Consider the following 113,812-nt stretch of genomic DNA (forward strand, 5'->3'; position numbering starts at 1 on the left):
GACGGCGCGCGGGGGAAGGCGGTCGGCACTCGAGAGCAGGAACGCGCCCCCCAGCAACTGCGCCAGTTGCGGTCCGACCATGCTCACCGCGGACAGGAACGGCGAACCGGTGGACCGGAACACCAGCGTGCCGAGGGCCAGGCCGCCGATCGTCTGGGCCGCGGCGAAAGCGGCGAAGGAGAGCAGGAACGGGGTGAACTCCGGAGTGCGGAACAGGGAGCGATAGCTGTGCATGCGCAGGAGTCTGGGAGCAGACCGGGGGCCGTGCGTATTGTTTCGCCGACACGCGAAAGGTCGTACGCATGGGCTTGTGGCAGATCGACACCGACACGCTCGCGCGCAGCCGGTTCGTGCTCTCGCCCTTCGCCGAGACCTTCGCGAGCCTGAAGCTGCTGTACGCGGGGACCGGCGGCCACCCGGGCGAGGAGGCCTGGCTACGCGCGCACCTGCCCGGATACCGTGCGCGACTCGCGGCCGACCCGGTGATCGCGCCGCTGGTGCACGCGGCGATCGGCACCTCCTGGATCGCCGACTTCTTCTGCCCCACCTCATGCGTCGGGGAGAGCTTCGAGGAGACCGCGGCCCGGGTACGGGCGGCCGGAGCCGAAGAGGCCAGGACCAACCTCCGGGTATCCCTGCGAGGCCCGCTCCCAGCCGTTCTGGAGCGGGAGGACCTGCCAGAGAGGGCGACCGCGCTCCTGACCTACGTCTGGGAGGAGACCGTACGGCCGTACTGGGATCGCCGCCGGCGCATCCTGGAGGCCGACATGGTCGCGCGGACCGCACAGGTGAACCAGGGCGGCTGGGCGGCGGTGCTGGACTCCCTGAAGCCGGGGACGCGGTGGCTGGGGGAGAGCCGGTTCCAGGTGAACCCGCTCGCCTACCCGCCGCGGGAGATCGCCTCCGGCGCCGAACTGCTGTTCATGCCGGTGACGCCACGGACCAGCTGGGTGTCATGGGAGGGACGGGAGCGGTACGCCGTCGTCTACCCGTGCCTGGGCGTGCTCGCCGAAGGCCACCACAGGCGGCCCGCCCCGGCCGGGCTCGGGGCACTCATCGGGACCGCCCGCGCCGGCCTGCTGGCGCTCCTCGGCACGCCGATGAGCACGACCCAACTGGTCGCTGTGACCGGGCAGGGACTGGGATCGGTGGGCCGTCACCTGTCGGTGCTGCTGGGCGCGGGACTCGTGGAGCGTCGGCGAGCGGGGCGGTCGGTGCTGTACGTCAGGACGGGGGCGGGGGAGGTGCTGATGGAGGCGTCGGGGGGTGGGGCTTCCGTCCCAGGACCCGGCTGTTAGCCGGCGTGGAGGGGGGCGCCGGCGAGGAAACCCCTCCAGGACTTGTGTCCGAACCGCAGCACCGGGCCGTGGGGATTCTTCGAGTCGCGGACTGCCGTGACATCCGGCAGATGAGCCGCCTCGACACATTCGGTCGTGTTCGCACCACTGTAGGAGGACTTGAACCAGGTGGCAGGGGCCGGTGAACTCGGAATCTCAGCCATCACATCTCCTTGCGGACGCGTTCGATCATGGCCGATGACGCGGCCGTGTCCAACGCTTGTGCACGCAGGTAGTCGAACGCAAGTCTGTATCGGTCGAGTTCCGCCTCCTTCTCCATGAAGACCGAACCGACATGCAGGTCGACGTAGACGACGTCCAGGCTCGCCTCGACTCCTCCGAGGATCACGAAGCTCCCCAGAGCGGCGCCATGGGCACCGTTGGTGAACGGAAGGATCTGCAAGGTGATGTGCGGGGAACCGTTCGCTCGCAGCAGGTGGGCGAGTTGCTCGCGCATGATCTCCCGGGACCCGACAGTCCGCCGGATCACGGACTCGTCGAGAACGGCCCACAGGTGAGGCGGCTCGGGCCTGATCAGGAGCCCCTGGCGCTTCATGCGGATCTCCACGAGCCGATGGATCTCCTCAGGGGCGAGGCGCATCTCACTGGCCTGCTGGATCGCCGTGCTGTAGTCCCGCGTCTGCAGCAGCCCAGGCACGTAGGTGGAGGAGAAGTGGTCTTCGCGTACCGCTTCGTCCTCGATGGTCAGCAGTAGGTTCATGTCGGCGGGAATCGAGTCCGTGTACGGTCCCCACCAACCCTGTTGCTTGACGTCCTTCGCGAGCCCCACCATGGCTGTCCGCTCGGCCTCGGAGGCGCCGTACTCCCGACAGAGAGCATCGACGACAGGCCACTTCACCGAGCCCTCCTGCGTCTCGTAGCGGCTGACCGTCGCCTTCGAGACTCCGATGAGCCGGCCCGCCTCCTCCAGCGTCATGCCTTTCTGCGCGCGCAACTTACGCATCATCGCGCCGAGCTGGCGACGTCGTGTCGTGGTCCTGACGGACATGGTGAGAGGCCTTCCGTTCCTGGCCGGGGGCGATCCGAAGCAATCAGGCTACGGGCGGCGTCAGTTGACGCTGCCCGTAATCACCCGATCGATTCTGGTGAGAAGTTCCAAAATGCGACTTCCTGCTGCCATACTCGCAGTCGTGGTTACGCAGTGCAGTCGCTTCGGTGCGCCTCGTAAGACTGCTGTGACCCGAAAGGAGAGCGCATGCCCGGGCAGGAAACGGACCACCGGCTCCGCAGCGTGCTGCCGTTCCGAGCCGAACCCGCAGTGGTTCGCGTGCTGCGCCGCATCGTCGGCGGGCAGCTGGCGGAATGGGGCCTGTCGGCCGTGCTGGAGGGGGCCGAGCTGGTGGTGAGCGAGTTGGCCACCAACGTGATCAAGCATGTGGGGCATGGTGAGCCCGCCACTCTCGTTGTGGAGGTGGCGGGAGGCCGAGTGCGTGTCGAGCTCCACGACTGCAGCCGGCTGTTGCCTGCTCCAACCGCTGCGTCATTCGAGGACGAGTGCGGACGGGGGATGACGCTGCTCGCCGCAGTGGGTGTCGATTGGGGTGCAGTGCTGACCGCCACCGGGAAAGCCGTCTGGTGTGAGCTGTCCGTCGATCCGGAGGTGCCCTGTCGCCGGCTGATGCGAGCCGAAGCTGTGCTGGCGACGTACCGGCGGGATGTGGAGGCGATGCCGTTGTCGGGGAGGCATTCCAGGCGGCTGATCGAGGAGTCTGCCACAAATCTCATCGCGGACCTCCTGTATTGGATCACCGCCCGGGGCGGCGACTCGAACGACCTGCTGGACCGGGCGCTGATGCACTTCGAGGCCGAGGCGGCGTGACCCGTGTTGTCAGCAGCACCGGAGCGGTCGGCGATCCGAACGATCGACCGTCGACCACTCATTCGGTTGTGCTGTCAGAGCTGCAGAGCCGCGCTGAAGAATCCGACTGAGGGATCTTCCGGCGTCCCGATCAGTAGCGCTCGGTCCAACAGGCGGTTGTTGTGCTCGCAACTCGTCTCGGGGAGCATCACGCAGGCGTGGCAGGCGGCGAGGTTTGTCCCACCGGTGCCGGATGTCTCGGACTCCACGCAGAAAGGGTCGGCAGAGCACCACTCCGCGCGGTGGACGGCCGAACGGACCGACCGGTCGAGACGGTCCGGTTCACCCTGGGCGACGAGACCGCCGAGACTGCCCGCGGAGTCGCTCGTCGCCGTGTAGACGAGCACCCCGGCCATGTCCTCGGCGGCGTACAGACGTTCGCGCAGGGAAGCGGCCGGGTAGCCCGCCTCCAGGCTCCACTCGTCGATGAGGATGTGGGCAAGGGTGTGCAGCAGCACCATGCGAGGCGTGGCCGGCGAGGGGGCGACCTGACTCAGGTCGTCGGCGCGCTGCTCGAGCATCCGCTGATGTGCGGTACGCATCCGCTCGACTCGGGCCTCCACCGTCGCTGTCTTCTCCCAGGAGCCGAGTCGCTCCTCGTCCAGGCGGAGGAACACCCCCTCGCCCCAAACCTCCATCGCCGGAAGCCAGCGAAGGGGACGCTCGGAGAGTGGCATCTCCGTCGAATCGGTCGTCGACTCGGCGTCGATGAGCCGGGTGAACGCCTTGAGAGCGCGTACCTCGCGGAGCTTCTTGACCAACATCGGGCCGGTGACACCCAGTGGGTCAAGCACCCTCTGATCGCCCGGAGGGGTCTCGCAGACGAACTGCTCCTCGCGGGAGCGCCCACTTTCGTCGTTGCCCGAGCGGAGACGCTCGTACTCCTTATTGCGGAGGGCACGGTAGCGGTGGTCGAAGGTGGGAGTCGCTTCTCCGTCGGGGTCCTCTTCGCGCTCGGCGGCGAGCAGTGTCATCACCTCGTCCAGGGAGACAGGCCATTCGTCGTCGAAGACAGCGTCGAGGTAGATCGCGACGGCCGCCGGGTCGTCGTACTTCCTGAGCTTTTCCCAGTGGCCGTCGAGGGGATCCTCGCGGCGGTTGCTCCACGGCGGGATGGACAGCGCTGACTTCAGCACGGGCTGCCACACCGACGACGAACCACGCTGGAGCGTGCGCAGGGAGATGCCGCACCCCTGAACCGGGGTGGACGTGCCGAGCCACGGACGGGAGCCCCGGCACTTGAGGCCCAGGTCTCCCAAGGCGTTCCGGCGGAAGGAACCCTCCATCGAGACCTCGGGGGCCTGCCCGCAGGTGCAGGAGACAAGGATCGATCGCAGTGAGGACGTACGCCCGGACGAGCGCATCATCAGAGTTCCCCCGCACTTCCCGATCGTCGTGGACCCGCGGTCGGGCGAGCGGTGCACCCACTGCCAGTAGGGGAACTCGCCGATATGTCCGGCCTCGCAAGCGACGACGAAACGGGACGGGACGAGGTCGACACCGCAGGCACCACAGACGCTGCGACCGGCGGGCGGGTTGAAGCTGCCGTGTTGCTGCAGTTCGTTGCACTCGGGGCAGGAATGCATCAAAGGGAAGCGTCGGACCCGGAGACCGTCCTTGCTGGAGTCGCCGGACGCCGGCGGCAAGCGGAAGTGGTCGACGCCGAGCAGTCGAGCCAGGCGCCGTTCGCTGATCCGTGGTGATTCGTCGGCGTTCCAGCTCCGGTCGGCCTCGTCCAGGCCCGAGACGATGAAGGACTCCTGGTCGACGGCGATCAGTGAGCCGACGCCGTACGTGGTGATCGCCTGGGCACGGCGGACCGTGCCGCGCCGCGGAAGGCTGTGAGCGGGCGTGCCGCCTCCGGCGGCGGTCCGGCGACGACGTGCGGGGGGCGGGGTCATCGGGTCCCCTCCATGAACAGGGCGGTCTCGGCGTCGACATCGCGCAGACTCCACAGCGTGGGCCACGCCCCGGTGGCCTCGGACTCGTCGTCGTACGCCTTCAGGAGCGACGGGGCGCGATTGCCCCGGTTTGGTTCGAACAGCAGACCACTGTGGTTGCTGGCTTCCTTGCGCCACCACTCGACGAACTCGTCGAACCCGTGGGACACGGCCTCGGTCTCCTCCGGAGTGACCGCACCCACCCGGCTCATGAGCACCGGTTTGATGCGGTCTTTGAGAATGTGCATATAGGACTCGACCTTGCCGGCACTTTCGTTGGGGCGGGCGGAGGGGATCATGATGCGGGCGAGGGCGACGATCACAGCGTGCAGGCCCCGTTCGCGAGCACGGACGGAGAACGGCGTGACGGAGGTCGACTCGACTTCGCGGTACAGGGCCGAGTGGAAGTGCTGGAAGCTCTCGTAATGAGAACGGTCCCGGGAGCGCGTCGGGTTGAGCATGACGGCTACCAGTCCGGGGTGCGCGCGGCCGACCCGGCTGGTGGCTTGGATGTACTCGGCTGTCGTCTGCGGCTGCCCCATCACGGCCATGAGACCAAGACGGTTCACGTCCACGCCGACCGCGATCATGTTCGTGGCGAGCATGACGTCCACGGTGTCCTCGTCGGGGAGCTTCTTCTCGATTGCTTTGAGACGTGTGGGGATTTCGCTGGCGTCGATACGGCTGGTGAGTTCCGAGTAATTCGCGACTGTGCGGACAGCCACTTCCTCACGCTCGGCAAGCAGCTCCAGATAGGCCACCACGTCGTCGTGAACCTGGAGTTCCGCTGCGGAGAGCAGCCGGAGGCTGTTGAAGTAGCCGACCAGGCTCCAGTACGCGTCGCGTACCTCGTCCGAGGTGTTCGCGTTCTTGGCACGATGCAGGAGAGTGGCGTACGCCCGGATCAGCAGGGTGGACTGGCTCGTGCCGGGAGCCAGGAGACCGACGTAGCGGCGGCTCGCCTTCTCCTCACGCGGGGTCTCCACGGCGAACCACGAGTCGCGGGAGTCCAGGCCGGCGGGCGGAAACTGTCGTACGTCACGGGCGAAGAGGTAGAGGCCTTGATCGGCGGCGCGACGGATGGTCGCGGTGGACGCGATGACTTTCGGCCCTGCGGCGAGTGCGTCCACGGCGGTCTCGTACAGACCGGTGAGAGTTCCGAGCGGACCCGAGATCAGGTGAAGCTCGTCCTGGATGATCAGCTCCGGAGGAGGGGTGTCGTCGTCCGGGTCGTCGAGGTTGAAGAGCGCAGAGGTGGCCGGCCGCCACGGCATCGAGGCGAACTTGTCGACGGTGGCGATCACGAGTGTGGGTCGGGCGTTGTACACCGCCTCGTCGATCAGGTGGACGGGTAGGCCGTCGGTGAAGTCGCAGCCCGCGCCGGTGCAGCGGACGTGCATGCGTTTGGCGGCCTCGTCGACCTCGTAGTTGCGTGCGTCGAGGCGGGTCCCGCACCAGGGACAGGCGTGCAACTGGACAGGGTTCTCGGTGGCGAGGCGCTTGTCGAGGTTCGCGCGCAGCTCTTGAAGCTTGGTGCCGGCCACGGCCAGCGTGTTGGGGGTGGCGGACCGCCCCACCCACATGCCGACGGAAAACTCTTCATTCCCGAGTTCGGGAGTGTGGCGGCGTACCTGCTCCATGGCACACAGAAGGGTTGCCGCGCGCTCGAACTGTTGGAGAGTGAGCAGCCGAAGCGTGTAGCGCATGAGTACCGTGACACCGCCACCATCGGTGCCCTTGCGGATGCGCCGCAGAAAGGACGTCAGGGCGATCAGCCCGAGGTAGGCCTCCGTCTTGCCGCCACCGGTGGGGAACCACAGCAGGTCGGAGATCTTCCGGTCGGGGTGCTTGCGATCCTCGATGCCGGCTACGCAGAGCAACATGAAAGCGATCTGGAACGGGTACCATTCGCCGGCCGCCGGGTCGGGAGCGCCGACGCGTCCGTCCTTGACCCACTTGCTGCGGGCGCGCTGGTCGGCCATGGCACGGTTGGCCAGCCTGAAGGCTTGCATCAGGTCGGCTTCGGTCCGCAGTAGCTCTATGCCCTCGCGGATGCGGGCGAGCGCTTCGCGGCAGGCCCTGACCTGGTTCTGTGCTGACTTCACATGGGTGTCGTACGCCAGAGCATCGACCTCGGTCGACTTCCGGTCGATCCAGCGTTCGTAACCTGCGGCGAGTTCTTCGAGAACTGCAAGGACCTCGGCGTCGGGCTTCCCGGCCAGCCCCAGCATGGACAGGGACGAACTGTCGATCTCCGGATTGGAGTCGGTGAGGAGCACCTCCACGCTGGGCACGAACTCGCTCCGCACCTCGGTCACGGCGGCTGTGACGGAGTCGGTCATGCCGATCGGTGGTGGGGTCCACTTCCATGCGGCGGAGCAGCCGTGTCCGATCGCGAAAGTCGGCGCGTGGCGGTGCAGCAGACGGCTCGTGGCGATTTCCGGATCGTGGGCGGAGGCCGATGCGGGACGCTCGACGAACGCGGTGGAGCCGTCGGAGGCCCGTACGGTCAGCCCGCACTGGAAGAGCGAGAAGGCGTCCTGCAGATCCCGTTCACCGATCTTCTTCTTGTTGATCAGCGTCACCGTGACCGTGACTGTGCCGGTCCTACGATCGGGACGACGGACGATGACGTGCAACGCAACCGCCCCGGCGAGGAGTTCGATCGGTTCGGGCGTCGCAGGGGTGGTCACGTCGATGGGCTGGTCCGGAAGCTGCAATTCCCTGCGCCGCCAGTGCTCCCGTTGCTGGGCAGTGGTGCGGGCTTCGGCCCGGCGAGGGGGGATCGGATTGCCGTCGGCGTCGGTTGGCTCGTAGACGGCGGCGCGGGACGAGACGATGATCGACTCGCTTATGGTCGGATCGACCGCGAAGGTCAGCCCCATGGAGGAGGGACGCCTGTCTCCTGACGCGCCGACGTCCCTCACCGGCTCGGAGTCCTCGGCGTAGTCGCCGGAAGCCACGGACGTGGCGTCCGGGCCGTCTTGTTCGGCGGCGATCTCGACCGTTCTCTCCTTGGAGGCACGTGGGTACAGCACGCCGATCAGGTAGCGGTCGATCGGCGCGTCCTGGGTGAGCACCTCGACCCGTTCGTCCGGTGAGGCGTCCTCGGCGGGGCCGAGGAGCTCACGGCGCAGGCCCACCAGGAGTTCCTCGTCTCGCACCCGATAGTGCTCGGAGTGTCGGCCTGCCAGGTGTGTCATGCTCCCTGCTCCTTGTCGTTGTCGGCCCGCCGGAACCTTCCGACCCCGATGATCCTGGGGACGATCCACACACCTCGGTCGCCCAGTCCGGCGTTGGATCCCGCAGCGGTGCTGCCCGTAACGGTCTCCAGGGTGTCGATTCGAGGACCGTGAATCTCGTCGGGCCACCAGGGGGACCAGGTCCTGTTCACCTTCTGTACCTGGTACAGCGCCTCCCGGAACTGCCGCGAGACCTCGCCGATCTCCTTCCTGTCGTGCATCAAGGCGTACGGCGGGCTCTGCGACTCACCCATCGGCATGTCGTGGCGCTTGCGCAGCACCACCGGCTGCCCGGACCTGACCCGTTCCAGCAGGTAGGTCTGGGTGGCGACGGCGTCGCCGTCGTGGCAGGGCGGGTCGTCCCGGCAGACGTCGCCCGTCTCGGCGACGACGCCGAACCGGTCGTGGGGACGCCAGCCGCCGAGGTAGCGGCGGCCTGCGCCCCGTCTTCCCACCCGCCTGAACTGCGGTAGCTCGGGCGGCGTGATGTAGTACAGGTCGTGACGGGAGCGCGTCATTGCCACGTAGAGTGCGCGAGCCTCGGCGGGGAGGTCCAGCTCGTCCTTGTGACGCTTGTGCAGTTCCGCGACGGTCGGTGGAGTCAGCATGATCACCCGGTCGAACTCCAGGCCCTTGGCCCGATGCACGGTCGAGACGATGATCCGGGCGGTTTCCGGGTCGGCTGCCTCGTCGGGGAATCGGCCCTCGGCGATCGCACGGCGCAGCCGGCTCAGATCGATCACGTTCCGCCCGGATCCGCGAGCGACCCGACGCAGCGTGGTCCACAGGGCTGCCGCGTTCGGTTCGTACGGAAGGGGGATCTGCGTAAGCAGCGAGCGGAACCGGTCCTCCGTGAGGCCGGTCGCTTCCGTGCGGCGCAGCAACTCGGCGACCCAGTGTGGCACCGGACGCTCCTCCAGCGGACGCCGCAATCGGTGCTCGACATCGCGGGCGTGAAGCAACTCGGAAACCACAAGGGCCTCCCGGTTGTCCCGGGTGAGGATGGCGCAGGTGTCGGTGGAATCCCGTAGACCGGCCAGGGTGAACTCGTCGTCGAGGTCACCCATGGCGTTCACCGGGTCCAGAAGAAGCTCACGAAGCTCCTCGTAGAGCGTGCCGGCATCGGCCGGGTCGGTGAGATGCTGGAGGCGTGGTCCGTGTGCCAGGGCCACCCGGGCCTCCGGCGTGGTGGCACGGAAGTTCCCGGTCAGCCGCAGCTCCACCAGATCGTCGGGGTACGAGCAGCGCAGCCAGTCGAAGAAGCGGTTGATCTCGGCGACGCGTTCGCGAGGGTCCACGATCTGGAAGCCGTAGACGGACTGCGCGGCGTCCCCGACAACGGTGAAGCCGCAGCTGTCCTGGTACCGGTCGAGCAGAGTCTCCACCAGCTCGCGGCGCGCGCCCAACAGGTCCTGTACCTCGTCGATCACTACATGGGTCGGAGGCGCGGCCTCACCGATCTCCAGCGCGCCCTTCTCGATCGCCACGGCCGCGGCCTTGATCCGCTCGTCGAAGCCGGCCCATTCACCGTCCGGGTGGGCCTGCCGGAGCACTCCGTATGCCCAGGCGTCGAAGGTCTGAGCCCGGACCCGGCGGGCCCGCTCCCCATGTCGGGCGATCCGTTCGCGAAGCTCGCGTGCGGCGGCCCGGGAGAAGGTGAGTACGAGTATGTCGGCGGCGTCCAACGCCTCCTCAGGGTCCTCGTGTCCGCACAGCGCGTCGAGCCGGCGTACCAGGGTGTGCGTCTTTCCGGCCCCGGCGCCCGCGGTGACCAAAACACGGGCGTCCCAGGGTTGCTCGACCACGGCCCGTTGCTCGTCCGTCAGTGGCGGGCTGTCGAGGTAGGCGTCGGTCACTTCCTGCTCCAGAGGTGCTCGAACTGGGTGAAGGCCAGCTTGGTGTCGAAGTTCGCGATGTTGTCGCTGACGTTGAGGATCAGGCACGTGTCCTTGCCGCCGTTGAGCGGACCACGCAGGCCTCGACCGATCATCTGCTGGTAGACGTTGGTGCTGTACACGGGCCGGGCGACGACCACGGCACGAGTTGCGGGAGCGTCGAACCCTTGTGTCAGCACGCCGTAGTTGGTGAGTACCCGGATCCGGCCGTTGCGGAAGTTCTCGATGCGCGTGCGGCGGTCTTGCGTACTCGTCGTCGAGTCCACCGCGGCGGATGGGATTCCCCGATCGTTGAGCATGGCCGACAGGTACTTGGCATGGTCGACAGAGGTGGCGAACAGCAGCGTCGGCCAGCCCTCGGGCAGCGCGGCCACGGAATCGACGATGCGACGGCTGCGTGCGTGGTCGTCTGCCAGCCGTTGCTCGGCGGCACGGGAGAGCATCGCCATGCGCTCGGCTTGCGCCTTCTCGTCACGGGTCAGCTCGATCCGACCACCTTCCAACGTGCGATGCTCGACCTGTGCGAGCATCCCCCAGTGCTGGAGATCCCGGTACGGGTCGCCTGATGGAAAGACGCCCTCGTCGAGCCGCCGGTTGCCGAAGCGGTTGACCAAGCGGCGGGTCTCGTCCTCGTTGGTGTTGCGGAACGGGGTGGCGGTCAGGCCGATCAGGTGCCTGCCGGTCTCGTACTGGGTGAGCCCCAACAGGCTCAAGATTTCCGTGTACCTCTTGGCGATGGCGGTGTGGGCCTCGTCAACCATCACCAGGGCGGCCTGCTGCAACCACGCGTACTGTTCGGTTCCCAGGCAACGCTCCAGCTTGGCGTCGGTGGCGACCACCAGGTGGGGATGATCAATGACGTTCCCGACCTCGTTACTGCTCCAGAGACGGCTGATGGTCAGCGGCTTCTCCGCACCGACCTTGCTCCATACGAACTTCCAGCTCTGAACGGCCTGTTCGCACAGTTCTTCGGTCTGCGCGATCCAGAGCAGCGGTCCCCTCAGGTCGCCCACGCGCTTTACCCAGCGAATCACCGCCTCAGCGGTGACGCGGGTCTTGCCTGCTCCGGTCGGCAGCGACAGCATGCCGCGCTGGGGTGCCAGACGGTCGAGCATGGTGGTGATGTTGCGGACCAGGTCCTCCTGGTAGCCATGGAGGCTCGGGAAGTCCCGGGGGCCCTGGACGGTCTCGGACGACGGCGGTGCCGGGGTCCGCGAACCTGCGAACGACACGGGCAGTTTCAGGTCCGAGACGAAGGCGACGGCGACCGAGGAGCCGCTGTAGGACACCGGAGCGTCAGGGTACCGAGACTGGATGTCGCGGGCGTGTTGGTGAAGTACACCGTCACCGTGGGCATTGAACGCCATTTGTGCGATTCGCCGACCCGACGGCTCGATGCCGTTGGTCGCCTCCAGCTCTGCCCCCATGAGTCCTTCGGGGAGTCCGACCCGGAGTGCCTCGGCCCCGATCAGCAGCTCGATCTTGGCGACCACGTCCTCGGTGTCACGCACAGCCTTCCGCGCCGCCTGCGTCGCGCTGTCCCGGGCCATCCGGTCCTGGTGCTCGAGGACAGCTCTGCAGCCGGACGGACCGAGACCCAGACCCAGTTCACGATCGATCAGTCGCAGCATCGGTTCGGGTTCGAGAGGTACGCGGACCTTGACGGTGCTGTCATGGCGAACGGCGTCCAAGGGAGAGGCGTGCGTTCCGTTGGGGGTGCGCGTGACTTCCTCCAATTCGATGCACCGCTGGACCAGGCTGCTCCGATTGGTGCCGTTGAGATTCCGCCGAAGAGCGGGATACAGCTCGATCAGGGGGACCGGAGAGCCCTCGACGACCTCACGGGTCTCCCGGCTGATCACGTCGGCGTAGCGGAGCATGCCCCACTTCTCGACCATCAGCTCGGCGTCGGCGGAGGTGGGCACGAGCAGTGCCGGGAGCTGCTCGCCACGGAGCGCCCGATATTCGGCTGCCCCCACGGCGAGCGTGATCTCGTCGTCGGGGCGGGTGCCCCAGGTGTCGCCGATACGGCAGCGGGTGAGGGAGTCCGCGGGGAAGTCCGCGCCGAACCGGGTGAGCATGACGTATGTGGTGCCGACGAAGGAGTCGTCCTCGCTCCGGGTGACCTCGCCGAGGAGCGCGTCCCAGCGGTCAGCGGGTACTTCGTCGACCGTGGTCGGGAGCCGTAGTTTGCGAGCCTTCTCGGCTGAGATGTCGGCGACCGGCAGAACATCGCGGTAGGCGTCGAGTTGGGGACCCACAGCCTCTCCCAGCGGCTTGACCCCCTGGGACGTAACGACGGTGCCGTGTTTACGCAGCATCCAGCGGATCGGCGAGATCACAGTCTGCCGGGTGGCGTTCTGCGCACCGATCTGACGTGTCCAGTTGTCCACCACGGCGTCATCGGGCAGCGCCTTCAGGAACGCGGCACGGGAGGCTTCGGACAACGCGGGAAAGATGTGGAGCGGCCCACCGACAGCGGCGCCCTCGACCTTCAGGCGGTTCAGCGCGGGGCGGGGGGCACGACTGTCCAGCTTGCGCAGATACGCGGAATGGACGGCAGCACGGTAGGTGTCGAACCAGGCGGTTCCCTCCTTGGGTTGTACCCCTCCGGTGGGGCGCTCCAGGAGGCCGACCTGCGGGAAGAAGGCGATGTCGTCGGAGTGGAAGGCCATGTCCACGGCGATGCTCGGGTCACGCCCGGCATCGACCACCGGGCCTGGAAGCATGCAGTTCTCGATCGGTCGGAACCGACCGTCGGTGGTCCGTACGCACAGCGTCGAGCCGGGCGAGGGGACACGTTCAAGAAGCTTGTGCGTCAACCGGCGGATCCCGGCCTGACGGAACAGCTCCCAGAATCGCTCCCACTCGGCGTCCCTGTAACCGTCGAAGCCTTGGTCGAGGACGCTGACGAAGCGCCCCTCCACGTCGGCCTCGCGGATTCCGAGGACGTTGAGCGCGTGTGACAGTGACGGATCCTGGGCGAGCGCAGCGACCACGTACACCAGGGACTCGCGCAGTCCACCCTGATCGGCGCGGCGGAAGACCCGACCTCGCACGGGAGCAACCAGGCCGTGCTCCTCGGTGAGCACGATGTGTGCCTTGCGCGCTTCGTCCGCGTACGGAGAACCACGCTCCACCATGTCGGCGAGGATTCGCATCGCCACGGCAGAGGCTTCTGCGGTACCGCCGTCCACGAGGGCCTCCAGCCACGAGCGGACGTCCGACCGCTCGTGCCCGGCTGCACCGAGGATGTGCTCGACTTTCCCGGAACGCAGTACATCGGCCTCGACACTCGGGTGCAGCCAGTTCGCCGGCCGTCCCGGGCACTCGTGCCACATCCGCAGCCAGCCGGCCACCCTCTTCTGGTCTTTGTCGAGTCGGGGATGGATGCGCAGGTCGGTGGGGATACGGAGGATGCCGTCCTGGTCGGGCAGCGACGGACAGGTAGCGGCGCGGGCCCAGATCTCCCGAGTCAGGAACTCGTCCGCCCAACTGATCGCCTCCTTGACCCGTCCTGGAAGCAGACGGAGGTATGCGGCCGGGTCTTCGGCGGGCGTCAGTTCGGGGAGCGAGTCGATGACGAGCGCCGCCGATACCTTGATCATCTCCTGGTTGAAAGGCGACGAGTCGAGGAGGTTCTGCCGGTCCTCGTTGGTCTTCCAAGCGCCGTTGAGGATGCCGCTCAAAGACATCTCGTACTTGGTCGGAAAGTAGGACCAGAACCTGCCACGCCCACGGGTGCGCGAGTTGACGTACAGGCCGCTTTCCGCGTCCTTCTCCAGGGCGGGAACGCCCCAGGACAGAGCGAGTGACAGCCTGTCGTGGAGTTCGCCGGCGTCGGCCCGGGCGGCCGGACCGGGCTCGTGGGCGGTGGTGAACACCCTCCAACGCTCAGTGGTGGTGGCTCTTCCCGTCCGTTCCTGGATCACGGTGTGCAGGTCGCCGGAGTGCCGTGTGGTCAGGACTCGGCGAGCCGCAGGATGGGGACGGCGGTCCTCCAGGACCACCTTCGCCACGTGCGGTGAGAAAAGTTGGAAGCCCGTCGGGAACTCATCACGGGGCTCGCCGTGATCTTTGGCGCGACCGCCGTGCATGTCTCGTCCCAGACGCTCGTTCGCCTTGGCGAGCAAGGGGAGGCGGACGACGGTGGTTGCCCATGTCAGTAGCTCGTGCAGAACGGGGTCGGCAGCGCGTTCGACCTGTATGTCGAGTGGGCGCGCCATCCGAAGCACGGGGGCGTCGAATTGCTGACCGTACCGAGCGACGACGCCGGCCACCCCCTTGATCTGCTCGTACGACCATGCGCGGTTGAATCCGAAACTCCCGGTGCTGCTGAAGAATTCTGGTGCATCGGTCACCACGAGAACCGACTTCACACCGACTCCGAATCTTCCGATCTGTCCTCCACGCTTCTTCGACATACTCATGCGAAGGATTGTCTCCGCACCCTCGGGGGTGACCGGACTCCCTTCGTTCGCGCAGTACAGATGCGTTTCCGTAAGGGTTACGTGGACGCGCCCTCCAGGCTCTGCGGCGATCTCGTCGGCCGCATTCTGGACGAGTTCGAAGAGCTGGCGGTCGCCATACCCGCCCTGGGTGATCCGGCGCTCTCCATTCGCGTGCTCGGCTACGAGCCCCGGGTCGACGGCGTAAGTGTGGAGAACGCGAGAGGATTGCTCGAGAACGGTCTCGATCACTGGCTGATTCGAAGGTGACACGGCTCCTGCGCTCCTGATGTCAAGGTCCAGCTCTGGGCGAGAACCACTGGCCGGCTGCCAGAAGTGAACAGCCGGCCAGTCGTGCTCATGGGTGTGCGACGGCGCTGCAGCCTCACGCTCACGGCGAGCGTTCTCTGCCAACCCGTGGTGTCGGTGCTGAGGGTGCGACTCAGCCCGGGAGGGTGGGGCTGTCCGGCAGCTCCTGAACCTTCTTCGCCAAATCAGGGAATCCTTCGATGAAGTCGTCTCCGGGCAGGTCGAACCGCTCGAGAATTTCCGACACCTTGGCCTTGCTTCCTGCCGTCTCGATTTCCCAGTGAAATGCGCTCATTTCGCGGTACGAGTTCAAGTGGTCGCTGTATCCCTGTCCATCCATGAAGGTCTACCCCCGTGATGTGAAGTGGTCGATTTACACAGGGGTTTTGGGTGCGAATCCCCCCGTGGAAAGGGTCGTACTCGGGCGAGCCCCTTCCCCACGAAAACTCTAGTGGGTACAGGTCCTGCGCTGTCAGGACTTCCAGTGGGTATTCGATCCGATCTCTGGTATTGGATACAGCTGTGCCCCGGTCGCCCGGCCTTCCCGAATTCGGGGTTCGCGAGCAAGACGGCTCTTCCGTCCATATAAGAATATTGGCAGCCTCATGATCTCGCAACCCTCAACTTGACTCAATCTAAGGGGAGTTGACCCCTCCGCTTTTCGAGGGAGAACGAACGAAATGCATCCAAAATGGAGATAGCGGAAAAAATCAGTCACCCAGTGAAGGACTGTCGAGGTGCGGCACTCGATCAACTGTTGGTTGACAGTTGAGGCCGCGTCAAATTAACCTCCGGGTCTGCCGTGGCGATCCGCTGTGGTTCGCACGGGAAGGGCAGGTGGCGCGTGGAGACAGGTGAGGAGTTCGGGCCCTGGTTGGCTCGGCAGCTCAAGCTCGCAGGGAAGACCCAGGCCGAACTGGCCGAGGAACTCGACTTGACTCGGGCCGCTGTCTCCGCGTGGATCACCGGCAGGTCGACTCCCCGTCCCACCGTCATGTCGGATATCGCCAAAGCCCTCGGCACTGACGTTGGGACGGTACACACACGCACCACCGACACCCGGATCGGCTTGCCGACCACCTGGTACCACCGCCCGGGCTATCCCGACGGTGGCCGTGACCTGGGTAATGCGGCAGCCTTCGCGTTCGACGCCGATGTGCAGGTGCTTGCTCGAGAGACGTGTCAGAACAGCCTGGACGAGCGTCTCGCGGCGAACGGCCGACCTGTCAAAGTCCGCTATACGTTGCACGAACTGACCGGTCAGTCGCTCGAGGCCTTCCGCGAGGCGATCCTCTGGAACGACCTCTTCCCCCATTACTCCGCAGTCTCGGAGGGGGCAGGCGGACAGAAGGTCGGCAGGGTCGTGGACGCCGGGGTACGCGACATGTATGAGAAGGGCCGGCTGGTCCTGCTGCGCGTGGATGACTACAACGCTTCCGGACTCATCGGCGACGACTACGCGGACGGCAAGTTCGCCGCTGTGGTCAGGCGGCAACTGGAGAGTCTCAAGTCCGGTTACGGGGCGGGGGGTTCGTACGGCCTCGGAAAGGCGACGTTGTGGGCCACGAGCGCACTGGGGCTCGTGCTCATCAACTCCACCTTGTCCGTGCCTCACGAGGGGCGTACGGAGCGTCGAGTCATCGGTCGTCTTGAACTGCCCTGGCGTGAGGTCGACGGTCTTTCGTACGCCGGCCCCGCCTGGTTCGGACGACCGGACCCTGATTCTCCGGGTGCCAAGGTCGCACGTTCCTGGTGGGCGGACGAAGAGACCGTGGCCCGCCTGCACCTGACCCGGGACATCGACGAGCCGGGTACATCCTTCCTGATCGTCGGGGCGCATGACGTGGCGAGCCTCGACGACAGATCGTCCGACGTGGACGACGAGGCGTCAGCGGACGCCCGCGACGAGGACACGCGCGACATCCGTAGGATGCACCGCCGTCTGGTCGAGGCTCTGGGGCGTGACTTCTGGGCCGCGATGACCGGCGCCGGTAACAAGCTCCCCCTGTTGGAGGTCTCCGTCCGTTCACTGCGAAACGGCGACGTGGTCGTGGAGGAGGAGCAGGTGGATCCTTCCGACAGGCAACCCTCGCGGACGCGTGCCCTGCGTGCGCATTACGAAGGCACCACGGTGGATCGGCTCACCGAGGCCGGACATGTCGCGGCGCGAAGTGTTCCGCTGAAACTGCCGCTGTCCGGAGGAGCACGCGGCACGTTCGGTGTCCACCAAGCGGTCCTGCTGGTCACCGATGGTGTGGACAAGGACGGGGACAAGAATCAGGTCCATTCGTTGCGCGGCAATCGAATGACGGTCAAAGAGGCCGGTGTGCCGAATCTGCCACTCGGGACCAATCCCTTCCAGGCTGTTCTCCTGGTGGGTGAGGCGGCTGGGGAAGCAGCCCCCTTTGCGAAGGAAGCGGAAGAGTTCCTGCGTGCGGCGGAGCCGCCCGAGCATGATCGATGGGGGCAGACGGAGGAGCTCACCCTGCGCTGGTCGCCGTCCGCCTACCGTCGGATCAACATGCTGACCACCGAGGTGAACAGCGCCGTCAAGGAACTGGTCGCACGACCGAAGCGCAGCGCCGGTGAAGGCGGCGAGGCCTTGCGCAAGGCGCTGACCGTGAAGACCAGGCCCAAGCCGAAGGTGCCCTCCGGTCCGGTGGTTCCGGTACTGGACGGGCTGGACGCGACGATCGGTGGCGACGGGGAATGGCTGATCACCGCAGAAGTCAAAATTCCACGCGGCGACGAGGTGACCCCCATGGTGCCGATCGTCCAGCTGGACGTGCGTTCCGGCGGTCGCCCGAAGCTGGACTGGGCCGATCTTGTGGCCGTCGAGGGCTGCGAGGTGGAGGACGGAGTCCTGCGTTTCGAGCCGGGTGTACGTCGCGCGAAGTTCCGAGGATCCACCGACGTCACCAGCCACCCGGTCAGGGCGACGCTTACCCGTCTCGTGGTCGAACTCCGATCCGGCAAGGGGGAATGACGCGTGAAGATCTATCCGTACGAGCGACTCAACCGACCGGTGGCGCTCAGGGTGACTTCCGTCTCACTCAGGCTTGCCGACGGCACCCGTGACCCGTTGGAGACCACCGCGTACTCGACCCAGCAACAGGCCGTGGCGCTCGGTGTCGCAGGCCACGACGCCTGGGTGAGTGCCATGATCGGCCTGTCGGCTACTCTGCCGCCCGGTGCGAACGCGCCCGACGCGCCCTGGTCCGATCTGCGGGTCCTCGCCGTATTGACCGACGGTGAGACCAACATTCGCACGTCGGTGGAACTGCGACGGGACACGGGGGACGGCCGGGACTGGTCCGGATCACTGGAGGTCCTCCGCGACGAGCACGTGGGGCGTGCCTCCCTCGCCGCGCACGCCGTCGCCACGGTGGACGGAGTGCACGGTCGGGCCGTCACGGAGACCGAGCGGAACTGGGTCATCGACACGGTCTCGCAGGAGCCGACACGTGGGCTTCAACTGGACGTGCAGAAAGCCTCGTTCAGGAGAAGTTCTCGGGAATGGCTGCACGCATACACCGACGTACCCTGGATCGTCGATGTCTCGGCCAGGGTGCCCACCGTCTTCGTGAACACCGATGTAGAGGGGGTCATGGGCCTGTTGGAGAGCAGTGGCTCCGGCGTGGACGGCAAGGTACGGGACCTCCTGGTGGCGCAGATGGCCACCGACGCCTGGACGGCGGTGTTCCACGGCGCCATCGGCGATCTGGAGGTCGAGCCCGGCGGCGGACCGGTCTTTCCGACCGACTGGCAGGGCGAGGTGTTGAGAGAGATGCTCCCCGACGTGGTTCCCGGAGCGCACGTGGAGGAGGCCCTGAGACAGGTGCATCGTTGTCGCACCGGTGACTCGGGCTGGGTGGAGCTGCAGACCCGCATCCACTATGCGGCCGTCCGCCGGGCCGACGCGGCCAAGGCGCTCGCCTACGCCATTCGCAGTCTGGAACAGACGAACCGCGGGAGCGACACGTGATCACCAGGCCGAACCACGTACCCGAGCGCCTGGCGTACCTTCCTACGTCAGCCGTCGGTCCGTTCCTCACGGAGGAACTGCTGAGGGGTGAGCAGGTGCACGGTGGTATCGATCTCGCCAAGGTCGTCGAGCCTCTCCCGGAGGACGACGCCAGGTGGTCGGTCGAGCCGCTCCGGGGCCTGGTGGAGGACGCCATGTTCGAGTTCCGAGAGGAGCGCACCCGAGCGGACGCCTGGCTCGCTCCACGGCTCCACGCCACGCTGCGCCTGACACGGCGAGAGGCTGCGGACAAGCGGCTGTGGAACCACCTCGCCCTCGCTGTGGCTCCTGACTACGTTGCCTGGCGCCACCTCTCCGAGCCGACGCTCAAGAGGCCGGAAGGGCGCATTGCTCCAGAGCGCTTCCGGGGCGTCGCCGATCGACAGTGCTTCTCACGGCTGTGGTGGGCAGCTGAACTCTTTCGGAACGGGTCGGACTACGAACCGGTCGAGGCGGCATGCGGGAACCAGGACCTCATTCACACCGTTCTCCGGATGGAGCTGATCGACCACCGGCCCACCGCCCAGGCCTTGGTTCGTCTCCTGCGGAACGAACACGTCGCCACGGGACGAGGGATCAACGGTCTCAGTGTCGCGATCAGCGCGGCCGGGGCGACCTTGATCTACGACGTCCTTGCGCCGGACGAGCCCAGAGACCCTGCCCGTTTGCGTGACTGGATCGCGGAGGCCGGATCCGCACCGCCCGTGGAACGACATGCGCTCCCAAAAGGGCCCGATGAGGATCCTGCCCCCGAGGCATCCGTGGCCGCACTCACCGACTACTTCACCGAATTGTTCGAGTCCGCACCGGTCAGGGGCCGGTCGGGCGTGGAGCGGCCGGCTTGACTGATGCCTTCTTGCGTGGGCGCGAGGAGGGCGGCGGCACCTGGTCCTTGGGACTCGGACATCTCCCGGTGCACGCGTCCGCTGCCCCGCAGCCGTGAATTCGCAACTTGGCTTGCTGGGTTTCCGTGGCGGCCTGCCAAGGTTTGCGTAGGGCCTCTGTGTCGGGGGCCGGGAGCCCAAGTGCCGCGCTCAGCAGGTGCATGCCGAACGCGGGCGGCACAGCGTTACCGACCTGCTGAGCCTGAGCCGTACCGGACCATGGGTAGTCCGGTGGGAAGCTCTGCAGCATCCCCGCCTCGGTCATGCTGAATCGAGCACCCTCCTGGACGATGTTCTCGTCGAGGTGCTCGAATACCACGAAGCGGGAGATGCGCCCGGTCACGGTGGCGGCGGGCTGCTGGTCGGTCCGCACTCCGCGGCGTCCCGGGATGCCGGAGCTGCCGTAGTTCGAGCGGACGAGGAACGGAGTGGGTCGGCCGGGATGTGTGCCCACCGGGTCGCGGAGCGCCTCACCCATGGACCTCCACGATTGCTTCTCGACCCCTTCCTGTCCGTCAGCCGCCGGTGCGCCGGCGTCGTCCAGAGTGGGCTGATGGACCTGGCTGTCCGCCGTAGCGCTCCTACGAGTCCATTTCTTCGGCTCGTAGGCACGGTGGGTCGGCAGAGGCAGGGAAGGCTCTCCGAGTCCTACACGCCGAGCGATCAGCACGGCGCGCGACCGCGTCTGCGGCACTCCGTACCTTTCGGTTGCGAGAACGTCGAAGACGACTTCGTACTTGGTGCCATCAGGGAGGCCGTCGTCCGTCAGCACCTCGGCGTATCGCTCCCAGACCGCGGCGACCGTGGGTACCTGTTCGAGAACGATGACGTCGTAAGGGCGGTGGGCGCGGGTCCGGCTCCGGGTTGCCTGGATGGCGTATCTAAGAGGTTCGAGAACCAAGGCGGTGCGTGGGTCGGTGAGCTTCTTCAGGTCCGCGTCGATCGCCTCGTCGGGCTCGCCCGCGATCAGCCGGTGAATGTACTTCTTGACTTGTTCCAGAGCTTCACGGCCGGCACCGTGTCCGGCCACCGAGTAGGTCTGGCACGGAGGGCCACCGGCCAGGACATTGATCTCCGGCGGCAGCGCATCGAAGGTGTCACGACGAACCGCGCTCACATCGGCGTGGATGGTGTCCAGTCCCGCTGCGTATCGAGTCAGGCAGGCGCTCTTCTCCCACTCGATCCCGAGACTCGGGACGTCGAGCTTGTGCGCCGCGACGTCCAGTCCTCCAGGGCCTGCGAAAAGATCCAGCACAAAGGGCCTGTCGAGGATGGATTGCTGGGGCATCGTGCTGGTCATAGGGCTGAAGTCTAGCCGGCAGCGGAGACCGGCGAATCACTGATCAGCGCTTCGCTGACGGCTCGCCCGAGCGCCTTCCCGACAGGGGGTGGGGTCGCGTGTCCCACCTGGCGGTATCGAGCGGTCTTCCGCCCGCAGATCTGCCACGTCGAGGGGAAGCCCTGCAGCAGTGCCGCCTGCTCAACCGTGAGCTTCACCATATTGTCCCTGCCGAGCTCCGGATCCCAGACGAATTCCGGACCGGGGACCTTGTCCCCCACCGTGTGTGCGTTCACCCCCATGGTGGCCCACTTCCTCTTGGCTCCCCTCGGCCCCAGGTCGGCTCCGCCCCGGTTCTTCGACCCGCCGACCAGCGTCGGAGCGGGCTGATCGGCTTGAGCGGCCCAGCGTACGGCGTCTGCCCAGCCACGTGCCGCCATGGACGACCCCAATGCGGTCCCGACCGTCACGGGGCCACCCGAGGGCGATACCGGCGGCCGGAACGCCTCGGCCCACCGCTGTCGGACAGCTACCAGGATGCCGTGTCTCCGGTTCTGCGGGACGCCGAAATCGACGGCATTCATGACGAACTTGCTGAACGTGTAACCCAGATGATCCAGTTCGGTACGGGCAAATTCGCGGAACGCCCCGTGGCTGTCCGCGTGAGTGAGCTCGGGGACGTTTTCGATAAGCACCGCCCGGGGTTTGATCGCGTGGACCAGGTAGACCGTTGCCTTCAACAGCTGTTCCTCGAGACCCGAATCCACGCGTCGGGCAGTCGCGCTCGACTTCACGCGTGGCAGGCCGGCAGCGAGAAGGTCCACGTCGTAGCTCTCGGGGTGCTCAGCTGGATCGAAGTTCAGCAGGTCGGTCTGCAGGATGTTCCACCGGGGCCGGTTGCTCTTCAGAGTCTGGACGGCGACCTCGTCCTCGTCCAGCAGGAGACGCGGTTCGAATCCCGCTTGCTCCAGCCCCAAGGCCATGCCGCCCGCACCCGAACACACATCGACGAAACTCAACGCTCCCACGCTTCACGCCCCCGTAGTCAGGTCTGTCAGACGCCGCTGCACAGCTGTACGCACCAGCACGGCCACCTCCTCGGGGGCTTCGTGCTCCCAGAACCGCAGCACCGTCCACCCGGCTGCCGTCAGGTGTTCCGTCGTTTCCACGTCCCGGGCCATGTTTCGGTCCAACTTCTCGCGCCACCACTCCGAGTTCGCCTTCGGTTGCGTGGCGTGCTCGGGGCAGCCGTGCCAGAAGCATCCGTCGATCATCACTGCCACCTTGGCCCGGGTGAAAGCGATGTCGATGGTGCGCCGGGACATCCCCGGCACTCGCTCGTTGATCCGGTAGCGGTAGCCCGCGCCGTGCAGCAGCTTCCGCACCGCCACCTCGGGGGCGGTGTCGCGGCGTGCTTGGCGGCTCATGCGGGCCGATACGTCGGGGGAGGACGGTTTGGCGGTGCTCATCACTGCCAAGTTTCCTACGCTCCGGCCTCTTCGCGATCGATGACGGCGGAATTGCCCCTGCTCGAGTCGAGGGCGCGGAAGCGCACCAGTCTCCGGCGCCCGGCGTCCGTTGAGGCCGGGGCGACCAGGCAGAAGGCCATGACCACCGTTGCAGGATCTATTGCACCTCCGGATGAGAGCCGAGGTTCGCTCTCGACCAGCGGATAGAGGACCAGTACGCCCCGTCGGTCCCGTGCGAGCGATTCGACCAGAGGGTCTTGGGAATCCTTCAGGGCGCCGGCCACCCGGAGGGCGACCCCGCGGTGCTTGGGCTCGCTGATCGCACCGAAGAGGTCACCACGGCGCCGGGTGCGGCTCGCCAGCGATAGCGGACGCGAGCCGAGAATGCTTGCCGAGACCCTCCGTACCGATGTCTGTTGTGGAACGATCACCAGCCAGTCGTCCATGGCGTTGCCGGCGTCGGCCGCCGAGACGAGCGATTCAAGGTGGGGCGAGAACTGGGTGGGCACCGACCACTTCAGATCGCACAGGACACCGAGCAGTGCGCCGTGGTCGAGCGTCCCGAGCACGGCTTCGTAGCTGTCGTTCCGGCCGTGCTCGACGGAGGAGCACCTCAGCGTGACGGTGGCGGGATCCAGCGCTTCGAGGACGGGTCGCCAGACTTCCGTGTTGTGCCGTAGGTCCGCCGCACCTGTCGGGTATGCCGTCGGCTCCACCCACTGCCCCGGCGACCGGATCTCAACCAGCTCCGCGTTGAACATCTTGTTCCGGGCAGCCGGCTTGAGCCAGGACAGGTGCTGCGACACCAGCGGCGGAATCTGCGCCGGGGTGACCTGCGGCTTTCCGTCCACCAGGGTCGCGTAGCGGGTGAGCTGGGTGCGGAAGGTCTCCTCGTCGCGGCAGATCGCCTCGAAGGCTTCGTAGAGGTCGACGGTCTTCTTCTTGCCCATCGGCACTTCGCGGCCGATGTAGAGGCGCACCAGGTCGCGGTAGCCAGGGCGGAAGCCGAACCAACGGCCCATCTGCATGAGGGTGTCGGCCTGCTGGGTCGTGCGGCGGTAGTACGTGACCGTGAGGCCCTCGATGGTGAAGCCGCGGGAAAGTTTCGTGCCGCCCACCAGGATCTTCCACACGTGTGGGGTCCGGTCGAAGTCGAGCTCGGCCTGTTCGTAGTCGCGTTCGGTGGCCCCGTTGACGATGATCACGGGTTCGCCGCCCGAGTTGATCAGCTGGCGTGCCCGGGAGACGTACGGCTTCAGGTCGTCGTACGACGTGGGGGTCGGCAGGCCGTCATCCGCGAAGCGCTGGAAATCGGATGCCAGGAGGGCGGCGAGGCGTGTGTGGCCCTCCTGACCCGTGTATGCCGACCGGTGCCACATCGAATTGATCCGCAGAGCCAGGTCCGCGTGCTCCCGTTGTTGCACGGATTCGTGGACCAGCATGGTGTGGTGGCGGAACGGGCCTTCGGGCACGTCACGGTCCGCGCGGTACAGCTTCAGCGCTCCCGTGAGGACGAAGGCGTCCAGCGCTTCCTGGAGGCGGTCTCCGGTGTCGTCGTAGATGCCGCGTACGTGCGTCTCCTCGGCCGTCCCGTCGGACTCCAGATCGTGGAAGTCCTGGACCCCCATGTAACCGGTCGGCCGGGGCAGCGAGATCAGGAAGTCGCGGGGAAAGATGTCCTCCTCGTCGCCGGGGTCGACGAAGACGTTGGCGAAGGGCGTCGCCGTGTAGCCGACGTACTGGGCGCGTGGAAGCAGGCCGAGGAGCTGCGTGATCTGGCCGTTGATGGCCTTGCGGGCGACCTTGCCGTCCTCCCACTTCTTGGGGTCCGTCGTGTTCACCGACGCCTGGTCGGACTCGTCGTCGATGATCAGCGTCGGGACCTCGGAGAGGATCGGGCCGATCTTCTTCAGGTCCTTGATGAGCTTGGCCAGGACCGAGGAGTTCTTCTTCACCACCATCACGCGTGCGGCCGCGTGATGCAGGTTGTCCGGGGAGTACAGAGGCTGGGTGCGGTCCTGCTTGTCGAATTCGAGGGCCCGGATGCCGGTCTCCAGGCTCTTGTAGTCGTTGTCCCGCGTCGTGAGGCGCTCGATGTCGAACGAGCCCAGCGTCGACGGGCGACCGCCGTGGCTGACGAACTTCGCCGGCCATTCCTCGTCGTCCTGGTAGTCGACGCCGATGAGTGCGTCCGTGTCCGCCGGGTCGGTGCCGCGCAGGATGTTCTCGCGGCCGATCAGCTCCATGTCCAGGCGACGCTGGGTCTGGCCCCGCAGAAGGTTCAAGGTGCCGCCGAGAATGATGACCAGGCGGTATCCCGCGTCGATGGCCTTCGCCGTCACACCCGTGAAGTTGGCCGTCTTGCCTGACTGCACGTATCCGACGACCAGGCCCCGGGACCCGTACGCCTCGGTGCGGGTCGGATCGGAGAGGCGCTCGACCACGGCGTGGCTGGCTTCGTCCAGGCTCGACACGGCCGCGTCCGACCAGCCCTTGCGGCGCAGGGTCTGCTCGTAGGAGTTCCAGTAGAAGGCGCGTGCTGCCGCCGCGTCCCTGGAGTACCAGGACGTGAACTCCTTGCTGATGACGGTGGCCCCGGGCTCCTTGAACACCGGCACGGCCTCGTCCAGGGCCTTCCTCAGGTCCGCACCGAAGCCGAGGCGGTCGTAGGTCTCGGTGCGCCGGGCGTCCGTCCGAGGCGGTGCGCCGGACCAGTCCGACTGCTCCGCCAGGTCCCAGGTGGTCAGCGTGCGGTGCCAGAGTGCGATGAGTTCGTCCCCCGGGCCGGCCGCGACGATCCGGTCCCGGAAATGGCCGAGGTCGATGTCGGCCGGTTCCTCCGCCTCCGACAGCACGAAGGCCAGCTTCGCGAATGCTTTCGGGCCCCGGCGCATGGCCGCGAGGACGTCACCGTGCAGGTTGAACAGATGGTCGGTCATGGCGAGACGGCTTCCTCGGAGGCGTGACAGGTGTGACAGGCATGGCAGAAGTGGAGCAGGACGGGGTTCAGCGGGTCAGTTCACAGCGCGCCGCCGTCACCAGAACGCTGTTCCACAGGGCGATCTTGTCGGCGCGTGTGGCCCGTACCCGAGACTTCTGGAAGATCTCCTCCACCATCAGATAGAGCATGCTCTTCACGACCGGAGCATCGTTGAGACCGCCCCTGCGTCCACCGTTGAAGGCCGCCCGGTACATCTTGTTCAGCCTGATCTCACGCTCGTCGCGGTCGAGTTCGAAGAACAGGTCCGATGCCAGGGAGACCCAGCGGAACGTGATCGGGTCCTCGCCCTTCAGCTCCGGCAGCTCGTCCCGGAGAGCCCGTCGCAGCTTCGGATCGAGCCCCTTGCCGGCAGGGATGACCGCGTCGCGCGTCACTTCGGTGACCCGCTTGGCGGCCTCCCGGTACGTCGTCTGCGCCTCCTGGACGTACTCGGTGAAGGTGTGGCCCGCCGCGTCCGTTGCCTGTTCCAGCCCTCGGGCGAAGGCCGGGGTGACCGTCACGCCGTCCTTCTTGACCGTGAGGCTGAAGACGTCGTTCGCCTCGGCCGGGAGGTCGATGGCGACACGGGCCAGCGCGAGGTGCCCCTCGGCGCTGCGGGTGCTGTTCCAGCCGCCCGCCTGCACGAGCCTGTTGTTGCGGTAGATGTAGAAGCCCTGGCGCTCGGCGAGCGGTCCGATGCCGCGGAAGCTGACAAGGGGGGACTTCGGCTGCCAGACGTGCGCGGTCAGCGCCACGTCGCCGACACCCTCGACGGGAGCGGTGTACGTGCGTGGATATCCCGCCCGGCCGGGAAGCCGGTAGCCGAACGGGTCGATCGGCTCGACGCCCCGGTGGTCCAGTTCGTCCTTGGTCGTCACGTCCTCGACCACGATGTCGACGTTGAAGGCGTCGTCGGCCAGGAAGCGGTGCAGGTGGAGCCCGAGGTGGGTCTCCAGTTTCTCGATCGCGTCGTTCAGATAGCGGTCGGCCTGCCCGGCGGTGATCGTGTCGAACGCCCGGACTTTGTCCCAGCGGACGATGGTGCCGTGCCACTGGATCAGGCCGTCGTACCGGTCCACGAGATCCTGGCAGTAGCCGGGGTCCACGATGTCGCAGGTGAAATCGGCCTGGGCGCGAGCCGTCAGCCACCGGCGGCCTGCGGACGGGCTGCGCTTGGTGCGGCTGATCAACGTGAGCGAGTCGGCATGTGAGAGCGACGCGGCCTTGAGGCCCGCTCCGAAGTGGCCGAGCGCGTCGTCCCCGTACTCCTGTTGGCCGCCCACCGTCATCGCGGTGTCGAGTGCTTCGTCGTTCATACCCCGCCCGTCGTCGACGACCAGGAGGCTGACCAGGCGGTCCTCGTCCCGCAGGAAGCTGATGACGACGTTGCGCGCACCCGCGTCGATGGAGTTGTCGACGAGGTCCGCGATCGCAGCCTCGAAGCCGTAACCCTGGTGTGCCAGCGACTCGACGTAACGGGCTGCGGGCGGCAGCCGCTTGCTGCCGGCCGTCGGGATCTCGTACTGCCAGTCCGAGGACGGCTGGTAGGGCGGCATGGGCTTCCTCGCACAGACGGAACGGGGCCTGTGTGGGGGTGGGCGGCCCGTGAATAGTTGTTGAATGTGATCGTATTGCAAAGGTGCGACATAGGGGAATCCCCGGTGAATTCAGCCACCGGCTGATAAGGGACGGGTACTTCGAGGTCTCACGTCGGGCCGGCTCTCTCGACCAGCCCCTCCACCCCGTCCAGCACCCGCGCCAGCCCGAACTCGAAGAGGGTGCCCAGCTCCAGCTCGAAGTCGTCGGTGCCGAAGAACGTGGAGAGGACCGGGTAGGCCGCGGTCGCCTGGATCGCGTCCATGCGGGGTTCCATCGACGTCATCCACTCCTCCGCCGTCATGCCGCTGTCCTGCCGCGCTTGTGACTCCAGCTCGACGGCCATCGCGATGCCCTGGGCGTAGCCGAGGATCGTGAGGTGGATGTGCAGCATCTGTTCCGGGGTGAGGCCGAGGCCCGTCAGGGCGGCCAGGGCCCGTTCCGTGTACTGCATCGCGTTCGGGGAGGCCATCGGGCGGGTGAGGCCGGCCATGGCGCGGGCCAGCCAGGGGTGACGGGCGTACTGCTTCCACAGCCAGCGCGCCTCCCGTTCCAGGTGGGGGCGCCAGCCTGCCGGCGGGGGGCCTGTCGGGCCGCTGCCGAAGACCGCCTCCGCCATCAGCCGGACGAGCTCGCCCTTGCTCGGGACGTGGCGGTAGAGCGCCATGGTGGACGTGCCGAACTCCGTCGCGATGCGCCGCATCGAGAGCGCGGCGAGGCCCTCCGCGTCCACGAGCTCGATCGCCGTGCGGATGACCCGCTCGCGGCTCAGCTGACGGGCGGGCGTCGTGGCGCGTTCCCGGCGGCTCTCCGCGACCACCGTGCCGATGCCGGGGACCGCCCGCACCAGCCCCTCCTGGGTCAGCGCCCCGAGGGCCTTCGTCGCGGTGGCCATCGCGACGCCCCACTCCTGGGTGATCCGGCGGGTGGAGGGGACCGGATCGCCCGGGCCGAGCTCACCCGACTCGATGCGGCGGCGGATCCCCCCGGCGATGCGGAGGTAGGGCGGTTCGGTCGTCATGGCGTCACCGTACTAGTGCACCTGGTGTCGTCGTAACCCGTCCACCTCGGGGTTCTCGCCGGTGCACTAGGCAGCTGTTTGCGGTGTACGTGACGGCCCGCTTCCGTACCCATATGGAGAACACACCCGGTCCCCTGGCGGGCCGCAAGGAATGGACCGCCCTCGGCGTCCTGATGCTGCCGCTGCTCCTCGTCTCGATGGACGTGTCCATCCTCTACTTCGCCATCCCGTACATCAGTCAGGACCTGGAGCCCAGCGCCACACAGCAGTTGTGGATCCTGGACATGTACGGCTTCGTGCTCGCCGGCCTGCTCATCGTCATGGGGTCCCTCGGCGACCGCATAGGGCGGCGCACGCTGGTCCTTGCGGGAGCTGCCGTGTTCGGAGCGGCCTCGGTGGCCGCCGCGTACGCGCACTCCGCCGAAGTGCTCATCGCCGTACGCGCGTTGCTCGGCCTCGGTGGCGCCGCCCTGATGCCCTCCACGCTCGCGCTGATCCGCAACCTCTTCCACGACGCGAAGCAGCGCGGGAAGGCGGTCACCCTCTGGACGGGCGTCATGACCGCGGGCATCTCGCTCGGGCCCGTCGTCAGCGGGCTGCTGCTCGAACACTTCTGGTGGGGATCCGTCTTCCTCATCAACCTGCCCGCCATGGCGCTGCTGCTCGTGCTGGTGCCCTTCCTGGTGCCGGAGACCGCGACCACCGCCGGGGGCCGCTTCGACCTGATCAGCGCCGCACTCTCGCTCGGTGCCCTGCTCGCGGTCATCTACGGCATCAAGGAATGGGCCAGGCACGGCTACGAGCCGCTGCCCGCGCTCTGCGTTCTCGTGGGGCTCGTGCTCGGCGCCGTCTTCGTACGCAGGCAGAAGCGCATCGCCCACCCGATGATCGACCTCGGCCTGCTCGGACGGCGTTCCTTCGGCGGCCCGGTGCTCGCCGATCTGCTCGCCATGTTCGCCACGGTGGGCATGGCCGTCTTCTTCACCCAGTACCTGCAGTCCGTTGTCGGCCTGAGCCCCCTGACCGCCGCACTGTGGAGCCTGGTGCCGGCGGCGGGCGTCGCCGTCATGGCGCCGACCGGTGCCGCACTCGCCCAGCGGATCGACCGCGCGTACGTCATGGCGGGCGGTTTCCTCGTCGCGGCCTGCGGTTTCCTCTGGCTGGCGCAGCTGGGTACGGACTCGCCCCTGTGGGTCGCCCTCGTCGGCGGGGCCGTCTACGCGGGCGGCCTGGTCGCCGCCATGACCCTGGCCAACGAACTCGCGCTGGGCGCGGCCCCGCCGGAGCGCGCCGGATCGGCGGCCGCCGTGCTGGAGTCGGGGCAGGAACTGGGCGGAGCCCTGGGCATGGCGATCCTGGGCTCCGTCGGCGCCGCCGTCTACAGCCGGGACATGGCGGACGCCCTGCCCCCGGGAACGCCGCACGCCGACGCGGTGCGCGAGACGCTGGGCGGTGCGTCCGCCGTCGCGGAAGGACTGCCGTCCGCGTCGGCGGACGCCCTGCTGACGGCCGCGCGGGACGCCTTCACCCATGGGCTGGGCATCGCCGCGATCGGCGCGGCCGTCGTCATGGTCTGCGCCGGAGTCTTCTCGGTCGCCCTCCTGCGGGGCGTGGCCGGGCGGACGCCCTCCACGCCCCCGTCCCCGGACCCCCACCGGCCCCCGGCGCCGGTCAGCTGATCCAGCGGCCCCCGGCGCCGGGGGCGTCGAACCGTCGGCACCGGCACCGGTCGGCCGGCCCCCGCGCCTCCGCCCGGTGGTTCAGCGGACCAGCGCCTCGATGCCCTCGGCGAACGTGGGGAACTCCGCCCGGGTCCCGGTGACGATCTCCTCCGTCGTCCGGCGCGCGGTCGTCGCGTGGCGTTCGGCGATGCCGGTCAGACGCCGGTCGGGCCGGGACTCGAACTCGTCGGCCAGCGCGGCCTCCATCGGGCCGTAACCGTCGGCCAGGACCCACAGGAAGTCGGAGAGGTTGCCCGCGACCACGCCGCACTCGCCCTCCGACCCCAGGAACACCACCGGCTGGTCGGCGAGGGGTGCGCCGGGCCGGGCGCGCCAGATCATGGCCCGGCCCCCCGCGCCGTCCTGGCCGAAGACGAGGTACGCGTCGCCGTCGACCTCGTCGTTCCCCGTCCAGCTGCGGAAGAGTTCGGCGGTCCACTCGGCGGACTCGAAGTCCCCGCACGGCTCGAAGTCGATGCGGTAGTCCCCTTCGTCACGGGCCTCGCCCGTGACGTCGTGGCCGTAGTAGAAGTCCACCTCCGCCACCTCGGCCAGGGCTGCGGGAAAGGCGCGGTCGGCGGTCTCGGCTGTGTCGTCCATCGGCGCAGGCTATGCCGCCCCTCCGACAACCAGCCGCGGCTGAGACCGCGGACCGGTCCTTCGGCATCGGCCGGGCCTCCGGTGCCCCGGCCCTGCCGGCAGCCGCGTCCACGGCACACCGGTCCGCGCTCGGCCGCCGCGCGCGCGGTCCGTCCACGGTCCGCCGCCCGCTCCGGTCGCGGGCGGCGGACGGTGGGCCGATGCTGGTATGCGTACGTGTCCACGTGCGCGGAGGCTCGGTCCCGGGTCTCGCGAGGGGGGCGAAGGAGCTGGGCTCATGGCTGATGCGCCCCTGATGGTCGTGGACGGCGCCGGAGTGGTTACCGGGTGGAGCCGGGCGGCCGAGCGGCGCTTCGGGCCCGCCACCGCCGATGCGCTGGGCCTGCGGCTGATGGACGTACTGGCGAACGACAACCGGCGGGCGGGCCGGGGCGAGGGCACGCCGCCCGGGCTGCGACTCGAGCCCCTCGCGGGAGGGGGCTGGGCCGTCTGGTCGACCGAGGCGGTCGCCGGGCGGAGCACGGACGGCGACGTCGTCGAGGCGGCGTTGCTGAACGTGATGTTCACGCAGGCGCGCGTACGGGTCCACGTGCTCGATCCCGAACTGCGCGTCCTGCGGATCAACGACCCCCCGACGGACCCCCACACCGACCCCGACCCGGCCGAGACCGAGCGGCTGCGCGGACGGCCGTTCCGCGAGGTGTGCGCGTTCGACGAACCGGACCGGGTGGAGACCTTCATACGGGAGGTCCTGCGCACCGGCGTACCCGGCGTCGAACGGCTCTTCCGCACCGCCGCCGGTGACGTGCCCGGCAGACGTCGCGCCCTCTCCCTGACGGCGTTCCGGCTCCAGGAGGGGCACGGGGTGCGACAGAGCGACGACGGCAGGGTGCTGGGGGTCGCCGTGTCCATGGTGGACGTGAGCGCGGAGATCAGGCGCCGGGGCCGGGACGCGGCCCTCGCCGCGGTCCGCGACAACGTGGGCCGCACGCTGGACGTCGACGCGACCTGCCGTGACCTCGTGGAGGCGCTGGTGCCCGGCTACGCCGACGTCGGCGTCATCGAGGTCGTCGACGCGGTCCTGCGCGGTGAGACCCCCGAGCCCGGACCGCTCGACCTGGACGTGCCGCTGCGGCGCGCCGCGTACGGCGGCAGCAACCGGGCCGCCCACCCGGTCGGGGACATACGGGCGGTGGTCCCCGGGACCCCCTACCAGCGGGCCCTCTCCGACCGGCGTATCCGCGTCCTCCCACTGGCGGACGCCGCCTGGGCGGACGCCGACGCGGCACGTGTGGGGGCCATCCGGCACGTCGGCGCGCACACCCTGCTGGTGGCCCCGCTGACGGTGCGCGGGGCCGTCCTCGGGCTGGTGAGCCTCTACCGGTGCGGCGACTCCGAGCCCTTCGACGAGGGGGACATCCCCGTGGTCGCGGCGATGGCGTCCCGTGCCGCACTCGGCATCGACAACGCCCGCCGCTACGTACACGAGTTCACCATCGCGAGCGCCCTCCAGCGGCGGCTGCTGCCGCAGCACACCGCGCCCCAGCCCGCCGTCGAGGCGGACCACCTGATGCTGCCCGGCGGGGACGCCGGCCACTGGTTCGACACGATCGCCCTGTCCGGTGCCCGCACGGCCTTCGCCATCGGGGAGGTGGCCGAGCGCGGCATCCACGCGGCCACCACCATGGGGCAGCTGCGTACCGTCGTCCACGCTCTGGCCGCCCTCGACCTGGAGCCCGACGAGCTCGTCGCGCGCCTGTACGACACGGCGGCACGACTTGCCGCGGAACGCGCCCAACTGCCGCACAGCGACCCCCTGCACAAGGAGCCACTGGCCGCGAGCTGCGCCTACGCGGTGTACGACCCGTTCACCGAGACCTGCACCATCGCCTCGGCGGGCCATCCCGCCCCCCTCGTCGTCGAACCGGACGGCGCCGCCTTCGTGGTCGGCCTGCCCGTGGGACCGCCGTTGGGGACCGCGGACCGGGCCCCCGTCGCAGCGGTCTCCGTCCCGCTCACGGAGGGCAGCCTGATCGTGCTCCACAGCAACGCGCTGCGGGGCCACGCCCAGCCCACCTCGGGTGCCCTGCGCCAGGCGCTCATGCCGACGGACCGGCCGATGCGTGACCTGTGCGACGCGGTCGCCCGCGCCCTGCCCGACAGCCCCGAACTACGCGGCGCAGCCCTGCTGCTGGCCCGGACGCACGCCATGCCCGAGGACCGCTACGCCGCCTGGGAACTGCCCTACGACAAGACCGCCCCGGCCACCGCCCGCCGCCTCACGTCCAAGACGCTGGCGGAGTGGCACCTGGAGGGCGACACCGGTGACGCGACCGAGTTGATCGTCAGCGAGCTGGTGACCAACGCCGTGCGCTACGGCAGCCCGCCGCTGAAGCTGCGCCTCATCCTCGACCGGGGGCTGACCTGCGAGATCCGGGACGGCAGCACCACGGCCCCGTACATGAAGTACGCGGGAGTGGTCGACGAGGGCGGGCGGGGACTCTTCATCATCTCGCAGCTGGCCTCGCTGTGGGGCACCCGGTTCGCCGCAGAGGGCAAGACCGTCTGGTCGGAGCAGGCGATCCGCGGGGAGAGGGCCTGAGCGCGGGTCCTACTCGCTCCCCTTCGTCTCCTCGTCCTCGGCGAGTGTGTGCGCGACCAGGGCGTTGGCGTGACCGTGGCCCAGCCCGTGCTCGGTCTTCAGCCAGGAGACGATCTCCATGTGTCTGGTCAGCGGTGAGGAGCGGATGAGGCCCTTCCACTCCGCGATCGGCCGGCCGTGCTTCTTCTCGATCGAGGGGAAGTAGCTCGCGGGGCCCTTCGCAGCTTCAGCCATGTCCGTCCGTCCTGTCCGTCGGTGAGTCCGTCGTGGTCGGCCCACGGGTGGCCGTGGGGCTCTCGGACTGTATGACTCCCGGCCGCCGCGAAAGTGATCGGTGGGTGTGCAACAGCTCGCAGGTGAAACGGTGCAAAGAGGTGACCCGCGTCAACTGGCGTGAAATACTTGCGCGTTCAGTGGCCCACCCCCTGCGGGGTGAGGGTGACGGTGTCTGCGGGGCTGATGGGGGCGGTTATGGCGGACGGGACCAACACCGGCGTGCGGGAGCAGGGGCAGGGGAAGACCGAGTTACGGATCAGCCTCGGCGGGACGCACACGCGGCGCGACGACCTCGAAGCCCTGCACACCTGGCTGGCGAACGCGTCGGTCCTCGAAGGCGCCCTGGAACGGGGCGAACTCACGCTGAAGCGCGAGGACTCGCTCACCCAGACCGAGACGATGAGCGGGGAGCTGATCCAGGACATCATCCTCGTCGTGTCCGTCGAGGTGGCGCGCTCCGTGTCCGAGAACGCCTGGCGGTCCGTGGAGACCTGGCTGCGCAACCGGCGCCGGTTCGCCGACCCGGAGGAGACGCCGCGCGTCACCCTCGACGGGCCGGCCCAGGGACCGGGCTCCGACCTGAGCCGTGACACCGACACCGATCCCGGCGTCGGGCCGGACACGGGCCGAGCCGCCGGCCCCGACGCCGGGCCACCCGAGCCCGGTGGGCGCAATCCGACGCGCGGTGGCGACGAGCCCGGAGAGGTCTAGCAGCTGTGCCGCCGTACGACGCGCGCGGCGAGGGGAACAGGGCGAAGCAGCACAGAGCGGTGCTCATCGGGGTGGAGCGCTACAAAGGCGCTCGCAACGACCTTCCGGCCGTTGCCACGAACCTCCGACTCATGCGCGATGCCCTGACCGCCGAAGGCAGCGGAGTGCTCGGCTCGGAGGATCTCGTCGTGATACCCGCGGGCGGCGGCTCGGCGGCCTCCGTCGATCCGCTCCGGGTGCGTGAGGCGCTGACCGCCGCCCGCGACGAGGTGACCGGGCTGCTGATCGTCTACTTCGCCGGGCACGGCATCGTGCGCCCCGACGGCAGCGACCTCAACCTGATGTTCACCGAGTCGCGGGTGACCAGGGACCGGCAGCACCCGTTCGTGGACACACTGTCCTGGCGTGACGACATCATGCCGGAGCTGCGCTACGCCCGCGCCGACTGGGTCGTCGTCATCCTGGACTGCTGCTTCGCCGGTAACGCCCTCGGGGCTTTCAACCCCCTCGGCGGACAGAACTTCGCCCTGCTCACCGCGGCGGAGCCGGGCGTGGAGATCCCGCCCGGTGATGCCGGCGCCGGCACGGAGTTCACGGCCGCCCTGCACCGTCTGCTGACCACGGGGGTGGGGGAGCCGGTCACCTTCACCCGGATCGTCACCGGGATACGCGCGGCGATGGCCCCGCTCAAGGCCGTCGACGGTCATCCGTGGGTCCCGGACGAGCGGCGTCACGGCGACGACGTGGTGCTCGCGGCGTCGGCGGGCGTGACCGAGCAGCTCCCGCAGGACGACTGGTGGACGGTGATCGGGAAGTCGGTGGCGCGACTGTCCGCTGCGCTGTCCCCGCGTCGTCTGCTCCCCGCCCTGGCCCGCCGAATGACGCGCACGACCGCCCTCGTCCTGGCCGGTGTCGTCGCACTCGCCGGGGTCGGTGCGTGGTACCTCCTCGGCCCGCCCCCGGGCGGCTGCGGATCGCCCCTGGAACTGCGCGTACTCACGGACCCCGACCTGCGGCCCACCGTCCAGAAGGCCGCGGACGCCTACCCCAAGCGGGACGGCGACCGCTGCCGGACCGTCAGCATCAACGTGTACGACGCCAAGGCCACCGACGCCGTGGCGGCCTTCCGGTCCTCCTCGCTCTGGCAGGAACCGCCGGCCTCCTGCCCGGCCTCGGGCGACTGCCTGCGGCCCCAGCGGAACGTGGGCGCCCAGCCGGACATCTGGATCCCGGCTGCCGGCAGCGCGTGGCAGCGGGCGACGGCCGGCGGGGCGGGCGGCGGCACCGCCTCCGCCGCGGCCGGGACGCAGGAGCCCGCCGAGGAGGAGCCCGCCGCAGAGGTGGGCAAGAGCGTCGTGGACCTCGACCGGCTGGGTTCCATCGCCTACACACCGATGGTCCTCGGCGTGCCGGACACCATGCGCCTGCCACAGGCCCTGCAGACCGACGACCCGCTCGACGCGATCGTGTCCGCGCTCAAGGACGCCCAGGAGGTCGTGATCCTGCGACCCGACCCCGAGGGCACCGAAGGCGCCCTCCTGGCGACCGACGCGCTGTACGCAGCCTCCGGCTCCGGGCGCGAGTCCGCGGTCGAACAGGGCATCGCCAAGGCACTGCGGCCCATGCCCTCCACCGCGCGGGAACTGATGTGCGCACTGGCCGACGGCCGGCCCGGCGACGACGTGGAGGACCAGGCGGCGGTCCTCGTGCCGGAGCAGACCCTGGCGCTGTTCAACCTGTCGGCGGGGGTGGCCGGCCGTCCGGACTGCGCGACGGAGGCGCTGAAGCACCGTGTGGCCCACTACCCCTCCGACGTGCCGATGCTGGACCTTCCCTTCGTCCGGGTCACATGGGCCGGGGCCGACCGGGACGCCGATGTGCGCAAGGAGGCCGTCGAGGACTTCTACCGGTGGCTGGTCACGGACCCGGACGCGCAGAAGCGCTTCACGGACGACGGTTTCCGCGGTGTCGACAAGGGTGACCCGGCCCCGCCCGAGGACGACTCCGTGCTGCGGTCCGAGGACAACGCGACGGCCGTGCGCGAGCAGATTCCGGCGACCGGCGAGGGCGCCGGCACGGCCGCGTCGTTGAGCGACACACTGAGCCGCTACCGGGGGGCGCTCGGCGCCGGCCGGGTCCTGTACCTGCTCGACAACTCGACCTCGACGGAGGCCAAGCGGGTCTGGGGCGGCACCGGTGGCGCCAAGGAACTGGTCGCCCGCTCGATGACCTCCCTGGGTGCCAAGGACTCGTTCGGGGTCCGGACGACGGCCGTCGACAAGGACGAACCGGCCGTGGATCTCGTCAAGTTCGGGCAGAGCAGCAGGGCTGCGGCGCAGAGGACGGTCGTCGGCGCGAAGACCGCCGCTTTCGACGCCCGCATCGCGGCGGGACTGCGCGAGGGGCTCGAGACCCTGCGCGGGGGCCTCGGCGACGCGGAGCAGCCGCAGCTCCTCGTCCTGGTCACCGATGGCGAGGACTTCGAGGCCGTCACGGCACAGGAGCAGAGGGAACTGGTCGCGGAGGCGGGCAGGGCGCCGCTCGTGAGGATCGTGACGGTCGCGCTGCGGAACGGCGCGTGCACGCCCGGCCGGTTCGGCGACCGGCTCGCCGAGGCGAGCGGCGGACGCTGCCTGGACCCCGGCGACGACGTCGCGGCCGAACTGACGGCGGAGGTCGCCAGGACCGGGACGGGGGACGCGGAATGAGCCACGGCGTGCGTCACACCGGCCGCCGCCGGGCGAGGAGCACCGTCACCCTCGGCTGCCTGCTCGCGCTCGTCTCCGCCGCCTGCACGGGAGGGCCCGAGGACACCCGGCAGTCCGGCGAGGAGAAGGACCCGGGGCCCATCGTCGTCGCCAGCGGGCTCGACGTCACCGGCTCCGGAAGCGTGCGGCAGCAACTCATCGAGGAGTGGAACCGCCTGCACGCCGGGTCGAAGGCGCTGCAGGCCAAGCTCGTCGAGCTGCCCGGCGGCGCCGACCAGCAGCGCAGCCAGCTCCTCGGTGCCCTGCAGTCCGGCAGCGCCCGCTACGACGTGGTGAACCTCGACATCACCTGGATCCCCGAGTTCGCCGAGGCCGGACTCATCAGCCCGATGCCGGTGGCTGAGACCGGTGCCGCCGACGACGCCGACTTCATCCGGCGGGTCCACGACACCACCGTCTGGAAGGACCGCTCGTACGCCCGGCCGTTCAACACCGACGTGGGGCTCCTCTACTACCGGCCCGACCTGCTGACGGAAGCCGACATCGAGGTGGACAGGCAGCCCAACGCCAACTGGACGTGGGACCAGCTCTACTCCTCCGTCAACACCCTCGGGCTGAACCCGGTCCGGCACGACGACCTGGCGGGCTGGACCACACAGCTGAAGCAGTACGAGGGGCTGACCGTCAACACCGTCGAGGCGTTCGCCGACGCGGGTGTCGAGCTCACCGACGGCCAGGGGAAGTACAGCTCCGACGCCGGAGAGCTGAAGGAAGGGCTCGACGAGCTCCTGGACCGCGTCGACCAGGGGCGCGTCCAGCCCGCCGCGATCACCTCCGACGAGACGGCCTCCCTCGCCGACTTCGCCGAGGGCCGCGCCGTCTTCCTGCGGCACTGGCCCTACGCCTACGGGGCCTTGGACAGCCTCATGGGCTCGAAACCGTATGCGGTGAACCGGCTGCCGGGGAAGGCCGTGCTCGGCGGACAGAACCTCGCCGTCACCGCCGGCTCCGCCCACGCCGACGGCGCCCGTGCGCTCATCACCTTCCTGACCTCACGGGAGAGTGAGCGCTGCCTGCTCGACGCGGGCTTCGCGGCGACCCGGGCCTCCGTGTACGGCAGCACCGCGAAGCCGTGCTGGCCCCGTGTCGCCGCCGCGCTCCGGCCCGCCGGTGACGCGCCGAAGGCGGCCAAGGGGGAGGGCGCACCGGAGGGGCAGGGGCCGAAGGCTCGTGCCGTGTACATCCGGATCCTGGGCGCGGCGCTGACCGAAGCGGTGCAGCGGCCGCGCACCCCGTACTACGGCGCGTTCACACAGGTGCTGCAGTCCCATGTGTACGCGCTGCTGACGGCGAAGCGGCCCGACACCGCAGAAGCCGCAGAGAAGCTCGACACGGCGCTGCGGGAGGTGTTCGCGGGCAGGTGACCGGCGCGGGCCGCCCCTCAGGCAGCCCCGTGGCACTCGCGGTACGAACGACCCGAGCCGCACCAGCACGCCGCGCTGCGCGCCGGGGGCCACGGGACGGCGCGGCCGCGGGCCGCCAGCGTCGTGGCGTACTGGGGGAGCAGGTCGGGGTCGGACGGGGACGCGGCCTCCGACGCGGCGAACGCCTCGTAGGAGGGGACCGTGCCCGTCACGATGCCGAGATTCGGCGTGCCCGTGGCATGCAGATCCCGCAACGCCGCCTCCAGGCGCGCCAGGTGGTCCTCGTGCGAGACGTACTCCTGGGCCAGCTCCGGGTAGGCGCTGAGGAGTTCGCGCAGCTCGTCCCCCGGCCAGTGCAGCACCGCGACGGGGAACGGGCGGGACAAGGCACTGCGGTAGGTGCCCAGCTCGGCGCGGAGCCGGTTGATCTCCGCCCGCAGCTCGCCCGGGTCCGAGGAGCCGAGGGCCCACAGACGCTTGGGGTCGTGCAGCTCGTCGAGAGGGACGGCGGCCGTGTGCAGCGCGTCGGTCAGCTCGTCCCACGCGTCATGGGCGACACCCATCAGCCTGCGCACCCGGTGCCGCCCGACCAGCAGCGACTGGGTGGCGTACGGGACTTCCTCGCCCGGGGCGAGGAGCAGCGTCAGCGCGGTCGAGAAGAAGTCGTGGGCCGCCTCCAGCTCGTCGTGAGCTTCGAGCGTCTCCGCGGCGATCTCCCACGGTGCCGCGTCGAGCGGGCCGGCGGTACGGATGCCGTCGATGATCGCGCGGGCCTCCGCCTCGTGGCCGTACTCCCAGAGGTTGGATGCCTTGAGTGCTTTGACCAGGTGCGGGTGCTCGATGGTGATGTCGGTGGAAACGAGCAGTTCGTCGTAGAGGGTGGTCGCGCGGGCGCGCTCACCGGCGAGCTCCAGATGGGCCGCGGCCTGGAGGAACAGCGGCTCGCGGTCCTCGGGATACTGCGCCGCGGTGCGCAGCAGGCGCTCGGCTTCGGTGGTGTGGTCTGCAGGCGTGTCGGGGCGCATGGCCACACGGTACTGCGGGACGGGCGTGAGGTGAGAGGGTGCGTGCCGGAGTGCTGATGAAGGCCACAGGGCGGAGGGAAGAACACTCGGCGCCCGGCCGGAACGCCTCCGCGGGAAGACCTGCCGGGAAGCGGCCCGCAGGGGGAGGGGCCCGGCGGCCGTGAGCCGCCCGCCGGCTCCGCCGGTCGCCGGAGGCCGATCGTGTATAACGGCTGAAGGACACGACCGAGCGCGAAACGACGCGGAACGAAGGGGGAGGGCCGATGAACGACGACATGAACCGTGTGCGCCGCGCGGTCGTCCGCCTCTTCCGCTCCGCCGCCCTCGTCGTCCTGTTCCTCACCGAGGTCCTCCTCGCCGAGGACGGCAGCCTCTCCGCCGCCGTCGCCCTCGCCGCCACCGCGGCCGCCGGCTCGACGCTCCTCCTCTGCTCCGTGATCAGCGCCCGCTGCGCCGCCCCCGTACCCCGTACGAGAGTGCGCACCGCCATGCGCGACCGGGAGAAGCGCACCGCGTTCCTCCCGCAACGGGACCCCGACGCCCGGGGCCGCACCAGGCCCCGAGCGCCCGGGACCGCCCTCCTGACGGCCGCGTAGAGGGCGCACCTTCCACGACCCTTCCGCGCGGGCCGTCCTGCCGAGTTCCACTCCCCGGCACGACGAGACCCCCCGGAGGGCTCACCCATGTCCGCATTCATGTCCGCTTTCGCGAGCCTGGTCGGCGCGTTCGCCGACCTGCTCCAGCCCCTCTTCCAGAACGCGTCCACCGCCGCCGCGATCGTCCTCTTCACCGCCCTCGTGCGCCTCGCCGTCCACCCCCTCTCGCGGGCGGCGGCACGCGGGCAGAAGGCCCGCACCAAGCTCCAGCCGCAGATCGCCGAACTGCGCAAGAAGCACGCCAAGAACCCCGACCGGATGCAGAAGGCGCTCATGGAGCTCCACGCGCAGGAGAAGGTCTCACCCCTCTCCGGCTGCCTGCCGAGCCTGCTCCAGATGCCCGCCTTCTTCCTGCTCTACCACCTCTTCTCCAGCCGGCGGATCGGCGGCGACCCGAACTCGCTGCTCGGCCACGAGCTCTTCGGCGCCCCGCTCGGCGAGCGCTGGCACGACGCGCTGGCCGACGGCGGCCCCTTCGGCGAGCAGGGACTCGTCTACGCCGCGCTCTTCGTGATCGTCGCCGCCGTCGCGACCTTCAACTACGGCCGCACCAAGAGGCAGATGGCCGCGAACCCGGTCACGCCGGCCACCGGCCCGGACGGACAGCCCGTGCCGGGCATGGGCGCGATGACGAAGGTCATGCCGCTGATGTCCTTCCTCACGCTCTTCTCCGTGGCCTTCGTGCCGCTCGCCGCGGCCCTGTACATCGTCACGAGCACCACCTGGACGGCCGGCGAGCGCGCGTACCTCTACCGCGGGACCCCGGCGACCGAGGCGGCCGTCGCCCCCGCGGTCTGAGCGGCGCGATGCGGCCAGGTGAACAGGTCCTCGGGTCCAGTGTGTGAACAGGGTCTTGCGGAGTGATCCGATGTCTTGGAGGATCGACCAAGCCTTTCGCTGGCCGCAACCCACCGACGGGCTCGATCTCGACCAAGGAGAGATGGACCGTTGAAGCTTCTTCGTGTGGGTACGGCGGGCTCGGAACGCCCCGCACTCCTTGACCGTAACGGGACCTTGCGTGACCTTTCGGGCCTCGTCACCGACATCGACGGCGAGCTCCTCGCCGACGCCTCGGCGCTGGCCCGCGTGCGCGAGGCGGCACAGACGCCCGACGTCCTGCCTCCGCTCGACGCGAACGGCCTCCGGATCGGGCCGCCCGTCGGGCGGATCGGCAAGATCGTGTGCATCGGGCTGAACTACCACGACCACGCCGCCGAGACCGGGGCCGCGATCCCGGACGAGCCGATCCTGTTCTTCAAGGCCCCCGACACCGTCGTGGGGCCCGAGGACACGGTCCTCGTGCCGCGCGGCAGCCGGAAGACCGACTGGGAGGTCGAGCTCGCCGTCGTGATCGGCCGTACCGCCCGCTACCTGGACACCGCCGAGCAGGCGATCGGGCACGTCGCCGGATACGCGACCGCGCACGACGTCTCCGAGCGGGAATTCCAGATCGAGCGCGGCGGCACCTGGGACAAGGGCAAGAACTGCGAGACGTTCAACCCGCTGGGGCCCTGGCTCGTCACGGCGGACGAGGTGCCCGACCCACAGGCGCTGCCCCTGAGGCTGTGGGTCAACGGGGAACTGAAGCAGGACGGCACGACGGCCGACCAGATCTTCCCGGTCGGCGAGGTCGTGCGCTACCTGAGCCACTTCATGACGCTCTACCCGGGCGACATCATCAACACGGGTACCCCGGCCGGGGTGGCCATGGGCCGGCCCGAGCCGAAGCCGTACCTCCGGGCCGGAGACGTGGTGGAACTGGAAGTGGAGGGGCTGGGGCGCCAGCGCCAGGAACTCAAGGACGCGTAGAGCACGCCCCCGAGGGCGCGCACGCGCGAACGGCCGCCGGGGCACCCCGGCGGCCGTTCGCGGTACACCGGACCTCAGTCCCGGGGGCGCGAGGTGAACTGCTCCAGCGCCTCCACCACCAGTGCGTGGTCCTCGGCCTGCGGCAGCCCCGAGACCGTCACCGAGCCGATCACTCCGGCACCCTCCACGGCGATGGGGAACGAGCCGCCGTGCGCGGCGTACGTGTCCGGGTCCAGCCGCGAGGACTGCTCGAACGTGGTGCCCTTCGCCCGGAAGCGCGTACCGACCAGGTAGGAGCTCTCCCCGTACCGCTCCACCACCTTCCGCTTACGGTCGATCCAGGCGTCGTTGTCCGCGCTCGAACCCGGCAGCGCCGCGTGGAACAGCTGCTGGCCGCCCCGCCGGATGTCGATCGCGACCGGTGCGTGCCGTTCACGGGCCAGCGCGACCAGCAGGCCGCCCAGCGCGTACGCGTCGTCGTAGCCGAAACGCGGCAGCGTCAGACGCCGCTCCTGCGCGATCAGCTCGGAGATGGTCGGAGCGTCGGGGCTCATGCGTGCTGCTCCTCGTCGTGGTGGGGAAGAAGGGTCACTGACACGCCCTCGCGGGCCGAGCGCCGCGCCGCTTCCAGGACGTCCAGCGCGGCGGCGGCCTGCGCCGCCGTCACCGGGTTGCCGCCCTCGCCGCGCAGCGCGGCGGCCACGGCGGCGTAGTAGGCGGGATAGTCGCCCGGGAGCGTACGGACCGGGTCGCCGCCGCCGGTCAGCGGGGACTCCCCGGAACCGACCCTGCCCCACAGCTCCTCCGGCTCCACGCCCCACGGCTCGCCCGCCGTCGGGCGCGCCCCGTCACGCAGGGCGGCCTCCTGCGGGTCCAGGCCGTACTTCACGTAGCCCGCCTTCGAACCGAGTACCCGGAAACGCGGGCCGAGCTGCGCCGTTGTGGCGCTCGCGTACAGATGCGAGCGCACCCCGTTGGCGTGGGTGACCGCGATGAACGTGTCGTCGTCGGCCGCCGCGCCCGGGCGGCGTACGTCGGACTCCGCGTACACCTGCACCGCGGGCCCGAACAGGGTGAGCGCCTGGTCGACGACATGGCTTCCCAGGTCGAACAGCAGCCCGCCGATCTCCTCCGGGTCACCCGACTCGCGCCAGCCGCCCTTCAGCTGCGGACGCCACCGCTCGAAGCGGGACTCGAAACGCTGCACCTCACCGAGCTCACCGTCCTCGATCAGCCCGGCGAGCGTGAGGAAGTCGTTGTCCCAGCGGCGGTTCTGGAACACGGAGAGCAGCAGCCCCCGCTCCGCGGCCAGCGCTGCCAGCTCTCGGGCCTCGGCGGCCGTACCGGCGAGCGGCTTGTCCACCACCACCGGCAGCCCCGCCTCCAGGGCCGCCCTCGCGAGCGGGACATGGGTCTTGTTCGGCGAGGCGATCACGACGAGGTCCAGCTCGTCCGCGCGCGGCCACAGCTCGTCCGGCGAGGCCGCGACCCGCACGCCGGGGAACTCCGCGCGGGCCTGCGCCCGACGCTCCGCGTTCGACGTGACGACCGTGTCGAGGACGAGGCCCTCGGTCGCGGATACCAGCGGGGCGTGGAAGACGGAACCCGCCAGGCCGTAGCCGACGAGCCCGACGCGGAGAGGAGCGTTGGCAGTCATGCGAACCACTTAAGCAACGCTGTTGCCAAAGTGCAAGCGATGGGGACAATGGAGGCGTGAACAGGAGCAGCAGGTGAACAGGAGCGGCAGCAGGAGCGGCGGGGCCAACATGCCGACCCTGCGCCACCACAACGCGTCGCTCGTCCTCGACCTGCTCCGCGTGGCCGGTGAGCAGGGCATCAGCCGGCTGGAACTCGCCGAGCGCACGGGGCTCACCCCGCAGGCCGTCAGCAAGATCACCGCCAGGCTCCGCACGGAGGGCCTCGCCGCCGAGGCCGGCCGGCTGGCCTCCACCGGCGGCAAGCCCCGCACCGTTCTGCGGCTGGTCCCGGACGCCGGATACGCCGTCGGGCTCCACCTGGACCGTGATGAACTCACGGCCGTCCTGGCCGATCTCGCCGGCACCACGGTCGCGACCCGCACCTTCCCGCTCGACCTCGGGGCCCCGGCCGCCGAGGTCCTCGCCACCGCCGCCCACGCGGTGCGGACGGTACGGGCGGACGCACCCGAGACCCCCCTGGCCGCGGCCAGGCAGGTCTTCGGCGTGGGCGCCGCCCTGCCCGGCCCGCTCGACCACCGCAGCGGTGTGCTGCACCGGGTCACCGGCTTCCCCCGCTGGGACGGCTACCCGCTGCGCGACGCCCTCGCCGAGCGCACCGGGCTGCCGGTCGTCGTGGACAAGGACACCAACGCCGCCGCCCTCGGCCTCGCCCTGCGGGAACGCGCCGGGGCCGACTTCGTCTACCTCCACCTGGGCACCGGCCTCGGCGCCGGGCTCGTCCTCGGAGGGGTCCTGCACCGCGGGGCCCGGACCGGCGCCGGAGAGTTCGGCCACCAGACCCTCCAGTTGGACGGCCCCCCGTGCGACTGCGGCGGGCGCGGCTGCATCGAGGCGCTCTGCCTGACCGCCGTCGCCCGCGGCGACATCCCCGAGGCGGCCAGGATCCTCGGTGCGGGTGCCGCCAACCTCGTCGGGCTGCTCGACATCGACCGGGTCGTCCTCGGCGGCCGTACCGTCGCCGCCCACGAGGGCGCCTATGTGCGCGGCGTCCGGGCCGTCATCGAGGAGCGCGCCCGCCGGGAGGGCGTCACCGCATCCGTACCCGTCACCGTGGCCGGCGGCGGCGACCGCCCCGTCGCCGAGGGGGCGGCCCAACTGGTCCTCGCCCCGCTCTTCGGCCGGGCGGGCGAGGACGGCGGCGAACGGGGCCGGGCACCGGCCGGCCCGCCGGACAAGGCCGATCGGGCGGATTAGGACGCCCGAACGGCCGGTCCGGACCGCCGGCGGGTGGCGGCCCCCGGCGGGCGCGTGGCAGCGTCGCCGACCGAAACGTACTGCCACGGCCGTACGGCCGGCCGCGCGTGGCGGCGTCGCCGCTCCAGCCGACGGCACCGCGCCCCGGCCGCTCGCCCCGGCCGCGTTCGCGAGCAGCGAAGGGTGACCCCATGTCCGCCAGACCCCCCGCACGACTGCGCGACGGCCGCGCCCTGACCCGCCTCGGACTGGCCGCCGGACTGGTCGTCCCGGCCGGCCTCCTCGGCGCCCCGGCCGCCATCGCCATCCCGGTCACCGCCCCCGCCGTGTCCGGCATCGCGGCGACCGCCGCCGGCCCGGAGTTCCCCGCGTGCGGTGATCCGGACGGCGAGGACTTCCCCATCGAGACCCGGATCCACGGCGGCCCCGACACCTATGCCTCCGGCGGCGGCTACGGGACCTGGTACCTCGACCTCACCAACACCACCTCCGGCTCCTGCCGCTCCATCCACCCCGTCCTGGTGCTCGCCGACGAGGACCGGACGCTCACGGCCGAACAGATCCAACTGCAGTTCACCGAGCGGGCCCACCCCGACGAGGAACACCGGGTGAGCTGGGAGTCCACCGACCGCGACGAGCAGATCGGCGTCTTCGGCAGCGGGGAGCAGGGCGACGACTTCCCCGGCTTCACCGTCCCCGCGAAGAAGACCGTCACCGTCGAGGTCCGGATGGCGTTCACCTCCGACACCCGGCCGGGGACGGTCACCGCCCGCGCCGCCATCGTCCAGCGCCGCGCCGCCCAGGACGGTGCCGGGCAGGCCGGCAGCGCCGCCGACGGCGACTGGGTCGGTGAATCCGCCGCCTACTCCTTCGTCATCGTCGAGGGCGGCATCGAGGCACCCGAGGACACCGGCAGCACGGCGGAGGCGGACGGCGGCCGCGAACTCGCCCGCACCGGCCGGGCCCACGCACGCTGGGCGGGCCTGGCATCCGGGGCACTCCTCCTCGCCGGAGCCGCCGCCATGGTCCACGCCAGGCGGCTGCGCGGAGCCGGCCGCTGATCCGGTACGGCGGCTCCCCGTGATCAGCCGGTTCCGTCCGGCGGAGGGGGCGGCCTAATATCGGGGCGTCGGCGCTGCACAACGCGGTGCCGCCGGCGTCCAGCACCTCGAGTGCACAGCGCGTACGGCAGGAGCCCGTCACATGGCAGAGCGCAAGCCGATCGAATCCTGGCTGACCGACATGGACGGCGTCCTCATCCACGAGGGCACGCCGATCCCCGGGGCCGACGCCTTCATCAAGCGGCTGCGGGACTCCGGACTGCCCTTCCTCGTCCTCACGAACAACTCCATCTACACAGCCCGTGACCTGCACGCGCGCCTCAAGCGCATGGGGCTGGACGTGCCCGTGGAGAACATCTGGACCTCCGCCCTGGCCACCGCCCAGTTCCTGGACGACCAACGGCCGCGCGGCACGGCGTACGTGATCGGCGAGGCGGGACTCACCACCGCGCTCCACGACATCGGCTACGTCCTCACCGACCACGAGCCCGATTACGTCGTCCTGGGGGAAACCCGCACATACAGCTTCGAGGCGCTCACCAAGGCGATCCGGCTGATCAACGGCGGCGCCCGCTTCATCTGCACCAACCCGGACGAGACCGGCCCGTCCGCCGAGGGCCCGCTCCCCGCCACCGGCTCGGTCGCCGCGCTGATCACCAAGGCCACCGGCAAGGCGCCGTACTTCGCGGGCAAGCCCAACCCGCTGATGATGCGGACCGGGCTCAACGCCATCGGCGCCCACTCCGAGACCTCCGCCATGATCGGCGACCGGATGGACACCGACGTGCTCGCCGGCCTGGAGGCGGGCATGCAGACCTTCCTGGTCCTCACCGGCCTGACCACGGAGGTCGACATGGACCGCTACCCCTTCCGGCCCTCCACGGTCGTCGACTCCATCGCGGACCTCGTCGACCTGGTAGACCTGCCCACCCCGTAACCCGACCGGGCCACAGCGGATGCGGGCCGCCAACTGACGCGTGAACCTTCCATCAGGAGGTTTACGATGCGTTCACTGCCCCTCACTTTCTGTGCCGCCCTGGTGGCCGGGACGATAGCCCTGCCCGCGTCCGCGGCCCTGGCCGCTCCCGCGGCCGACGAGCCCAGGGACGAGAAGCGTTCAGGAACGGTCTCGGTCAGTCCGTCCCGTGTCTCCCCCGGCGGGGAGGTGGAGCTCCGGGTCGACGTCTGCGGCAAGGGCAGGTCGGCCCGGGGGAACTCCGAGGCGTTCGTCTCCGAAGCGCGCTTCGAGCCGGGGGACGGCAAGGAGCTCGTCGCCGAGGCCCGGATCCGCTCCGACGCCGCACCCGACGACTACGAGGTCTGGGTGACCTGCAAGGACGGCCACGGCAAGGCCACCGGCACGGTCACCGTCGTCCACCACGGCCGCCCCTCACCCGTCGCCCCCGTACGGGCCGGCGGCGGTGGCACCGCTGTGCTCGCCCAGGAAACCGCGGCCGACGAGGGCCCCGGCACCCGGCACGCGGTGATCGGCCTCGGGCTGGGCGCCGTCGCGGCCGTCGCCGTCGCGTTCCGCAGCGCGCGCCGCCGCCGCCCGGCGCAGCACTGACGTGTCCACCCCGGACCGTTCCGCCGGCACGGGGCGCCTGCTGACCGGCGTCGCCTGGGCCGTCCTGCTGCTGGGCCTCTGGCTGTGGGGCCGTGCCGCCACCGCCGGCAACTCCGCCCCGACGACCGGTGACGTAGCTGCGGTCGGCCGCCCCCTCGGCGTACCGCTGCCCCCGGCCCACGATCCGCTCGACGGCGCCGCGCCGCAGCGGGTCGAACTCCCTTCCGCCGGGGTCGACGCGACCGTGGTGCGGCGCGGACTGGACGACGAGGGGGCCATCGAGCCCCCGCCCTTCGAGACACCGGGCGCCGTCGGCTGGTACGCCGAGGGCACCGAGCCCGGCACGGAGGGAGCCGCGCTCTTCGTCGGCCATGTCGACACCGAGACGGAACCCGCCGTGTTCTACGGGCTCAGCGCCGCCAGGCCCGGCGAGAAGATCAGGGTGAGCCGGTCCGACGGCAAGGTCGCCGAGTTCACCATCGACGACGTCCAGGTCTTCACCCGGGAACGCTTCGACGCACAGAAGGCGTACGGGCCGCGCGAGGACGGGCGGGCCGAGCTGCGGCTGATCACCTGCGGCGGCACGTACGACCAGAAGTCGCACGCGTACACGGCCAACGTCGTCGTGTCCGCGTACCTGACGGCGGAGAAGAGCGCCGACAGGAGCACGTAGGGGAACGCGCACGCGACGCCGTGAGGAACGGCGCGCGGATCCGCCGAAACGCCCCGGACAGGACGACCCGGCCCGGTCGGTGCCCGCTCCCCCTCGGAGCCGCCGGCCGGGCCGGTCCTCTACCGCGGTGTCCGGGCCGCGGGAGTGGCGCGGACACGACGCGGGAGGCCGCAGGTGGTTCGTACCGACACGACACTGTAGAACGACGACGCGTGGCGCCCGGAGGTCTTCCGGCAGGATGTCCGGATCCATGCGGAAGCGTCCGGGGATCAGGACCGCTGTACCCGGATTGGGGCCGACGGGCAGTGCATCGGGTCAAGGGGGATTGGATGTAAGGCAGTTGCGCCGGTCGAGGCTGAGAGCCACGGCCGTGACGGTCACGGTTCTGCTGCCGGCCGGGTGCTCCTGGCCGCGCGTATCCGGCAGGTCTCCTGCGAGAGGGGCGAGCGGTAGCGCACCGTGTACGGCCGGTCCGGTTCGGACCGGGTCAGTGGTCCGGCCAGCCGGCTGGAGTGCTCGTAGTCGTAGCGTGACAGCGCACTCCGCGCCTGCCGCCGCTGTCTCCCGGCGCCCGGCTGCGGGGCTAACCGCAGCTGGCCGTGTGGCCAGGGCCGTTGTTCTGCCGGTCGCCCGACGGCGTCGACGCCATGGTCATCCCCCCGCACGCAGGACTCTGCCTGATTCATACCTGTGCTCACCTCAGCGGGGTTCCCGCCCCGCGAGAAAGCTGGTTACTGCTTCCCCGGGCCGGGGGCGCGTGCGGTGGTGAGGTGGAGCGCCCCCCGGGGGGCGCTTCCCGTGCCGGGGTGGACATGAGCGAGGCCCCCTCACCGTCGGTGAGGGGGCCTCGCTGTTGCGTGCGCCGTCAGGGACTCGAACCCCGGACCCGCTGATTAAGAGTCAGCTGCTCTAACCAACTGAGCTAACGGCGCCTGCTGACCTGGAGAACTTTACCCGATGTGGCGGAGTGCTCCCGACCAATTCCTCTCCCGCCCGGCCTGTCGGATGGTCGTTTTTTCTCTTTAGTCCGTCACCATGAGATATGCCGGGAAAGTAGGGGTGCGGGAGATTTGGACGATTGTCGAAGGGAAGAGGAGTCGCATGACTGTGCCGGTCTTTGAGGAATACGAACCCACCGCCGACTGTGGTTGTCCCGGCTGCGCGCAGCGCCGCCGTACGGCCGCCACGCTGCCCCTGCGTCTGGGCGGACATCCCGCCGCGCACGGTGCGCGGCGGGCGCTGGTGCTGGTCACCGCGGCGGGAGTGGTCCTGTCCTGCGGTGCCGGCGAGGCCGCGGCCACCGCCGTCGAACGCGATGCCCGCGCGGGGGCCGAGGCCGACCCCCAGCCGGTCACCCCCCAGGGCCCGGTGGGGCCCCTGTACAACAGCGGAACCTCGGGTCCGCCCTCCGCACCGGGCACGGCGCAGCGCACGACGACCAGGACCGAGATCATCACCCGCGCGAAGAAATGGGTGACCGCGAAGGTCCCCTACGACATGGGCGCCTACTGGTCGGACGGCTACCGGCAGGACTGCTCCGGATTCGTGTCGATGGCCTGGAACCTCGGCACCAACGAGTGGACCGGCAGCCTCGCGGCCTTCGGGACGAAGATCGCCCGGGAGGATCTGGAGCCCGGCGACATCCTCCTCTTCCACAACCTGGCCGACCCCGCGGTGGGTTCGCACGTCACGGTGTTCGGCGGCTGGACCGACCACACGCACAGTCACTACCTGGCGTACGAGCAGACCCGCCCGAACGCGCGGCAGGCGACGACGCGGATGGCGTACTGGAGCAACTCCTCCAAGTACGTCGCCTACCGCTACAAGGGCATCGTCAGCGGCGCGAGCGGCAGCGGCTCGGCCACCGCGTTCCCCGGGGCCGGGAAGTTCGGGCCCGGCGCGAACAACGCGCACGTGACACGGCTCGGGCAGCTGCTCATCGCCCAGGGCGGCAAACGGTTCTACAAACAGGGCGCCGGACCGCGCTGGAGCGACGCCGACAAGCGCGCGACGCAGGCCTTCCAGCTGGCGCAGGGGTGGAAGGGCAAGGAGGCCGACGGCGTCCCCGGCCCGCACACCTGGCGGCTGCTGGTGGGCGGAACCGGCCGGAAGATCCCCGCCGCCGGGACCGGCGGCTCCCCGAGCGGGGCCGCGGCATATCCGGGGAAGAGCTTCTTCGCTCCCGGCCAGTCCAACAGCCATGTCCAGAAGCTGGGCGCCCAGCTGGTGAAGAGGGGATACGGCACGCACTACGCGACCGGCCCCGGCCCGCGCTGGACGGAGGCGGACCGCCGGAACGTCGAGGGATTCCAGCGCGCACAGGGCTGGCGAGGGCGCGCGGCCGACGGATACCCGGGGCCGGAGACATGGCGGCGGTTGTTCGCATGACGGCTGAAGTGACGGAACAGACATGACGGAGGCGGGAATGCGGTCCACGGAAAACGTGCGGGGCGAGTGGGACGAGCTGGGCGAGCGGGACACACGGGTGATCCTGCCCGGGCCCGGTGCGGGGGACGGAGGGGGGCAGGTGTCCGGCGAAGTGCCGCTGGTGACACAGACGTACGAGGCGGGGGTGCCGGGGCCCGGCGTGGAGCCGGAGGCGGAGATGAGCGCGGCGCCGGAATCGGCTTCGGCCCCTTCGGCCCCTTCGGTGGGGCGGCCCGTCGTGACACCGGCGGAGCCGCCTGCCGTGCTGCGGGCGGCTCCACGGGCCGGGGAGGGCGAGGCCGTCCCGGCTGATCCGGGGCAGCCTCCGGCCGCGGTGGCCGCAGTCGGCCGAGCCGCCCCGGCGTTCGGCGTAGGCCCGGCGGACCTGGACCTGGACCTGGATCTCGACCAGGGTCTCGCCCCGGTCCCGGCCCCGGCGCAGATCGCGGTCCCGGTCCCGGTCGTGACCCCGGTCCCGGCGCTGATCGTGGCCCCGGCCCCGGTCGTGGCCCCGGTCCCGGCCTCGGTCGCGGGGCCGGCGCCGGTCGTGGGACCGGACCTCCGGCCGGGTCCGGGCGCGGTCGTGGGGCTGGACCCGGCGCCCCGCCCGGAGACGCCGGTGCCGTGGCCGGACCTGGGTCCGGACCTGTACCTGGGCCTGGATCCGGTACATCCGGTACAGGTGGGCGTTTCGGAGCCGGTGGGCCCGGTGCCGGTGATCGGTGCGGAGCCGCCGGGCCTGGATCCGGTCTCCGGGCTGTGGCCACTCCGGGAGACGGCCGCGGACGCCTGCACGCACGTGGCCACCCGTGCGGACACGGAGGCGGCCGACGGCGCGGACACCGAAGCGACGGTCTGCGCGGGCACGATGCCGCTCGCCCCCGCAGTGGCGGATGCGCGGCCGGATCCGGCGGACCGGGGGGACACGCGGGGGAGCGAGCCGGCGGACGGGCCCGAGGACGGGCAGCCGCAGTTCCGCCCCGGCGGCGGAGTGCGGGTGCCCGACGAGGACCGCGCCCCGGCGACGCCCGACGCCGAGACCGCGGACCCGGCCGCCTGGTGGGGCGCCGGGCGGCGCCCCGTCATCAGCACGGAGGCCACCGCGCCCATTCCCGCGCACCTTCTCTTCCGCGACGACGGGCAGGGCCGCGGACCGGCGGGCGCCGACGGCACCGACGCCGCGCGGACCGGTGCCCGCCGCCCACCCTCGCCGCGCTCCCCCCGGGCGCAGAGGCCGTCCCGACTCGCGCCCCCTGCCGACATGCGGCTCACCGAGCGGCCCGGCCCCGTACTGCCCGGCTGGGTCGCGCTGTTCACCGCGGCTGTGGGAACGGCCGCCGGGGGTGCCGTGCTGTGGTGGCAGGGCGCGCTGCCCGCCGCCGTGAACGACCGCCTCGGCCTGGAGGCCCGCCCGTACGACGGCATCGGTGTCGGAGCCTGGGCCCTGCTCGGGCTGACGGCGGCCGTGCTGCTGCTCGCACTCTGCGGTCTCGGCCGGGGCCGGGTCGGATACGCCTCGGTGCTGACGCTCTTCGGCGGCTACCGGGGCAGCGTCCATCGCACCGGTCTCCTCTGGGTCTCCCCGCTCCTGCGGCGCCGCCGTGTCGACGTACGCCTGCGGCACTGGCGCAGTGAGCCGCTGCGCGCCGTGGACGCGAACGGCACCGCCCTGCGGGCCGTGGTCCTCGTCGTCTGGCGGGTGAAGGACACCGTGCGGGCCGCGCTCGGTGTCGCCGACCACGAGCGGTATCTGCGCGACCAGGTGGAGGCGGCGCTCGCGCGGGTGCTCTCGCAGCTGCCCGCCGACGCCTTCCACGAGGACACCCACACACTGCGCGACGCGGAGGCGGTGGGCGACGCGCTGACCCGGATGGTGACGGCGGACTGCATGCCCGTGGGCATCGAGGTGTACTCCGCGCAGCCGACCGGGATCGAGTACGCCCCCGAGGTCGCGGCGGCGATGCAGCGGTGCCGGGTCGCGGCGATCGACGCGAAACACCGGGACGGAGTGCTCACCTCCCTGGTCGACGCGGTGGACGACACGGTCGGCCGGCTGACCGCGCGCGGCATCGTCGAGCTCGACGACTATGAACACAAGGCCCTGGTGAGGGATCTGACGGTGGCTTTCTACACCGGGCGGAGCGGATCGGAAGGGAGCTGACCCCTTCCGGTCGTGCGGGAGTGCGCGCAGAAACCCGATGCACATTGGTCTGGACATGTTCATGACGCGTCAATAATCTGGACTTGGTCTAGACCGCACAGCGACGCGCGCAGTACAGCTCAGAACATCCCCAGAACATCCCCCACGTTCTCGAGGAGCGACACAGCATGCGGAAAAGGGCAAGCGCGGCAGTCATCGGCCTGGCGATAGCGGGCGTCTCCATGTTCGCGACCGGCAGCGCCAGCAGCCACGGCTACACGGATTCCCCCATCAGCCGGCAGAAGCTCTGCGCCAACGGCACCGTCACGGGCTGCGGCAACATCCAGTGGGAGCCGCAGAGCGTCGAGGGCCCCAAGGGCTTCCCGGCGGCAGGACCGGCGGACGGCAAGATCTGCGCCGGCGGAAACAGCGGGTTCGCCCAGCTCGACGACCCGCGCGGCGGCAACTGGCCCGCCACCCAGGTCACCGCGGGGCAGGGCTACAGCTTCCGCTGGCAGTTCACCGCCCGGCACTCCACGAGTGACTTCCGCTACTACATCACCAAGAACGGCTGGGACTCCACCAAGCCGCTCACCAGGGCCGCCCTGGAATCCCAGCCCTTCATGACGGTGCCCTACGGAAACCAGCAGCCTCCGGCCACCCTCACCCACCAGGGCTCCATGCCGACCCAGAAGACCGGGAAGCACGTCATCCTGGCCGTCTGGAACGTCGCCGACACCGGCAACGCGTTCTACGCGTGCTCCGACGTGAAGTTCTGACTGGCGCAACGTCCCAGGCGCAACGCACAGTGGGCGGTCTCCCGGAAGGAGACCGCCCACTGTGGTGTCTGTGCGCCGTCAGGGACTCGAACCCCGGACCCGCTGATTAAGAGTCAGCTGCTCTAACCAACTGAGCTAACGGCGCCTGCTGACTCGAAAATAATACCCGGTCCCCAGGGGTGCTGATGACACGTGCCCGCGGCAGGGCCGACAGCACCGCCGAACCGTGCGGACCCGCCCCTGACCTGCGGGTCCGCACCGCACATGTATACCGAGCGAGGACTCCCCGCCGCACCTGTGGGTGGCGCACGCCACAGACCGGGGCTCATGGGAAGCGGCTCAGAGCGACAGCGACAGGAGTACCGGTGCCGCCCGCCGGTTCAGTGTGGCGGCGGCAGCCCGCAGCCGGTGCGCGTGCTCGATCGGGAGGGACAGCGCCAGGCACCCCGCAGCCGACCCCGCCGTGAGCGGGACCGCCGCGCACACCGTGCCCACGGCGTACTCCTGGAGGTCGAGCATCGGGACCGTCGCCGGCTGGCTGTCCAGCTTCGAGAAGAGCACCTTCTCGCTCGTGATCGTCCGCGACGTCAGCCGTGCGATGCGGTGCCGGGACAGATGGTCGCGCCGGCCGTTCTGGTCCAGCTGGGTCAGCAGGCACTTGCCGATCGCGCTGGCGTGCGCCGCCGAGCGGAAGTCCACCCACTCGTTGACCGCGGGCGTGCGCGGCCCGTCCGCCACCTGCGTGACGCGGATCTCCCCGTCGACGTAACGGCTGACGTAGACCGCCGCACCGACCGAATCCCGCAGCTGCACCAGGGTCTGCTGCAGCTTCGCCTCCACGGACCGCCGACGGGCGGCACCGGAGCCGAGCTCCAGGAGGGCGGATCCGATGACGTACGCGCCGTCGGCCACCTGCTCGACGTATCCCTCGCGGCGCAGCGTCAGGAGGAGGGGTCTCAGGTGCCCGGTCGGGAGTCCCGTCTCCCGGGAGATCCGGGCCTCGGGTGCTCCGCTGCCGTGGGCGGACACGGATTCGAGCACGCGCAAGGCGTACTGCACCGAATGGAACGGCGCCTTCGGTTCCGGCTTCAACGCCACGGTTCCCCCTCAGGGCCTCTACCAGGTTGTGACGGCAAGCTCGCGACCTACGATAGTCGCCAAGTGGCCGATTCGGAGGGGCTGTCGGGGAGTTGGCGGTGCGTCCCGGCTCGGAGAACAGGGACGCACCCGCCTGGCATATGCCAGGGTCACGAGTGCGGCGCCGAAGGCGAGGTCACAGCACCGCGTTGAGGAACTCGCGCGTACGTTCGTGTTCGGGATCGGTGAATATCTTCTCCGGTGAGCCGGACTCCACGACCCGCCCCGCATCGAACATCAGGACCTTTTCCGACACGTCCCGGGCGAAATTCATCTCGTGGGTCACACAGAGCATCGTGATGTCCGTGCTCCTGGCGATGTCGCCCAGCAGATCCAGCACACCGGCCACGAGCTCGGGGTCCAGCGCCGACGTCACCTCGTCGAGCAGCAGGATCTCCGGCCGCATCGCCAGCGCGCGGGCGATGGCGACGCGCTGCTGCTGGCCGCCGGAGAGCTGGGAGGGGTGGGCGTCGACCTTTCCGGAGAGCCCGACCAGGTCGAGCAGTTCCCGGGCCCGGGCCTCCGCCTCTTCGCGCTCCATGCCGAGGACGTTGACCGGGGCCTCGGTGATGTTCTGGAGCACCTTCATGTTGGGGAAGAGGTTGAACTGCTGGAAGACCATGCCGATCTTCTTCCGGGAGACCCGCAGCTCCTTCTCGCCCGCCGGCTTCAGGGAGCCGTCCGGCCGGCGCACGTGCGAGAGCGGCGAGCCGTCCACCCAGATCACACCGTCGCTGACCTTCTCGAGGGTCATCAGGAGCCGCAGGATCGTGGTCTTCCCCGAGCCGCTCGGACCGATCAGCGTGACGTGCTCGCCGCGCCGCACGGTGAAGTCCAGCTCGTCCAGGACCACGTGGTCGCCGTAGCGCTTGACGACCTTGTCGAAGCGGACGAGTGGCTCGACGCCCGTGACCAGGGGGTCACCGGCCGCGTCCGCGATCTTCTTGAGGGGGGCGGGTTCAGTGGCCAAGACGCTTCTCCAGCTTTCTCATCAGCAGCGAGGTGGGGTAGCTCGCGACCAGGAAGACGAGCCCGGCGAGCGTGAACACCTCGGTGTACACGAAGTGGTCGGCTCCGTACTTCCGGGCCTCGAAGACCATCTCCTGCACCGTGATTACGGCGAGGAAGGGGGTTTCCTTGAACATCGAGATCGCGTAGTTGCCGAGGGCCGGCAGCACGTTGCGCACCGCCTGCGGAAGGATCACCGCCTGCCAGGTCCGCCGCGGCGACATCGAGAGCGCCCGGCAGGCCTCCCACTGACCCTTGGGGACCCCGTCGATCCCGGCCCGGTAGACCTCGGAGGTGTACGCGGCGTAGTGGACGCCCAGCACGACGATGCCGACGGTCAGCGGTTCCACGGAGCTGAAGACGGCTGCCGCGCCCACCAGCTGGACCAGCAGCGGAGTGGAGCGGACGAACTCCGTGAGTGCCTTCACCGGCACGGTCACGAACCGGGAGGGCGCACGGCCGGCCACCGCGACGGCCAGCCCGAGCACCGCCGCCACGAGCGTGCCGAGCACGGTCGCCAGCAGAGTGACCCTGAATCCTTCGAGCAGCAGCGGGAAGGCGTCCCCGACGGCATCCCACCGGAACGACTGGTTCACCGGGAACCTCCCGCCGTGGCAGCGGCTTCCGCCGTGCGAGTCTTCAGCAGGCTGCCCGCACCGGTGTGCAGTCCCAGCCGCCGCTTGGCGGTGCGCTCCAGCATGTTCATCAGCAGGGTCAGCGCGTAGGCGAGGACGAAGTAGACGGCCAGCAGCATCAGATACGTGGTGAGGGTCTCACCGCTCCGGCTGCGGACGTGTTCGATCGCGGTCATCAGATCGGCCGCGGAGAGCAGCCACAGCAGGGGCGTGCACTTCAGCAGCTGGATCAGCAGGTTGGTGAAGGACGGGATCATCTGCACCCAGGCCTGCGGCATGATCACTTTGCGCATCCGGTGGAAGGGCGTCATGTTCAGCGCCACGGCCGCCTCGTACTGCGCCCGGGGGACGGAGTTGATCGCGCCGCGCACGATCTCCGAACCGTACGCACCGTAGTTCAGCCCGAAGGCGACGATCCCGCAGACCAGCGGGGTGAGTTCGTAGCCCGTGAGGGGCGGCATCGCGTAGTAGAGCCAGAAGAGCTGGATGTAGAGGGAGGTGCCGCGGAAGAACTCCACGACGGTCCGGGAGACCCCGCGCACCAGCAGCAGCCTGCTGCCCGCCGCCAGGCCGAGGACGAACGACAGCAGCAGTGCGACCAGGGAGCCGAGGACCGTCGCCTCGAGCGTCACCCACAGGCCGGATCTGACCTGGGGAAACTCTTCGCCGAGTACGGTGAGGAAGTCACTCATACGGTGTGGTCCGCCCCCGTCAGCCCTTGCACAGGTCGGCCGTCTTGAGCGTGGCCGGCGGTATCTCCGTGGCGCCGAAGCCGTACTCCCGGAGCAGCTCCACATAGCGGGACCGGTCCGAGACGATCTTCTTGAGCTCGCGGTTGAAGGCGTCCCGCAGTTCCTCGTTGCCCTGGCGGAACACCGCGCCGCCCGGGGAGAACTGCTTCGCGCCGTCCAGCTCCGGCACGAAGGCCTCGGTGACCTCGGTGTCCGGGTTGGTCTTGGCCAGCCAGCGCAGCGAGATGCCGGTGAGCAGGAACGCGTCGATCCGGCCGCCCTTGACGGCGTCCGCGCCGTCCTGCGGCTTCTGCAGCGTCTTGATCTTCCCCTCGGCGATGCCCGCGCCCTCGGCGTACGACGCCTCGACCGCACCGGACATCACGCCGACGGTGACCCCCGCCGCCTTCGCGGACGCCAGGTCGGTGAGCTTCTTCGGGTTGCCCTTCTTCACCATCAGGGCCGTGGGGGAGATGAACTCCGGCTCGGAGAACAGCGCGTTGGCGCAGCGCTCCGGCGTGATGGCCATGCCCGCGCTGACCACGTCGTACTTGCCCGCCTGCAGGCCGGGGATGAGGCCGTCCCACTCCGAGAGGGTGGGCTTCAGCTCGTCGACACCGAGCGCCTTGAATATCTCCCGGTGCAGGGTGGGGGCCTCGCCCTTGAGCTCCTTGCCCTCCATGTACCCGTACGGGGCCTCGTTGGCGTACGCGACCCGGACGAAGCCCTGCTTGCGGAGCTTGTCGAGCGCGCCCTCACCGTCCGCGGCACCGGCGTCCGTCTTGCTGCACGCGGAGAGGAGACCGGGGACCACGAGCAGACCTCCGACGGCCGCCGTTCGATTGAGGAAGCCCCGACGGGACAGGTGAGGGAAGTCAGCCATGGTTCGCGATCTCCTGCGGGAATAGGGGGTGTCGAACAGTCCGGACAGAGTGAGCACCTGCCCGATCCGGGGCACGTATGCAGCAAGCGCTGCCATGTAACCGAACGGTGGCCGGAGGGTGACCCTCCCGTGTCCCGTCATGGGCGGAGGGCGATGACGGGTGCACGGGGCGTACCGGCTGCGGTGCGCGGATCCATGACCGGCCGTCAGGGCGGAGAGTCAGGACGGGACGTCCGGGGAAGGTACGTAACCACGCCGTACGTCCACCACGTTGGGCAGCGGCTCCCCGGCCGCCCAGCGTTCGTACATCGCGACGAACTGTTCACCCAGCCGGTCCCGCCATCCTGCCGTGTCCCCGCTCATGTGCGGGGAGACCAGCAGGCCGGGCACGTCCCACAGCGGGCTGGACGGGCCCAGCGGCTCCTCCTGGAACACGTCGAGCGCCGCGCCCGCGATCCAGCGCCGGCGCAGCGCGTCGGCCAGATCCTCCTCGACGGTCAGCTGACCGCGCCCCACGTTGACGAAGTGGGCGGAGGGCTGGAGCAACCCGAAGAAGCGGGTGTCGAACATCCCGCGCGTCTCGTCCGTCAGGGGGGCCGCGGAGATCACCCAGTCCGCGCCTGCCGCCAGCCGCCCCAGATCCTCGACGCCGTGAATCGTGCGCCGCGCGGTACGTCCGACGAGCGCCACCCGCACACCGAGGCCGTGCAGCAGCCGCATGATCTCCCGGCCGATGGGCCCCGCGCCGACGACCACGGCGCGGCTGCCGGCGAGGTCCCGGGTCTCCCGGTGGTGCCACCGGTGCTGCCGCTGGAGGTCCAGAGTGCGGGGGAGGTCCTTCGCGAAGGCGAGCACCAGCCCCGCGACGTACTCGGCAATCGGCAGCTCGAAGACGCCACGGGCGTTGGTGACGACGGTCGGGGAGGCGGCCAGCTCCGGGCAGAGCAGCCGGTCCACCCCGGCGCTCGCGGTGTGCACCCAGCGGGGGCGCGGCCCGTCGCCGGGCCAGGCCGCGCGGACGGCGTCGGAGGTGAAGTCCCAGACCAGCAGGACATCGGCGTCGGGCAGCTGCCCGGCCAGCGTCCGCTCGTCGGCGTACCTCACGAGGGCCCGTCCGGTCAGCCGGCCCAGGCGCGGTGACGGGTCGGTGTCCAGTACGAGGATCACAGGAGTGGTCATCAGGAATGACCACGCTCGCACCGGGGCACACGCCCGTCAACAGGACCCCTCGACCCGCGGGAGAAACCGCTGGTCACACCGGTTGCGGGAGACGGCATGGGGCCACAAGGGGAATAATTGTCCCGGCGGGGACAGCGGTGGCGCGAGTGCCGGCACGACATCCGGACGCACGGGAAGGATGGACATGACGACCGTAGGACTTCTCTACCCGGGCCATGCCGCGGAGGACGACTTCCCGCGGATCGAGGTCATGCTCGACAGCGACATCAGGGTGCCGCTCTTCCACACCGACATCGACGAGGACGCCCGCAGGGCGGAGAACCTCCGGGCGGCGGGCACCCCCGACCGTCTGAACGCCGGTGTCGAGGAACTGCGGCTGGCAGGTGCCGAATCCCTGGTCTGGGCCTGTTCGGGCGGCAGCTTCGCCTACGGCTGGGAGGGGGCGCACGAACAGGCCGCCGAGCTGGCCAGGGCCGCCGGGCTCCCCGCGTCGAGCACGTCGATCGGTTTCGTCCAGGCGGTACACGAGCTGGGGGCGTCCCGGGTCGCGGTCGCCGCGACCTACTCCGAGGACATCGCCACGCTCTTCGCCGGCTTCCTGCGGTCCGGTGGGATCGAGGTGGCCGCCAGTCGTGGTGGCGGCATCATCACGGCGTCCGAGGCGGCCGCCGCGGACGTGGAGCTCGTGAAGCAGCTGGCCGTGGCCGGGGACCACCCCGACGCCGAGGTGGTGCTGCTCCCGGACAACGCCCTGCACACCGCCGCGTACGTCCCCGAGCTCGAGGAAATCCTCGGCAAGCCGGTACTCACCGCCAACCAGGTGGCGGTCTGGGAAGGCCTCCGGCTCGCCGAACGCCGCATCTGGGCCCCCACCCTCGGCACGCTGTTCGCCACCCGCGAGCCCCCGCTCGGTGCCACCGAGCCCCGGGGCATCGAGGTACGGGAGTAGGCGCCCCGGAACCGGACGTCGGGGGAGTCGGCAGGGTACCCAGGGTCCGGAAGCCGGGGGAGCGTGCGCCCCGGCTTCCGGACACCGCGGGAATAAGCGGAGCCATCCTCCTGTTGGCACCCTCCGGTACCCAGACGCAGCACCGGAGAGGCCGAACACGTGGATGAGAACCGAGGCGACCAGATTCGCGGCACGGCGGGCGGGACGGCCTCCGTTCCCCTGTCCGTGCTCGACCTGGTGACCGTGGGCCAGGGCCGCACCGCGACCCAGGCACTGCGCACCAGCGTGGACATCGCCAAGCTCGCCGAGAGCCGCGGATTCCACCGGTTCTGGGTCGCCGAGCACCACTCCATGCCCGGTGTCGCCTCCTCGTCGCCCGCCGTGATCCTGGCGAACCTGGCCGCCCACACCGAGCGCATCCGGCTCGGCTCCGGCGGTGTGATGCTGCCCAACCACGCCCCGCTGGTGATCGCGGAGCAGTTCGGCACCCTGGAGGCGATGGCCCCCGGCCGCGTCGACCTCGGACTGGGCCGGGCCCCCGGCACGGACGGCGCGACCGCTGCCGCACTGCGGCGCACGGACCGGCTGAACGAGGGGGCCGACGACTTCCCGCAGCAACTGGCCGAGCTGACCCGCTTCCTGGACGACGACTTCCCGGACGGACACCCGTACGCCCGCATCCACGCCGTCCCCGGGCCCGTGCAGGCCACCTCGCCCGGCGGTGTCCAGTCCTCCGCCCGTCCGCCGGTCTGGCTGCTGGGCTCCTCCGGCTTCAGCGCCCGGCTGGCCGGTGTCCTCGGGCTGCCCTTCGCCTTCGCCCACCACTTCTCGGCACGCAACACCGTGCCGGCCCTGGACCTGTACCGGGAGTCCTTCAAGCCCTCCGCAGTGCTCGACGCCCCCTACGCCCTCATCGGGGTCGCGGCACTGGCCGCCGACGACGAGCGCGAGGCCAGGCGCCAGGTGCTCACCGGCGCCCTGTCCATGGTCCGGCTGCGTACCGGGCGCCCGGGCCTCGTGCCGAGCCCCGAGGAGGCGGAGGCGTACGACTTCAGCCCCATGGAGCGCGAGTTCGTCGACGGCTGGCTGAAGGACATCGTCCACGGCACGGCGGACGAGGTCCGTACCGGTCTGGACGACCTGGCCAAGCGCACCGGCGCGGACGAGCTGATGATCACGGCCAACGCACACGGTGGCGAGGCCCGCCTGCGCTCGTACGAGCTCATCGCCGACGCCTACGGGCTGCCCACGATCTGACCCGGCCGGCGGCTCCGGGAACCGGCGCCGGTCAGCCCTCCGGCGGCCTGGCGCCGATCAGTTCGGCGATCCGCTCCGGGGCCACCGCACGGGAGTACAGCCACCCCTGCCCGGTGTCGCAGCCGATCCGGCGCAGCCGCTCCGCCTGGCCCGACGTCTCCACGCACTCCGCGGTGACCGTCAGGCCCAGGCGGTGCGCCAGCTGCACCATGGCCTCGACGATCGTCTCGTCGGCCGGGCTGGGGTGCGCGCCGTCCTCGTAGCGGAAACCGCGTACGAACGAACCGTCCAGCTTCAGCACGGACACGGGCAGTCGGCTCAGATAGGCGAGGTTGGAGTAGCCCGTGCCGAAGTCGTCGATCGCGATGCGGACGCCCATGTCGCTGAGCGCCTGAAGCACCTGGAGCGGCCGTCCCGACGAGCCCATGACCGCCGACTCGGTCAGCTCCAGTTGCAGCAGTTCCGGCCCGAGGCCGGTCTCGGTGAGGATCTCCGCCACGTCGGTGACCAGGTCGGAGTCCCACACCTGTCGCACGGCGACGTTGACGCTGATGAACAGTGCGGATTCGTCCGGGTGTTCCAGCTGCCAGCGGCGTGCCTGCCGGCACGCCGTGCGCAGGATCCACCGGCCGAGCTGGACGATCGTGCCGTCCTCCTCGGCGATCGGGACGAACCGGCTCGGTGCCAGCAGCCCGAACCGCGGGTGGTTCCACCGGACCAGGGCCTCCACACCCCGGACGACCTCGTCCGCCATGCCCACCAGCGGCTGGTACTCCAGAGTGAACTCCCCGCGTTCGACGGCCGGGCGCAGTGTGGAGGAGAGCGCCTGCCGGGTCATCCGGTGGGCGTTTCGCTCGGGGTCGAAGAGGGTCCAGCGGGCCCTGCCGTCCTCCTTCGCCCAGTAGAGCGTGGTGTCCGCCGCCTGCATCAGAGCGGTGGCCGACGTTCCGGCGGACGGCCGCTCCACCACCCCGATCGACGCGGAGACCGACAGCCGGTGCCCGGACACCTCGAACGGCCGCTGCAGAGCGGCCAGCACGGAACGGGCGAGGCCCGTGAGCTGAGGCGTACCCGAGGAGGCCTCGACAAGGATCGCGAACTCGTCACCGCCGAGCCGTGCCACCAGATGGCCGCCCGCACGGTGGCCGTCGCCTTCGGCGCAGTCGGTGAGCCGTCCGGCGACGGCCGCCAGCAGCCGGTCGCCGATGCGGTGACCCAAGGTGTCGTTCACCGCCTTGAAGCCGTCGACGTCCAGGTAGCAGAGGCCGATCCGGCCCTGCCCGGGCGATGACCCGTCCGGCGACGACAGGGTCTCCAGCGCGGTCGAGAGCCGCTCGAGGAACAGCGTGCGGTTGGGCAGCAGGGTCACGGGATCGTGCGTCCGCAGATGGCGCAGCCGCTCCCGCAGCTCGCGCCGGTCGCTGACGTCGGCGACGGACAGCAGCACCCGGCCGGCGCCGGAGGCCGGGTCACCCATCGGTACGACGGTGACCTCGGCCCACAACGGGCTGCCGTCGGCGTGCTTGAGCTGCCGGGCGCACCGGAACCGGGGGCGGGTGCCGCGCAGGACCTCGGTGTACGCGCGCCGGGCGGGGGCGTCCGAGGTCAGGCCGGTGAGGTCGGCCGCGAGCTGCCCGGCCAGGGACGCGGGCTCTGCGCCGAGCAGTCCGCCCAGTGCGTCGTTCGCCCTGACGATCCGGCCGCGGTGGTCGACGACGGCCATCGGGAGGGTCGCCGACGCGAACGCGGCGCGGTAGTCGCGCAGCTCGGCGAGCCCCGTCCCCTGATGATCACGGTGGGTCACCTCCGGCGGACCGGTGCCGGGGGAGGTGCCCGTCCCGGGCGTCGGCCCTTCGGAGGTTCCGCTCACCGCTCGCTCCCGCTGTGCAGATCGTCGTGAACAGGTGTGGCCGGGCAGGGCGTGGAGCGGAGCGCCGCGCGAGAGGCGGGAACCACGCAGGAAAACGAGGTGAAGCATAGAGGGTGGCGCGCCGCACGTTCCAGCGCGCCCGCCGTTTCGGATGCACGGTACGCGCATGGCTCACGTCCGTCCGGCCCCTCCACCCTCTGGACCACCCCGGAGCGCTTTGGCCGTAGATGACGAATTTTGAGCCGTTCTGGTTGTTCAAGGCTCCAGGGTGAGCGAATGTGACGCTCTGTGAGGGTAGGTATGTCTCGATCCGACTGATGCCGACTGATGCCGACTGATGCCGACTGGTCGTTCCCGGCTCCGGCTGACCCGTGTGGGGCAGCACAACAGGGCGTACGCCGCAGAACCGGCACAGGGTGAGGGGGGAGACCCGCATTCGCCACCCGGAGGTAGATGTGCCGCGTCAGCACGGACCCGGGGGGTCGGAGAGGCCGAGGCTGCGCAGTGCGGCTGCCGCTCTCACCTCGCTCCTGGCGCTCGCCGCCACCGGGCTCGTCGCAGGGCCCGCGGTGGCGGCCTCGCGCGACGCGGGACCGTGCGCCCTGCCCAGGACCGGGGCGCACCACTCCCTCGGCCTCGACACCTGGAACAGCGCCTACCCGCGCCCCGACCGCGGCCTCGACGCGGTCATGATCTTCCTCTCCTTTCCCGACGCCGAGCCCGTCGTGTCCCCCGACGTGCTCGCCGCCGACCACTTCCCCTCCACCTCCCGCTTCTTCCAGCGCGCCTCGTACGGGAAGTTCACCCTGCGCGCCCACCCGCAGCGGCAGTGGACCCTCATGCCGCACCCCTCCAGCTGGTACGGAATACAGCGCGACTGGGGGTCGGAGCGCCGCAGCGCCTACCTGCGGGACGCGATCGAGGCCGCCGACGAGCAGACCGACTTCTCGGCGTACGACGTCGTCTACCTCGTCGCCGACCCCGACGCCCCCGGCGTCGACTCCGACGCCACCAAGGTCGTCAACTTCGACCGGCCGCTGCGGGCCGACGACACGGACATCAAACGCGTGGTCACGGTCTTCGAGGAGCACCCGCCGGACCGGAACGTCCTCGCGCACGAGACCGGACACGTCTTCGACCTGGCGGACCTCTACCACCGGCCCGAGGACGGGAAGGGCGACTGGGACACCTACGTCGGCGACTGGGACGTGATGGGCAGCCAGTTCGGACTGTCCCCGGACCTTTTCGGCTGGCACAAGTGGAAGCTCGGCTGGCTCGGAAGCCAGGAGGTCGTGTGCGTGCAGGGCGCCGCCGACCTCACCCTGGAGCCCATGGCCGAGGTGCCCGTGCGCGGGGCGTCCCTCGGGACGCGGCTCGCGGTCATCAGGACCGGCGTGGACAGCGCACTGGCCATCGAGGCGCGCAGTGCCACGGGTAACGACCGGACGACCTGTACCGAGGGGGTCCTCGTCTACCGCATCCGCAACGCGACGCCCTCCGGCGGCGGGCCGATAGAGGTCCTGGACACGCACCCCGAGTCCGACGCCTGCTGGGACCGGTCGGTCTACCCGCCCCTCGCGGACGCCCCGCTCCGGGAGGGCGAGCGCTACACCGTGCCGGGCGAACGCGTCCGCATCGAGGTCGCCGACCGAACCCGGTCGGGAGCCTGGACCGTCCGGGTCACCACAGGGACCTGACCTGCGCGGACGCCCCCACGGAAGAAGCCCCCTCGCTTCCGCGAGGGGGCTTCTTCCGTCTGTGCGCCGTCAGGGACTCGAACCCCGGACCCGCTGATTAAGAGTCAGCTGCTCTAACCAACTGAGCTAACGGCGCCTGGTGACGTCGTAGACATTAGCACCCGGATCGGCGGGAGGAAAAATCGAATTCCCGGTGGTCGACGGGGTCGCCGACCTGCCCACCCGCACGCAGGCCCACAGCAGGACGTCCGGGCCCGGCAGCCAGGGACCACGGGTGTCCGGCGCGACCACCCAGCGGGGGCAGCCGGCGCTCGCGCCGCCGGTCAGGGGCGGGACGGTCACCGCGTCCCCCGTGCCGTGGCAGAGCACCGGCGGCAGGGCGCCCCGGTGTCCGCGGGCGCCGTCGGCGCCGCCCGTGCCCCACTCCTCCCACGCCAGCAGGGACGGCAGGCGCTGGGCCGTGCCGGGTGCGGCGAAGAGCAGCATCCGGCCCCGGTGCGTGGCCACCGGACCCGATCCCGGCCCCTCCGCCCAGAGCTGCTCCAGCATGCGCCTGCCGAACAGGGCGGGGACGTTCACGATGTCGAACGAGGAGCCGCACGGCAGCACGCCGGGGGAAGTGGGATGTGCCTCCCACTGCGAGAGCGTGCTGCGGGGGTGGGCCGAAGCGCCCGCCAGCCACGCCGCTCCGGATGCCGTCACCTGGGCGGCCCGGTTGCCGTTGCTGTCCCGCAGCAGGGCGAAGATGTCGACACCGTGGTGCGGGGCGGTGCCGATCCGCAGGGTCGTTTCGTCGTTCAGCCATGCGCTCATGGCGTCATGTCTACCGGCCGTGACGCTCCTGTTCCGCAGAGTTGCCGAAAGTCGCACAGCGTGCGGGCCGAGGGAGTATCTTGCCCGACGGCATATGCCACAGGTGTACCCGCGGTGACGGACGGTCGTGCCGACGCCGTCCCCTTGGGGTGGCGTCCGGGCCTCTACCCCCTGCGAGCCCGGATCAGGGCGTGGGGTTGTCGAGCAGGGACCGGCCGAACTCGATCATCTTCTTGGCGTAGTCCTCGGTCCACTCCGCACGCTCGGCTATCTCCGCGGCCGTGAGCCGGTCGAACCGGCGCGGATCCGCGAGCTGAGCGGCGGCCAGGGCCTGGAACTCCACGGCCCGGTCGGTCGCCGCCCTGAAGGCGAGCGTCAGCTCCGTCGCGCGCGTCAGCAGTTCCTTCGGATCCTCCATCGACTCCAGGTCGAAGAAGTGCTCCGGATCGGCTGCCGCCGCCGACGGCTCGAAGAGCAGCGGCGCCGGACGCAGCCTCTGCCGCTCGTTCCGCTCGGGTTGTGCCATGTGGGGTTCCCTCCTCGCGCGGCCGGACGGCCACCTTCCATTGTCCAGCCCGGCACAAGAGCGCTGCCCAGGATCAGGGCGCCCAATGCACGCGATGCTCGGCGAGGTGGGCCAGAACCGCGTGGTTGGCCTCCCAGCCGTCAGGGAACTTGACCGTCACGCCCAGCTGGACCGGCTCCGTCGACGGGTGCTCGTCCAGCAGGTCCGCGACCCCCGCACGGCACACCACGACGCACGCGTGCCGGTGCCGTGAGGCCAGGACGCACAGGCGGCCCGTCTCCAGATGGAACGCCGTGGCGTCCGGGCGGCCCGACAGCGGGTGCAGGACCACCGTCACATCGAACTCACGGCCCTGGAGCCGGTTCGCCGTATCCACCGCGACACCCGTCACACCCAGCTCCGCGAGCGCCGCCCGCACCGCCGCGGCCTGGTCACGGTGGGCCGTCCCGACCGCGACCCGCTCCGCCGTCACCGGGACGGGGTCCGGGCCGCGCTCGCTCGTCGCGGCGCCGCCCCGGTCCAGCAGCCTGCGGACCACCAGAGCCACCGCCCGGACCGCCTCGGGGTCGGTGCGCGGGGTGTGCCGGGCCGGGAGCTCCAGCAGGCCCCAGCCGGACTCCGCCGCCTCGTCCAGCACCCGGTCCGGGCCCGAACCGTCCGAGGGCACGCCGAACGACAGCCGCCGGTCGCCGTGGTCCGTGCCGCTGCGGAACGGTGTGTACGGGTAGAACGCCCGCGAGACCAGAGGCGCCGCCGAGGCGGGCAGCCGCCACGACACCGGCAGCCGGTGCTGCGGCAGCTCCGGATTGTGCGCGAGGAGGGTCGAGACGGCGCTCGCCGACGGGTCGTAGGAGAGCCCCGCCCACTGGTCGGCGCCCACGATCGAGAACGGGTCCAGCTGGCCCGGATCCCCGACGAACAGCGCCCGCTGGAACAGCCCGGCCACGGCCAGCAGGGCGTCCGACCGCATCTGGTAGGCCTCGTCGACGATCGCGTGGTCCCACGGCTCCACGTTCTTCACGTGGGCCCACTTGGCGGCCGTGGAGATGACGATGTCCAGGCCCGCCAGATCCGCGGCCTTCGCCGACTTCCGTACGTTGTCCAGGCCGTCCAGGACCTTGTCGTACGGATCGGAGTCGCTGCTGTGCAGCCGGCCCACCGGCAGCCCCGGAGCCTTCTCGGCCAGTCGTACCACCAGGTCGTCCACCTGGGCGTTGGTCTGCGCGACCACCATCAGCGGGCGGCCCGCCGCGGCCAGCTCCAGCGCGGCACGCACCACCAGCGTCGACTTGCCCGCGCCCGGCGGTGAGTCCACGACGACGCCGCGCGCCGTGCCGCGCAGGGTGTCCGCGAGGATCCCGTCGGTGGCCCGCGCCGCCGCGGCACCCGGGTCGAGAACGGCTGTCACAGGATGTCCTCCGAGGTCACGGGATCGGGCTGCTCGGCAGGTCCGCCGCCGCCGGCGGCGCCCGGCGGGCCGCCGTGGGTCCACGGGGTGTCCTCCGGATCGGGCAGCTTCGGTCCGCCCCGCTGGTCGTGCTCGAACAGCGTCCAGGTGATCCGGTCACCGGCTTCGGGCACCGAACCGGGCGCGGGCTCCTTGCTCCGCCCCATCCGGTCCGTGATCCGCAGGACCAGGTGGACGGTGTCGCCGGCCTCCGCGTCCTCGTCGTGCCCGGCCGCGTACCGCACGAACTCGGCGGTCTGCGGCCTGCCGTCCAGCGAGCGGTACACCTTGGTCCGCTCACCGAGATGCGGGCGCTCGTCGGTCCGCACCGTGACCAACGGGCGCGGTGAAGGCCGCTTCGACTCGCTGTACGCCATCTCCACCTCCGTCACCTCCCCGACGAACGCCTCGCCCGCCAGCCTGCGGCCCGCCAGCACCAGCGGATCGTCGAGCGCCTCCTGTGCCTCCAGCTGCGCCTGGGCGGTCTCCCGCGAGGCCAGCTTCCGCGCGGCCGTCACCGCGTCGTCCCGGCGGGGCTGCGGGGGCTCGCCCGCCCGCACCCGGTCCCGGTGCCCGGTGAACGACCAGCGGTCCCTGGTCCAGCGGTCCTCGGCCCTGGCCCCCTCCGGGAGCTCCCGGAGCAGGTCGAGCGCCCGCCACACGGCGTCCCAGGTCGGGAGCATGACCCCCGCGAGCAGCGATCTGATCTCCCGCTCGGCACCGCTCAGCCCGCCGAGCCGGGTGTCGGCGTCGACGCCGTCCTCCGCTGCGGCCAGCGCCGTGCGTGCCCCGTCGTAGCGCTCGATCGCGGGGGCCAGCAGCCTGTTGTCGAACGCCGGATCCGTCGCCGGTCCGGCCGGCGGGCAGATCAGCTGGCCCGCACGGTCCCGCTGCAGCTCGGCGCGGAGCGCGGCCACCGCGCCGGACTCGCCGCCCGGCGGGTCTACCCAGGCGAGCAGCGCGCCCAGGTGCTGGTCCTCCAGGCTGCTCTGCCCCGTCGCCCAGTGGCGGTTGACCAGGTCCGTCGCGGCGAGCAGCAGCGAGGACCCCGGCACCCTGGCCCGTTCCCCGTAGTGCGTCAGCCAGCGGCCGAGCAGCGGCACGCGGGCGGGGGCCGGGAAAGGGGTGTCCGGATCGTCATCGGCGGTCCGCCGGAACCGCATGGACCGCCCGAGCAGGCTCACGAAGTCGATGCCGGCCCTGCTGGGCACGACCAGCTGGGCGGCGTCCGCACACAGCTCCACCTCGACCTTGACCTTCTTGCCGGTCTCGGGATCGACCTCCCCACGCTCGGCGGGCTCGACGGCGTCGGCGTACGACTCGATGTGCGGCAGTACCGCCTCGGCCAGCTCGGCGAGGAACGCGAAGCGCAGGTCGCGGTCGCGCGGCTGGGCCACGGCCAGCAGCCTGGGCGCCGCGCGGTCCGTGCCCACGAGCGCGCCGAGCGGGGCGCCGGCCTCACCGGCGGTCGTCAGCGGCACCAGCACGAGCGGGCCGGCGGTCAGATGGCGGTGGCGCACGGTGGCCAGGGGCTGGGCCCGCCCGCTGTCGACCGCCTCCAGCCGGGCCAGGGTGCTGATCAGTGACATGGGACGCCGCCGCTCACACCGGCCAGGGCCTCGGCCCGCAGAGCCGCCGCCCTGCGCAGGGCGGCCACCGTCGGGTCGGCGGGGTCACCCTCCTTGCCGGCCGCCGCGGCCAGCACCCCGGCGACCGTCGTCAGGCCCCCGAGCTCGCCCCGCACGCTGCGGCCCAGCGATTCCACCGCGCCGTCGGCGCGGGACTTCGCCCTGCAGTGGAAGGCCAGCTCGCAGGCGGCCAGGCACTCCGGGGCGTACGCCGCAGGGACCGCCTCGACCGCGGTGCCGAGCTCCTCCGGGGAGCAGCCCGGGTCGAAGGTCGTGCCCTCGGGCAGGGCGGCCGCGATGTCCTCGACACGGGTCAGCCTGGTCAGCTGGCGGTCGGTGACGGCGCGCTGTTTGCGGACGTCCACGACCGATGCGGTCGGCAGGTTGGAGAAGTCCTTCGGGCAGACGAGCAGGACCCGGTGGCCGACCTCCGCGCCCTCGGTGACCGCCGCGATCCGCTCCAGCGCCAGGACGTAGACGGCGGACTGGCGGGCCGCCGCACCGACCTTCGAGGCGTCCGCGGAACCGTCGACCATGGGGAAGGACTTGATCTCGACGACGGTCCAGGTGCCGTCGGGGTGCACCACCACGGCGTCCGGTTCCAGGTAGGCGGGTGATCCCGCGACCTCCAGGACCAGCATCGGATGGTCGAGCAGCGCCCACTCGCCCGCCGCCGTGGCCTCGCGCAGCGCCAGCGCCGTACGCGCGGTACGGCCCTCCGGGCCGGCTGCCGTCAGATCGGGCACCACGGCCGCGGCCGGTGGTTCCGTGCCGCCGCCGAGCCGTTCGACGAGGAGGCGCAGCAGCTCCGTGCCGCCGTCGGCCTTGACCCTGGCCTCGAAGGCGTTGCCCCGGACGAACGCGAACTGGGACTGGCCGAACGCCGCGGGCGAGCCGAGCGCGCCGGCCAGCTCCGCCTTGTCCACACCCGCGCCGTCGAGCAGGGCACGTCGCTTGCATCCGGGGTTGGCGGCGAGCGCGGCCAGCGCGCGTGCGTCGAGCGGATGCGGTGCGACCGACGGGCCGCGCAGCTCAGCGAGCCGGTGCCGGAGCGTCGTCGTCGGCTTCGGCGGCGGAACGGGTGCGCGTGTCGCTGGAATCTGCGGAGGCGGTCCGCTGGCCGGGTATTCGCTCACCCGCGGAAGTCTTGCATCCGTCACTGACAATCGTGGATCCCGTGGGGGTGGCGGATGCGGGAACCCGCGCGAACACCGCCCGCACCCGGCCCTTGACGCGGTCCGCGAGCCGCATGAACGGCCTGGTCAGCAGGGCGCCCACGGCCATGACTGCGGCGCCGGCGACGGCGTCGAGGAAATAGTGGTTCGCCGTGCCCATCACGACGAGCACGGTGATCAGCGGGTAGGCGACGCCCGCCGCCCGGACGAGCGGGTGGCGGCCGTGGCGCCACAGCAGGACGCCGCACCACACGGCCCAGCCGACGTGCAGGCTCGGCATCGCCGCGTACTGGTTGGTCATCCCGCTGAGGCCCCGCGGGGCGCTCGCGCCCGCACCCCACCAGCCGTACGCGCTGTACTGCGCCATCGTGTCGACGAAACCGTGGTGGGCGTCGAGCAGCCGCGGCGGGCAGGTGGGCATCAGCGTGAAGCCGACCAGCCCGAGGAGCGTGGAGGTCATGAGCCAGGTGCGGGCCGCCCGGTAGGCGGCGGCACGGCGCCGGAAGATCCAGATGAGGACGGCCGGGGTGACCAGGTAGTGCAGGGAGGCGTAGGCGAAGTCGGCGGGTATGCCGAGCGCGGGGTGGGCCGTCAGCAGCCGGTTGAGCGGGTGCTCGGCGTTGAGGTGCAGCGCCTTCTCCAGGCGGAGTATCGCGAGGCCGTTGTCGACGGCCGCCGGTATGTTCTCGTGGACCAGAAGCCGGCCCATCGAATACAGGCCGTACACGACCGCGACCAGCGGAAGTTCCGTCCACCAGCGGGGCCGATGACCGGACGGCGGTGTCGCGGCGGTGGCGTGCGGCATCCGGCAGCTCTCCCCAATGTTCATGCGGTCGACGGCGGGCGTTCAACCGTACGGCGGTCATATGCCCTGGTTCCCCGTGGGGGCACTCCCACGCGGACGCCCCCCGGCCATGCGTGGAGAGGGACGCGGGCACCGCCCCGCAGGTTGCCCGTGAAGCAGGTGGGAGATGATGGAACGGGGCGTCCGCCCGCGCCGGCCTCCTGGCCGCTCGCCCGCGTTCGCCGTCCCGTCGCTGTCCCGGACACCGCTGTCCCGGACCCACCAGATCCTAGGGTCCCCGGATCTTCGGATCTCCGTATTTTCAGGGAGAGCCGTCATGGCACCGCGAATCCTGCTCGCCCGGCACGGCCAGACACAGTGGTCGGTCCAGGGCAATCACACCGGCAGGACCGACATCCCCCTTCTCGACTCCGGCCGTGAGGGTGCCAAGCTGCTCGGCGAGCGACTGCACCGGGAGCCCTGGGGCGGCCTGCCCGGCGTCGAGGTGCGGACCAGCCCGCTCGTCCGGGCCTCCGAGACCTGCGCACTCGCCGGTTTCGGTGAGCGGGCCGAGCCGTGGGACGCGCTGATGGAGTTCGACTACGGGGACTACGAGGGCCTGACCCCCGCGCAGATCAAGGCGGACCGGCCGGACTGGCTCATCTGGCGCGACGGGGTCCCCGGCGGGGAGACCCTCGCCGGGCTCACGGCCCGGGCGGACGAGGTCGTCGCATGGGCGCGTTCCGCCGACCGCGACGTGCTGGTCTTCGCCCACGGGCACATCCTGCGGGCTCTGGGGGCACGGTGGCTCGGCGAGGACGTGTCGTTCGCCGCGCGGATCCGCCTGGAGCCGACGTCGCTGTCGGTGCTGGGCTGGGCCTACGGCCTTCCCGCCCTGGAACGCTGGAACGACACGGGTCACCTGGACCGGTAGGTCCCGGCCGCCCGGGGAACGCATCCGGCCCGCGCCGGAGGGTTCGAACGGGACGGTGTCGCAGGCGGCAGGCGTGACAGGTCCCCGCTTCGCCGGAGTCCTGACGGGCTCGGCCATGCCGCCCGGTGGGAACGCGGAACCGGGCCCGGACGGCGCTTACGGCCGCCCGCCCTCACGCCCCCGGCGGCAGCTCCTCGTAGCGGCTCAGGAGGGCCGCGACCTCCGGACCTCCGTGCGGCCTGAGCACCCGTACGGCGCTCGCCAGCATCCCGCGGATCCGGGCGGACTGGACCCGGTCCAGCAGGTCCAGCACCTGGTGGCCCACCGAGGCGGCCTCGTCGGCCGCGCCCGCCTGCGCCAAGTCGCCCGCGAGCTGCGCGCGGTAGAGCGCGAGGTTCCGGGTGAAGTGCGGATCCTGCAGCCGGGTCGCCCGCCGGGCATGCCGCGCGGCACGCGGCCAGTCACCCAGTGCCGACCAGCACTGCGCCTCCAGCAGTTCCAGTTCCGCCTCCCGGAAGAAGGACATCCACTCCGGGTCCGCATCGGTGGGCCCGTGCCCGAACGCCGCGTGCGCCCGCCCGATGGCCTGCTCGCAGCCCGCGCGGTCTCCGAGCCACGCCCTGGCGCCGGCCTCCCGCAGCGCCAGGAGTGCCAGCAGCCGCGGTGAGCCGAGCGGCCGGGCCGCCCGCTGGCCGGCCTCCGCGGCACGGACCGCCTCACGGGCCCGCCCCGTGTCGCGGGCCAGGAACGACGCGTTGCAGAAGGCGTGCGCCTCCAGTGCCGCGTCCCCGGCCAGCCGTGCCGTCGCGAGCGCCTCCGCGTAGTGGGAGCGTGCGTCGTCGAACCGCCCCGAGTCGTGGGCCAGCCAGCCCACCGAGATCGCCAGCTCACCGGCGCCCGCGTGCAGCCGGTCCGAGGTGCTGCGCCGCGTCGTGGCGCCGGAATCGAGCAGGGCGTACGCGGCCCGGAGCGGCTGGGAGGCCTGCCGGTAGAGGCCGTCCGCTCCGTGCCGGTCGTCCAGCAGCCGGATCTGGCGCACCGCCTTCTCCACGGCGCTCACCTCGGCCTCGCCGACCCGGCGCTGTGCGGGGACGGCGAGCGGGCCCGCGGCGGCGGCACGGCCGCCCAGGCCCAGGGACGCGGCCGCCACGGTGGCGGTACCGCTGGTCATGAACACGCGACGCAGCACGTCGCTCTCCTCGTGGATGTCACTGTGGAGCGTGGGGGGTGTGATGGGTGGGGGCGGAGCTGTCGTGCGGGCCCCCCGGCCGCGCACGCTCTCGCGGGCCGAGAAGCCCAGGTCCGCGAGGCTCGCCCCGGGGAACATGAACAGGAACACTCGTTCGTACGCGTAGTTGGGACAGCGGATCTCGCCGGACTCCACGCGGCCGATGTACCGGGCGTCGCACGCGACCTGTTCACCGATCTCGCGCGCGGCCCTGCGGACGGCGGCCGCGAACTCTCCCGCGGAGCGCTGTCCGCGCAGCCCACGGAAGACGAGGTTGGGAACTGCCCGTGTCGACACCATGGCGGGGCCCTCTCTGGTGCAGCCGGGCTCCTGCTTCCGGTGTCCCGGCGGAGCAAGAACGTACCTGCTGTGACGGGGTGCACACGCAGCGTTTGCCTATAAACGGGACATCTCGCCCTCGATCCGCCATGAACTGCCACCCTTTGCGGCGGCGTGCCGCCGTAGCCCTTGACGCCGTCGGCGCGTTGGTCCATGAGGAGACGGGGCGTGGCCCCGCCCCGTCGAGACGACAGGAGGGGTCCCCTTGCCTCACATGGGCCCGGAAACCACACCGTGCGACCTGGTGACCGTCCCGGCGCGTCAGGGTCTGGAGGCCGTGGACATCCTGCGCAGGGCGGCGGAGAACGAACCCGTGGGCCCGGTCATGCACGACGGGACCTGCGCCGTCCTCGGCTTCCTGGTGCCGCCCGGCACGGCCGAGGCGTGGGACGTGCCCGGCAGCGCCTGTACACGGACGGACGGCCGCGGGCTGCGCATCCCCGCGGAGCCGCCCGTCACCGGGGGAGGCTGGCTCCTGCCGCCCGTCGCGGAGGCCCCGGTCACCGACCCGGCCGTTCTCCGGGCGGCCCTCGACCAGGCGGCCAGGCTCATCGAGGCGGCCGACAACTGTCGCTGAGGCCATAATGGCCGGGTGGCGGATGTCCCGTCCCAGCCGGTCCTCCCAGGTGGCCGGCCCGAACCGGTGAGCGAGGACGAGCGCACGTGGCACGTCGAGAAGCGGCCCGAGGCGCGAGCGACCGCAAGAGGTCCGAGCGCCGCCAGGATCCCGTCTCGGAGAAGGTGGACGGCGGCCTCGCAGAGCTCGTGCCCGACCGCGAACGCCCGCGGGCCCGGACGCTGCTGCTGGACGGTGCCCCGCAGTCGCACGTCGACCTGGACGACCCGTCGTACCTCTCCTTCGCCTACCAGCGCAGGCTCGGTCACGTCATCGATCTCGCCGCTCCGCCCGGACGGCCCCTCCAGGCGGTCCACCTGGGCGGCGGAGCCTTCACGCTCGCCCGGTACATCGCCGCGAGCCGCCCCCGCTCCACCCAGCAGATCGTGGAGATCGACGCGGCCCTCGTCCAGCTGGTGCGGCGGGAGCTGCCCCTCGACCCGCAGGCCCGGATACGGGTCCGCTCGGTGGACGCACGCGCCGGGCTCGGCAGGATCCAGGACGGCTGGGCCGACCTCGTCATCGCGGACGTCTTCGGCGGGGCCCGCACCCCCGCGCACCTCACCTCCGCCGAATTCCTCACCGAGGTGCGCCGGGTGCTGAAGCCCGGCGGCCAGTACGCGGCCAACCTCGCGGACGGCCCGCCGCTCGCGCACCTGCGCGGCCAGGTCGCCACGGCCGCGTCCCTCTTCCCCGAGCTGGCCCTGGCCGCGGATCCGGCCGTCTGGCGGGGCCGCCGCTTCGGCAACGCCGTCCTGGTCGCCTCCGACCTTCCGGTCGCGGTCGCCGAACTGACCCGGCGCGTCGCGGGCGACCCGCACCCCGGCCGCGTCGAACACGGCCGCGCACTCGCCGACTTCACGGGGGGCGCCGCCGTCGTCACCGACGCGGGCGCCAAGGCGTCCCCGGCCCCGCCGCCCGGCACCTTCTCGTAGGGCCCTCCCGCACGGGCGGTACCGGGCCCCGGCGCCGTCGCGCGGACGGTCACTGATGTCCGGCGCACGGACGGGTGCTGATGCGCCGTCGCGTGGGCGGCCACCGAGCGACCGGCGCGATGGCGGTCACCGGTCCACCGTCGCGTGTGCGGTCACCGATCCACCGTCTCCACCATCGGCGGATGCCCGTTCCAGGTGCAGAAGACCGAGACCGTCGCCCCCGCCCCGTCGCTGAAGTCCACCCGGATCCACCCCGGATTCGTCCACACCTGCATCGACCAGTTCGGTTCCGGCGTCGCCGAGACCAGCTTCGCCGACTCGTCCGCCAGCTCCAGGACGACCCTGCCGCCACGCGTCGGGTAGCTCTTCACCTTGCCCGTCGCGGCCGGTGTCTTCGAGGGCCCCGCCGGGCTCGCGGCGGGCGGCCGGGAGGACGGCGGACGCGAGGTCCTGGCGGAGGGCGTGGGGGCGGTACGCGACGCGGTGGACTCCGGTGAGGCCGATTGCGAGGGCAGCGCCCGGTGCGTCGAGGACGAAACCGGCTCGTCCGTGACCTGGCCGCCCCGCGCCCCCACCGATATCGGCAGGGCGCGCGGAGGATCGTAGGCCGTCCCCGACATGACCGTGTGCACACCCCACCACGACAGGGTGACTGCCGCACCCGTGGCGAGCGACCACGCGATCGCGTGTACGAGTCCTCGTTGCATCGGGCACATCCTGCACCACCCGCACGGGTGCTGTCCTGGAGGGGACCCGGTTCCTCCGTATGGGTTACGGTGCGGCGCATGCCTAGTGTGCTCGTGGTCGAGGACGACCAGTTCGTACGTTCCGCCCTCATCCGGCACCTGACCGAGGCCTCGCACACGGTGCGCAGTGTGGGCACCGCGCTCGAAGCGCTGCGCGAGGTCGCCCACTTCCGTTTCGACGTCGTCGTCCTCGACCTCGGGCTGCCCGACCTCGACGGCGCCGAGGCGCTGAAGATGCTGCGTTCCATCACCGACGTGCCCGTGATCATCGCCACCGCGCGGGACGACGAGGCCGAGATCGTCAGGCTGCTCAACGACGGTGCCGACGACTACCTGACCAAGCCCTTCTCGGTGGAACACCTCTCGGCCCGCATGGCGGCCGTCCTGCGCCGCACCCGTGGAGCCGGTGCCCAGGCCCCGCCGCCGCGCGTCCTCCAGGTCGGAGGGCTGTCCATCGACCCGCTGCGCCGGCAGGCCGATCTGGACGGCACGGCGCTGGACCTGACCCGCCGTGAATTCGACCTGCTGGCGTTCCTCGCGGGCCGCCCCGGCGTCGTCGTCCCCCGCCGTGAGCTGCTGGCGGAGGTCTGGAAGCAGTCCTACGGGGACGACCAGACCATCGACGTCCATCTCTCCTGGCTCCGCCGCAAGCTGGGCGAGACGGCGGCCAGGCCGCGCTACCTGCACACCCTGCGCGGAGTCGGGGTCAAGCTCGAACCACCGGCCGCCGCCCCGGGACAGCCCGCATGAGATGGGCCCTGGTCAAAGTCTGCCTGGCCGTCACCGCCATGGTCGTGATCGCGTTCGCCGTGCCACTCGGGCTCGTCGTCAAGGAGATGGCCCGCGACCGCGCCTTCTCCGACGCCGAGCGACAGGCCGCCACCATCGGCCCCACGCTCACCGTCACCGTCGACCGCGAAGAGCTGACCCGGGCCGTCCTGTCCACCGAACCCGGGGGCCGGGGGCGCCTCGCCGTCCACGTCCCCGCCGCCGAACCGGGCGGCGAACGCCTGGAGATCGGCACCCGGCGCGCCACCCGCGAGGACCTGGAGACCGTCGGCACGTCGGGGCGCGCCTCCATCACCGAGGTGCCCGGCGGCTCCGCGCTGCTCCAGCCCACCGCGCTCGGCTCCGGAGGCATCGCGGTCGTCGAGGTGTTCGTGCCCGAGGACGAGGTCTCCCACGGAGTCGGCACGGCCTGGCTGGTCCTCGCCGGCGTCGGCCTGGCGCTGATCGTCGGCTCGGTGGCCGTGGCGGACCGGCTCGGTATGCGGATGGTGGAGCCCGCCCAGCGGCTGGCGGGCGCGGCCCAGGACCTGGGGGAGGGGCGGCTGGGGACCAGGGTCCCCGAGGACGGGCCCACCGAACTGCGCTCCGCGGCGGTCGCGTTCAACTCCATGGCCGACCAGGTGGTCCAGCTCCTGGCCAACGAACGCGAGCTTGCCGCCGACCTCTCGCACCGGCTCCGCACCCCGCTGACCGTGCTGCGGCTCAACGCCGCCTCGCTGGGCGAGGGGCCGGCCGCCGAGCAGACCAGGGCCGCCGTCGAACAGCTGGAGCACGAGGTCGACACGATCATCCGGACGGCGCGGGAGCAGCGCCCGCAGACCCAGGGCGGGCAGCCGGGGCCGGGCGCCGGGTGTGACGCCTCCGAGGTCATCCGGGAACGCATGGGGTTCTGGTCTGCGCTGGCCGAGGACGAGGGGCGCACGGTGCGGCTGGCCGGCGTGGACCGCACGGTACGGATTCCCGTCGCCAGACCCGAACTCGCCGCCGCCGTCGACGCGTTGCTCGGCAACGTGTTCAGGCACACTCCGGAGGGCACCGCCTTCGCGGTCGACGTGCACCACAGCGGTGACGCGGTGCTCGTGCTGGTCTCGGACGCCGGGCCCGGTATACCCGATCCGGAATCCGCCCTGGCCCGCGGCGCGAGTGGGCGGAACGGCGCGCGGGACGCGGTGGGATCGACCGGACTCGGCCTCGACATCGTCCGCAGGGTCGCGGAGTCCACCGGCGGCGACCTGCGGATCGGGCGATCGGTGCTCGGCGGCACGGAGGTGCGCATCTGGATCGGGCTCGACGGAGGCCCGGTCGACCGTGCCCGCCGGGGGCACCGTGTGGGGCGGCGGGGCGGCAGGCGGGGACCACGGGGAGTGAGGGGCCGGAACACAGAGTTCCGCGGCGCACCGGATCTTTAACCGGCGCCGATGCCCTCCTTAAGCGAACCCTAAGAACGTCAACCAGGTTCCCATGGGCACCATTTGCCCGGTTCGCGGCGGCTAGCGTGCAGACGCAATCACCCCCCGGCTGGACAGAGGCAGGCACGCGATGGGCATCAGTACGCACCGCCGTACGACGAGCACCCGCACGAAGGCGGTCGGCGCCCTCGTCGCCGCGGCGGTCGTGGGCGGCACGGTCGTCGCACTCACCGGCACGGCGCAGGCGGCGGCCGTCGGGGCCACGTACACGAGGGCCAGCGGGTGGACCGGTGGCTACACCGGGCAGTACGTCGTCTCGAACGACACCGGAACGGTCCAGTCGGGCTGGACGCTCGAATTCGACCTGCCCGCCGGCACGAAGATCGACTCCCTCTGGAACGGTGAGCACACCGTCCGCGGCAACCACGTCACCGTGAGGCCCGCGAGCTGGAACGAGGACATCGCTCCGGGCGCGTCCGTGACGGTCGGCTTCGTCACCGCCTCCAGCGGCACCGCCGCCGATCCGCGGGCCTGCCTCATCAACGACGCCGCGTGCTCCGCGGACGGCGGCGCGACGCCCGAACCGAGCGGGCGCCCGACCGGCACCCCCACGCCCACCGCGCCCCCCGCGCCGACGCCGACCTCCACGAAGACCGCGACGCCCACGGAGACCGCGACGGCCGAGCCGTCCGAGACACCCGGCGGTACGGCCGGCGGGGCGGGATTCGCCCCGTACGTCGACACGTCCCTCCACCCCGCGTACGACCTGCTTGACACCGCGTCGAAGACCGGGGTCAAGGAGTTCAACCTGGCGTTCATCACCTCGGGCGGCAGTTGTGCCCCGCTGTGGGGCGGGGTCACCGGGCTCGCCGACGACAAGGTGGCCGCCCAGATCGGCGCGCTGCGGACCGAGGGCGGCGACGTACGGGTCTCCTTCGGTGGAGCGGCCGGCGCCGAACTCGCGCTGCACTGCTCCTCGGCGGCAGAGCTCGCGGCGGCGTACGGCAAGGTCATCGACGCGTACGACCTGACCAAGGTCGACTTCGACATCGAGGGGGGCGCGCTGCCCGACGCCGCCGCCAACACCCGGCGCTCGCAGGCCATCGCCCGGCTCCAGGAGACGCACCCCGGGCTCGACGTCTCCTTCACGCTGCCCGTGATGCCCGAGGGGCTGACCCAGCCGGGCATCGACCTGCTCGCGGATGCCGAGGGGAACGGCGTCGCGATCGACGCGGTCAACATCATGGCGATGGACTACGGGCCCTCGTACAGCGAGGACATGGGTGACTACGCCACCCAGGCCGCCACCGCCACGCAGGCGCAGATCAAGGGCGTGCTCGGGCTCTCGGACGAGGCGGCCTGGAAGGCGGTCGCGGTCACCCCGATGATCGGCGTGAACGACGTGGTCACCGAGATCTTCACCGTCGATGACGCCACGCAGCTGGTGGAGTTCGCCCAGGAGAAGGGCATCGGCCGGCTGGCGATGTGGTCGGGCACGCGGGACGTGCAGTGCGCGGGCGGTGCGCAGCCGACCGCGGACGCGACCTGCAGCTCGATCCTCCAGGAACCGCTGGCCTTCACCAAGGCGTTCGGCGCCTTCGGGTAGCCCGGCGCCCCTTCGACCATCACCTCCGCGCGCGCCCCGGCCGGCCCCCCCACACCCCCCACACCCGGCCGGGGCGCGCCCCCTCCGTCCCCCGCCGCCGCGGTGCGCGGAGCGGGGTGCCGTGTCCGCGCTTGTCCCACCCGTACGGAAAGAAGCGGAATCTTCCCGCCGCGCAGTGGAGTTCGGGGAAATAACGCGGAAACGCCCCATGGCCCCCCTGTGCACCCCCGTGAAGCCCTGCCCCCTTCATCTTCCGGCGGCGGTCTCCGGATGGCAGGGGGCCTGCGACACCCTTCCCGGTGTGGCGCGGGAATCCGCGCCGATGACCGGCCCCGGTCGGGGCGGCAGGGGTGAAAAACCGACCAACACCGCCTTGACCTGCGGGAATTGAAGGCCTCACCCTTTCCGTATGCAGGCGGCGAAAGTAAAGGCAAGCCCTCGGTCGGACACGTTCCCGTGACTTGCAGGACACACTCGGGCAACGGAAGCGTCTTCAAGTCTTGACACCCACCCCCGGAGGTAGCAATCTTCCGGCATCAGCGCATGGGAGCGCTCCCATATCGAACGACGTTTTTCGCTCGTACGGGGACGGCACCGCCCATGTCCTCTCCGTACCAACGGCACCCGCGCCCACCAGTGCGTATGCCGCAGAACGAACGCAAGTCCCACCCTGGAACAAGGAGTAGTGGAATGCGCATCACCCGCACCGTCGCAGGTCGAAGCCGCAGAACAGCCGTCATGGCTACCACGGGCCTCACGGCCGCCGCCCTGCTGCTGACCGGCTGCGGCGATTCCGGCTCGGAGTCCGACGAGGCAGACGCGGACGGGAACATCACCCTGACGCTCGCCGACTTCGGCCAGTTCGGGTACAAGGAGGCGAAGCTCTTCGAGAAGTACCACGAGCTTCACCCGAACATCACGGTCAAGGCGAACACCGCCGCCGAAGAGCCGGTCTACTACACCAAGTTCCTCCAGCAGCTCAACACGGGCAGTGGCCTGGCCGACATCCAGGGCATCGAGGTCGGCCGTGCCAAGGAACTCGTCGACACGAAGGCGGACGCCTTCGCCGACCTGTCCAAGGTCATCGACACCAACCAGTGGGTGAACTGGAAGGCGCTGCAGGCGACCACCGACGACGGCAAGGTCATCGGCGCCGGCACCGACATCGGCCCGATGTCCATCTGCTACCGCCGTGACCTGTTCGAGCAGGCCGGGCTCCCCACCGACCGCGAGGAAGTCGCCGCGAAGTTCGCCGGCGGCTGGGAGGACTACCTCAAGCTCGGTGAGGAGTACAAGAAGAAGGCTCCCGAGGGCACCTTCTTCATGGACTCCGCCAGCGCCATGTACAACGGCGTGGTCAGCTCCGGCTCGGAGCAGTACTACGCGAAGAGCGGCGACCCGATCTACAAGGAGAGCGCCGGCGTCAAGGCGGGCTGGAAGCTCGCCTCCGAGGCGGTCGACAAGAAGCTGACCCAGGGCCTGGCCCAGTTCCAGGACCCGTGGAAGGCCGCTCTGCGCAAGGGCACCATGGCGACCGTGGCCTGCCCCGCGTGGATGGCCGCGCAGATCGCCACCTACTCCGGCGACGAGTACAAGGGCAAGTGGGACATCGCGCGCACCCCGGGTGAGACCGCCGCCAACTGGGGCGGCTCCTTCCTCGCCGTGCCCGCGAAGGGCAAGCACGTCAAGGAGGCCGGTGAGCTCGTCAAGTGGCTGACCGCGCCCGAGCAGCAGGCCGCCGTGTTCAAGGCCGCCGGTCTCTTCCCGTCGAACAAGGGTGCCTACGACCTCCCCGACGTGAAGACCGCCAAGCTGGAGTACTTCAACAACGCCCCCATCGGTGAGATCTACGCCGAAGAGGCGCAGGTCATCCCGGCCGCGGTGCTCGGCCCGAAGGACGGCGTCATCAAGGACACCTTCTCCAAGCAGATCAACAACATGGAGCAGCGGGGCACCAAGCCGGATGCTGCCTGGGACGCCGCCATCAAGGACATCGACAAGGTGGTCGGCTGATCCTCGCCGGTGCGGCCGGCCGGGACCACGCGTCCCGGCCGGCCGCACCGGTGCCGGTTCCTCACCGGCACCGTGCACCTTTCCGACACCCCCGCCGGACCTGACCAGAGGCCCGGCCTGCCCCTGTGGTGTCGGCACACCCCAGGGAAGGACTCCCACCTGTGGCAACCACGACCCCCACCCGGGGCGCACAAGGCTCCCCGCCCGGCCGCCGTGCCCCGAAGCCCATGACTCCCGGCCGTCAGGCGTGGCGCAGCCGGCTGTGGCGATTCGACGACAAGGCCTCGCCCTACGCCTACATCGCGCCGTTCTTCCTCGTCTTCGGAGCCTTCGGGCTCTACCCGCTCGTCTACACCGGCTGGATCGCCCTGCACAAGGTGGAGATGACCGGCCTCGACCAGATGGAATGGGTCGGCTGGGAGAACTTCAGCACCATCCTGCAGGACTCCGAATTCTGGACCGCGGTCACCAACACGTTCGTCATCGGAGTCATCTCGACCGTCCCGCAGCTGATGGTCGCGCTGGGCCTGGCCCACCTGCTGAACTACAAACTGCGGGCCAGCACCTTCTGGCGCACGGTGATCCTCACCCCGTACGCCACCTCCGTCGCCTCCGCGGCGATCGTCTTCGCCCTGGTGTTCCGGGCCGACGGCGGCCTGCTGAACTGGGTGCTCGGGTTCTTCGGCTTCGGCGAGACGAACTGGGTCAACGGCCACTGGACGTCCAACATCGCCATCGCCGTCATCGTGATCTGGCGCTGGACGGGTTACAACACCCTGATCTACCTCGCCGCCATGCAGGCCGTGCCGTCCGATCTGTACGAGGCCGCCTCGCTCGACGGTGCCTCGCGCTGGCAGCAGTTCCGCAACGTGACGATCCCTGCGCTGCGGCCGACGATCCTCTTCACGATCGTCATCTCGACCATCGGTTCCATGCAGCTGTTCGGTGAGCCCCTCCTGCTCGAAGGAGGCACCAACGGTGCGCAGGGCGGCACGGAGCACCAGTACGAGACGCTCAGCATCTACCTCTACAACTACGGCTGGAACCTCGGGCACCTCGGTACGGCCGCAGCCGTCGCCTGGGCCATGCTCGTCCTGCTGCTGCTCATTGCCGCGATCAACTGGCTCATCGGGCGCCTCGGGCGCAAGACCGCGGCCTGACGGGGAGCGATATCCATGACCACCACAAGCCCCATCACCGCTCCGGACCGCAGGCGCGTCTCCAAGGCCACCGTCCGCGACGAACCCCCGCGCCGCCGCCGCTTCAAGCCCGGCGCCGGCCGTCAGCACCACGCGGGCCCCTTCGCCTACTTCGCCCTCGCGGTCGTCGGCCTCGGCTCACTGTTCCCGCTGTACTGGACGCTCGTGGCCGCGTCCCGCACCCAGGACGAGATCCTGGCCTCCACCCCGCCGCTCATCCCGGGCGGCAACCTGTTCCACAACCTCGAGGCGGCCTGGGAGCAGGCCAACCTCGGCAAGGCCATCGTCAACACGGTGATCGTGTCCGCCAGCATCACCCTGGCGACCCTGTTCTTCTGCACCCTGGCCGGTTACGCCTTCGCCAAGATGCGTTTCAAGGGCCGGGGCGCACTGATGACGGCGGTCATCGCCACGCTGACGATCCCCCCGCAGCTCAGCGTCGTACCGCTGTTCATGATGATGTCGGACATCGGGTGGGGCGGGCAGCTGGAGTCGGTGATCTTCCCGACCCTGGTGAGCGCCTTCGGTGTGTTCTTCATGCGCCAGTACCTCGTCGAGGCCCTGCCGTACGAACTCATCGAGGCGGCCAGGGTGGACGGGGCGAACAACCTCCGCATCGTGTGGAGCATCGTGCTTCCGGTCGCCCGACCGGCCATGATGGTGCTCGGCATGCTCACCTTCGTCCAGGCCTGGAACGACTTCTTCTGGCCCTACCTCGCTCTGAACCAGGAGAACCCGACGCTCCAGGTGGCCCTCGGCCAGCTGAGCGCGTCCTACGTCCCCGACCAGAGCATCGTCATGGCGGGTGCGCTGATCAGCACCCTGCCGCTGCTCGTCGTGTTCGTGATCTTCGGCAAGCAGATCGTCGGGGGCATCATGGCCGGCGCGGTCAAGGGCTGATCCCCGCACCGCTGGTCCTCCCCGGTCCGATCCCGGCCCCCGCTGTCCCGTCCCCGGTCCGGCCCCCGGCCGTTCCGTACGGCCTGTACCTGACCACAGGTCGTACGGAGCCGGGGCCCCCGCACTTCCTGTCCTTGTCCCTCCACCCATGGGAGCGCTCCCGTATGACTGCCGTACGACCCGACACCACCCCGAAGCAGGCGCCCGCGACGCAGTTCCCCACGGGCTTCATCTGGGGCGCGGCAACCGCCTCCTACCAGGTCGAGGGCGCCGCCGCCGAGGACGGCCGCACGCCGTCCATCTGGGACACCTTCAGCCGTACCCCCGGCAAGGTCCGCAACGGCGACACCGGCGACATCGCCGCCGACCACTACCACCGCTACCGCGACGACGTCGCGCTCATGAAGCGGCTCGGGCTCAAGGCGTACCGCTTCTCCGTCTCCTGGTCCCGGGTCCAGCCCACCGGCCGCGGCCCGGCCGTCGAGCGCGGCCTGGACTTCTACCGCAAGCTCGTCGACGAACTGCTGGACGCCGGCATCATGCCCGTCGCCACCCTCTACCACTGGGACCTGCCCCAGGAGCTGGAGGACGCCGGCGGCTGGCCCGAGCGCGTGACCGCCGACCGCTTCGCCGACTACGCCGCCATCGTCTCCGGCGCCCTCGGCGACCGCGTCGGCATGTGGACCACCCTCAACGAGCCGTGGTGCTCGGCCTATCTCGGCTACGGCTCGGGCGTGCACGCCCCCGGCCGCACCGAGCCCGCAGCGGCGCTGCAGGCGGCCCATCACCTCAACCTCGCCCATGGCCGGGCGATCGAGGTTCTGCGCGCCCAACTCCCCGCTGCTGCGCAGACCTCGGTCACCCTCAACCTCCACCAGGTCCGCCCGCTCACCGGCAGCGAGGCCGACGCGGACGCCGCCCGCCGCATCGACGCGGTCGGCAACCGTGTCTTCACCGGTCCGATGCTGCGCGGCGAGTACCCCGAGGACCTGATCGCGGACACCTCGCACCTGGTGGACTGGTCCAAGCTGGTCCAGGACGGCGACCTCGCCACCATCTCGCGCCCGTTCGACGCGCTCGGCATCAACTACTACACGCCGACGCTGGTCTCCACCCCGGTGGAAGGGGCCGCCTACGCCCGCAGTGACGCACACGGCGCCAGCAGCCACTCCCCGTGGCCGGGTTCCGAGCACGTGGCCTTCCACCTCCCCGAGGGGAAGGAGCGCACCGCGATGGACTGGTCGATCGACCCCGACGGGCTCTACAACCTGCTCATGGACACCCACCGGGACCACCCCGGCCTCCCGCTCATGGTCACCGAGAACGGTGCCGCCTTCGACGACTACGTCTCGCCCGAGGGCAAGGTGGAGGACCCCGAGCGCGTCGCCTACCTCCACGGGCACCTCGACGCCGTGCAGCGGGCCGTCGCCGACGGCGCGGACGTCCGCGGTTACTTCCTCTGGTCGCTGATGGACAACTTCGAGTGGGCGTACGGCTATTCGAAGCGCTTCGGCGCGGTGTACGTCGACTACGCCTCCCAGCGCCGCATCCCCAAGACGAGCGCCTACTGGTACTCCGACGTGATCCGCCGCCACGCGCTGCCGCCGGTCGGCACCGTCTGACCCGACACGCACCGCCAGCGGGGCCCGGCACAACGCCGGGCCCCGCTGCTCTGTGCCCGCCCCCGACGGCCCGCCCGACGCGTCCGTCTTCCGGACCCCGTAGGCTTGGGAGCGCTCCCAAGAGTTGTGGCGCTACAAGGACCGGCGGGTCGGTACAAGTGTCGAGGGATCGGACAGCGGGACTTGGTTTGGCCAGGGTGCTGTGAGAAATTGACCGCGAACGGGAGGCAGCCATGGCGGCAGCGCGAGTACGGAGTGGCGGGCGGCCCACGCTCGAAGAGGTAGCGGCCAGGGCCGGAGTGGGGCGGGGCACGGCCTCACGCGTCATCAACGGCTCGCCACGGGTCAGCGAACAGACCAGGGAGGCCGTCGAAGCGGCCGTCGCCGAGCTGGGATACGTACCCAACCGCGCGGCCCGCGCGCTCGCGGGCAACCGCACGGACGCCATCGCCCTCGTCGTGCCCGAGTCCGAGACCCGCTTCTTCGCCGAGCCGTACTTCTCCGACATCGTGCGGGGTGTCGGGGCCGCCCTCGCCGACACCGAGATGCAGCTGCTGCTGACCCTCGCGGGCAACGACCGTGAACGGCGCAGGCTCGCCCAGTACCTGACCGCGCACCGGGTCGACGGAGTGCTCCTGGTCTCCGTCCACGCGGACGACCCGCTGCCGGACCTCCTCGAACAGCTCGGCATGCCCTCGGTGATCAGCGGCCGCAGGCACGCGGCGGAGACGCTGCCCTCCGTCGACTCCGACAACTTCGAGGGCGCCCGAGCGGCCGTCGGCCACTTCATAGAACGCGGCCGCCGCTCCATCGCGACGATCACCGGCCGCCTGGACGTCTACGGCGCCCAGCGCCGCCTCGACGGCTACCGCAAGGCCGTCGCCGCGGCCGGCCTCGACCCCGACGAGCGGTTGATCGCGCCCGCCGACTTCAGCGAGGAGGGCGGAGCCCGTGCGATGCGGGAGCTGCTGGCGCGCCGCCCCGACGTGGACGCCGTCTTCGCCGCCTCCGACGTGATGGCGGCGGGCGCCCGCCAGGTGCTGCGCGAGTCCGGCCGCCGCATCCCGGACGACGTGGCCCTGATCGGCTTCGACGACTCCGCGGTGGCCCGCCACATGGACCCGCCCCTCACGAGCGTGCGCCAGCCGATCGAGGAGATGGGCCGCACGATGACCCGTGTCCTGCTGCAGGAGATCGCGAACCGTTCGTCGGGCGACGGCACCCGGGAGCGCCCGAGGATCGTGCTGCCCACGGAGCTGGTGGTACGCGAGTCGTCCTGAGGCGAGCGGCCCCGGTGGCGGCCGGGATGCGCCGGTGCGTCACGGAAGGAGGGCCGACAGCGTTCTGTCGGCCCTCCAGGGTGCGGGTGCGTACCGCGGTGCGGTCAGAGCCGGCCGCCGGTGAGGCGTGTGATCGGTCCGGCGTGGGTCCGGGCCGTCTGGCGGCCGAGGGCGAACGCGCCACCGACGAGGCCACCGAGTCCTGCTGCGGCACCCACGGCTATGGCCTTGCGGTGCTTGACCACGCTCCACGCGGTGGTCGCGGTGGAGGTCACCTTGCCTGCCGTGTCCAGGACGGTCTGCCGGCCCGTGTCCCAGCCGGCGACGGCGGCCCGCTTCGTCGCCAGACCGGCCGACCTGGCGCCCGTCCCCGCGGCCCCCGCGGCGTCCTGTGCCGACGACTTCGCGTCCTGTGCGGATGACTTGGCCTTCGAGGCCGCGACCGCCGAGCCGGACTTGGCACGGCTTCCGGCAGCCGCAGTGGCCTGACGCCCCTTGGCGCCGGCCGACCGCGCACCCGTGCCGGCCTTCGCCGCAGAACCGTTCACATTCTTCTTGGTTTCTTCGCTCTCTGCAGTCATGGTGTTCGTGTTACCTCTCGACGCGGCCCGAAACGGGGCGACGTAATTCATCCGGAATCCCGAGGAAGCAGCGAACCCAGCGGGCCCAGGTCCAGGTTGAGGTCCTCCATGGTGAGGTCGTAGCGCTCGCAGAGCTCCGCCATCCGGTCCTGGAGGATCATCAGCGTCATTCCGATGCGTTCCTCCTGGTCCTCACGGAGGTCGCCCACGTCGACCCGGTGCAGGGCGGTGCGCTCCATGAGTTGGCGCAGCAGCTCGACGATGGTCAGCACCAGTTTGATGAGGTCGCGTTCCACCGTGTCCGGGTCGGTCTGCAGGCGCTGGGCCGAACCACCGAGTGGGCCCCGCTCCTCAGGTCCCGCGGGTACGAGATCGAAGGCGCGGGCCGCCGCCTGCGCGACCTCCTGGAGGTTCGCCGCCTGTGTACGCGGTTCCGCTTCCTCGTGCATGGAGTGCTCCCTCGTTCATTCGCCTCTGCCGTGCAGGGACGGGGGTTCGGTCCTCACCAGGGCGCCGGTTCGTCCGACGTGATCGACCGGATCACGGCCCTCAGATTGATGTGCACCAGGTCGACGTCGGCGATGGAGAGAACCAGGTCTCCCGTGAGCACCGCTCCGCCGTTGAGCAACCGGTCCAGCAGGTCGATGAGCGCCACCTGACGCCCGGCCAGGGCATCGACGGAGTCGTCGGGCGACGCGGAGAGCCCGGCGCGGGGTCCGGCGAAACCCGCGCCGGGCATGGCCGTGTCCAGTTCCTCGTTCATCGCGGCTCACCGCCGCCTGCTGAGGGCGGCGTGGCGAAGGAGTACGGCGCCCAGGGGCCGGTGATCTCGACCCGCACACCCGGAACCTCGTCGGCGAGTCCCGAGAGCGCCGCACGGAAGGCCTCGGCCTGGGTGCCGTCGACCAGGTAGGCGTCGTTGACGATGTTCTCGCCCGCGGCCCGGGCCAGATCACCCAGCTGCGGACGGTGCGCGACGTGCGCCCTGGCGAGGTTGGCCACCCGGGCGGGTATCCCCGCGGCCACCGTGCCCGCCGACCGGTAGGTCGTACGGTGGTTCTGCTGCTGGGCGCGGCGCTTCTGCAGGTAGGCCCGCCCCGGCCCGGCCGCCGCGTCGGCCTCCGGCCCCAGGCCGCTCACCGTGACCGCCTCGCGCGGGTCGGCGTAGACCTTGACGCCCAGTTCGACATGGCCCTCGAGACGGCTGAGCAGGGCGGAGAACTCGGCCTCGCGTTCGGCGAGCATCCCCCGCACGCGCCCGTCGTCGAGGTAGACGGTCACCAGACGCATGGGAAGTACGGTCGCGTGCTCGTACGCCGCCTCGACGACCGCGTGATGGGTGCGGGCCAGCACTTCGAGCCGGTCGAGATCCTCCATCTGAGCCGTCACGCCCTCGGTCCCGTACAGGGCGGACGGGACCGACGAGACCAGAGCCAGGAGTTCCCCGGAACGGACCGTCCGCAGAGGTGATCCCTCCAGGCCCGGCCGCCCGGTGAGTGCCGACTCCAGCGGTGTCCCGGTGCGGCTGACGGCGTAGACGTAGGACATCGCCGGACCCGCGGCCGGGTCCACTTCCGCAGTCACTTCGATTCCTCACCTTCCGTGCTCTCCGCTTCGGTACGCCCGGGCAGCGCGTCCTGGTCCGCTCCCGCGGCCGATGTGGCGGGCAGCCCGACAGCGGCCCTCAGCTCGGCGATCTCGGCCCGCAGCCGTGCGTTCTCCGCCTCCACCCGCTCCACCTCCGGGCCGTCCCGGGACGCGTCCCTCACCTCTGCCCGCTGCTTCGGGCGTGCCCGGGAGGAGAGCGAGGGATCGTGCTCCCACCAGTCGATGCCCATCTCCTTGGCCTTGTCCACGGAAGCGACGAGCAACCGCAGCTTGATCGTCAGGAGTTCGATGTCGAGCAGGTTGATCTGGATGTCACCCGCGATGACGACGCCCTTGTCCAGGACCCGTTCGAGGATGTCCGCCAGATTCGCGGAGGACTGCTGCTGTCCGTACGGGGACGCTGCCGAGGAGGCCCCCATACGGCCGGCCAGTGAATCGGTCACGTCGGATCACTCCCATCGGTGCTGTGGGCGGAGCACGTCAGCCGCGTACGGAGGCGGTACGTCGCCGGGAACGCGGTGCGGGCTCCTCCGCCTCCTCCTCGTCATCGAGGGGCTCGTCCTCCTCGGCCACGGGCTCGTCGTCCTCGTCCTCGTCCTCCTCGTAGTCGTCCTCGGCCACGGGAGCTTCTTCTTCCTCCTCCGCGTCCTCGTAGGCCTCGTCCTCAGGGGGGAGCTCCTCGTCGTCGTACTCCGCGTCGGGTTCCTCGTCCTCCCCGTCGGCGAGTTCGTCGTCGGCCTCGTCGTTCTGTCCGGCCTCGGCCTCGGCGTCGCCGGACTCGGATTCCTCCGCGCCGGAGTCGTTCTCCTCCTCGGCGCGGGCCTCTTCCTCCTCGACGGCCTCGTCGTGGTCCAGGACCACTTCGCCGTCGCGGATCTCGCCGCGCCAGCCGTCGGTCGCCTCACCGCGCATCATGATGAACTTGCGGTAGAGCTTCAGATCGAGACGGGCCCGGCGGCCCTGGGCGCGCCAGATGTTGCCGGTCTTCTCGAACAGCCCCTTGGGGAAGTACTCGATGACGAGCAGGACCCTCGTCAGGTTGTCGGTGATGGCATGGAATGTCACCACCCCCTTGACCGTGCCCTTGGCGCCCTCGGTGGTCCAGGTGATCCGCTCGTCCGGTACCTGTTCGGTGACGTTGGCCTTCCAGCTGCGCGTGGACTTGGCGACCTTCACCTTCCAGTTGCTGCTGGTGTCGTCGGACTTCTCGACGCTCACGACACCCTTGGCGAAGGTGCTGAACTCCTGGAACTGGGTCCACTGGTCGTAGGCCTCGCGAACCGGTACGCCGACGTCGATGTCCTCGGAGATCGTGACGCTCTTCGACTTGCCTCCGCCACCCTTGCGGCCCTTGCCGAACAACCCCTTCACCTTGTCCTTCACGGCGTCCTTCACATGGGAGGCGCCGGCGCTGAAGGCGGCCTGTGCCGGTGACTTGCCCTCACTGAGCGCCTTACCGCCCTTGGCGAGGCTCTTCACCGCACCGCCGGGTGCGTCCTTGCCGTCCGCGAGTCTCCCGACGCCCTCACCGAGCTTGTGGCCGAGGTTGGTGACCGCGTGCTGCGCCCGGGCCCTGACGTAGTTCTGCAGCTCCTCCTTGAGACGGTCGGTGGCGGGGTTGTTCACCACGTCGTCCTTGAGCTTGCTGAAAGCCGTGTCAGCCATTGCTGCCACCCCGGTCCCGGCGCGCGTTCGACGAAGCGGCCTTACGGGCCCCGGAGGTGGTCTTGCGGGTGGCCGGGGCGGCCTTCTTCCGGGGGCCGCCCGAGGCGCTGCGGCGGGCTCCGGAGGCGGCGCCGCCCGCGGACTTGGACGCCGATTCGGATGACTTCCTGGCCGGCTTCCTGGCTGCTGCAGTGCGGCGCGGTGCCGGCTTCTCCTCCGTGTCCTCGCCGTCGGTGTCCTCGCCGTCGGTGTCCTCGTCGTGCGGCGCGTCCCGCGCGTCGAGGGCCTCGTCACCGTCCTCCTCCTCGTCGTCCCGCGTCTGCGCGGCGGAGGGGTCTTCGAGTTCGAGGGTGCGCTTGCGGAGGGAGTCGGCGAGGCCGGTGGCCCGCTGGGTCAGGGCCTTGGTGGCAGCCGTCTTCGTGGCGCCGACCAGCTCGTTGCGGACCTGGTCGTTGACGGTGCCGAGGAGCGGCGAGTCGGCCAGCATCCTGCCGAGCTGCTTCGGGTCCAGGTTCAGCTTCTTGCCCGCCAGGAACATCCCGAAGCCGATCGCCAGTTTGGCCTTCTTCGTGCGTCCCAGCAGGTAGCCGCCCACGAGGGCCGCACCTATCTTGGCGTTGCCGGTCATCTGTTGAACACCTCAATCTCCAAGGATCAAGAATTTTCGTTCAGACGTCGCTGGTAGGTCTCGCATTCGGTGAGCCAGTCCAGCAATTCGTCCTCACGACGGTCGAATTCTTCTTCGTCGATGTCGCCGCTGAGCAGTTCACGTTCCAGATCGGCCAGTCGGGTGCGTACGGGGCCGGGGTCGTAGTGCTCGCGTTCGGCGGCAAGAACCACCTGGTCGAGAACCCACGCGGTACCGCGCACCGGGGCCAGCGGAAATGTGAGCAGTTGCGAAATGAGGCCCATGAAAGGTGCCTCCCCTCTGCGAGGGACGTGTGTCAGACGAAGCTGTAGGGCGGAAGGGGGCCGTTGAGGGCGAACGTGTAGTCGTCGCCCCGGCGCTCGGCCTCTTCGTGGACCGCCTGCGAGAAGGTGGACGCCTCGTCGCGCCGCACGAGATAGGACACGTTCAGGAAGTGGGTCTTCGTGGGTTCTCCTTCGGAGACCCGCTCGGCGGCTGCCGCCAGCGTGGTCGCCACTTCCCTTGCCAGCCCTTGCTGCCTGGACTGGATCTCGTGCGAGACGAGTTCACCGAGGGCCATCTTCTGGTCCTGCGCCGCCGGATTCTGCCGGGTGTACTCGCTGAGTCGCCGGGCCTCCGGTGATTCCGTGAGAATCTCCCGGAGCAGGCTCTCCTCGTCGCGCGAGACCTTCACGTTGAACTCGAGTCGGCCGTCGAGTTCGGAAAGGCGGGCCGTGTAGCTGTCCTTTCCCTGTTCGAGCGCGGCGCGGACCTGTTCGTCGTCCGGCCCCACCAGACCGAATCGCATCGGCAGTGCGGCACCGTCGGCCATCAGCCGTTCCAGCACGCTCTGGTGGGCGACGAGATCACGTCGCTTCGCCCGCAGTTCGGCCGGCGTGTCACTGACGACCGCGCCGAGCGCCCCGGTCTTGACCGTGCGCAGGTCGGAAGCCGGTTCCCCGACACCGGACAGACCGTCCAGCCTGAGTGGGTGGTCAGCCGCGGTGATGGCGTAGATGTAGGTCGGCATGGGCTACTCCTCCCGCCGCTGAGTGGTACGGCGGCTGCTGCTCGAAGCGGTGGACTTGCGTGCCGGCCGCTTCTCCTTCTCCTTGTCGTCGGAGTCGTCACGGCCACCCTGGATGGAGTCCGTGAAGGCTTCGACCGCGCCGGTCAGCGCCCCTTTCGACTTGCCCTTGGCACCGCTCTCCATCGTGTCCCCGACTATGTCGGTGAGCTGGGCCGGAGCCTTGCGGCCCGACTCCAGGTCCAGCCGGTTGCACGCCTCGGCGAAGCGCAGATACGTATCCACACTGGCTACGACGACACGTACGTCGATCTTGAGGATTTCGATTCCGACGAGCGAGACACGAACGAAGGCATCGATGACGAGCCCCCTGTCGAGAATGAGCTCGAGGACGTCGTAGAGATTTCCGGAGCCGCCCCCACTGCTGGAGGCGTTGCTCTGCTGTACGAGACTCATGGTCGGTCTTCCTTCCAATGAGTTGTTTCAGATGGGTAGGGCTGCTCGGGGGACCGGATCAGCGGTCTACCTGTCCCCGTGAGTACCGTCGAATTCGTTCGTAACCCACGAGTTGGCCCTGGCCGTCGAGGCTCACGCGATAGGAGGCCATCACACTCATGGTGTCGGGGATCTTCTCGATCTCGACGACTTCCACATGCACCGTCCAGCCGTCGTCCGTCGCATTCAGCGATGACACCGAATCCGGTGCGCGCTGGAGGAGTTGGGCAAGCTGTTCGGATGCGTTCCGCATCGCTGTGGAGACATTGACCCGGCCGTCACTTTCACTTCCGCCGGAATCACTCTTGGTGTTTTCGCTCGTCGCCATGTGTTTCACCTGCCGCGCGTCATGGTGGCTTCCTGTCGGCTCGTTCGCTCAGCCATTCGTTCGGGGCTTCACTGCGCGTGCCCATGAGACCCGAACGTATGCATGAACCTTCATCACGCCGTCCACACAGCTGCGGATCTTCGGTTACACAACCGCCCCGAGCGCGCGCTCAGTGCTTTCCTCGGTGATCGTCGAGCGGGCACGAGAACGGCCCCGCGGCCGGGCCCGTCGGACCGGATGCCGGGATGCGGCCGCTCAGGCCGCGCGGAACCTCGTGTGGTGGGCGTCACCGAACCCGAGGCCGGCCCCGGTCCGGTCGGAGCGTGGCCCGCTCGCCTGCCCGTCCCGCCCCATACGGAGGGGTGTCCGGTGCCACGGGGATGACGGGTGGTACCCGCGCCGAACGCAAAAGACTCAGCCCCTGACCTGTTGTCCCAGGTCAGGGGCTGATCATTCAGGGTGAGTAACGGGACTTGAACCCGCGACATCCTGGACCACAACCAGGTGCTCTGCCAGCTGAGCTATACCCACCATGTCGTCCGGTCTTTTTCCGACCGGCCGAGAAAAAGTGTACAGGGTCCGAGCGGGTGCTCGCGCCCGAGTTCCTCGGGGCGGGTGCACGGGCCCCGGAGGGCCCGTGACCAGGGGCGTACGCCTACTGTCCGGGGGCCGGCGTGTGCCGTGCCGCGATCTCCTTGGCGCGGGCCGAGTCCGGGCCGGGCTGCGGCACGAAGACCGCGTCCCGGTAGTAGCGCAGCTCGGTGATGGAGTCGCGGATGTCGGCCAGTGCCCGGTGGTTGCCGTTCTTCTCCGGACTGTTGAAGTACGCCCTCGGGTACCAGCGGCGCGCCAGCTCCTTGACCGAGGACACATCGACGATCCGGTAGTGGAGGTAGCCCTCCAGCGACTGCATGTCCCGAGCGAGGAAGCCGCGGTCGGTGCCGACCGTGTTCCCGCACAGCGGGGCCTTCCCCGGCTCCTTCACGTGCTCGCGGACGTACGCCAGGACGCGCTCCTCGGCGTCGGCCAGGGTCGTGCCCCCGGCCAGCTCGTCGAGGAGGCCCGAGGCGGTGTGCATCTGCCGCACCACCTCGGGCATGGTCTCCAGGGCCGCGTCCGGCGGGCGGATCACGATGTCCACCCCTTCGCCGAGCACGTTCAGTTCCGAGTCGGTGACCAGCGCGGCCACCTCGATGAGTGCGTCGTCCGTCAGCGAGAGCCCGGTCATCTCGCAGTCGATCCACACCATACGGTCGTTCATGGAACCCACCCTACGGGGCGCTGCGCTGCCCCGGCAGGGTCGGGCGTCCAGGAACGTACACCTCGGGAACCGGTCCGAAGCGCTCCGCGGGGCCGCCGGGGGCGGCCGTCGCGGTGACCGGGGACGGGCCGGCCGAGGCCGCCGCCGCGGCCCGCCGGCTCGACGCCGTGCCCTGGAGGGGTACGGACGCCTCCAGCGCCGTGGCGACCTCCAGCGCCCCGCCCTGCGGACGGCGGGCCCGGTAGGCGGCCCTGTACGCGGCGGGGGAGGAGCCCAGCTGGCGGCGGAAGTGCCCGCGCAGCGCGACCGGCGAACGGAAGCCGCAGCGGCCCGCGACCTCGTCCACCGAGTAGTCGGAGGTCTCCAGCAGGCGCTGCGCCTGCAGTACGCGCTGGGTGATGAGCCACTGGAGCGGTGCGCTGCCCGTGAGCGAACGGAACCTGCGGTCGAAGGTCCGTCGGCTCATGTAGGCGCGCGCGGCCAGCGTCTCCACGTCGAACTGCTCGTGGAGGTGCTCCAGGGCCCAGGCCACGACCTCGGCGAGCGGGTCGCTGCCGATCTCTTCCGGTAAAGACCTGTCGAGGTAGCGCTCCTGACCGCCACTGCGCCGCGGCGGTACGACGAGCCGGCGAGCCAGCGCCCCGGCCGCCTCGGTGCCGTGGTCGGTACGGACTATGTGGAGGCACAGATCGATTCCGGCCGCCGTCCCGGCCGAGGTGAGCACGTCGCCGTCGTCGACGAAGAGCTCACGCGGATCGACGTGCACCGACGGATAGCGCTTGGCAAGCGTCGGTGCGTACATCCAGTGCGTGGTGGCCGGGCGGCCGTCCAGCAGGCCGGCCGCCGCGAGGACGAAGGCCCCCGTGCAGAGTCCGACGATGCGGGCACCCTCCTCATGGGCGCGGCGCAGCGCGTCCAAGGCCTCTGCGGGCGGCGGGGAGGTGATGGACCGCCAGGCGGGCACCACGACGGTGCCGGCCCTGCTGATCGCCTCCAGGCCGTACGGCGCGCTGAGTTCGAGCCCGCCGGTGGTGCGCAGCGGTCCTTCCTCGCCCCCGCAGACCAGCAGGCGGTAACGCGGAACGCCCGCGTCCTGCCGGTCGATTCCGAAAACTGAGAGCGGAATGGAGCTCTCGAAGATAGGGCCGCCGCTGAACAGCAGTACGGCTACGACTTCCCGGCGCCGCCGTCCGGTCAGTTTCCGTGCGGCCTCCGTTGCGGTGGCGGAGTCCTGGCTCATGACGCTAAGCCCCCCTCGGTGTTCGCGTCTTCCTGGTCCCTACGGGCCTGTCGCACCTGCACGTTTCCCCTCGGTCTCGCACGCGTCCCCAGTCCTCGACACTCATGATCGAATCTACTGCGTCCCGTGGTGCCGACGTGACACGTTCCCCCACCGGCACTATGTCGACAAGGCAACTTGGCGCGAAGCGTTCGATCACGAAGCGTTCCACTCGTAGGCCCCACAGGGAAGTGCGCATCGCGATCATGGCGCGTCCCCATAGGTTCAAAGCGTACCGCGCGGTCTATTCCTGCCTGGTGGCACGTGGGTTGGGCGGCTGTGCGACCAATGAAATCGGGTGGAGGCGAAGTTGGCTGAAAACCGATGGTTGTGCGTACGTAATCCAGTCATGCGACCGGCGTACGCCCCCTGGCCTCATGCGTCGTCACCCGCCCCGACGGCCCCTCGGGGCGGTCGGCGCACCGGATGTCGACGATGCGCAGTCGCGCGATGGCGGGGTGTGACGGTCCGGCCCGGAGGGCCGGGCGACGCATTCGGCCGTCCTGGCCGGGTCGCCGCGAGGGCCGGCCGGAGGCTCCGGGAGGAACCCGTCAGAGCCTCCACGAGCTGGATGTACGACGCAACCGGCATTGCCATACAGGGGCAGTGTCCGGCATGCTCCCTCCAGCCCCGCCTGCGCCGTGCGAGGGCTGGGCAGTGGAGGAGTGGCGCCGTACCCTTGGGGGTAGGGGGTTGGGAAGATGTTTCCCGGACACCGCTTCATCGCTCGCAGACACACCTCCAAACCGCTCCCTCCTCACGAGGACTCTCTTCGCCGAGACACCGATGGCCGGTCACGAAATCCCTGAACCCGCAGACCGCAAGCAGGTAGCCGACCCCGGGTCGGAACCTCTGACGGTCGAAGAGTCGCGCCCTTCCTGCGATCCCGCCTTCCGTCATGGCGTCGTGGTCGGCTTCGACGGCTCCATGTCCAGCGAGCGGGCCCTCGCGTACGCCATCGGCATGGCACACCGGCACAGCTCGGGGCTGATCATCGTCCACGTGGCCAACCGGCTTCCGACCACGGTGTGGGCGGGCTGTGAGCCGCCCGTCTTCGTCGATGTGCCCGATCACCGCACCGAGGTCCTCGGTCTGGAGCTGGCGTGCGCCGACTATCTCGCCGAGGTCCCCTGGGTGCTCGTGGAGCGCGGCGGGGACATCTGCCACGAGCTGGAGGAGGTCGGCCGGGAGTATTCGGCCGACGCCATCGTGGTCGGTTCGACCCACGGCATCGTGGGCCGGATCTTCGGATCCGTGGCCGGCCGCCTCGCGCGCCGCGCCCAGCGCCCGGTCATCGTCATCCCCTGACACGCACCCTGACACGCGCGCGCCGCCCCGGACGCACGTCGGCGGCCCTCCGGCGGGACCGCCGACCCCGCTCGCACCAAGGGCCCCTGACGTCACGTCAGGGGCCCTTGGTGTGCCTCGGGTGAGCCCCGGGGGCAGCCGCTACTCGACGGTGACCGACTTCGCCAGGTTGCGCGGCTTGTCGATGTCACGGCCCATGGCCAGAGCGGTGTGGTAGGCCAGCAGCTGCAACGGGATGCCCATCAGGATCGGGTCCAGCTCGTTCTCGTTCTTCGGGACGACGATCGTGTGGTCGGCCTTCTCCTGCTCGCGGTGGGCGACGGCGAGGATGCGTCCGCTGCGGGCCTTGATCTCCTCCAGTGCGGCGCGGTTCTTGTCCAGCAGGTCGTCGTCCGGGACGATCGCGACCGTGGGGAGCGCCGGCTCGATGAGCGCGAGAGGGCCGTGCTTGAGCTCGGAGGCCGGGTAGGCCTCCGCGTGGATGTAGGAGATCTCCTTGAGCTTCAGGGAGGCCTCCAGTGCGACGGGGTAGCCCCGGACGCGGCCGATGAACATCATCGACTGCGCGCCCGCGTACTCCTCGGCCAGCTTCTTGATCTCGTCCTCGGACTCGAGGATCCGGCCGATCTGCTCGGGCAGCTTCCGCAGGCCCTCGATGATCCGCTTGCCGTCGGAGACCGACAGGTCGCGGATGCGTCCCAGGTGCAGGGCGAGCAGCGCGAAGGCGACGACGGTGTTGGTGAAGCACTTCGTGGAGACGACGCAGACCTCGGGGCCCGCGTGGACGTACATGCCGCCGTCCGCCTCGCGGGCGATCGCCGAGCCGACGACGTTGACGACGCCCAGGACGCGTGCGCCCTTGCGCTTGAGCTCCTGCACCGCGGCCAGCACGTCGTAGGTCTCGCCGGACTGCGAGACGGCGACGTACAGGGTGTCGGGGTCCACGACGGGGTTGCGGTAGCGGAACTCGGACGCGGGCTCCGCGTCCGCGGGGATGCGGGCCAGCTCCTCGATGAGCCCGGCGCCGATCATGCCCGCGTGGTAGGACGTGCCGCAGCCGAGGATCTTGATCCGGCGGACCCCGCGGGCCTCGCGGGCGTCCAGGTTCAGGCCGCCCAGGTGCACGGTGGAGAAGCGGTCGTCGATGCGGCCGCGCAGCACACGGTCCACGGCGTCGGCCTGCTCGGAGATCTCCTTGTGCATGTACGTGTCGTGGCCGCCCATGTCGTACGACTCGGCCTCCCACTCCACGGTGGTCGGCGTGGCCGTCGTGCTCGAGCCCTCGGTGGTGTACGTACGGAAGTCGTCGGCCTTGAGGGTGGCCATCTCGCCGTCGTCCAGGGTGACGATCTGGCGGGTGTGCGCGACCAGGGCGGCCACGTCGGAGGCGACGAACATCTCCTTCTCGCCGATGCCGAGCACGACCGGGGAGCCGTTGCGCGCGACGACGATGCGGTCGTTGAAGTCGGCGTGCAGGACGGCGATGCCGTACGTGCCCTCGACGGACTTCAGCGCCTCGCGGACCTTCTCCTCCAGGGTGGAGGCCTGGGCCCGGGCGATCAGGTGGACCAGCACCTCGGTGTCGGTCTCCGAGAGGAACACGGTCCCGTCGGCGACGAGCTTCGCGCGGAGCTCGGAGGCGTTGTCGATGATTCCGTTGTGGACGACGGCGACCTTGTTCTCCGCGTCCAGGTGCGGGTGCGCGTTCTCGTCGCTCGGGGCGCCGTGGGTGGCCCAGCGGGTGTGGGCGATGCCGGTGGTGCCGGCGAACCGCTTGGGCACGCGGGCCTCCAGCTCGCGGACCCGGCCCTTGGCCTTGACCGTCTTCAGCACGCCCGGCCTGCCCGCCGCGGCCTTGCCGGTGATGACGATGCCAGCGGAGTCGTAGCCCCGGTACTCAAGCCGCTGCAGGCCCTCGAGCAGCAGCGGAGCCACGTCACGCTTCCCGATGTAACCGACGATTCCGCACATGGGTTTCTGCCCCTCGATCGACGTACAGTTCCGTGCCCGACCCGCGTGTCCCGCTTCAGCCGTAGACGATGCGGCGCAGCTGCCGGAGCGAGAGCTCCTGCGGCGCCACCGCGCGGTGCGGCAGCTCGGCCGCGATCCGCTCGAAGATCTCCGCGTTCACCAGGCCGCCCGCCTGCAGCTCGCGGTGGCGGCGCCGGACGAAGTCCTCGGTCGTCTCGTCGAAGTACGCCAGCACGTCGAGGATCACCCTTGCGGCCTCGCCGCGCTGGAGCGCGGTGGAGCGTACGAGGTGGTCGATGAGGTCGTCATGCGTCTGGCGGCGTTCGAGCACTCGTCGATATTGCGTGGATCGGTGGAGCTATGCAAGAAATCTGCCCGATATCGGGCAGGAATCTCATTCGATGAGACCTTTATGTCGCATATGTCGCAAATAACCTTAGATTCCGATCCGGCCCCGCCCGGGGAGGGGCGGGGCCGGATGCCCGGCTCAGTACGCCGCGATGGGGTTCCGCAGCGTGCCGGTCAGCTGGAGCGCGCCCGCCGGGTCCTCCAGGTCGACCATCTGCCGGTTGTTCCGCAGCTGGAGCCGGTTCAGGCAGGACAGCGCGAACTCCTCCGTGAACATGTCGTACTGCTTGAACTTGTCCGCGAGGTGCGGCACCGAGTCCTGGTAGCCCCTGACGCAGGCGGCGACCGTCCGCCAGAAGGTCTCCTCGTCGAGGACCCCCTCGGTGGCCAGGTCCGCCCCCAGGAAGCGGAGGAAGCAGTCGAAGACGTCGGTGAAGACCGACAGCAGTTTCATGTCCTCGGGGACCTCGGCGCGGATCCGCTCGACCTGGGGCGGCAGCACCGCGTCCGGGTCCAGGACGGCGATCTCCTCGGCGATGTCCTTGAACACCGTCCGGCGCACGACGCCGTCCTCGACGACCAGGATCACGTTCTCGCCGTGCGGCATGAACACCAGGTCGTAGGCGTAGAAGCTGTGCAGCACCGGCACCAGGTACGCGTCCAGGTAGCGCCGCAGCCAGTCGGCCGGGTCCAGCTCCGACTCGGAGATCAGCGCACCCGCCACCGAGCGGCCCTCCGCGTCGGTGTGGAGCAGCGAGGCCATGGTCGCGAGCCTCTCGCGCCCGGTCAGGGTGGGGACCGGGCTCTCACGCCACAGTGCGGCGAGCATCTTCAGATACGGGGAGCCCTTGGTGGTCGCCGCCTCGTAGGACCGGTGGCGGTAACCGATCGCGGCCCGCTCCCGGATGATCGAGAACCCGGCGTCGCGCAGCAGATCGTCGCGCTCGATGAGGCCGGCCAGCCAGTCGTTGATCGCGGGGGTCGCCTCCATGTACGCGGCGGAGAGCCCGCGCATGAAGCCCATGTTCAGCACGGACAGTGCCGTCTTCACGTAGTGCTTCGCGGGGTGGTCGGCGTTGAAGAAGGTCCGGATCGACTGCTGGGCCAGATAGGTGTCCTCGCCCTCGCCCAGGCAGACCAGGTGCTGCTGGGCCACCTCGCCGGCGAAGGTCACGGCGAGCTTGTTCCACCACTGCCAGGGGTGGACCGGGATCAGCAGGTAGTCGTCGAGGTCGAGCCCGAGGTCCGTCATCCGGGCGGCGAACCCGCCCAGGGTCTTCTCGCCGAGCTCGCCGGCGATCAGAGTGGGGTAGTCGAGCCCGGCACCGGCCGTGAAGGTGGCGCGATCGCGTCGGGCCGCCAGCCAGACCAGCCGGATTCCGGTCGCGGCCTCGGGGGCGTAGGCGCGGTACTCGCCGACCCCGAAGCCGAGCCGCCCGTTGTTGGCGACAAAACAGGGGTGCCCCTCGGTCATCCCGGTCTCGACGGCCTGGAAACCGGCCACGGCGAGCTGCGCCGAGGTGGTCGGTTCCTTGGTCAGCTTGTACGCCGTTCCAGCCAGCGTGGAGGAGATCTCCTCCAGGTACACCGGCAGGACCTCCGCCGACAGGCCGAGCGTGGACCGCAGCTCGACGAAGAACTCCAGTGCGTCCAGGGGGAGGTCCGAGCCGTGCCGGTGACGGGTGATCGACGTGGCGTCGACCTGCCAGTGGTCCAGCGCGAAGCGGCGGGCGGCGAAGCGGTACTCGACCGTCCCGTCGTCGCTGCGCACGCTGTAGCGGCCGTCGTCGCCCGGGGCTGGGGCCAGCAGCCGTTCGTGCGAGAACTCGGCCAGCGCCTTGCGGATGAGCAGCCGGTTGGCGACGGCCCAGCCCTCCGGGGTCAGGTGGTCGACGGCGGCGGCAGTGGTGGTGGTGGGTGTGGTCATCGGTCTGCTCCCGTGGTCGCGGCCTCGAACTGCTCGCGGGTGCAGGCGCTGAGCAGGGCCCGCTTCTCCGGCTTGGCGATCTCGCGGACCACCTCGAAGCCGACGGCCTTGTTCAGGGCGTGCACCGCGGTGTTGGTGACGTCCGGTTCGACGACGACCCTGCGTGTGGCGGGATCGGCGAAGAGCGTCTTCATGACGGTGGTGATCACGGCGAGGGTGTAGCCGTGCACCGGGGTCTCGGGCGGGGCGACCAGGAAGTGCATCCCGATGTCGCCGGGCTCCGCCTCGTACAGGCCCTTGAGCTCGACCTCGGTGGGGTCGTAGCGTTCCATCAGGAAGGCGGGCTCGCCGTCGTGCAGCCCGATGAAGGCGTCGTGGTGCGGGTGGGCGGCTATCGCCGCGTACTCCCGCTCGACGTCCTCCAGGCGCGCGTCGCCCATCAGCCAGTAGGCCGACCTGGGGTGGGTGACCCAGCTGTGCACCACTTCGGCGTCGGACCGCCCTCCGGCCCGGCCGGGGGTGGTGTCCATGGGGCGGACGGTGAACGTCCCGAGGGTCTGCGTGCTGGTCATACGGCGAACTCCTGGAAGGCGACGGACTTCTCGACCGGGTAGTACTCGCGGCCGAGCAGCTCGCCGATGATGTAGGCGTTGCGATAGGCACCCATGCCCAGGTCGGGCGAGGTGATCGAGTGGGTGTGCACCCCGGCGTTCTGCAGGAAGATCCCGCGCCCGGTGATGTCGATGCTGTAGTTGCGGGCCACGTCGAAGCGGCCCCGGGAGTCGTGCCGGATGCGGTCGGCGACGGGCTCCAGGAAGGCCGGGGCGGCGTACCGGTAGCCGGTGGCGAGGATCAGGCCCTCGCTCTCGAGCTCGTAGTCGGTGCCCTGTTCCTCCTGGCGCAGGCCCAGCGTGTAGGTCCCCGTGGACTCCTCGTAACGCGCGCTGCGCAGAGACGAGTTCGTGAGCAGGCGGGTGGGGACGGGGCCCTGCACGTTCTTCTGGTAGAGCAGGTCGAAGATCGAGTCGATCAGCTCGCCGTCGATGCCCTTGAAGAGGCCCTTCTGGTCCGACTCCAGCCGGTAGCGGGTGTCCTCGGGCAGGGCGTGGAAGTAGTCCACGTACTCGGGCGAGGTCATCTCGAGCGTGAGCTTGGTGTACTCCAGCGGGAAGAAACGGGGGGACCGCGTGACCCAGTTCAGCCGGTAGCCGTGCACGTCGATCTCGGAGAGCAGGTCCTGGTAGATCTCGGCCGCGCTCTGCCCGCTGCCCACCAGGGTGATGGACTCCTTGGTCTGCAGCGCGGCTTTCTCCCGCAGATACCGGGAGTTGTGCAGGAAGTCGCCGCCCAGGCCGCGGCAGGCCTCCGGGATGTGGGGCGGGGTGCCGGTGCCCAGGACGAGATGCCGGGCGCGGAAGGCGCTGTCGGCGGTTCGGACGGTGTACAGGCCGTCGTCCTCGCCGTACGTAACCGACTGGACGGTCTGGTTGAAACGGACGCTGCTCAGTCGGGCGGCCGCCCACCGGCAGTAGTCGTTGTACTCGGTGCGCAGCGGGTAGAAGTTCTCCCGGATGTAGAACGAGTAGAGCCTGCCGCGCTCCTTCAGGTAGTTGAGGAAGGAGTACGGGGAGGTCGGATCGGCCATCGTGACGAGGTCCGACATGAACGGAGTCTGCAGATGGGCCCCTTCGAGGAACATCCCCGAGTGCCACTCGAAGTCCGGCTTGGACTCCAGGAACACCCCGTTCAGCTCCTCGACCGGCTCGGTCAGGCAGGCCAGTCCCAGGTTGAAGGGACCCAGCCCGATCCCGATGAAGTCGTAGGGGTCGGCGAGGGGTTCAGGAAGCACGTTCAAGGGACTCTCCCAGGTACTGCTCGGCATGGCCGGCGATCAGATCGAGGACGGCGGCGATGTCGGCCACGGTCGTCTCGGGGTTGAGCAGGGTGAACTTCAGGTACTGGCTGCCGCCGACCTTCGTGCCCGCGACCACGGCCTCACCGGAGGCGAAGAGGGCCTTGCGGGCGTACAGGTTGGCGTGGTCGATGTCGGCGGGCGTCCCGGCGTGGGCGGGGACGTAGCGGAACACCAGGGTGGACAGCCGCGGCTCCACCACGACGTCGTACCGCGGGTCGGAGGCCAGCAGCCGCCAGCCCTCCGCGGCCAGGTCGCACACCTCGTCGAACAGCTCACCGATGCCGTCCGCGCCCATGGTGCGCAGCGTCATCCACAGCTTGAGCGCGTCGAACCTGCGCGTGGTCTGGAGGGACTTGTCCACCTGGTTGGGGATGCGCTCCTCGACGGTCCGCGCCGGGTTGAGGTACTCCGCGTGATACGTCGCATGACGCAGCGTCGACCGGTCGCGCACCAGCACGGCGGACGAACTCACGGGCTGGAAGAAGGACTTGTGGTAGTCGACGGTCACCGAGTCGGCGTGCTCGATCCCGTCGAGGAGCCCGCGCCGGGTGCGTGAGGCGAGCAGCCCGCAGCCGTAGGCGGCGTCGACGTGCATCCAGGCGGCGTACCGCTCGCAGAGCGCGGCGATCTCGGGCAGTGGGTCGATGGAGCCGAAGTCCGTGGTCCCGGCGGTGGCGACGACCGCCATGGGTACGGTGCCCTCGGCCGCGCAGCGTTCGAGGGCGGCGGCCAGCGCGACGGTCTGCATGCGCTTCTCGCGGTCCACGGGGACGGACACGACGGAATCAGGGCCGAGACCGAGGAGTTTGGCCGACTTCTGGACGCTGAAGTGGCTGCACTCGGAGGTGAGGATCCGCAGCCGGGTGAACTCCCCAGGGCTCAGCTTGGTCTCCTCGCGGGCCAGCAGCAGCGCCTGGAGGTTGGACTGCGTGCCGCCGCTGGTGAAGACGCCGTCCGCCGCGGGGCCGAGGCCGATGCGGGCTGCCGTCCAGTCGATCAGCCGGCGCTCGATCAGCGTGCCGCCCACGCTCTGGTCCCAGGTGTCCAGGGAGGAGTTGACGGCGGAGAGCACGGCCTCACCGACCACCGCGGGGATGACCACCGGGCAGTTGAGGTGCGCGAGGTATCGGGGGTGGTGGAAGTACACGGCGTCGCGGAGGTAGACCTCGCCGAGTTCGTCCAGGACGGCAGCCGTGTCACCGAGCGGCCGGTCGAGGTCGATGGCGTCGACGACGGGGGTGAGCCCGTCCACGCCCATGCCGCTGAACGGCTGCTCGGCGGAGGCGATTTGGGCCGCGACCTGTTCTACGCCCGCGGTGACGGAGCGACGGTAGTCCTCCGTCGTCGTGCGGTTGAGCAGGTGGGAACGCATGGAGGGGGCCTCCCGGGTGGGGACGTCGTCGCGGCCCTCCGGGCAGGGGCGAGGGGCGCGGCGCTTAAGTTAGGTAAGCCTAACCTAACAAGGCGCGTCGCGTTCGCCTTTTCTGGAGTTCCGTCACAGGAACTACACAATGCGTGTGCGTGCGTTACGCGGGCACCCGCGCCGCCTCTTCCCTCAACTGCTCCTCGCTCAGCCCTCGCCGCCAGTAGCCGACGAACGTGACGCGCCTGCGGTCGAACTCCCGCTCCCGGACGAGGTGGCGGCGCAGTCCGCGGACCCCCGCGGACTCACCCGCGATCCAGGCGTACGGCGTTCCCCCGGGCAGTTCGGCGGCGCGCACGGCATCCAGGGCGGAGGGGGCGCCCTCGTCCCGTACGAGCCAGGTGATGTGCGCGTCGGCCTCCGTGCGGAGCTCCAGCCGGTCCTGGGTGTGCGGAACTTCCAGCCAGACCCGGGCCCGTGTGCCGGCCGGCAGCCACTCCAGGGCGGCGGACGCGGCGGGCAGCGCCGTCTCGTCGGCGCAGATCAGCACCCACCCGGTGTCCTGCGGCGGCTGGAAGCGGACGCCGTTGTTGTCCCGGCCGGTGGGGCCCAGCACGGTGAGGCGCTGCCCCGGCACCGCGGCCTCCGCCCAGCGGCAGGCGGGCCCGCCGTGCTCGTGCAGTGCGAAGTCGATGTCGATCTCGGTGGAGCCGTCCGCCGCGTACCGCTGGGCGCGCACGGTGTACGACCGCATCACCGCCCTGACGTCGGGGGGCAGGGCACGCCAGGCCGGGAACCACTCGCCGTTCGCGTCGACCGGGACCACGGCCTCGGTCTGGCCCGGGTGCGGCAGGAAGATCGAGAGGCTCTGGTCCCGGCCCCCGGCGACGAAGCCGTCGCTTCCCGGTCCGCCGAGCGTGATTCTCCGCATCGACGGGCTCAGCCGGCAGGTCCGCAGGACCGTCAGTCCGAAGAACCGGAAGGGGGCGATGGCAGGTGCGGTGGCGGTCGTCATGCGAGCGGTCCTCCCAGGAACCGGAACTGCGACGGAGGTCCGGCCCGGAGCTGCCCGGGCCGGACCCGGAGGTCAGCCGACCTTCTTGGCCTTCTCGATGGCCTCGGCGAGGGCGTCGAGGATCGGCGCGCACTTGTCGTAGGAGTAGATGGGCTCGGCCGTACGCGGGATGACCTGACCCGCCTTCACGGCGGGCAGTCCCGCCCAGGTCGGCTTCGAGGTCAGTGCGTCGGGCTGCAGGGCCGAGGAGCGGTTGTCCATCATGATGATGTCGGCGTCGTACTTGTCGACGTTCTCCCAGCTCAGCTCCTCGAAGAAGCCGGCCTCGTTGACCTTCGGCTCGACGAACCGCACACCGAGTTCCTGGAAGTACAGGGTGTCGGCGGACGTCTTGGCGAGCGAGACGTAGAACAGGTCCTGGCTGGCCGAGCCGACCAGGACCTTGATGTTCGGCTGGGACTTGGCGGCGGCGCGCAGCCGGGCCGCGGCCTTCTCGAAGGCGGCCTTGGCGTCGGTGACCTTCTTGGCCTTCACGTCAGCGCCGAGGGAGGCGGCGAGGTCCTCGTGCCGCTGGATCGCCTTCGGGATCGTGGTCTGCGCCGCCCACAGGGCGACGCTCGGGGCCAGCTTGAGGATCTTGTCCTTGGACTGGTCCGGCACGTACCAGAGGGCGTCCTTCTCCCACATGGCGGTGACGAGGAGTTCCGGTGCGAGACCGGCGTACTTCTCGACGTTGAACTCGCCCCAGACGTTACCGAGGACCTCGACCTTGCTGATGTCGAGGTCGCCGGCCTGCACGTCGGCCTTGCCGTCGGTGGTCTTCGTCGGACCGAAGACGCCCTTGACCTCGACACCGTAGTCGTGGAGCGCTGCGGCCACCCCGATGAACGCGACGACGTTCTTCGGCGCGGAATCGGCCTCGGCCGTCTGCCCGCGGTCGTCCTTGAAGGACCAGGGGCCGGATTTCTCCGCACCCGAACCCGAGGTGGAGCCCTTCTCGTCGCCGTCGCCGCAGGCCGCGAGGACGGCGCCGAGGCCGACGGCGCCACCGACGGCCAGCAGGCCGCGGCGGGAGAGTGAGCTGGTCCGGACGTTGGACATGAGTGGGTCTGCTTTCGTACGCGCCCCAGGGCGCCCGCTGACGATTCGAAGGAAGGCTAGCCTAACCTCACATACGGCGGGCGGACAGGGCAAGGGGAGCGGCCGTTCCGTTATCCACGCAGAGAGAAGCCTCCCTCCCCGGTGGGGGGAGGGAGGCTCTTGGGGTCCGCTCTCAGCGGGTGGCCGGCCGCCGGAGCGCGTCGCCGTCCGGGGCGAACTCCGGCCTCCGGTCGGCCACATCGACGCGGGTCCTGGTCATGGAGGACCTCCGGGGGCCGGCCGGCCCCCGCCCGGGCGGCATCAACCGCTCAGCCCGTCCGTCAGGCGTGCATGCCCAGTTCACGGGCGATCAGCATCCGCTGGACCTCGCTCGTGCCCTCGCCGATCTCCAGGATCTTGGAGTCGCGCCACATCCGGGCCACCGGGTACTCGTTCATGAAGCCGTAGCCGCCGTGGATCTGTGTCGCCTCGCGGGCGTTGTCCACCGCCACCGTCGAGGAGTACAGCTTCGCGATCGCCGCCTCCTTCTTGAACGGCTCGCCCGCCACCAGCCGCGAGGCCGCGTCGCGCCAGCCGATCCGGGCCATGTGCGCCCGCATCTCCATGTCCGCGATCTTGAACTGGATGGCCTGGTTGGCGCCGATCGGCTTCCCGAAGGCGTGCCGCTCCTTCGCGTACTTCAGGGACTCGTCCACACATCCCTGCGCCAGGCCCGTGGAGAGCGCCGAGATGGCGATCCGGCCCTCGTCGAGGATCCGCAGGAACTGCGCGTACCCGCGGCCCTCCTCGCCCAGCAGGTTCGCCGCCGGGACGCGGACGTCGGAGAAGGACAGCTCGCGGGTGTCGGAGGCGTTCCACCCGACCTTGGAGTACGGCGCGGCCACCGTGAAGCCGGGGGTGCCGGAGGGGACGATGATCGCGGAGATGCGCGGGGCGCCGTTCTCCTTGCGGCCGGTGACCGCCGTCACCGTCACCAGCTCCGTGATGTCCGTACCGGAGTTGGTGATGAAGCACTTGGAACCGTTGATCACCCACTCGCCGGTGGCCTCGTCCAGCACGGCTGTCGTCCGTGTGCCGCCCGCGTCCGAGCCGCCGTCCGGTTCCGTCAGCCCGAACGCGCCCAGCGCCTCTCCCGCGCAGAGCTTCGGCAGCCACTGCCGCTTCTGCTCCTCCGTGCCGAACCGGAAGACGGGCATGGCACCGAGCGAGACCCCGGCCTCCAGCGTGATCGCCACGGACGAGTCGACCCGGGCCAGTTCCTCCAGGGCGATCCCGAGGGCGAGGTAGTCGCCTCCCATGCCGCCGTACTCCTCGGGGAAGGGCAGGCCGAAGAGGCCCATCCGCCCCATCTCCCGCACGATCTCGTACGGGAACTCATGGCGTTCGTAGAAGTCGCCGATCTTCGGGGCGATCACATCGTGTGCGAACTCCTCGACGGTGCGGCGCAGTTCCTCGTGCTCGGCGGTCAGCCGGTGGTCAAGGGACATCGGTGCTTCACTCCTTGTGGGACAGCGCGCGGACGGTACGGGACGGGCTCGGGCGGCCCAGTTGTTCGGCCATCCACACGCTCGTGGCGGTGAGTGCGCCGAGATCGACCCCGGTGTGGACACCGAGGCCGTCGAGCATCCACACGAGATCCTCGGTGGCGAGGTTTCCGGTCGCGCTCTTCGCGTACGGGCAGCCGCCGAGACCGCCCGCCGACGCGTCCACCGTCGTCACGCCGTACCGGAGGGCGGTCAGGGTGTTCGAGAGCGCCTGGCCGTACGTGTCGTGGAAGTGCACCCCGATCGTGGCGGTGGGGACCCCCGCGTCGTTCAGCGCGGCCAGCAGCCCCGTCACATGGCCCGGTGTGGCCACGCCGATCGTGTCGCCGAGCGAGAGCTCGTCGCAGCCGAGGTCCATCAGCGCCCTCGCGACGCGGACGACCTGGGCGACGGGTACGGCGCCCTCCCACGGGTCGCCGAAACACATCGACAGATAGCCGCGCACATGGACCCCCGCGTCCTTGGCGCGGGCCACGACCGGCTCGAACATGGTGAGTGACTCGTCGACCGTGCGGTTGAGGTTCTTGGCGGCGAACGTCTCGGTCGCCGAGCCGAACACGGCGATCCGGCGGGCTCCGAGCGCCAGCGCGCGGTCCAGGCCCCGCTCGTTCGGCACGAGGACGGGGAGCGCCACGTCCCCGACGTCCGCGACGTCCCCGAGCATCGGGAACAACTGCTCCGCGTCCGCCAGTTGGGGCACCCACTTCGGATGCACGAAGCTGGTCGCCTCGATGGTGGACAGCCCGGCCTCCGCGAGCCGGCGGACGAACTCCGCCTTCACCTCGGTCGGTACGACGGACTTCTCGTTCTGCAGTCCGTCGCGGGCGCCGACCTCGTGGATGCGGACCCGGTCCGGAAGCCCCGGCGCCGGAACCGTCATGGGCAGTCCGGTGTCGCTCACGCTTCCTCCTTCGGGGCCACCACGGCCAGGATCTGGTCCATGGCGACCGTGGCACCCGCGGTGACGTCCAGCTCGGTGACGGTTCCGGCGTGCGGGGCGGAGATGACGTGTTCCATCTTCATGGCCTCGACGACCAGCAGACTCTGCCCGGCCACGACCTCGTCGCCGACCGCCACCTTCACCACCGTGACGGTCCCGGGCATGGGCGCGGCAAGGGTGTCCGCGCCCGAGCGGCCGGCGCCGCCGAGGGACGCCTCGACCGGGTCGTGGTCCTGGACGTGCCAGGCGTCCCCGTCCCGGCCGAGCCAGACGCCCTCCGGGGACGTGGCCCTGCTGAACGTGTGGGTCAGGCCGTCGACCTCGACGACGACGCGCAGACCTGAGACCTCGACGAGCCTGGACCGCTCGGCGCCGGGCAGCGACGGCAGCGGGCCGCACGCGTCCGCGGTCTCCTCCCGGTCCCCGGCGTGGCCGAACGTCAGCCCGGCCCTGCCCTCCGCGCCCGCACGCAGACCCACCCGCACCGGCTCGTGGCCCGGGACCCGGAAGTGGTGGAAGGTCTCGGCGGGGGTGCCGCCCAGCCGCCAGCCGCTGGGCACCGAGAACGGATCGACCCAGCCGCCCACGGGTGCGGGGGAGCGCTGCCGCAGCAGCGCCGCCGCCGCGTACACCTCCTCCGGCACACCGTCCGGCACCAGGCCGTCCGCCTCCCGCTCCACCAGCCCGGTGTCCAGCTCGCCGGCGGCCACCGCCGGATGGGCCAGCAGCCGCCGCAGGAAACCGGCGTTCGTCGGGACGCCCAGCACCACCGTGTCCGCCAGCGCCGCCCGGAGCCGGCGCAGCGCCGTGGGCCGGTCGGGACCGTACGCGATGACCTTCGAGAGCATCGGGTCGTACGTGCTGCCGACCGGCACGCCCTCACTGAGCCCCGAGTCCGTCCGCACTCCGCCACCCTGCGGCTCGTGCAGGGCCAGCACCGTGCCGCCGGACGGCAGGAAGCCGCGGGCAGGGTCCTCGGCGCAGACCCGGGCCTCGACCGCGTGCCCGGTGAGCGTGATGTCCGCCTGCGCGTGGGGGAGCCGGCCGCCGGAGGCGACCCGGAGCTGCCACTCCACCAGGTCGAGGCCGGTGATCAGCTCGGTGACCGGGTGTTCGACCTGGAGCCGGGTGTTCATCTCCATGAAGTAGTACGAGGAGGGGTCGTTGCCCGGGACGATGAACTCCACCGTCCCCGCGCCGACGTATCCGCAGGAGCGGGCCGCCTGCACGGCCGCCTCACCCATCGCCGCACGGGTCTGCTCGTCCAGCAGGACCGAGGGCGCCTCCTCGATGATCTTCTGGTGGCGGCGCTGGAGCGAGCACTCACGCTCGCCGAGGTGCACCACGTTTCCGTGGCCGTCGGCCAGGACCTGGATCTCGATGTGGCGCGGCCGGTCGATCCACCGCTCCACGAGCAGCGTGTCGTCGCCGAACGACGCGCGCGCCTCACGCCGGGCGGCGGCGATCTCGTCGGCCAGCAGCGCCTCGTCCCGCACCAGCCGCATGCCCTTGCCGCCACCGCCCGCCGACGGCTTCAGCAGGACGGGCATCCCGATCTCCCGTGCGGCGGAACCCAGTTGGGCGTCGGTGAGCCCGCTCCCGGACGAACCGGGCACCACGGGCACACCGGCCGCGGCGACGGTCTCCTTGGCACGGATCTTGTCGCCCATCAACGAGATGGCCTCGGCGGGCGGGCCGATGAAGACCAGCCCCGCCTCCGCGCAGGCCCGGGCGAAACCCGCGTTCTCGGCGAGGAAGCCGTAACCGGGGTGGACCGCTTCGGCACCCGTGCGGCGGGCGGCGTCCAGAAGCCGCTCCACCGACAGATAGCTCTCGGCGGCCGGGGCGGGCCCGATCCGTACCGCTGTATCCGCCTCCCGGACGTGCCGGGCGTCCGCGTCGGCGTCGCTGAAGACGGCGACCGACCGCACGCCGAGCTCGCGCAGGGTCCGGATGACCCGGACGGCGATCTCGCCACGGTTGGCGACCAGAACAGTGCTGAACATGGAAGTCCTCACGTCACATCCGGAAGACGCCGAAACTGGGCTCACCCAGTGGGGCGTTGGCACACGCGGTCAGGGCGAGTCCCAGCACCTGCCGGGTCTCCGTCGGGTCGATCACACCGTCGTCCCAGAGCCGGGCGGTGGCGTAATAGGCGTTGCCCTGCTGCTCGTACTGCGCGCGGACCGGATCCTTGAAGGCCTCTTCCTCCTCGGCGGGCCACTCCTCGCCACGTCCCTCGATCTGGTCACGCTTGACGGTGGCCAGCACCGAGGCGGCCTGCTCGCCGCCCATGACGGAGATCTTGGCGTTCGGCCACATCCACAGGAAGCGGGGCGAATAGGCCCGGCCGCACATGGAGTAGTTGCCCGCGCCGTACGACCCGCCGACCACGACCGTCAGCTTCGGTACTCGTGTGCAGGCCACGGCCGTCACCATCTTGGCGCCGTGCTTCGCGATGCCGCCGGCCTCGTAGTCCCGGCCGACCATGAAGCCGGAGATGTTCTGCAGGAAGACCAGCGGAATGCCGCGCTGGTCGCACAGCTCGATGAAGTGGGCGCCCTTCTGGGCGGACTCGGCGAACAGGATGCCGTTGTTCGCGACGATGCCGACGGGATGGCCGTGGATCCGGGCGAAGCCGGTGATCAGCGTCTGGCCGTACTCCGACTTGAACTCGGCGAAGCGCGAGCCGTCCACCACCCGGGCGATGACCTCGCGCACGTCGTAGGGCGTGCGCGAGTCGACGGGGACCGCCCCGTACAGCCCGGCGGGGTCCGCCTTCGGCTCCTCGGCGGGCTCCACCGACCAGGGGAGCGGGCCGCGGTCCGGGAGGGTCGCGACGATGTTCCGCACGATCCGCAGCGCGTGCGCGTCGTCCTCGGCGAGGTGGTCGGTGACCCCGGACGTGCGGGAGTGGACCTCGCCGCCGCCCAGCTCCTCCGCCGTCACGACCTCGCCGGTGGCGGCCTTCACGAGCGGCGGGCCTCCCAGGAAGATCGTGCCCTGGTTCCGGACGATGACGGCCTCGTCGCTCATGGCCGGGACGTACGCCCCGCCCGCCGTGCAGGATCCGAGCACCGCGGCGATCTGCGGGATGCCCGCCCCCGACATCCGGGCCTGGTTGAAGAAGATGCGCCCGAAGTGGTCCCGGTCGGGGAACACCTCGTCCTGCATCGGGAGGAACGCGCCCCCCGAGTCCACCAGGTACAGGCAGGGCAGCCGGTTCTCCAGGGCCACCTCCTGGGCGCGGAGGTGCTTCTTCACCGTCATCGGGTAGTACGTGCCGCCCTTGACGGTCGCGTCGTTGGCGACGATCACGCACTCCCGGCCGCTGACCCGCCCGATCCCGGCGATCACACCGGCGGCCGGCGCCGCGCCCCCGTACAGCCCCTCTGCGGCCAGGGGCGCGAGCTCCAGGAAGGGTGAGCCCGGGTCCAGCAGCGTGTCCACCCGCTCCCGGGGCAGCAGCTTGCCGCGCGCCACATGCCGGGCGCGTGCCTTCTCACCCCCGCCGAGCCGTGCCGTGGCGAGCCGCGTGCGCAGCTCCTCGGCGAGCGCGTGATGCGCCGCCTCGTTGGCCTGCCAGGCCTCCGAGGCGGGATCGGCCGCGCTCACCAGGACCGGTGCCTGCTGCATCCTGTCGAGCCCCCTTGCCCGTACCGCGATAGTTAATGAGCGTTAACGCGTGACGCTCAGGTTAACGAGCGCTAACCCGCCTGTCTAGAATGAATCCTCATGAGCACCCATGCCGCCGCCCGTGTCGCGGCACCCACCCGCCGCGAGCAGATCCTCCGAGAGGCGGCCCGCCTCTTCGCCGAGCGCGGCTTCCACGGTGTCGGGGTCGACGAGATAGGAGCCGCGGTCGGTATCAGCGGTCCCGGCCTCTACCGCCACTTCCCCGGCAAGGACGCGATGCTCGCCGAGCTGCTCGTCGGCATCAGCGAGCGGCTCCTCGCGGGCGGACAGCTCCGCGTGTCGCAGGACGGGGCGTCGGCGGACAGCAGTGCGGAAGCACTCCTGGACGCCCTCATCGAGGGCCACATCGACTTCGCCCTGGACGACCGCCCCCTGATCACCCTCCACGACCGTGAGCTGGACCGGCTGCGCGACACCGACCGCAAGCGGGTGCGCAGGCTCCAGCGGGAGTACGTCGAGGTCTGGGTCGATGTCGTCCGCGCGCTCTACCCCGCCCTCCCCGAGAACGAGGCCCGCGTCACCGTGCACGCGGTGTTCGGCCTGCTCAACTCCACCCCGCACCTGGCCCGCCCCGAAGCGCTCCCCGGCCGTGCGGCCACAGCGGCGCTGCTGCACCGGCTGGCCCGCGGGGCGTTCGCGGCGGCGGGTTCCTGAGCGGTCCGCGGGAGGAGGCGCCCCGGCGCGCGCACGTCGCCGCGCCGGACACCGCGGACTCGCCAACCACGTGCCTCCGTCCGTGGGCCACGCGCCGCATGCCGCCCTTCGGGTGAAGCCGCGCGGGTGTCGGCCCCGATGGAAGAGCTGAGTCGGTCATGCTGGCCCGCAGTTGCCGCAACCCCCTGGAACGTCGGTGCGGGCGCACCTCCTCGGGCCGTCGGACAGCAGTCGGGGCCCGACGGAATCGAGGAGCCACACGTGCAGGCGTACCGAGGCGTTCTGCGGCATCCGTCCCGGCGGGGCCAGGTGCTGCGGCGCATCGGTGAGATGGCCGCGGGTGCCGTGCCGGCGGATGCGCGATCCCACGCCGCACCCCACGCACGGCTCGGTCGGACAGACCTGGCGATATCCCTCGGCGCCTCTGCC

General features: G+C 70.4%; 96 protein-coding genes and 4 tRNA genes (1 of these 100 running past the window's edge). 37 read left to right on the plus strand and 63 right to left on the minus strand.

The window, feature by feature from the left end:
* Positions 1–234 carry the start of an MFS transporter gene (locus JOC24_RS11465; protein ID WP_239580307.1) on the minus strand. 1,008 nt of this gene lie to the left of the window's left edge, so only the first 234 of its 1,242 coding nucleotides appear in the window; the start codon lies at positions 232–234; its stop codon lies beyond the left edge, outside the window.
* A 68-nt stretch (positions 235–302) separates the two neighbouring features.
* On the opposite strand from JOC24_RS11465, the gene JOC24_RS11470 reads away from it, so the two are divergent.
* Positions 303–1,298 (plus strand): helix-turn-helix domain-containing protein, encoded by a 996-nt coding sequence (locus tag JOC24_RS11470; RefSeq protein WP_205020111.1) that lies wholly within the window; start codon positions 303–305, stop codon positions 1,296–1,298.
* On the opposite strand, the gene JOC24_RS11475 is transcribed toward JOC24_RS11470, so the two are convergent.
* Both JOC24_RS11475 and JOC24_RS11480 read right to left on the minus strand, forming a co-directional pair.
* Entirely contained in the window at positions 1,295–1,501 is a 207-nt protein-coding gene (locus JOC24_RS11475; protein WP_205020112.1) for a DUF397 domain-containing protein, read from the minus strand. The two genes, JOC24_RS11470 and JOC24_RS11475, sit on opposite strands and share 4 nt — an antisense overlap.
* Positions 1,501–2,346 (minus strand): helix-turn-helix domain-containing protein, encoded by an 846-nt coding sequence (locus tag JOC24_RS11480; RefSeq protein WP_205020113.1) that lies wholly within the window; start codon positions 2,344–2,346, stop codon positions 1,501–1,503. The genes JOC24_RS11475 and JOC24_RS11480 overlap by 1 nt, the downstream gene beginning before the upstream one ends.
* Before the next feature lie 207 nt (positions 2,347–2,553).
* On the opposite strand from JOC24_RS11480, the gene JOC24_RS11485 reads away from it, so the two are divergent.
* Positions 2,554–3,177, plus strand: coding sequence for an ATP-binding protein (locus tag JOC24_RS11485; RefSeq protein ID WP_205020114.1), 624 nt, complete (start codon positions 2,554–2,556; stop codon positions 3,175–3,177).
* A 74-nt stretch (positions 3,178–3,251) separates the two neighbouring features.
* Here the strand turns inward: JOC24_RS11485 and drmB are convergent, their stop codons facing one another.
* The 5 genes from drmB to JOC24_RS11510 all read right to left on the minus strand — a co-directional run bounded on the left by drmB (position 3,252) and on the right by JOC24_RS11510 (position 15,363).
* Positions 3,252–5,117: a DUF1998 domain-containing protein gene (gene drmB / locus JOC24_RS11490; protein WP_205020115.1), complete on the minus strand. Its 1,866-nt coding sequence runs from the start codon at positions 5,115–5,117 to the stop codon at positions 3,252–3,254.
* Entirely contained in the window at positions 5,114–8,359 is a 3,246-nt protein-coding gene (locus tag JOC24_RS11495) for a helicase-related protein (protein ID WP_205020116.1), read from the minus strand. The genes drmB and JOC24_RS11495 overlap by 4 nt, the downstream gene beginning before the upstream one ends.
* On the minus strand, positions 8,356–10,254 hold the full coding sequence (locus JOC24_RS11500) for a UvrD-helicase domain-containing protein (protein ID WP_205020117.1): 1,899 nt from the start codon (positions 10,252–10,254) through the stop codon (positions 8,356–8,358). Before JOC24_RS11500 ends, JOC24_RS11495 begins: the two co-directional genes overlap by 4 nt.
* The gene (locus tag JOC24_RS11505; RefSeq protein ID WP_205020118.1) at positions 10,251–15,014 is read right to left on the minus strand and encodes a DEAD/DEAH box helicase; all 4,764 of its coding nucleotides are present in this window, start codon (positions 15,012–15,014) and stop codon (positions 10,251–10,253) included. The genes JOC24_RS11500 and JOC24_RS11505 overlap by 4 nt, the downstream gene beginning before the upstream one ends.
* 169 nt (positions 15,015–15,183) lie before the next feature.
* Complete coding sequence (locus JOC24_RS11510; protein ID WP_205020119.1) at positions 15,184–15,363, minus strand: hypothetical protein; 180 nt, start codon at positions 15,361–15,363, stop codon at positions 15,184–15,186.
* 531 nt (positions 15,364–15,894) lie between these two features.
* On the opposite strand from JOC24_RS11510, the gene JOC24_RS11515 reads away from it, so the two are divergent.
* From JOC24_RS11515 to JOC24_RS11525, 3 genes are read left to right on the plus strand one after another with little or no spacing between them, the layout of a single operon-like run.
* Positions 15,895–18,036, plus strand: a complete 2,142-nt coding sequence (locus JOC24_RS11515) for a helix-turn-helix domain-containing protein (RefSeq protein WP_205020120.1) — start codon at positions 15,895–15,897, stop codon at positions 18,034–18,036.
* Positions 18,037–18,039: 3 nt separating this feature from the next.
* Positions 18,040–19,035, plus strand: coding sequence for a hypothetical protein (locus JOC24_RS11520; RefSeq protein ID WP_205020121.1), 996 nt, complete (start codon positions 18,040–18,042; stop codon positions 19,033–19,035).
* The gene (locus tag JOC24_RS11525) at positions 19,032–19,919 is read left to right on the plus strand and encodes a DUF6339 family protein (RefSeq protein WP_205020122.1); all 888 of its coding nucleotides are present in this window, start codon (positions 19,032–19,034) and stop codon (positions 19,917–19,919) included. The genes JOC24_RS11520 and JOC24_RS11525 overlap by 4 nt, the downstream gene beginning before the upstream one ends.
* On the opposite strand, the gene JOC24_RS11530 is transcribed toward JOC24_RS11525, so the two are convergent.
* The 6 genes from JOC24_RS11530 to JOC24_RS11555 form a co-directional block, all read right to left on the minus strand.
* The gene (locus JOC24_RS11530) at positions 19,885–21,258 is read right to left on the minus strand and encodes a DNA cytosine methyltransferase (RefSeq protein WP_205020123.1); all 1,374 of its coding nucleotides are present in this window, start codon (positions 21,256–21,258) and stop codon (positions 19,885–19,887) included. The two genes, JOC24_RS11525 and JOC24_RS11530, sit on opposite strands and share 35 nt — an antisense overlap.
* A gap of 11 nt (positions 21,259–21,269) precedes the next feature.
* On the minus strand, positions 21,270–22,265 hold the full coding sequence (locus JOC24_RS11535; RefSeq protein ID WP_205020124.1) for a DNA cytosine methyltransferase: 996 nt from the start codon (positions 22,263–22,265) through the stop codon (positions 21,270–21,272).
* A 3-nt stretch (positions 22,266–22,268) separates the two neighbouring features.
* Complete coding sequence (locus JOC24_RS11540) at positions 22,269–22,706, minus strand: very short patch repair endonuclease (RefSeq protein ID WP_205020125.1); 438 nt, start codon at positions 22,704–22,706, stop codon at positions 22,269–22,271.
* Between the two features lie 14 nt (positions 22,707–22,720).
* Positions 22,721–25,645: a Z1 domain-containing protein gene (locus JOC24_RS11545; RefSeq protein WP_205020126.1), complete on the minus strand. Its 2,925-nt coding sequence runs from the start codon at positions 25,643–25,645 to the stop codon at positions 22,721–22,723.
* 67 nt (positions 25,646–25,712) lie between these two features.
* Entirely contained in the window at positions 25,713–27,242 is a 1,530-nt protein-coding gene (locus tag JOC24_RS11550; RefSeq protein WP_205020127.1) for an ATP-binding protein, read from the minus strand.
* A 149-nt stretch (positions 27,243–27,391) separates the two neighbouring features.
* Positions 27,392–28,303 carry a TetR/AcrR family transcriptional regulator C-terminal domain-containing protein gene (locus tag JOC24_RS11555; protein ID WP_205020128.1) on the minus strand — a complete coding sequence of 304 codons (912 nt, stop codon included), beginning with the start codon at positions 28,301–28,303 and terminating at the stop codon, positions 27,392–27,394.
* Positions 28,304–28,416: 113 nt separating this feature from the next.
* Between JOC24_RS11555 and JOC24_RS11560 the strand changes: the two genes are divergently transcribed.
* Entirely contained in the window at positions 28,417–29,982 is a 1,566-nt protein-coding gene (locus JOC24_RS11560; protein WP_205020129.1) for an MFS transporter, read from the plus strand.
* An 81-nt stretch (positions 29,983–30,063) separates the two neighbouring features.
* Here JOC24_RS11560 and JOC24_RS11565 read toward each other — a convergent pair whose 3' ends face one another.
* Positions 30,064–30,624: an SMI1/KNR4 family protein gene (locus tag JOC24_RS11565; RefSeq protein WP_205020130.1), complete on the minus strand. Its 561-nt coding sequence runs from the start codon at positions 30,622–30,624 to the stop codon at positions 30,064–30,066.
* A gap of 277 nt (positions 30,625–30,901) precedes the next feature.
* On the opposite strand from JOC24_RS11565, the gene JOC24_RS11570 reads away from it, so the two are divergent.
* Positions 30,902–33,226 (plus strand): ATP-binding SpoIIE family protein phosphatase, encoded by a 2,325-nt coding sequence (locus JOC24_RS11570; RefSeq protein ID WP_205020131.1) that lies wholly within the window; start codon positions 30,902–30,904, stop codon positions 33,224–33,226.
* A 9-nt stretch (positions 33,227–33,235) separates the two neighbouring features.
* On the opposite strand, the gene JOC24_RS11575 is transcribed toward JOC24_RS11570, so the two are convergent.
* The gene (locus JOC24_RS11575) at positions 33,236–33,460 is read right to left on the minus strand and encodes a DUF4287 domain-containing protein (RefSeq protein WP_205020132.1); all 225 of its coding nucleotides are present in this window, start codon (positions 33,458–33,460) and stop codon (positions 33,236–33,238) included.
* Positions 33,461–33,697: 237 nt separating this feature from the next.
* Between JOC24_RS11575 and JOC24_RS11580 the strand changes: the two genes are divergently transcribed.
* Genes JOC24_RS11580 through JOC24_RS11590 form a run of 3 tightly spaced genes read left to right on the plus strand, consistent with a single transcriptional unit; the run spans position 33,698 to position 38,345 of the window.
* Positions 33,698–34,213 (plus strand): hypothetical protein, encoded by a 516-nt coding sequence (locus JOC24_RS11580; RefSeq protein ID WP_239580310.1) that lies wholly within the window; start codon positions 33,698–33,700, stop codon positions 34,211–34,213.
* A gap of 59 nt (positions 34,214–34,272) precedes the next feature.
* A complete protein-coding gene (locus tag JOC24_RS11585) occupies positions 34,273–36,921 on the plus strand; it encodes a substrate-binding domain-containing protein (protein WP_307792686.1) in 2,649 nt (882 codons plus the stop codon).
* Positions 36,918–38,345 carry an extracellular solute-binding protein gene (locus tag JOC24_RS11590; RefSeq protein WP_205020134.1) on the plus strand — a complete coding sequence of 476 codons (1,428 nt, stop codon included), beginning with the start codon at positions 36,918–36,920 and terminating at the stop codon, positions 38,343–38,345. The genes JOC24_RS11585 and JOC24_RS11590 overlap by 4 nt, the downstream gene beginning before the upstream one ends.
* 17 nt (positions 38,346–38,362) lie before the next feature.
* Here the strand turns inward: JOC24_RS11590 and JOC24_RS11595 are convergent, their stop codons facing one another.
* Positions 38,363–39,370: an SEC-C domain-containing protein gene (locus tag JOC24_RS11595; RefSeq protein WP_205020135.1), complete on the minus strand. Its 1,008-nt coding sequence runs from the start codon at positions 39,368–39,370 to the stop codon at positions 38,363–38,365.
* A 263-nt stretch (positions 39,371–39,633) separates the two neighbouring features.
* Between JOC24_RS11595 and JOC24_RS11600 the strand changes: the two genes are divergently transcribed.
* The 3 genes from JOC24_RS11600 (at position 39,634) to JOC24_RS11610 (ending at position 41,835) form a co-directional block, all read left to right on the plus strand.
* A complete protein-coding gene (locus JOC24_RS11600) occupies positions 39,634–39,966 on the plus strand; it encodes a DUF6412 domain-containing protein (protein WP_205020136.1) in 333 nt (110 codons plus the stop codon).
* 87 nt (positions 39,967–40,053) lie between these two features.
* Positions 40,054–40,824 (plus strand): YidC/Oxa1 family membrane protein insertase, encoded by a 771-nt coding sequence (locus tag JOC24_RS11605; RefSeq protein WP_205020137.1) that lies wholly within the window; start codon positions 40,054–40,056, stop codon positions 40,822–40,824.
* A 150-nt stretch (positions 40,825–40,974) separates the two neighbouring features.
* Positions 40,975–41,835 carry a fumarylacetoacetate hydrolase family protein gene (locus JOC24_RS11610; protein ID WP_205020138.1) on the plus strand — a complete coding sequence of 287 codons (861 nt, stop codon included), beginning with the start codon at positions 40,975–40,977 and terminating at the stop codon, positions 41,833–41,835.
* 74 nt (positions 41,836–41,909) lie between these two features.
* On the opposite strand, the gene JOC24_RS11615 is transcribed toward JOC24_RS11610, so the two are convergent.
* Both JOC24_RS11615 and JOC24_RS11620 read right to left on the minus strand, forming a co-directional pair.
* A complete protein-coding gene (locus JOC24_RS11615; RefSeq protein WP_205020139.1) occupies positions 41,910–42,389 on the minus strand; it encodes a heme-degrading domain-containing protein in 480 nt (159 codons plus the stop codon).
* Positions 42,386–43,492, minus strand: a complete 1,107-nt coding sequence (locus tag JOC24_RS11620) for a Gfo/Idh/MocA family oxidoreductase (RefSeq protein ID WP_205020140.1) — start codon at positions 43,490–43,492, stop codon at positions 42,386–42,388. Before JOC24_RS11620 ends, JOC24_RS11615 begins: the two co-directional genes overlap by 4 nt.
* A 109-nt stretch (positions 43,493–43,601) precedes the next feature.
* On the opposite strand from JOC24_RS11620, the gene JOC24_RS11625 reads away from it, so the two are divergent.
* The 5 genes from JOC24_RS11625 (at position 43,602) to JOC24_RS11645 (ending at position 48,048) form a co-directional block, all read left to right on the plus strand.
* Positions 43,602–44,747, plus strand: a complete 1,146-nt coding sequence (locus tag JOC24_RS11625; RefSeq protein WP_205020451.1) for an ROK family transcriptional regulator — start codon at positions 43,602–43,604, stop codon at positions 44,745–44,747.
* 191 nt (positions 44,748–44,938) lie between these two features.
* Complete coding sequence (locus JOC24_RS11630; protein ID WP_205020141.1) at positions 44,939–45,808, plus strand: hypothetical protein; 870 nt, start codon at positions 44,939–44,941, stop codon at positions 45,806–45,808.
* A gap of 142 nt (positions 45,809–45,950) precedes the next feature.
* A complete protein-coding gene (locus tag JOC24_RS11635) occupies positions 45,951–46,745 on the plus strand; it encodes an HAD-IIA family hydrolase (protein ID WP_205020142.1) in 795 nt (264 codons plus the stop codon).
* 66 nt (positions 46,746–46,811) lie between these two features.
* The gene (locus JOC24_RS11640; RefSeq protein WP_205020143.1) at positions 46,812–47,375 is read left to right on the plus strand and encodes a hypothetical protein; all 564 of its coding nucleotides are present in this window, start codon (positions 46,812–46,814) and stop codon (positions 47,373–47,375) included.
* Position 47,376: 1 nt separating this feature from the next.
* Positions 47,377–48,048, plus strand: coding sequence for a class F sortase (locus tag JOC24_RS11645; RefSeq protein WP_205020144.1), 672 nt, complete (start codon positions 47,377–47,379; stop codon positions 48,046–48,048).
* Positions 48,049–48,906: 858 nt separating this feature from the next.
* Here JOC24_RS11645 and JOC24_RS11650 read toward each other — a convergent pair.
* Positions 48,907–48,980, minus strand: a tRNA-Lys gene (locus JOC24_RS11650).
* Between the two features lie 169 nt (positions 48,981–49,149).
* Between JOC24_RS11650 and JOC24_RS11655 the strand changes: the two genes are divergently transcribed.
* The 3 genes from JOC24_RS11655 to JOC24_RS11665 all read left to right on the plus strand — a co-directional run bounded on the left by JOC24_RS11655 (position 49,150) and on the right by JOC24_RS11665 (position 53,394).
* Positions 49,150–50,436, plus strand: coding sequence for a peptidoglycan-binding protein (locus JOC24_RS11655; RefSeq protein WP_205020145.1), 1,287 nt, complete (start codon positions 49,150–49,152; stop codon positions 50,434–50,436).
* A 37-nt stretch (positions 50,437–50,473) separates the two neighbouring features.
* Positions 50,474–52,636: an SPFH domain-containing protein gene (locus tag JOC24_RS33170; RefSeq protein WP_239580311.1), complete on the plus strand. Its 2,163-nt coding sequence runs from the start codon at positions 50,474–50,476 to the stop codon at positions 52,634–52,636.
* Between the two features lie 167 nt (positions 52,637–52,803).
* Positions 52,804–53,394 carry a lytic polysaccharide monooxygenase auxiliary activity family 9 protein gene (locus JOC24_RS11665; protein WP_205020146.1) on the plus strand — a complete coding sequence of 197 codons (591 nt, stop codon included), beginning with the start codon at positions 52,804–52,806 and terminating at the stop codon, positions 53,392–53,394.
* Positions 53,395–53,465: 71 nt separating this feature from the next.
* Here the strand turns inward: JOC24_RS11665 and JOC24_RS11670 are convergent.
* The 7 genes from JOC24_RS11670 to JOC24_RS11700 all read right to left on the minus strand — a co-directional run bounded on the left by JOC24_RS11670 (position 53,466) and on the right by JOC24_RS11700 (position 58,967).
* A tRNA-Lys gene (locus tag JOC24_RS11670) sits at positions 53,466–53,539 on the minus strand.
* 194 nt (positions 53,540–53,733) lie between these two features.
* Positions 53,734–54,492 (minus strand): IclR family transcriptional regulator, encoded by a 759-nt coding sequence (locus tag JOC24_RS11675; protein ID WP_205020147.1) that lies wholly within the window; start codon positions 54,490–54,492, stop codon positions 53,734–53,736.
* 175 nt (positions 54,493–54,667) lie between these two features.
* Positions 54,668–55,501, minus strand: a complete 834-nt coding sequence (ehuA, locus tag JOC24_RS11680) for an ectoine/hydroxyectoine ABC transporter ATP-binding protein EhuA (protein WP_205020148.1) — start codon at positions 55,499–55,501, stop codon at positions 54,668–54,670.
* Positions 55,491–56,135, minus strand: a complete 645-nt coding sequence (ehuD, locus tag JOC24_RS11685; protein ID WP_205020149.1) for an ectoine/hydroxyectoine ABC transporter permease subunit EhuD — start codon at positions 56,133–56,135, stop codon at positions 55,491–55,493. The genes ehuA and ehuD overlap by 11 nt, the downstream gene beginning before the upstream one ends.
* Positions 56,132–56,866, minus strand: coding sequence for an ectoine/hydroxyectoine ABC transporter permease subunit EhuC (gene ehuC / locus JOC24_RS11690; RefSeq protein WP_205020150.1), 735 nt, complete (start codon positions 56,864–56,866; stop codon positions 56,132–56,134). The genes ehuD and ehuC overlap by 4 nt, the downstream gene beginning before the upstream one ends.
* A 19-nt stretch (positions 56,867–56,885) precedes the next feature.
* Positions 56,886–57,788, minus strand: a complete 903-nt coding sequence (ehuB, locus tag JOC24_RS11695; RefSeq protein WP_205020151.1) for an ectoine/hydroxyectoine ABC transporter substrate-binding protein EhuB — start codon at positions 57,786–57,788, stop codon at positions 56,886–56,888.
* Positions 57,789–58,007: 219 nt separating this feature from the next.
* A complete protein-coding gene (locus JOC24_RS11700) occupies positions 58,008–58,967 on the minus strand; it encodes a D-2-hydroxyacid dehydrogenase (RefSeq protein ID WP_205020152.1) in 960 nt (319 codons plus the stop codon).
* A gap of 184 nt (positions 58,968–59,151) precedes the next feature.
* Between JOC24_RS11700 and JOC24_RS11705 the strand changes: the two genes are divergently transcribed.
* A complete protein-coding gene (locus tag JOC24_RS11705) occupies positions 59,152–59,916 on the plus strand; it encodes a maleate cis-trans isomerase family protein (RefSeq protein WP_205020153.1) in 765 nt (254 codons plus the stop codon).
* A gap of 159 nt (positions 59,917–60,075) precedes the next feature.
* Entirely contained in the window at positions 60,076–61,173 is a 1,098-nt protein-coding gene (locus JOC24_RS11710) for an LLM class flavin-dependent oxidoreductase (RefSeq protein ID WP_205020154.1), read from the plus strand.
* A gap of 31 nt (positions 61,174–61,204) precedes the next feature.
* Here the strand turns inward: JOC24_RS11710 and JOC24_RS11715 are convergent, their stop codons facing one another.
* Positions 61,205–63,043, minus strand: a complete 1,839-nt coding sequence (locus JOC24_RS11715; RefSeq protein ID WP_205020155.1) for a putative bifunctional diguanylate cyclase/phosphodiesterase — start codon at positions 63,041–63,043, stop codon at positions 61,205–61,207.
* A gap of 455 nt (positions 63,044–63,498) precedes the next feature.
* On the opposite strand from JOC24_RS11715, the gene JOC24_RS11720 reads away from it, so the two are divergent.
* Positions 63,499–64,740, plus strand: coding sequence for a M6 family metalloprotease domain-containing protein (locus tag JOC24_RS11720; RefSeq protein ID WP_205020156.1), 1,242 nt, complete (start codon positions 63,499–63,501; stop codon positions 64,738–64,740).
* A 62-nt stretch (positions 64,741–64,802) separates the two neighbouring features.
* Here JOC24_RS11720 and JOC24_RS11725 read toward each other — a convergent pair.
* The 7 genes from JOC24_RS11725 to JOC24_RS11755 all read right to left on the minus strand — a co-directional run bounded on the left by JOC24_RS11725 (position 64,803) and on the right by JOC24_RS11755 (position 71,134).
* Positions 64,803–64,876 (minus strand) — tRNA-Lys (locus JOC24_RS11725).
* Positions 64,867–65,553 (minus strand): bifunctional DNA primase/polymerase, encoded by a 687-nt coding sequence (locus JOC24_RS11730; protein ID WP_205020157.1) that lies wholly within the window; start codon positions 65,551–65,553, stop codon positions 64,867–64,869. Before JOC24_RS11730 ends, JOC24_RS11725 begins: the two co-directional genes overlap by 10 nt.
* Positions 65,554–65,737: 184 nt before the next feature.
* Positions 65,738–66,079: a hypothetical protein gene (locus tag JOC24_RS11735; protein ID WP_205020158.1), complete on the minus strand. Its 342-nt coding sequence runs from the start codon at positions 66,077–66,079 to the stop codon at positions 65,738–65,740.
* A gap of 73 nt (positions 66,080–66,152) precedes the next feature.
* A complete protein-coding gene (locus JOC24_RS11740) occupies positions 66,153–67,487 on the minus strand; it encodes an AAA domain-containing protein (RefSeq protein WP_205020159.1) in 1,335 nt (444 codons plus the stop codon).
* Complete coding sequence (locus tag JOC24_RS11745; protein WP_205020160.1) at positions 67,484–69,115, minus strand: hypothetical protein; 1,632 nt, start codon at positions 69,113–69,115, stop codon at positions 67,484–67,486. The genes JOC24_RS11740 and JOC24_RS11745 overlap by 4 nt, the downstream gene beginning before the upstream one ends.
* Positions 69,106–70,290: a hypothetical protein gene (locus JOC24_RS11750; RefSeq protein ID WP_205020161.1), complete on the minus strand. Its 1,185-nt coding sequence runs from the start codon at positions 70,288–70,290 to the stop codon at positions 69,106–69,108. Before JOC24_RS11750 ends, JOC24_RS11745 begins: the two co-directional genes overlap by 10 nt.
* Positions 70,187–71,134, minus strand: coding sequence for a phosphatase PAP2 family protein (locus JOC24_RS11755; RefSeq protein ID WP_205020453.1), 948 nt, complete (start codon positions 71,132–71,134; stop codon positions 70,187–70,189). The genes JOC24_RS11750 and JOC24_RS11755 overlap by 104 nt, the downstream gene beginning before the upstream one ends.
* 316 nt (positions 71,135–71,450) lie before the next feature.
* On the opposite strand from JOC24_RS11755, the gene JOC24_RS11760 reads away from it, so the two are divergent.
* On the plus strand, positions 71,451–72,047 hold the full coding sequence (locus JOC24_RS11760) for a histidine phosphatase family protein (RefSeq protein ID WP_205020162.1): 597 nt from the start codon (positions 71,451–71,453) through the stop codon (positions 72,045–72,047).
* 172 nt (positions 72,048–72,219) lie between these two features.
* Here the strand turns inward: JOC24_RS11760 and JOC24_RS11765 are convergent, their stop codons facing one another.
* Positions 72,220–73,575 (minus strand): tetratricopeptide repeat protein, encoded by a 1,356-nt coding sequence (locus JOC24_RS11765; RefSeq protein ID WP_205020163.1) that lies wholly within the window; start codon positions 73,573–73,575, stop codon positions 72,220–72,222.
* A 253-nt stretch (positions 73,576–73,828) separates the two neighbouring features.
* Between JOC24_RS11765 and JOC24_RS11770 the strand changes: the two genes are divergently transcribed.
* Together JOC24_RS11770 and JOC24_RS11775 are read left to right on the plus strand one after the other, a co-directional pair.
* A complete protein-coding gene (locus JOC24_RS11770; protein WP_205020164.1) occupies positions 73,829–74,191 on the plus strand; it encodes a hypothetical protein in 363 nt (120 codons plus the stop codon).
* Positions 74,192–74,277: 86 nt separating this feature from the next.
* On the plus strand, positions 74,278–75,165 hold the full coding sequence (locus tag JOC24_RS11775) for a spermidine synthase (RefSeq protein WP_205020165.1): 888 nt from the start codon (positions 74,278–74,280) through the stop codon (positions 75,163–75,165).
* A gap of 152 nt (positions 75,166–75,317) precedes the next feature.
* Here the strand turns inward: JOC24_RS11775 and JOC24_RS11780 are convergent, their stop codons facing one another.
* Positions 75,318–75,872: a hypothetical protein gene (locus tag JOC24_RS11780; RefSeq protein WP_205020166.1), complete on the minus strand. Its 555-nt coding sequence runs from the start codon at positions 75,870–75,872 to the stop codon at positions 75,318–75,320.
* Between the two features lie 78 nt (positions 75,873–75,950).
* Between JOC24_RS11780 and JOC24_RS11785 the strand changes: the two genes are divergently transcribed.
* The 8 genes from JOC24_RS11785 (at position 75,951) to JOC24_RS11820 (ending at position 86,729) form a co-directional block, all read left to right on the plus strand.
* Positions 75,951–76,661: a response regulator transcription factor gene (locus tag JOC24_RS11785; protein WP_205020167.1), complete on the plus strand. Its 711-nt coding sequence runs from the start codon at positions 75,951–75,953 to the stop codon at positions 76,659–76,661.
* Positions 76,658–78,109, plus strand: a complete 1,452-nt coding sequence (locus JOC24_RS11790) for a sensor histidine kinase (RefSeq protein ID WP_205020168.1) — start codon at positions 76,658–76,660, stop codon at positions 78,107–78,109. The genes JOC24_RS11785 and JOC24_RS11790 overlap by 4 nt, the downstream gene beginning before the upstream one ends.
* A 130-nt stretch (positions 78,110–78,239) precedes the next feature.
* On the plus strand, positions 78,240–79,715 hold the full coding sequence (locus JOC24_RS11795) for a glycoside hydrolase family 18 protein (RefSeq protein ID WP_205020169.1): 1,476 nt from the start codon (positions 78,240–78,242) through the stop codon (positions 79,713–79,715).
* Positions 79,716–80,405: 690 nt separating this feature from the next.
* Entirely contained in the window at positions 80,406–81,728 is a 1,323-nt protein-coding gene (locus tag JOC24_RS11800; RefSeq protein WP_205020170.1) for an ABC transporter substrate-binding protein, read from the plus strand.
* A gap of 161 nt (positions 81,729–81,889) precedes the next feature.
* Positions 81,890–82,888 (plus strand): carbohydrate ABC transporter permease, encoded by a 999-nt coding sequence (locus tag JOC24_RS11805; RefSeq protein ID WP_205020171.1) that lies wholly within the window; start codon positions 81,890–81,892, stop codon positions 82,886–82,888.
* A 15-nt stretch (positions 82,889–82,903) separates the two neighbouring features.
* A complete protein-coding gene (locus tag JOC24_RS11810) occupies positions 82,904–83,827 on the plus strand; it encodes a carbohydrate ABC transporter permease (RefSeq protein ID WP_205020172.1) in 924 nt (307 codons plus the stop codon).
* A 164-nt stretch (positions 83,828–83,991) separates the two neighbouring features.
* On the plus strand, positions 83,992–85,449 hold the full coding sequence (locus JOC24_RS11815; protein WP_205020173.1) for a GH1 family beta-glucosidase: 1,458 nt from the start codon (positions 83,992–83,994) through the stop codon (positions 85,447–85,449).
* A 233-nt stretch (positions 85,450–85,682) separates the two neighbouring features.
* Positions 85,683–86,729, plus strand: a complete 1,047-nt coding sequence (locus tag JOC24_RS11820; protein WP_205020174.1) for a LacI family DNA-binding transcriptional regulator — start codon at positions 85,683–85,685, stop codon at positions 86,727–86,729.
* A gap of 104 nt (positions 86,730–86,833) precedes the next feature.
* Here the strand turns inward: JOC24_RS11820 and JOC24_RS11825 are convergent, their stop codons facing one another.
* The 14 genes from JOC24_RS11825 to JOC24_RS11890 form a co-directional block, all read right to left on the minus strand.
* Positions 86,834–87,310: a hypothetical protein gene (locus JOC24_RS11825; protein ID WP_205020175.1), complete on the minus strand. Its 477-nt coding sequence runs from the start codon at positions 87,308–87,310 to the stop codon at positions 86,834–86,836.
* Positions 87,311–87,357: 47 nt separating this feature from the next.
* Complete coding sequence (locus tag JOC24_RS11830) at positions 87,358–87,759, minus strand: gas vesicle protein K (RefSeq protein ID WP_205020176.1); 402 nt, start codon at positions 87,757–87,759, stop codon at positions 87,358–87,360.
* A gap of 53 nt (positions 87,760–87,812) precedes the next feature.
* On the minus strand, positions 87,813–88,049 hold the full coding sequence (locus JOC24_RS11835) for a gas vesicle protein (RefSeq protein ID WP_374104497.1): 237 nt from the start codon (positions 88,047–88,049) through the stop codon (positions 87,813–87,815).
* A 20-nt stretch (positions 88,050–88,069) separates the two neighbouring features.
* Positions 88,070–88,894, minus strand: coding sequence for a GvpL/GvpF family gas vesicle protein (locus JOC24_RS11840; protein WP_307792672.1), 825 nt, complete (start codon positions 88,892–88,894; stop codon positions 88,070–88,072).
* Positions 88,891–89,361 (minus strand): gas vesicle protein GvpJ, encoded by a 471-nt coding sequence (gene gvpJ / locus JOC24_RS33175; protein ID WP_374104493.1) that lies wholly within the window; start codon positions 89,359–89,361, stop codon positions 88,891–88,893. Before gvpJ ends, JOC24_RS11840 begins: the two co-directional genes overlap by 4 nt.
* 37 nt (positions 89,362–89,398) lie before the next feature.
* On the minus strand, positions 89,399–90,583 hold the full coding sequence (locus JOC24_RS11850; protein ID WP_205020177.1) for an SRPBCC family protein: 1,185 nt from the start codon (positions 90,581–90,583) through the stop codon (positions 89,399–89,401).
* Positions 90,576–91,211 carry a hypothetical protein gene (locus tag JOC24_RS11855; protein ID WP_205020178.1) on the minus strand — a complete coding sequence of 212 codons (636 nt, stop codon included), beginning with the start codon at positions 91,209–91,211 and terminating at the stop codon, positions 90,576–90,578. The genes JOC24_RS11850 and JOC24_RS11855 overlap by 8 nt, the downstream gene beginning before the upstream one ends.
* 26 nt (positions 91,212–91,237) lie before the next feature.
* On the minus strand, positions 91,238–91,495 hold the full coding sequence (locus JOC24_RS11860; protein ID WP_205020179.1) for a gas vesicle protein GvpG: 258 nt from the start codon (positions 91,493–91,495) through the stop codon (positions 91,238–91,240).
* A gap of 32 nt (positions 91,496–91,527) precedes the next feature.
* The gene (locus JOC24_RS11865) at positions 91,528–92,241 is read right to left on the minus strand and encodes a GvpL/GvpF family gas vesicle protein (RefSeq protein ID WP_205020180.1); all 714 of its coding nucleotides are present in this window, start codon (positions 92,239–92,241) and stop codon (positions 91,528–91,530) included.
* 3 nt (positions 92,242–92,244) lie between these two features.
* A complete protein-coding gene (locus tag JOC24_RS11870) occupies positions 92,245–92,694 on the minus strand; it encodes a gas vesicle structural protein GvpA (RefSeq protein WP_205020181.1) in 450 nt (149 codons plus the stop codon).
* Positions 92,695–92,752: 58 nt separating this feature from the next.
* Positions 92,753–93,061, minus strand: a complete 309-nt coding sequence (locus JOC24_RS11875) for a gas vesicle protein GvpO (RefSeq protein WP_205020182.1) — start codon at positions 93,059–93,061, stop codon at positions 92,753–92,755.
* Between the two features lie 458 nt (positions 93,062–93,519).
* A tRNA-His gene (locus JOC24_RS11880) sits at positions 93,520–93,592 on the minus strand.
* A 124-nt stretch (positions 93,593–93,716) separates the two neighbouring features.
* Positions 93,717–94,322: an oligoribonuclease gene (orn, locus tag JOC24_RS11885; RefSeq protein ID WP_205020183.1), complete on the minus strand. Its 606-nt coding sequence runs from the start codon at positions 94,320–94,322 to the stop codon at positions 93,717–93,719.
* A gap of 10 nt (positions 94,323–94,332) precedes the next feature.
* Positions 94,333–95,562 carry a helix-turn-helix domain-containing protein gene (locus JOC24_RS11890; protein WP_205020184.1) on the minus strand — a complete coding sequence of 410 codons (1,230 nt, stop codon included), beginning with the start codon at positions 95,560–95,562 and terminating at the stop codon, positions 94,333–94,335.
* Positions 95,563–96,387: 825 nt separating this feature from the next.
* Between JOC24_RS11890 and JOC24_RS11895 the strand changes: the two genes are divergently transcribed.
* On the plus strand, positions 96,388–96,909 hold the full coding sequence (locus JOC24_RS11895; RefSeq protein ID WP_205020185.1) for a universal stress protein: 522 nt from the start codon (positions 96,388–96,390) through the stop codon (positions 96,907–96,909).
* A gap of 141 nt (positions 96,910–97,050) precedes the next feature.
* Here JOC24_RS11895 and glmS read toward each other — a convergent pair whose 3' ends face one another.
* From glmS to JOC24_RS11955, 12 genes are all read right to left on the minus strand, one after another.
* The gene (gene glmS / locus JOC24_RS11900; protein WP_205020186.1) at positions 97,051–98,880 is read right to left on the minus strand and encodes a glutamine--fructose-6-phosphate transaminase (isomerizing); all 1,830 of its coding nucleotides are present in this window, start codon (positions 98,878–98,880) and stop codon (positions 97,051–97,053) included.
* Between the two features lie 55 nt (positions 98,881–98,935).
* Positions 98,936–99,211, minus strand: coding sequence for a hypothetical protein (locus JOC24_RS11905; RefSeq protein WP_205020187.1), 276 nt, complete (start codon positions 99,209–99,211; stop codon positions 98,936–98,938).
* Between the two features lie 156 nt (positions 99,212–99,367).
* Complete coding sequence (locus JOC24_RS11910) at positions 99,368–101,155, minus strand: IucA/IucC family protein (protein ID WP_205020188.1); 1,788 nt, start codon at positions 101,153–101,155, stop codon at positions 99,368–99,370.
* Positions 101,152–101,727 (minus strand): GNAT family N-acetyltransferase, encoded by a 576-nt coding sequence (locus JOC24_RS11915; RefSeq protein ID WP_205020189.1) that lies wholly within the window; start codon positions 101,725–101,727, stop codon positions 101,152–101,154. The genes JOC24_RS11910 and JOC24_RS11915 overlap by 4 nt, the downstream gene beginning before the upstream one ends.
* On the minus strand, positions 101,724–103,010 hold the full coding sequence (locus JOC24_RS11920) for a lysine N(6)-hydroxylase/L-ornithine N(5)-oxygenase family protein (protein WP_239580312.1): 1,287 nt from the start codon (positions 103,008–103,010) through the stop codon (positions 101,724–101,726). The genes JOC24_RS11915 and JOC24_RS11920 overlap by 4 nt, the downstream gene beginning before the upstream one ends.
* Entirely contained in the window at positions 102,994–104,442 is a 1,449-nt protein-coding gene (locus JOC24_RS11925; RefSeq protein ID WP_205020191.1) for a pyridoxal phosphate-dependent decarboxylase family protein, read from the minus strand. Before JOC24_RS11925 ends, JOC24_RS11920 begins: the two co-directional genes overlap by 17 nt.
* Positions 104,443–104,596: 154 nt before the next feature.
* Positions 104,597–105,448, minus strand: a complete 852-nt coding sequence (locus JOC24_RS11930; protein ID WP_205020192.1) for a siderophore-interacting protein — start codon at positions 105,446–105,448, stop codon at positions 104,597–104,599.
* 72 nt (positions 105,449–105,520) lie between these two features.
* Positions 105,521–106,549 (minus strand): ABC transporter substrate-binding protein, encoded by a 1,029-nt coding sequence (locus JOC24_RS11935; protein WP_205020193.1) that lies wholly within the window; start codon positions 106,547–106,549, stop codon positions 105,521–105,523.
* A 320-nt stretch (positions 106,550–106,869) separates the two neighbouring features.
* Entirely contained in the window at positions 106,870–108,036 is a 1,167-nt protein-coding gene (locus JOC24_RS11940; RefSeq protein WP_205020194.1) for an acyl-CoA dehydrogenase family protein, read from the minus strand.
* Between the two features lie 7 nt (positions 108,037–108,043).
* A complete protein-coding gene (locus JOC24_RS11945; protein ID WP_205020456.1) occupies positions 108,044–108,973 on the minus strand; it encodes a hydroxymethylglutaryl-CoA lyase in 930 nt (309 codons plus the stop codon).
* A gap of 17 nt (positions 108,974–108,990) precedes the next feature.
* Positions 108,991–111,039, minus strand: a complete 2,049-nt coding sequence (locus JOC24_RS11950) for an ATP-binding protein (protein WP_205020195.1) — start codon at positions 111,037–111,039, stop codon at positions 108,991–108,993.
* Positions 111,040–111,052: 13 nt separating this feature from the next.
* Positions 111,053–112,669, minus strand: coding sequence for a carboxyl transferase domain-containing protein (locus JOC24_RS11955; RefSeq protein WP_205020196.1), 1,617 nt, complete (start codon positions 112,667–112,669; stop codon positions 111,053–111,055).
* A 99-nt stretch (positions 112,670–112,768) separates the two neighbouring features.
* On the opposite strand from JOC24_RS11955, the gene JOC24_RS11960 reads away from it, so the two are divergent.
* On the plus strand, positions 112,769–113,383 hold the full coding sequence (locus JOC24_RS11960; protein WP_205020197.1) for an SACE_7040 family transcriptional regulator: 615 nt from the start codon (positions 112,769–112,771) through the stop codon (positions 113,381–113,383).
* The last annotated feature ends 429 nt before the right edge of the window (positions 113,384–113,812 follow it).

The sequence above is a fragment of the Streptomyces sp. HB132 genome (assembly GCF_016909575.1).
In the GTDB taxonomy this organism is placed as follows: domain Bacteria; phylum Actinomycetota; class Actinomycetes; order Streptomycetales; family Streptomycetaceae; genus Streptomyces.

What these genes read in the sequence shown, in the direction of transcription:
- JOC24_RS11470 (WP_205020111.1), top strand. Translation starts at nt 303, where the DNA reads ATGGGCTTGTGGCAGATCGACACCGACACGCTCGCGCGCAGCCGGTTC.
- JOC24_RS11475 (WP_205020112.1), bottom strand. Translation starts at nt 1,501, where the DNA reads ATGGCTGAGATTCCGAGTTCACCGGCCCCTGCCACCTGGTTCAAGTCC.
- JOC24_RS11480 (WP_205020113.1), bottom strand. Translation starts at nt 2,346, where the DNA reads ATGTCCGTCAGGACCACGACACGACGTCGCCAGCTCGGCGCGATGATG.
- JOC24_RS11485 (WP_205020114.1), top strand. Translation starts at nt 2,554, where the DNA reads ATGCCCGGGCAGGAAACGGACCACCGGCTCCGCAGCGTGCTGCCGTTC.
- drmB (WP_205020115.1), bottom strand. Translation starts at nt 5,117, where the DNA reads ATGACCCCGCCCCCCGCACGTCGTCGCCGGACCGCCGCCGGAGGCGGC.
- JOC24_RS11495 (WP_205020116.1), bottom strand. Translation starts at nt 8,359, where the DNA reads ATGACACACCTGGCAGGCCGACACTCCGAGCACTATCGGGTGCGAGAC.
- JOC24_RS11530 (WP_205020123.1), bottom strand. Translation starts at nt 21,258, where the DNA reads ATGACCAGCACGATGCCCCAGCAATCCATCCTCGACAGGCCCTTTGTG.
- JOC24_RS11540 (WP_205020125.1), bottom strand. Translation starts at nt 22,706, where the DNA reads ATGAGCACCGCCAAACCGTCCTCCCCCGACGTATCGGCCCGCATGAGC.
- JOC24_RS11545 (WP_205020126.1), bottom strand. Translation starts at nt 25,645, where the DNA reads ATGACCGACCATCTGTTCAACCTGCACGGTGACGTCCTCGCGGCCATG.
- JOC24_RS11550 (WP_205020127.1), bottom strand. Translation starts at nt 27,242, where the DNA reads ATGCCGCCCTACCAGCCGTCCTCGGACTGGCAGTACGAGATCCCGACG.
- JOC24_RS11555 (WP_205020128.1), bottom strand. Translation starts at nt 28,303, where the DNA reads ATGACGACCGAACCGCCCTACCTCCGCATCGCCGGGGGGATCCGCCGC.
- JOC24_RS11560 (WP_205020129.1), top strand. Translation starts at nt 28,417, where the DNA reads ATGGAGAACACACCCGGTCCCCTGGCGGGCCGCAAGGAATGGACCGCC.
- JOC24_RS11565 (WP_205020130.1), bottom strand. Translation starts at nt 30,624, where the DNA reads ATGGACGACACAGCCGAGACCGCCGACCGCGCCTTTCCCGCAGCCCTG.
- JOC24_RS11570 (WP_205020131.1), top strand. Translation starts at nt 30,902, where the DNA reads ATGGCTGATGCGCCCCTGATGGTCGTGGACGGCGCCGGAGTGGTTACC.
- JOC24_RS11575 (WP_205020132.1), bottom strand. Translation starts at nt 33,460, where the DNA reads ATGGCTGAAGCTGCGAAGGGCCCCGCGAGCTACTTCCCCTCGATCGAG.
- JOC24_RS11580 (WP_239580310.1), top strand. Translation starts at nt 33,698, where the DNA reads ATGGCGGACGGGACCAACACCGGCGTGCGGGAGCAGGGGCAGGGGAAG.
- JOC24_RS11590 (WP_205020134.1), top strand. Translation starts at nt 36,918, where the DNA reads ATGAGCCACGGCGTGCGTCACACCGGCCGCCGCCGGGCGAGGAGCACC.
- JOC24_RS11595 (WP_205020135.1), bottom strand. Translation starts at nt 39,370, where the DNA reads ATGCGCCCCGACACGCCTGCAGACCACACCACCGAAGCCGAGCGCCTG.
- JOC24_RS11600 (WP_205020136.1), top strand. Translation starts at nt 39,634, where the DNA reads ATGAACGACGACATGAACCGTGTGCGCCGCGCGGTCGTCCGCCTCTTC.
- JOC24_RS11605 (WP_205020137.1), top strand. Translation starts at nt 40,054, where the DNA reads ATGTCCGCATTCATGTCCGCTTTCGCGAGCCTGGTCGGCGCGTTCGCC.
- JOC24_RS11615 (WP_205020139.1), bottom strand. Translation starts at nt 42,389, where the DNA reads ATGAGCCCCGACGCTCCGACCATCTCCGAGCTGATCGCGCAGGAGCGG.
- JOC24_RS11620 (WP_205020140.1), bottom strand. Translation starts at nt 43,492, where the DNA reads ATGACTGCCAACGCTCCTCTCCGCGTCGGGCTCGTCGGCTACGGCCTG.
- JOC24_RS11625 (WP_205020451.1), top strand. Translation starts at nt 43,602, where the DNA reads ATGCCGACCCTGCGCCACCACAACGCGTCGCTCGTCCTCGACCTGCTC.
- JOC24_RS11630 (WP_205020141.1), top strand. Translation starts at nt 44,939, where the DNA reads ATGTCCGCCAGACCCCCCGCACGACTGCGCGACGGCCGCGCCCTGACC.
- JOC24_RS11635 (WP_205020142.1), top strand. Translation starts at nt 45,951, where the DNA reads ATGGCAGAGCGCAAGCCGATCGAATCCTGGCTGACCGACATGGACGGC.
- JOC24_RS11640 (WP_205020143.1), top strand. Translation starts at nt 46,812, where the DNA reads ATGCGTTCACTGCCCCTCACTTTCTGTGCCGCCCTGGTGGCCGGGACG.
- JOC24_RS11655 (WP_205020145.1), top strand. Translation starts at nt 49,150, where the DNA reads ATGACTGTGCCGGTCTTTGAGGAATACGAACCCACCGCCGACTGTGGT.
- JOC24_RS33170 (WP_239580311.1), top strand. Translation starts at nt 50,474, where the DNA reads ATGCGGTCCACGGAAAACGTGCGGGGCGAGTGGGACGAGCTGGGCGAG.
- JOC24_RS11665 (WP_205020146.1), top strand. Translation starts at nt 52,804, where the DNA reads ATGCGGAAAAGGGCAAGCGCGGCAGTCATCGGCCTGGCGATAGCGGGC.
- ehuC (WP_205020150.1), bottom strand. Translation starts at nt 56,866, where the DNA reads ATGAGTGACTTCCTCACCGTACTCGGCGAAGAGTTTCCCCAGGTCAGA.
- ehuB (WP_205020151.1), bottom strand. Translation starts at nt 57,788, where the DNA reads ATGGCTGACTTCCCTCACCTGTCCCGTCGGGGCTTCCTCAATCGAACG.
- JOC24_RS11700 (WP_205020152.1), bottom strand. Translation starts at nt 58,967, where the DNA reads ATGACCACTCCTGTGATCCTCGTACTGGACACCGACCCGTCACCGCGC.
- JOC24_RS11705 (WP_205020153.1), top strand. Translation starts at nt 59,152, where the DNA reads ATGACGACCGTAGGACTTCTCTACCCGGGCCATGCCGCGGAGGACGAC.
- JOC24_RS11730 (WP_205020157.1), bottom strand. Translation starts at nt 65,553, where the DNA reads ATGAGCGCATGGCTGAACGACGAAACGACCCTGCGGATCGGCACCGCC.
- JOC24_RS11735 (WP_205020158.1), bottom strand. Translation starts at nt 66,079, where the DNA reads ATGGCACAACCCGAGCGGAACGAGCGGCAGAGGCTGCGTCCGGCGCCG.
- JOC24_RS11745 (WP_205020160.1), bottom strand. Translation starts at nt 69,115, where the DNA reads ATGTCACTGATCAGCACCCTGGCCCGGCTGGAGGCGGTCGACAGCGGG.
- JOC24_RS11755 (WP_205020453.1), bottom strand. Translation starts at nt 71,134, where the DNA reads ATGCCGCACGCCACCGCCGCGACACCGCCGTCCGGTCATCGGCCCCGC.
- JOC24_RS11760 (WP_205020162.1), top strand. Translation starts at nt 71,451, where the DNA reads ATGGCACCGCGAATCCTGCTCGCCCGGCACGGCCAGACACAGTGGTCG.
- JOC24_RS11765 (WP_205020163.1), bottom strand. Translation starts at nt 73,575, where the DNA reads ATGGTGTCGACACGGGCAGTTCCCAACCTCGTCTTCCGTGGGCTGCGC.
- JOC24_RS11770 (WP_205020164.1), top strand. Translation starts at nt 73,829, where the DNA reads ATGGGCCCGGAAACCACACCGTGCGACCTGGTGACCGTCCCGGCGCGT.
- JOC24_RS11780 (WP_205020166.1), bottom strand. Translation starts at nt 75,872, where the DNA reads ATGCAACGAGGACTCGTACACGCGATCGCGTGGTCGCTCGCCACGGGT.
- JOC24_RS11785 (WP_205020167.1), top strand. Translation starts at nt 75,951, where the DNA reads ATGCCTAGTGTGCTCGTGGTCGAGGACGACCAGTTCGTACGTTCCGCC.
- JOC24_RS11790 (WP_205020168.1), top strand. Translation starts at nt 76,658, where the DNA reads ATGAGATGGGCCCTGGTCAAAGTCTGCCTGGCCGTCACCGCCATGGTC.
- JOC24_RS11795 (WP_205020169.1), top strand. Translation starts at nt 78,240, where the DNA reads ATGGGCATCAGTACGCACCGCCGTACGACGAGCACCCGCACGAAGGCG.
- JOC24_RS11800 (WP_205020170.1), top strand. Translation starts at nt 80,406, where the DNA reads ATGCGCATCACCCGCACCGTCGCAGGTCGAAGCCGCAGAACAGCCGTC.
- JOC24_RS11810 (WP_205020172.1), top strand. Translation starts at nt 82,904, where the DNA reads ATGACCACCACAAGCCCCATCACCGCTCCGGACCGCAGGCGCGTCTCC.
- JOC24_RS11815 (WP_205020173.1), top strand. Translation starts at nt 83,992, where the DNA reads ATGACTGCCGTACGACCCGACACCACCCCGAAGCAGGCGCCCGCGACG.
- JOC24_RS11820 (WP_205020174.1), top strand. Translation starts at nt 85,683, where the DNA reads ATGGCGGCAGCGCGAGTACGGAGTGGCGGGCGGCCCACGCTCGAAGAG.
- JOC24_RS11825 (WP_205020175.1), bottom strand. Translation starts at nt 87,310, where the DNA reads ATGACTGCAGAGAGCGAAGAAACCAAGAAGAATGTGAACGGTTCTGCG.
- JOC24_RS11830 (WP_205020176.1), bottom strand. Translation starts at nt 87,759, where the DNA reads ATGCACGAGGAAGCGGAACCGCGTACACAGGCGGCGAACCTCCAGGAG.
- JOC24_RS11835 (WP_374104497.1), bottom strand. Translation starts at nt 88,049, where the DNA reads ATGCCCGGCGCGGGTTTCGCCGGACCCCGCGCCGGGCTCTCCGCGTCG.
- JOC24_RS11850 (WP_205020177.1), bottom strand. Translation starts at nt 90,583, where the DNA reads ATGGCTGACACGGCTTTCAGCAAGCTCAAGGACGACGTGGTGAACAAC.
- JOC24_RS11855 (WP_205020178.1), bottom strand. Translation starts at nt 91,211, where the DNA reads ATGACCGGCAACGCCAAGATAGGTGCGGCCCTCGTGGGCGGCTACCTG.
- JOC24_RS11860 (WP_205020179.1), bottom strand. Translation starts at nt 91,495, where the DNA reads ATGGGCCTCATTTCGCAACTGCTCACATTTCCGCTGGCCCCGGTGCGC.
- JOC24_RS11865 (WP_205020180.1), bottom strand. Translation starts at nt 92,241, where the DNA reads ATGCCGACCTACATCTACGCCATCACCGCGGCTGACCACCCACTCAGG.
- JOC24_RS11870 (WP_205020181.1), bottom strand. Translation starts at nt 92,694, where the DNA reads ATGAGTCTCGTACAGCAGAGCAACGCCTCCAGCAGTGGGGGCGGCTCC.
- JOC24_RS11875 (WP_205020182.1), bottom strand. Translation starts at nt 93,061, where the DNA reads ATGGCGACGAGCGAAAACACCAAGAGTGATTCCGGCGGAAGTGAAAGT.
- orn (WP_205020183.1), bottom strand. Translation starts at nt 94,322, where the DNA reads ATGAACGACCGTATGGTGTGGATCGACTGCGAGATGACCGGGCTCTCG.
- JOC24_RS11890 (WP_205020184.1), bottom strand. Translation starts at nt 95,562, where the DNA reads ATGAGCCAGGACTCCGCCACCGCAACGGAGGCCGCACGGAAACTGACC.
- JOC24_RS11895 (WP_205020185.1), top strand. Translation starts at nt 96,388, where the DNA reads ATGGCCGGTCACGAAATCCCTGAACCCGCAGACCGCAAGCAGGTAGCC.
- glmS (WP_205020186.1), bottom strand. Translation starts at nt 98,880, where the DNA reads ATGTGCGGAATCGTCGGTTACATCGGGAAGCGTGACGTGGCTCCGCTG.
- JOC24_RS11910 (WP_205020188.1), bottom strand. Translation starts at nt 101,155, where the DNA reads ATGACCACACCCACCACCACCACTGCCGCCGCCGTCGACCACCTGACC.
- JOC24_RS11915 (WP_205020189.1), bottom strand. Translation starts at nt 101,727, where the DNA reads ATGACCAGCACGCAGACCCTCGGGACGTTCACCGTCCGCCCCATGGAC.
- JOC24_RS11925 (WP_205020191.1), bottom strand. Translation starts at nt 104,442, where the DNA reads ATGCGTTCCCACCTGCTCAACCGCACGACGACGGAGGACTACCGTCGC.
- JOC24_RS11930 (WP_205020192.1), bottom strand. Translation starts at nt 105,448, where the DNA reads ATGACGACCGCCACCGCACCTGCCATCGCCCCCTTCCGGTTCTTCGGA.
- JOC24_RS11935 (WP_205020193.1), bottom strand. Translation starts at nt 106,549, where the DNA reads ATGTCCAACGTCCGGACCAGCTCACTCTCCCGCCGCGGCCTGCTGGCC.
- JOC24_RS11940 (WP_205020194.1), bottom strand. Translation starts at nt 108,036, where the DNA reads ATGTCCCTTGACCACCGGCTGACCGCCGAGCACGAGGAACTGCGCCGC.
- JOC24_RS11945 (WP_205020456.1), bottom strand. Translation starts at nt 108,973, where the DNA reads ATGACGGTTCCGGCGCCGGGGCTTCCGGACCGGGTCCGCATCCACGAG.
- JOC24_RS11950 (WP_205020195.1), bottom strand. Translation starts at nt 111,039, where the DNA reads ATGTTCAGCACTGTTCTGGTCGCCAACCGTGGCGAGATCGCCGTCCGG.
- JOC24_RS11955 (WP_205020196.1), bottom strand. Translation starts at nt 112,669, where the DNA reads ATGCAGCAGGCACCGGTCCTGGTGAGCGCGGCCGATCCCGCCTCGGAG.
- JOC24_RS11960 (WP_205020197.1), top strand. Translation starts at nt 112,769, where the DNA reads ATGAGCACCCATGCCGCCGCCCGTGTCGCGGCACCCACCCGCCGCGAG.